This is a genomic window from Prevotella herbatica (genome assembly GCF_017347605.1).
Taxonomy (GTDB): Bacteria; Bacteroidota; Bacteroidia; order Bacteroidales; family Bacteroidaceae; genus Prevotella; species Prevotella herbatica.
Map to the genome: position 1 here is coordinate 2,756,888 of NZ_AP024484.1, position 115,343 is coordinate 2,872,230.

A 115,343-nucleotide genomic window follows, 5' to 3' on the forward strand; every position below is an offset into this window, starting at 1 on the left:
TATCAAATGGCAGCATCTTTACTGGTACTGATTTGGTAAAGAACAATAAGAATGTTGCTAGCAGAATAACTGTTAATGACACCATAAAAGTCCATCTTCTTTTTCTGCTTTCAAGAAATGGTGTTGTTATTTTAGCATATACTTTATATATAAATGTGTCATGCAGTTCGGTAGATGACTTCTCTTCTGCCGCACCGTTGCTCTTTTTCTCTTTAAATCTTAAGAAGTGATATCCAAAGTATGGTGTTAACGTTAATGCAATCAATAGAGAGAATGTCATCGCAATAGCTGCACCGATAGGCATAGGACTCATGTATGGTCCCATCATTCCAGATACGAATGCCATTGGCAATACAGCAGCGATAACCGTTAATGTAGCAAGAATAGTAGGGTTGCCGACTTCGTTGATAGCAAAGAGTGCTGCTTGAAGTGGTGGCAGATTTTTCATCTTAAAATGCCTGTGCATGTTCTCGGCAATAACAATAGAGTCGTCTACCACAATACCCGTGACAAAGACGAGAGCGAAAAGCGTAATTCTGTTCAGTGTATATCCCAGGAAGTAGTAGGCAAACAGCGTCAGTGCAAATGTGATTGGGACAGACAAGAATACGACTAGTCCTCCGCGCCATCCCATTGCGAGCATGACAAACAAGGTAACAGCTATAATAGCAATAACCAAGTGCATTAACAGTTCAGATACTTTGTGAGATGCTGTTTCGCCATAGTTACGCGTTACATCTACGTGGATGTCATTGGTGATGACATTCTCTTTTAACTGGTTTACCTTATCCGTAACAGTTTCAGCCAGTTTCATTGCATCCGATCCTTTTTTCTTAGCGATAGATATCGTTATGGCAGAATAATCATCTGGCATATTGGCTTTCTCTTTTGCCTCAGCTGCTCCATAACTAAATGAAACATACTGCTTAGGAGTTTCGGGGCCGTCTTCAACGTTTGCAATTTGATAAAGATATACAGGTTGATTATCATTGGTTCCGACAATCATATTTTTAACTTCATCCTTATTAGCAAAGAAGTTTCCTGTTTGAACAGAGTAGGTCTTATCTCCGGTAACGATATTACCGCTTTCCATCTGGACATTGTTTGCCTGAAGAGACTGCGAGATAGTGCCGAAGTCTACATGACTTTCAGCCATCTTATCTTTGTCAAGTATCACTCTTACCTGACGGCTTTGTCCACCAATAACTTTTACTTGTGCAACATCCGGAATCTTTTTGACTTCGTTGGCCACAACCTCAGATACCTGTCTCAGTTCATAGCCACTCATCTTATTGCTCCATAGCGTGAAAGCCAAAGCTGGGACATCATCTATAGAACGTGATTTGACGAGAGGCATCGTTGTACCTTGTGGCATGTGGTCCATGTTTTTCATGATCTCGTTGTACAACTTTACCAGAGACCGTTCAGAGTCTTCGCCAACATAGAATTGTACGGTGAGCATGCCCATGCCGCTCATAGAAGTAGAATAAACATGTTCCACTCCCTTGATATTTGATACAATCTTCTCCATTGGTTGTATCACTCCAGATTCCACTTCTTTCGGTGTAGCGCCTGGATATCCGATCATAATGTCCGCAGTAGGAACTTCTATCTGAGGATCCTCTTCGCGCGGAATATAATATATACTGAATATGCCTAATAGCAAAAATGCAAAAACGAGCAATATACTTAGCTTGGATTTGATAAATGCATTGGCTATTTTTCCTGAAATTCCATTTTCCATAGCTCGTGTTTTAGTCTGTTATGATAATTTTCTGTCCATTGTATAGTTTCACATTAGCGCTCTCTATTACTCGGTCGGTTTCACTAAGACCAGACAAAACGATTACTTGATCTCCTGTTTCCTTGCCGAGACGCACCCAATGCAAAATGGCTTTGTTGTCTTTATCAGCAACATAAACACCAGTGAGTTGATCTTTAGTTACGATAGATGATTTGTTGACAAGTATTTGTGACGTACCTCCATCTGCTTTCTTATTTTGAATATGGATTCCGGTATACATACCAGCACGTAATTTAGCTTTGTCTTTCTGCCCGATAGAGATTTTCATCCCATATTGTCCTCCTGTCATTGTTGCAGATGGACTTAGTTCGCTGACAATACCACTTATATTGATATTTAACGATTTGACATCAATCTTTACATGGTCGCCAACATGTATAGATGCTACATAGTTTTCAGGAACAGATGCAGTTACATTCATATCTCCGGACTGTTCTACTGATAGCAGTGGCATTCCTGGATTGGCAATAGTGCCTTCATCTACCATCTTCTGTGTAACGACTCCAGAGAAAGGTGCCCTTATATTGGTGTAAGCGAGCATTGACTTCACTTCAGTTAATCCCTGTCTTGCCATTTGCAGACGAGCTTTAGCTGAAGTGTTCTTGAGTGCTACGTTTTCCAGTTCTTTATCAGAAACACTCTTTTCTTCGTGCAGTGCTTGATATCTTTGGTAATCGCGCTGAGCATCTTTTGCGGCAGCGTTTGCCTCGACAATCATAGCCCTGACCTGAGCTTCTTTGGCTTTTATATCACTACTGTTTATGATTAAAAGAGTCTGACCTTTTTTAACCACGTCACCTTGCTTCACATAAATCTTATCAATGTATCCCATTACCTTTGTGCTGATGACGGCAGTCTGTTTGGCAGATACCATACCACTGATAAAGATTTCTTCTCTGTTAGTACTTGTAGGGTAATAGGTACTTACTCGAACCGCACTCTCTTCTTTTTCTTTATTTGATTTAGATGAGCATGATGCAAGAATCGCAATTGCTGCTATGTATAAAAATGTATGTACTTTCATTGTTATAATTGATTTGATGTGAATTAATAATTTGATGTAAGTAACTCAGTGTAATATTTTGTAATATTATACGACATGATTGTCTGGGCTAAAGCAATTCTCTGCTGAGAGAGTTGTGCTTGGGCTGTGAGAACATCTGTGGTGCTGGCAAGTCCCTCTTTATATCTGTTGTTTAGAATTCTGAGCGCTTCGGTAGCTTGTGCTACGCTTGTATTGTGTTTGTTGATTTCAATTTGCAAATCATTCAGATCTCGTCGCGTCTTGTTAAGTTCCAATCGGCTTTTATCAATAAATTGATTTAATTCTTTATTCATCTTGTCAGTCGTATAATTAGCAGATTTTATCTTACTACGGTTCTGATTTCCAGAGAATAGGTTCCAAGATAGAGATATCCCAGCCATGTATGAGTTTTTATTAAAGCCAAAAACTTTATTGTCATTCAGTTGATAGCTACCAAATGCGTTTACTTTAGGTAGGAGAGCCATCTCTGATGATTTAGCCATCATCTTTGATGCGTTAAGAGCAGTCTTCATTGCCATGATATCTGATCGTGTTTCGGAAAGCTCTTTATTTTCAAATCCAACAATCTCCTGTGTCAGAGAATCAGTAGAATACAGGCTTTGCTTGTCTTGAGGATTTCCAGCGATGAGATTTAGTCCTTCAGATGCGTTCTCTATATTACTTGTTGCCTTAGAGAGTGCGCTTTCTACCGTGTTTAATTGCACTTCAGCATTCAGAACATCAGATTTTTGTACTAATCCTTGTTTGTAGAAATTGTTAACTGACTGATTAATCTGTTTTACATCAATCAATGTTCCTTGTAATATATCTCTCAACTGATATGCAAACTGTAGCTGAGTGTAGGCTTTCTTTACTTCAAATGTTATATAATTTTTAGTATATGCCGATTTATATTTATATGCATCTTGCTGAAGTTTCGCGCCTTTGCGTGCATAAATCATATCAAGATTGAATATAGGGAGTTTGGCATCGAGAGAAGTTCCGTAGTTATGTGTCGCTCCCGGATTGTTCAATTTTGATGGTTCGAAATCTTGTGGGGTAGCAATGCCTTGCTGAAGCAGGAATCCGAATGCATTCAAGGGATTGTTAGTCACCATAGCTGTATAATTGACAGATAACTGAGGTAAAAATACAGCGTCTGTTTGATGATAGTTTGCATTGGATATACGGTAATCAAGTTCCGCTATCTGTATGTTGGCATTATTCTTTGCGGCAATAGCAACAGCGCTTTCCATAGAAATATGATTTTCTGTTTGTGCGCTCATTGCTATTGGGTTCATAAGAATATACCCAGCTGCAATCAAAAAAAACTTTATTTTATTCATCTTTTGTCTAGTATGGGGGTTAAAAGTAATCTTCTTATTCAGTGAGTAGAATATCTTTGATAGCTTTCTCAAAGCCACTTTTTGGCATGGCTCCGACAGACATTTGTGGTGCACCATTCATTGGGATGAATAATACAGAGGGTATGGATCTTATTCCAAAGACAGCTGCGAGGTCTTCCTCTTGTTCTGTGTCTACCTTATATATATAGATACTGTCTTTATATTCTTCAGCCAGTTCTTCCATAATAGGACTTACTGCCTTACATGGACCGCACCACGTTGCATAAAAATCAATTATTGCTGGTTTGTCACCAAGGTAATTCCATGTTGCAGGATTATGCTCGAAGTCTGCTACTTTTTTAAGAAACTCCGCTTTAGTCAATTGAATTGCTTTCATATATGCTGTGTTTAAATGTTTATATATTGTTATTTAATTCTTTAATGATCATGTTATTTCTTCGGTTTGTATGGTTTTATAATGTCTTTGTAAACTTGTCTTTTATCGTTTGACAAAGAGCAACCTCCTGCTCCGCAACACGATAAATTAAATATCCCTTGGAACATAAGCAATGCACCGAAAAGTGTTATTACATTCTCCTTAGAAGTTATGCCCATTACGCATAGACCTATTCCGAAAACCATTCGAATGATACGTGATATGTTCCAATCAACGAGTATTCTCTTCATCCATTTAAAAGTACTCTCTTTCATATTTGTTTTTATTATATTGTTCGTGATTTCTTGTAGATTATAATTCCTAAAGATATATATTCCTTTGGAAAACATTGCAAATATAATCTATGTTTTCTATAAAACAAAATTTCCAAGGGAAAATATTGTTTTAATACGTAATATTTTCCACTTATTTTACAATATTACCTAATTTTACTATTAATGGGGGATAAAAGAGGGTCTTTTATATAATATTGAATTCTTTATCTTAGTTTGGACTTTGATGCTATCTAGCAATGATAATGTAATATTCCATTCTGTAAAATAAAACATGTTTTATTTTGCTTTTCCACTCGTTTGCATTACTTTACCTTCGGTGAAGATACGCTACACTCGGTAAAACAAAATTAAAACATGTTTTATTTTGCTTTTCCACTCGTTTGCAATACTTTACCTTCAGTGAAGATACGCTGCACTCGGTAAAACAAAATTAAAACATATTTTATTTTGCTTTTCCACTCGTTTGCGTTACTTTACCTTCGGTGAAGATATGCTGCACTCGGTAAAACAAAATTAAAACATATTTTATTTTGCTTTTCCACTCGTTTGCATTACTTTACCTTCGGTGAAGATATGCTGCACTCGGGAAAACAAAATTAAAACATATTTTATTTTGCTTTTCCACTCGTTTGCAATACTTTACCTTCGGTGAAGATAGGCTACACTCGGTAAAACAAAATTAAAACACGTTTTATTTTGCTTTTCCACTCGTTTGCAGTATCTTTGCATAATAATAATTTAAGGCAAGCAAAATGAAGACATGTTATGTTGCGGCATTGGCAATAGCCATAGCTGTTGTATCTTGCAAGCAAGACAAACGAACCGGTGATATAATAACTAAAAAACCGGTAGCTGAAGTTCAGAAGACAATTCAAAAAACTGGCGATTATTCTCAGACACGTCAGGTGAATTGGCTTGGGAATAATTATTCTATTGTAGTACAACGGATGGCAGAAACATCTTCAACTGTTGTTGATGATGCTTCAGGAAACAAATATTATGACAATAAGATTATTGTAAGAATTTTAAGAAAAGACGGTACTGAATTCTTTAAACGTGAATTCAAAAAGTCGGATTTCTCTTCATATATTGATAATACCTATAATGAAAAAGGTGTACTTTTAGGTGTCGTTTTTGATAGAGCAGAAGGAGATAATATGTTTTTTGCAGCAAGTGTAGGCTCACCAGACAAATTGAGTGATGAGTATATTCCACTTGAAGTGAAAGTATCAAGAACTGGTAGTGTCTCTATTTTAAAGGATACACAGCAGGATACAGGAGATCAACAGCAAAAAAGCGATGATGAAGAAATGACAGAAGACTAAATGGTATTGATTATATAACATAAGAAAAAGAGATTAAGGGAATACCTTAATCTCTTTTTTCTTGTTATTAGGAGTTGATTAATATCCTTTATTCTGCCAGAACCCAGTAGTGCTGTTTTCATCTGTTGTCAAATTGGTAACAGAGTTTGTTTCTGCATCTGGTATTGGACGATATAAATGATGGCTGTCTATGTTGGCAGATCCCTCTGAGCATTATATTTCTTCACGTATTCAACGAGTTTACCTGTACGCTTAAGGTCGAACCAGCATTGGAATTCACCGCAAAGGTCTACACCACTTTCCACAAGAGTATCGTCGATAGAAGATATGCTGTTTAAAGAGTTATCTTGTCCTGATATAAAGTGTGTCTTACGAAGTGTATTGATAGTTGCAAGAGCATCAGTGGCACTACCTGATTCAAGCTGACCTTCAGCCTTGATGAGATACATCTCTGCTAAACGAAGAAGTAGCGATAAGAGATATTCTTTTCTTGTTTATTTAATAATGTTATACGTCTTTTTAAGATTAACAAAAAAAAGCTGCATCATTAGTATGATGCAGCCAACTTACTTAACTTATATTTCTTTTACTCTCTAAGCAATGCTTGGTGAGCCTTTTCAAACGCTTGTGGATATTTTCCAATGAAGCACATGTTAACTATACAATTTGCTAATATCTCTATATCATTGAGGTCAACACCTTTTTCACGAGATACGTCCTTGCCAAGTGTTACTTCCCATGGACCATTGAAGCATGAATCTTCGGCACCCATGTATTGTTCTTCACCTTTGCCCTTGTTAAGCTTATATTTAATGCTCTTTGAAGAAGCTACAGGACGTAAAGAAGCCATAATGTTGTAGGCTTCATTTAATGGATCACGAAATTGAGCCGTACCTGGAAACATATCGTTAATGACGGGCATTATCTCGTCAAACTCGTATGCTTTTATTAATTGGTGAAGTTTCATATTCTGTATATATTTAGAATTTAGCCATCTTAATGGCAACTATCGCACATTCGTCACCCTTGTTTCCAAGTGAACCACCACTTCTATCCTTAGCCTGTTGCAAGTCATTTGTTGTTAACAAGCCGTAGATTACTGGTATTTCCTGAGTTGCATTGAGTCTTGATATACCATAAGTTACACCCTGACATATATAATCAAAGTGTGGTGTCTCGCCTCTGATAACACTTCCGAGGATGATGACAGCATCATATCCTCCATGAAGAACCATCTGGCGTGCTCCATAAACAAGTTCAAAACTTCCCGGAACTGTTCTTACATGAATATTCTCAGGCAGAGTTCCGTGCTTTTCCAGAGTGCCCATAGCTCCGTCAAGAAGCGCCCCTGTTATATCTGGATTCCATTCAGCAACAACAATGCCGAAGCACATGTTACTTGCATCAGGAATCTTACTTAAGTCGTAGTCTGAGAGGTTATGTAATGCTGTTGCCATTATCTTGATGCTCTTTCTATATATTTGTCTATTTCCTGACTCTGAACGAGTGGAGAATTAACGTATTTAGATTTAATATTTTGATAAATCTCTAAAGCGTCTTCTTTCTTTCCCTGACTTTCAAGAAGAATACCTGCCTGAAGGCGGAATGTAGGAGCAAGACTGTTGTTTACTCCATCTTTACCTTCACTGTCAGCCATATCTGCTGCTTTCTTAAGACTGCTAATAGCCTTATCCAACTGATTTACGTGTGCATAAGCATTACCAAGTGCAGCAACAGCAGCAGGGCTAACCATTGCATCGTTTGATGGTGAATACTCATCAAGGAACTTCACAGCGTCATTCCACTTGTTAAGATTTGCATAGCTCAATCCGGCATAAAGATTAGCCAAATTTGCAGCATCAGTTCCACCATAATTATTTATGATATTAACGAAACCTGTAAATCCAGCACCGTCACCGTTAAGAGCTTTGTCAAACTGCTCTGCATTGAAATATTCTTGTCCCTTTGCTAATTCTGTAGAGGCTTTTTCTTCACGAGGACCACCTACATAAGCTTTGTAAATAAAGAATCCTGCGATAATTACGATAATTGCCAATACTGCAACGATAATAGCTTTCTTGTTTTTATCGAAGAAAGTTTCTGAATTTAAGAGGGATTCATTATTATATGCCCTCTGTTGGTTTTTGTTTGCCATTATTATTTGTTTTTATTTATTTCTTTTTCAGTATCCCATCCAAATTGGATAAGTGGTATAACGTCGCAAAATTACGTAAATAATCTCACATATTGAAATATATTTCCTTTTTTTTTCGTTTTTAAGTTATAAAACCGATAACTTTGCAAATGATATTATGATACTGAATAAACTTTCCATAATAAATTATAAGAATATCCGAGAGGCAACTGTATGTCTGTCGCCAAAATTGAATTGTTTTATTGGTAGCAATGGAGTAGGGAAGACCAATTTTCTTGATGCGGTTTACTATCTTTCTTTCTGTCGAAGTGCATTCAATCCGATAGACTCACAAGTTATTACTCATGATCAGGAATTCTTTGTTCTAGACGGAAGTTATATGACTGATAATGGTGATGTGGAGAATATTTATTGTGGAATGAAGCGTGGAATAAAAAAACATTTCAAGCGCAATAAGAAAGAATATCGTCGCTTGTCTGAGCATATTGGACTGATTCCGCTTATTTTTGTTTCTCCGTCAGATTCAGTTCTTATTGAAGGTGGAAGTGAAGAACGCAGAAGGCTTATGGATATGGTTATTTCGCAATACGATAATTCATATATAGAGGCTTTATCTTCATATAACAAGTCTTTACAACAGCGTAATGCATTGTTGAAAATGGATGACGAACCAGATGTCGCTATTATGGAAATATGGGAAGAGCAGATGGCGATAAATGGCGAAATTATTTATCATAAGCGCGATGAGTTTGTAAAGTTGCTTGTTCCTATTTTCCAAGATATATACAATCGAATATCTGGTAATCACGAAACTGTTTCATTGAATTATACCTCTCATTGTCAACGTGGTGATTTGCTTGAAGTTATTCGTAGAGATCGTTACAAGGACAGGGCTGTTGGCTATTCTTTGCATGGTGTGCATCGTGATGATTTGGAAATGCTTATTGATGGCTATCAAATGAAACGTGAGGGAAGTCAAGGACAGCACAAAACTTTTGCATTAGCTCTGAAGCTTGCACAGTTTGACTTCTTGAAGCGTACTTCTTCTAACACGACACCACTGTTGTTGCTAGATGATATTTTTGATAAACTTGATGCAAATAGAGTGGAACAGATTGTTAATCTTGTTGCTGGGGATAACTTTGGACAGATTTTTATTACAGATACTAATCGTGATCACCTAGATAAAATATTAGCTAGTGGTGAATTTGATTACAAATTATTTTCTGTCAATGACGGTGAAATAGAAATTAAAGATTGATGTTTAAACGCGATGTAAAAAAATTGGATGAAATCTTGAAGCGCCTTTTGCGCTCTGAAGGTTTTGAAACGCCTCTTCTACAGAAGCGCCTTGTAGATTCGTGGGATTCTGTTGTTGGTAGTTCTATTGCAAAGTATACAGGCGAAAAGTTTATAAAAAATCAAACTCTATTTGTGAAAATACTTAATCCTGCTTTGCGCCAAGATCTTAGTATGATGCGCTCCAAAATTGTCAAACATCTTAATGATAAGGTTGGGGCAATGATAATTACTGATATAAAATTCTTCTAACAGATTACTTCGTCCATTTTTATATCTGTTTCGTCTGTTGGTACAACGTCTGTTTTTTGAAAATTAAAACATATACCAATTTTATATGCTTGTGGTATTTGGCTAAGAAATCTGTCATAATACCCTTTACCACGTCCTAATCTGTTTCCATTATTATCGAAACTCATACCAGGTACAACGGCAACATCTATATTTTTGTAGTCTTCATACTTTTTACCGATAGGTTCCATGATGTGGTAGGCTATACCTTCTCTAAGGTCATTTTTATCTTTATATTCTCTAATCTCAAGCTCTTCTCCGTTTATAACAACAGGGAGCAATACTTTCTTACCCATCGTAACCAAAGTATCTACGGCATTGTGTGTATCAACTTCGTCGGGCATAGAATAGTACATTAGAATCGTTCTTGCCTTTTTTATTTTCTCATTTGCAAGGAGTTTATTAATAAGCATAAGCGACAGTTCGCTTAGCTTTTGGCTAGTGAACTGTCGCTTGCGCTCTCTAATATCTTTTCTTAATTCTTTTTTAAGCATTTGCAATTAAGTTTCTCCTTAGTCCAACATTATCAAAATGTTTACCTAGCATTGCTATCTTTTTCCCTTTCAAAACTTTTTTCATAGGTTTCTTGGGGAAAGCAGACTTATTCTTGAATACTTTCATAGCCGATAATACTACAGGATCGTCTTGATTAATGTATTCATTCCAAGCTTCTTCGTCAAGCATGTTGTAGACTATTCTACTGTTGATGTAGCGTTCTAGCAACTTATGACTCTTCATAATCATAAGGTTACGTCGCTGTAGTCCATGATGGTCTGCGTAACTAGCAAACTTCTCAACTGTATTCTGCTTTGTTAGATAGTCGCTGAGTTCCATCATCTCCTTAAAGTTATTCAACTTAGGGCGATTGTCATCAGTGTATGTAAATGCAAATTGCAGAATCAGTCCGCTCATAGATGCTTGTTTGTAGTATGATGTGATGCCGGTCGTGTCTTCTGGCACAAATATATCCGGAGTTATACCACCACCGCCATAAACAGTACGTCCGTTTGCAGTATGATATGCTGGACCTGTATGCTTAATACTATCTTGAGAGAAGAATTCTCCGTGTAGATATCTACTCATAAGATCTTGCTGATATTCAGGATCTTCACCATTTACATAAGGTTTCTGTATGCAACGTCCTGAAGGAGTATAGTATCTGGCTATTGTCAGTCTAATCATGCTTCCATCAGGGAATCCGATCTGTTGCTGAACAAGTCCCTTACCAAATGAGCGACGACCGATGATTGTTGCGCGGTCATTATCCTGCATTGCTCCTGCAAAGATTTCTGAAGCAGATGCTGAACCTTCGTTAATCAAAACTACTAATGGAATATTCTGGTATGTGCCCTTACCATCAGAACGATAGTCTTGTCTTGGACTCTTTCTGCCCTGGGTATACACAATTAGCTTATTCTTAGGAAGGAATTCATTGGCAATTTGTACGGCACTATTAAGATAACCACCAGTATTATCGCGCAAATCTATTACTAGATTACTGAAACCTTCTTGAGAAAGTTTGGCCAATGCAATCAGCATTTCTGGATAAGTCGTTTCTCCAAAGTTCTTAATTCTGATATAACCAGTCTCATCGTCAATCATGTAAGTAGCAGAAATACTCTTTTGTGGTATTTCACCTCTTGTGACAGTGAAATATTTTACGGTTTTCTGTCCAAATCTTTCTACTCCTATCTTTACTTTTGTATCTTTAGGACCTTTAAGCCTGTGCTGTGCTTCTTCGTTAGTGACTATCTTACCAACAAATCTCTTGCCATCTACACTTACAATTTTGTCACCAGCCAATATTCCTGCACGTTCTGCAGGTCCGTTTTTGATGACATTCTGTACATGTATTGTGTCTTGACGAATGGTAAATTCGATACCGACACCAGAGAAAGAACCTTTCAGGTCATCATTTGCAGCTTGTACATCCTTTGCACTGATATACACAGAATGTGGATCAAGCTCCGACAGAATCTGTGGAATTGCCTTGTCAACCAGTGAGTCAATGTTCACCTTGTCAACATACTGATCATCAATGATGTGCAACAAATTGTTTAGTCTGTTACTTCCTGAATTGATGATATTCAGTCTGTTACCCGAAAAATGATTAGCATAAAACGTTCCGATAAAGATACCTGCTACAACGCATAGCGCCATGATAATTGGCATCCATCGGTTATTTCTTTTCTGCTCCATATTGTTTAATATTGTTTCTCTGTTTTTTTGTAGTTACTTGCTACGTGATTAAACTCTCTTATCATATTGATAATGACTATTTTTCTATTCTTCTTCTCCCAAATAAATAACTTCAATACCAGCTTTTTTCATTAGGTTTATACCGTCTTCAAGTCGATATTTCTCACCATAAACGACGCGTTTTATTCCTGATTGTATAATCAGTTTTGAGCATTCAATACAAGGTGATGCTGTGACATAAAGGGTGCTGCCATCGCTGTTGTTATTGCTTCGTGCCAATTTTGTGATGGCATTAGCTTCTGCGTGTAGTACGTATGGAAGAGTTACATTATTAGAATCTTCACATAAGTTTTCAAATCCACTTGGCGTTCCATTATATCCGTCACTGATTATCATCTTGTCTTTTACTACAAGTGCGCCTACCTGTCTACGTTTACAGTATGAGTTTTCTGCCCATATCCTTGCCATACGCAGGTATCTGTAGTCTAGCTTCTCTTGTTTTTCCTCAGCAGTCATATTGGTTATATTTATTTAGTAGTGAAACTGTTATTTTATGCCATTTCTTTTCAATAATGCTTCAATAGTCGGTTCCTGTCCTCTGAATCTCTTATAGAGTGCCATAGGATGTTCAGTTCCGCCCTTTGAGAGTATATTATCTCTGAAGCTTTTTGCTGTATTCTTGTCAAATATGCCATTCTTCTTGAATACGCTGAATGCATCTGCATCTAACACTTCTGCCCATTTGTAGCTGTAGTATCCTGCTGCATAACCACCCGCCATGATATGACTGAATTGTACTGTCATACATGTGTTTGGTAGTTGTTCCGACAGCATAGCCTTTTCCCAAGCTTTCTTTTCAAATGGGATTATATCTTCATTAAACTCCTCTTTCTTTGTGTAGTATGCCATGTCAAGAAGTCCAAAGCTTACTTGTCTCATACAACCATAGGCAGCCATGAAATTTCTGCTCTTAACTATTCTGTCTATCAGTTCGTCTGGAATAGGCTCACCTGTCTGATAATGGAAAGCGAATGTGCGCAAGAAATCTTTCTCTACAGCATAGTTCTCCATGAACTGTGATGGTAGTTCAACGAAATCCCACCATACGTTTGTACCGCTTAAACTCTCAAAGCGTGTGTTAGCAAACATACCATGTAGTGAATGTCCGAATTCATGAAGGAAGGTTTCAACTTCGCCAAGTGTAAGCAATGCAGGTTTGTCATCGGTTGGTTTAGTCAAGTTCATGACAAGGCTCACGTGGGGTCTACTGTTGTTTCCCTTGTGGTCTATCCATTGTCCCTTGAACTCTGTCATCCAAGCTCCACCTTGCTTGCCGTTTCTAGGATGGAAATCAGCATATAGTACAGCTAGGAAGCTATTATCTTCGTCAAACACTTCATAGGCTTTAACGTCTTGGTTATAAACCGGAATATCTTTATTTTCTTTGAAGGTTATTCCGTATAGTTTTGTTGCAAGTCCGAATACACCTTTTATTACATTTGATATTTCAAAATACGGTCTTAGCATTTCTGCGTCCAGATTGTATTTTGCCATTTGTAGTTTGTGTGAGTAGAAGCTGAAGTCCCAAGGTTCTAGTTTGAAGTCATTTCCTTCAACCTTCTTCGCCATAGTCTCAATCTCTCCAACCTCATTTTGTGCAGTTGGTTTATATGCATCTATTAGGTCATTGAGCAGCTTATATACATTATCTATATTGCTAGCCATTCTATGTTTCAATACATAGTCTGCAAATGTATCAAAGCCTAGCAGTTGTGCTATTTCCCTTCTAAGGTTTATGAGTTTCTTGCATATTTCCAGATTGTTCTCACTATTGTCGTGAGTACATTCTGTATTTCTTGCCATATACATATCCTTACGTAGGTTACGCATTGTGGAATATGTCATGAATGGGCTATAGCTAGGATAATCCAATGTAAATATCCAACCCTCTTTATCTTTTTCTTTTGCAGTTTGTGCAGCAGCCTCTTTTGCAGTGTCAGGCAGACCGTCAAGCTCATCTTTATTTGTAATATGTAGCTCGTAAGCCTTAGTCTCTTTCAATAAGTTCTGTGAAAATTGCAATGACATCATGCTTGATTCTTCAGTGAGCTTGCGCAATTTGTCCTTATCTGCATCGTTCAGCAAAGCACCGCTTCTAACAAAGCCGTCATAGCTTTTGTCTAGTAGCATCTGTTCTTCTGCTGTTAATTCGCGATGATGCTCATGTACATATTTTATTTTCTCAAAAAGTTTCTTGTTAAGACTAACGTCGTTTGAATGCTTTGTGAGTATAGGACTTAACTTTTGAGCAAGTTCGTCCATTTCGTCGTTGGTATCAGCACTAAGCATGCATGAAAACACATTTGATACTCTATCCAATAGGTCGTAGTAGTGTTCACCTTTCTCAGTGTCAACTCTTGCAATAATATTATCAAATGTTGGTTCAGCTGTATCGTTGATGATTTTATCAATTTCTTCGTCATCACGCTTAATACCCTCCATAAAAGCCTCTTCGTAATCTGAGGTATTTATGCGTTCAAATGGAACAGTATAATGTGGTGTTCCGTAGTCTTCAAAAAATGGATTTATTCTTTTTGTATTATGTTTATTATTCTCAATCATACTAACTAGTGTTATTATATATCTATGTTATATTGTAAGCTCTTTCGCCTGCATCATTGCAGTTTCAATCTTTTCAATATAAATGTAACCACGTTTAAGTTTCAAAATTCCTTTTTCTTCCATTCTGTTCAATGCCTTTGACACATCCAGTCTACTATCGTTTATTTCCTTAGCAAGTTGTGTCATCTTGATGTTGATGATTTTCCTTCCTGCTGGTCTAAGGCATCTGTCAGAGATAAATCTTATAATTCTGCTTTCCAGATTGTCTGGATATTTGCGTAGCAATTGTCTTTCTTGCTTTTGTATCATTGTTGACAGCATATTCATAATATTGATTCTGAATATCATGTATTTATCACTGAGTCTCATCACTTCACTCTTGTCGATTTTCAATATTCTGCAAGTTGTCTTTGCTTTGAAAGTCTTTGTGTAGTTTTGTATCAGACCGAATAACCTTTCAGGTTGTAGTATCTCTGGCGATGAAATGTCTTCAATAATTTGGTAGCAATGATCTGCTGCAATAGTAACAACTTCGGCAATACCGTTGAGAAGAAACATCAGATGATTGCAGTTCTCGTTTTCGTCAATGATGGTTTCTTCTGGTTCGTATTTGTGGAAATCGAATTTCGTATGTGCCACAACATCTCCAAGGTCTGCTTTTCCAAGTCCTTGAAATAAAGGCAGAGTTAAAAGTTTGCTGTATAATTGAAATTCGTTCTCCATATTTTTATTTCTCTATCTTTTTCTGTAATGCCGGAGAATACCACACTTTGTTTTTGCCGTCTTTTCCTGCATATATGAAATATGCCATCAATTCTGGATGTCTTTTTAGCACAGCTTCAGATTTTTCTATTCCCAAAACCATGAATGCAGTTGCGTAGGCATCAGCTTCAGCACACTTGTTTGCCAAAACTGTTGATGATAGAAGACTATGCTGAACAGGTCTGCCTGTCTTCGGGTCTATTTCATGTGCGTATTTCTTCCCATTTTTATAGTAAAAATTACGATAGTTTCCACTTGTAGCCATTGCCTTGTCTGTGATATCCAACACAGTTTGAAGTTGCTGATTAGTGTTCAGACTGTCATCGGTAGGTTGGGTGACTCCAATCTTCCAAGGTAATCTCTTTTCGCTTAGACCGCTTGTCACAACTTCTCCGCCAATCTCAACCATATAGTTTTTTATGTCATGGCGTCTCATCACAGTTGCTACAGCATCACTGCCAAATCCTTTAGCAACAGCACTGAAATCAAGCATCATGTTTTTAAGTTTCTTTGAAAGATATGTCTTTCCGCTTAACTTCTCCACGTTAATGTTTTGCATTCCTACGAGTTTCCTTAAGCTGTCTACCTGTTGTTGATCTGGCATCTTCTGGTGTTTGAATCCAAATCCCCATGCGTTTACAAGAGGAGCTACAGTAATATCAAAAGCTCCATTAGTGTCTTTGTTCACTTCTTGTGATAATGTCAGCACACTCATAAACATATCACTTGCCTCTACTTTTTTGCCGTTGTTGAAAGCAGCTACTGTAGATTTTTTATTGAACATTGAAAATTCACCGTCAACTTTGTTAAGTTCAGCTAATATTTCATTGTTTAGATCTTTGTCATATTGATATGTAACGTGATACACCGTTCCGAAGATAAATCCCTCATTTTTCTGATAAGGCATATCTCTCTGTTGCTTTACGATAAGAACCGTACCGACTATAAGAGCCAGTAGGAATGCAACTTGTGCGTAAGTTTTCTTTTTTCCTTTCATCATAGTTCAAATGTTATGTTAAATTCTCCACCAAGTCGGCTGTTGCCGCTTTTGCCGTATCCTGGCACATACCATGCTTCTCCGATGTCTCCGTGTGTATGAAATAGTCTGCGCTTGTATCTCACGCTCCATCCCATTCTCACAGGTCCAAATATTTTTGCGTCTATTGTGAATACACCTTCAAGCCAGTGATAAGTGCAACTTACGTCTTTTGCATTGAAGTCTGTCTTGTCGCCCCATATTGGATCAACGATCCCTGGGCTGTTAACGTCGTATTTAAAAGATGTATAGCCATATCTGAAACCTCCGTACACACGATATATATCATGTTTGTTTTTGCTCAGGTTCCAGTCCATACCTATTCTGCCGTATGGGGCAGTTGATTTATAAGTCAATTTTGTTGTAACATCCTCTGCGTTAGCTTTTCCTATACCAAGTTCAATGATTGGAAACCATTTGTCTTTAAGATTCACTCTCATTGCAGCTTGATATTGTCCATAGCTGCCGAATGCTAATTGAGCAGGTCCTACAAGATCTGTAGAAACAGCTATGCCTCTGAATAGCGGAATCGTATCAGGAGCAACTGTTGTCACGACTTTCTTTCTGCCTTGTTGTGCGTTAGCAGTAAGGACAGTAAGCATGACAACACTAATTACTGCTGCTATTCTTGAAATGTATGAGGAATGTACTCTTTGTAGCATCGTAAGTTACGTTTGGATTATTTATGACAATTGTGTCTATTCTGTTCTTGGTGTATTTCACACCAGTTACAACGTGGAAGATGGCTGGGTTACAATCCACTGCTTCAAAATGAGGAGTATTTGTCTTGGTCACCTTTATCGTATCAAACTGAGAACCTGTGGAATTCTTTATTTCCATAAAGTATACGTCTTCGTTGCGTTGATAGCTCATTGGCAGTTGAAAGCTGTCTGTGTTTACCGATTTGTTAATAATAACAGAGTCGTTTCCGTCACCTAGATTTGCCGACAAGGTTAGCGAGTCAGCCAACGTTTTAATATCACCTGCCAGTTTGTATTTTGCGTACACACGATTGTTCAGCGGGCAATCAATGCTCGAACATCCTGCTACGACAAACAGCGTTATCAATATGTATAGGGATAATTTTAAATCCCATCCTCCGTTTTTCTTCATTCTATATTTCTTTCTCTACTTGATAGTCGTTCCTTGATGGGTTCTGTCTGCTTATAAGGTCACCAAGGAATCCAGCTAGGAAGAATTGGCTACCTAAAAGCATTGTTGTAAGTGCTATATAGAAATATGGCGACTCTGTTATAAGTCTTTGTGGAATGCCATTGTATAAAGCGTATGCTTTGTCGGCACCTATGCATATAACTGCGAATAAACCAATCATGAACATTATCGAACCAAGGAATCCAAAAACGTGCATAGGCTTCTTTCCGAAGTTGCTGAGAAACCAGAGAGTTATCAAGTCAAGATAACCGTTGAAGAAGCGGTTGAGTCCGAATTTACTACTTCCATATTTCCTAGCCTGGTGTTGTACCACCTTTTCTCCGATTTTATCGAATCCTGCGCTCTTTGCAAGATAAGGTATATATCTATGCATTTCTCCATATACCTCAATGTTTTTAACAACATCTTTGCGATATGCTTTAAGTCCGCAGTTGAAATCATGCAGATTGTGAACTCCGCTTATCTTTCTTGCTGTTGCGTTAAATAGCTTTGTAGGGAGAGTTTTTGTGATAGGATCGTATCTCTTCTGCTTGTAGCCCGAAACAAGATCAAATCCATCTTCTGTTATCATTTTGTATAGTCCAGGTATTTCATCTGGAGAATCCTGCAAATCTGCATCCATCGTGATTACTACGTCACCTTGCGCTTTTGCGAATCCACAATATAGTGCTGGACTTTTTCCGTAGTTTCTGCGGAACTTCAATCCCTTTACATTATCGTCTTTTTTAGCTAAATTCTCAATCACATTCCATGACTTGTCGGTACTTCCGTCGTTCACGAATATTATTTCATAGCTATAGTTGTTGGCTTTCATCACGCGCTGTATCCACGCATGTAGTTCTGGCAGTGATTCTTCCTCGTTGTAAAGAGGTACTACAATAGTTATATTCATTTTATTCTCAAACTTTTTATTTCTTAACTTTAAATCTTGCGAATGCTGCAATGAATATTGAGCATATCCAACCGATTATCAGATTGTACACCATTATCATGAATGATAGTTCAAGAGGTGTCATTGTGTTGATAAGCGTCATGGCGTCATTGATTTCTTTTGTGTCAATGCCGTTTTGCTTATATGTAGTTTGCATTGCAAGCATCATCGTACTTACTGTTCCCATGAATCTTCCTTGGTCAAGAAACCTGAAATAGAGGAATTGTGCTACTCCGAATATCAGAGAACTATAGAAAAAAGTATACATGCAGTACACAAGCGCTCTCCTGTAAGATATGTTACCTTCTAGAGCGTAGTTCTTGAAACTTATCATTCGCCATGCTACAAAGAATGGTGTTGATAGAGCTAGTAGTCCACCAATGCTTGACTGTGGAGTTAAAATTGTAAATGCAAATGCTGAAATCCACAACAATGAGAGCAATGCTCCATCCTGTCGTGCGAATGCCTTTGTCTGATTTATGGCACGAATATTAATCATTAACTGAATTTATGTTTATAAACAGTGCAAAGATAATTATTTTCTATCATATAAATTCATAACAAGATTACTTTTTGGCTTATTTTTACTTTTTAAACGCAAAACTTTCCCTATCTGCTGCTTAACTTTAAACTTTAAAGCTATTTGCTTTCTACCAAAAAGTTGTATCTTTGCACCAAAGTAATGTCATTTATGATTTATCCTGATAATTTTGAAGATAAAATCGGATTTACCGATATACGTAATTTGCTGCGTGAACGTTGTCTGTCCACGCTTGGAAAGTCGCAGGTTGACGCTATGGAATTCTCGTCAGACCATTTGCTCATCAATGAACTTCATGACCAAACTCGTGAGTTGGCTGCACTTCTTGAGGAAAATCCTGATTTTCCATTAGGGAATATATACGACATGCGTGAGAGTTTGAAGCGTGCACGTATTGCTAATACTCATCTTGAAGAGGAAGAATTCTTTAATCTTCGCCGAAGTCTTGACACGATCAATAAGATTGTTAGTATTTTGCACCCTGATGAAATTGAGAATGCCCCAGGAAAGGCTTTGTTTCTTTTGTCGGATGGCATCGCTACGTTTCCTAATCTTATTCAGCGTATAGATCAAGTTATAGATAAGTTTGGACACATGCGTGACAATGCTTCTCCTGAATTACTTAGACTTCGTCGTGAACTTGCTAGGGCTGAAGGTTCTGTTTCTCGTACTTTGTATGGAATTTTACGTTCTGCACAGGCCGAAGGTGTTGTTGATAAGGATGTAACTCCAACAATGCGTGACGGTAGACTTGTGATACCTGTTGCTCCTGGATTGAAACGACGTATAAACGGTATTGTGCATGATGAAAGTGCTACCGGTAGAACTGTCTTTGTAGAACCGGCTGAGGTTGTTGAGGCAAATAATAAAATTCGCGAATTAGAAGCTGAAGAGCGTCAAGAAGTTATAAGAATACTCATCGTTATAACCGATCATGTGCGACCAAATGTTAGAGAAATCCTAGACTCGTTTAATTTCCTCGGCATAATGGATTTCATAAATGCCAAAGTTGAGTTGGGAAAGAGTCTTCATGCCATTTCTCCTGAAGTTAAGTCGTCACCATATATGGATTGGATAGAGGCTAGACATCCTTTATTAGAAAAGCGTTTATCTGCTAATGGTGGTAAAATTGTATCGTTGGGTATAACTCTTACTTCTGATAAGCATATCCTTATTATTTCTGGTCCTAATGCTGGTGGTAAGTCTGTCTGTCTTAAAACAGTAGGACTGTTGCAGTATATGTTGCAGTGTGGTCTGCCAATTCCTGTAAGTTATCGTTCCACTTGTGGAATCTTCGATGACATGATGATGGATATTGGAGATGAGCAGAGTCTTGAAAACGATTTATCTACATATTCTTCTCATCTGCTGAATATGAAGAGTATGATGAAACAGGCTTCAGATCGCACCCTTATCCTTATTGACGAATTTGGTACAGGTACCGAACCTCAGATTGGTGGTGCCATTGCTGAGAGTGTTTTGGATAAGTTTTGCTCAAAGGGCGCATGGGCTGTAATCACCACCCATTATCAGAATCTTAAGCATTTTGCTGATTCTCATCCTGGAGTTGTCAATGGTGCAATGCTATATGATCGCCATGAGATGCGTGCGCTCTTCCAACTTGCTATAGGAAGACCGGGTAGTAGTTTCGCCATTGAAATAGCACGTAAGATAGGACTCCCTGAAGATGTGATCGCAGAAGCTTCTGAGATAGTTGGAAACGACTATATACAGAGTGATAAGTATTTACAGGATATTGTTCGTGATAAGCGTTATTGGGAAGCCAAGCGACAATCTATCCATCAACGTGAAAAAGATGTAGAGAAGACCATCTCTAAATATGAACAGGAAATTGCGGAACTGCAAAGCCAGAGACGTGATATTGTAGCAAAGGCAAAGGCTGAAGCTGAAGAACTGTTGAAGGAAAGTAACAAACGTATTGAAAACGCAATTCGTGAAATCAAACAAAATCAAGCAGAAAAAGAGGCTACTCGTAAGATTCGTGAGGAACTGCGTGACTTTGAAACTGCTGTGAGTTCAGGAAAAACAGTTACTGGTAAACAGTCTCATGGAATTATTTCTGATGATGATTTCGAAAAGAAAATGAAGCAGATCGAGCAGCGTCGTCAGCGCAAGGAACAGCGTAAGAAAGAGAAAGCTGATAAAAAAAGCATTCAACCTGTTTCTGATAGCCCAATCGATATAAATATGTCTATCGCCGATAGTTCAAATGGAACGATAGGAATTGGCTCAACGGTACGTATAAAAGGATTGTCTTCAACGGGGACAATAGAGTCTATTGATGGAAAAATGTGTACGGTTATATTTGGCGGTATGCGCTCAAAGATGCGCCTTGACCGTTTGGAAGCTGCAAGTGGAGTAGGGAATAAAGAGAACGATGAGGCAGCTGATAACGCATATCAGGTAAGCCGTGCTACCCGTGACACGATAGATGATCATAAGAAAAACTTTCATCAGGATTTGGATGTCAGGGGAATGCGTGGCGATGAGGCTCTTAATGCAGTTCAGTATTTCATAGATGATGCAATACTTGTGGGCATGAGTAGAGTACGTATCTTGCATGGAAAAGGTAACGGAATCCTTCGTAGTCTTATAAGGCAATATCTTGCAGGGATTCCTAATGTCACTCATTATGCAGATGAGCATGTGCAGTTTGGCGGTGCTGGAATAACGATAGTAGATTTTTAATAGATGTTAAAATCGTAAAATAGTTTATGTATTTTTTTTGCCATTCAAAAAAAACGTTTACTTTTGCACCCGCTTAACAAAAGCAACATGGGCAAGTCCCTTACGGTCAGCTCCCTTGGAATCCCCCAGGACGGGAACGTAGCAAGGGTACTTGGTTGTAGCGTCGCGATAAGGATCGCTTGCCCACCCGCCTCTTTAGCTCAGTTGGCCAGAGCACGTGATTTGTAATCTCGGGGTCGTTGGTTCGAATCCGACAAGAGGCTCAAAAAAAACAGAAGGATGTAGTTTTCACTACATCCTTTTTTTTATGCTTGTTTAGCTCCGTATCTGTCTATAAGTATATGTTTCTTACCTTGTATACCTTCAAAATAAGGTGGCTCACACCTTAGTTGCATATCGTCATAAATAAACTCAGCAATCACGGTGTCTTTTCCGTCAGGTAGTATAAGTCCCATTTTTCCGTTCTTCTTTGCGATAACAGGCATCATACATAAATCATCAACATATACGTATGGTGTCCTCAGAAAATCATAAAGTGGGTGTATGAGGATTTTTCCTTCATGATCTTTAATGCCAAACTTTCCGTTTTCTTCAAACACACTATGAAACTTGATGTATTTTCTTTTTATTCGCTGTATATATGCTACTGTTTTTCTAGGATTGCTTATCATTCTATGCCAGTAACTGTATGTGTCAGAGTAGTTAGCTGCAGCCCTCACAATCACCATTTTCCAATCAAGTCCACTAATAGCTTTTCTGTTTAGGTCTATGTATTTAGCAATGGCTTTTTCTTTTTCAGGAACACTTAGTTTCGACAGCGATTCCTCAAATCTCATCATAATATTTTTTGAACCCGACATGCCTTTTATGTATCTGTGTATCTGTCTTGACATTTCACAGCATACAAATTTGTCTATTTCCGCCAACTCAATTTTGTCAACGTATAGCTCTTCGAAATTATCAGCTGTTATTCTTTTCATAATATTTACCTCCGTTTCTCCAAAAATACGAACTTTTCCTGATTCAGTAAAATTTTTAATCGTTAAATTGCTAAAACTATGTTATAAAACACGTCTTAACTAATATTAACCACATAGAGGTCACAAATGTTACCTTATTATATAATCATTTTCTTCTACCTTTGCCGACAATAATAAGACGTAGAAAATATGAATACTATTTATTCTTTTGAGCAATGGGATATCGATTTATTGGTTGATTACATTCAGAAAGTTCATCATCGTGGGATACGAGAAAAAGGCCCAAAGGTGCTTAATAAATTAATAGCTGTGGCAGAAATCCACAAGGCAGACGCTCCAAATCTTCTAAAGGTAACAGATCATTTCCGTAATTCTCTTTATGATCTTGATGTGCATTGCAGTAAGGAGGATAACATTCTCTATCTTTATGTTTTAGAGATGTACGAGGCTTATGCGCAAGGTCACACAGTTCCGCCGTTTCATTGCGGAAGTGTTCAGAGTCCAATAAATGCAATGATGGCTGATCATGACGAGGAAATATCACGTCATAATCGCATAGCCGATTTGACTAATAACTACACTGCTCCAGATTCTTCTGATGATTATTATGTAGAAGCAATGCAATTATTGCGAGAATTTCGTCAGGCATTGGATGAACATGTGGCGATTGAAAACAAGGTTCTTTTCCCGATGGCTGTTAAATTGGAGACAATGGTACTGCGCTAGAAAACGTCTTGAAAGGCAATAAAACGGCAATTATTTTTAAAGAAAAGCGATTTTTTTTGAAAAAAGTTTCAGAAATATTTGGAGGATTAAAAAATATCCATTACTTTTGCACTCGCTTTAAGAAACCAAGCTAACATCATCAATGGAGAGATGGTAGAGCGGTCGATTACAGCAGTCTTGAAAACTGCCGTACCGAGAGGTACCGGGGGTTCGAATCCCTCTCTCTCCGCAAAGTCCTCAGTATTATTACTGAGGACTTTTTTTTATTTATTGCTGTATGTAAATTATTATGGCTAAGTTCGGGCGACTCTGTGCCTACTGATATACATGTTGTATCAATAAGTAGTTTCTTTAATTTAAATAGACCTCATATTCAACTTATTATATAGAAATGATTGGCATTCCGAAAATATTTTGTATCTTCGCCTTATGAATATTCTAACTGACATTTTTGTGGTGCTTGTGGTCATAGAGTTCGTGTATATTTTCTATCTCGAAACTATTGCTACAACATCAAGGAAAACTTCCGAGACCTTCGGTATGACCAAGGAGGTTTTGGAGGGTAAGAATGTGAATGTACTTCTGAAAAATCAGGGAGTGTACAACCTTCTTATTGCCGTGATGCTATTAATTGCCTTGTTTATCATGCACTCTAAAGGAACGATAGTCCTTCTACTGAACTATATCATAATCGTAGCTGCTTACGGAGCCGTTAGTTCTAACCCGAAAATATTCCCTAAACAGGGCGGACTAGCACTTATCGCGCTTATATTATTATTGATCTTCGGTATATGATTTTCGGAAAGAGTACTTTGATATTTTGCAGTTGATGGATGGAGTCAGCACGACAGAGGATTCCTGTGCCCGATGTAGCATCTAGGAGCTGAGTTTCGATAAACAGAACCAAGTGATACGTATGGAACTGGATTCACATCTCGATGATGATACCTGCAATGACTTCTGCTCTCAGTTTCCTACAAGTGGATATTTTGAGAGTGAAGGCCCATATGGTTTACAATTCAAATCGATAACCATTACGCTTTATAGAACCTCATGAGCTGGTTATTATATAAATAAAAGGCATACGAGGGTAAGGGATCATTATCCCTCTCCTTCTGCAAAGTCCTCAGTATTATTACTGAGGACTTTTTTTTCTTATTGCTGTATATAAATTATTATACAGCTTTGGTCTAAAGTTTAATTTAAAAGTTTAGGCTCAGTTCCTATTTGCGCAGATAAACAGCAAACAACGTGAACAGCATTGTCTCCACTATGTGGTATCTGTCTTTCTCTGCGTCCTCTGCTTTAGCAGATACTGCAAATATATACAGTAAGGAGTATTAGTGGGGAATCGTTCTGTCTATTATTTTGAACAATATATATAATCCGTATTTAAATAATAAAGATTCGTGTGTTATTAAATTTAAAATAAGATTGTACTTTCTTTTTATTAGTTTTTGATTTGTATATTTGTAATTCACTTTTTAAATCATTATTATTTTATGAAAGTAACATTCTCTTCTTTTACACAGACATGTATTAACAAACAAAAAAGTTGCGGGAGCTTTTCTACTGCCCACCTTTATGGTTGTGCCGCTCACTCTTTCAGTGAGTATCTCGGACGTGACACCATCCGCTTCGGGGACATCACTACCCAAGCCCTGAAACTCTATGAGAAATACCTTATTCGTACTTCCCATTCCTTCAACACCATTTCTACTTACATGCGTATGCTCCGTGCCATCTACAACAAGGCGGTGATGGCTGGTCTTGCCCGATTTGTGTTCAACCTGTTCCATGATGTGTTCACGGGCATAGACAGAAACCACAAGAAGGCACTCGACGAATCTAATTTGAAGGAGATCTTGACTGGTGAGGTGAAAAGCCTAGCTCTGAAACGGGTTCAGTTAATGGCAGCAGCCATGTACCGACTTTGTGGAATGCCGTTTGTTGATTTGCAGCATCTTGGCATTCATTCGGTTATGGACGGTGTGTTGAAATACAACCGCCAGAAGACAGGGAGCTGTGTCAACATTCCCGTAAATAGAAATGTTCGCAACCTCATCAAGCTTCTCCCTATATCAGATTTAGACCTCAGCACGGAGATCGGCTACAAACGCTATCAGTCATTGCTTCGCAATTTCAATGCCGGTCTTAAACGTCTTGCAAAAGCCTTTGGCGTTAAGGTTTGCATTTCTTCCTACACCTTCCGTCATTCCTGGGCTACGAATGCGCTCCGCCATCATGTGCCAGTGGAGGTAATCAGTTCCGCCCTCGGCCATTCCGACATCAGGACCACACAGATATACTTAAAAGGTTTTGATGCAGAAGAAATAGGAAAGGCAAACAGCAAAGTCTGCAAATGTCTGAATGTAAGATAAGTATCAATGATTAGCCTTTTAAAAAGATATCAATAAATATCGAAAGTAAATAAAAAATGTAGCCGTTACTTTGTAAGTAACAGATACAACTAATTGTTGGGCAAATGTAGTTATTAATTTATTAAGTTATATACTAATTTGCATTTATTAACTAAAAAATAATAAAAACCAATAAAAAACATAACCAACGGGACATATGTAATCTTAATGCGTTTGATATAAACACATTTTAAACATAATTCGATGTACATATTGTTATCCAACGGTAGCACCTATCCGCTGGTTAGTTCCCTTTTTGTCTATTCTTATCCAACATTATTCCCCAATCCTTTCTGTTACTTACAAAGTAACGGAACGTGTAATAATAGAATAGATAAATTGGATGAGTAAATTAAAATTTCATAGTACGAATTTTAGAATAAGTGATATTATATTAAAGTCATTTTTGGTTTTATTGGTATCCCTTTCGTCATTGCGCCTTCAAGCGCAATATGTCGCCCTGAAGTCCAATCTGGTCTACGATGCCATAGCCGTGCCTTCGCTCGGTACCGAGGTGCGCCTTGACAGCACCCTTACCCTGAATGTTTCTTCTACCTATTGCCCTATATCATATAATGAGAACCGTAAATGGAAGAACTGGTCAGTCCAGTACGAAGCCCGTCACTGGTTCCGCAAGGCTTTCAACGGTCCTTACATAGGAGTTTTCGGCATTCACGGAGGCTTCAACTTAAGCCGCATTCCCTTTTTTCATCTTTCCCATCACCGTGCTGAAGGCAACTTCAACGGTGCGGGACTCACTTTCGGCTGGCATAGGATTCTTTCACCTCATTGGGGCATAGATACTTCCTTGTCTGCCGGCTACCTGCACTTGCGCTACCGCCATTACCGGGAAGGACGTTACGGCTACCATGAATATACAAGGAGCAGTGACTACTTCGGTCCTGTAGGACTTTCGGTGTCTTTGGTGTACATAATAAGATAATAACAATGAAATAATATTTATAGAGAAATGAAACTATTACAATCTGCATTCTTTCTTCTTGCCTTCTGCGGAGTAGCACCCGCAGCATCCGCCCAGACTGTCTACGGCGGTCAGATCTACGTCAATTCAGAGAACTTTACCCGTCAGGGAGACCTTCTCCGTGTGCGCATGAAGGTAAGCTATGACAGCAGCGTTGTGGGAAGCTGCGAGGCACTGACATTTACTCCTGTCCTAAAGACAGACAGTGCGGTTTCCGTGCTTTCCTCAGTGGTCATCAACGGTCGTGAGCGAGAGCGCGATGCTCACCGTACAGAGGTCCTTTCAGAGGTCCGCCGTAATATCCCCATCGTTGTCAAGGACAGTCATGCCGCCAAGCGCTACTTCATCTACGACACCACCGTTCCTTATAAGGACTGGATGCAGGACTGCCGCATGTATGTAGAGAGTGAGGAACTTAACTGTCAGGGCAGGAAAGGTCATGTCTACGAGGACCTTGTGCTGAAGAACATCTACCTCCATGACATGAGTAACGACAATCCCGATCCCAATGTTCACTATTATAATCTGATGGACTATGTACAGTTCCTTCAGCCACAGGGCTCAGATATAGATAAGTTCCACCGCAGCGGAGAGATTTCGATCTTCGGTAACAAGGCACTCGCCAAACTCAGTGGCAGCAGATTCAACCACACCGTGTTCAATACTATTGCCTCTGATGTGAAAAGCGAACTTCAGCGTTACGGCACAAGCCTTGTTGGTCTTCGTATCAATGGCTTTGGTGCTCCTATCGGCAACTATCGCCGTAACGAGAGTGAGGCAATGGAGCGTTCTCTTGATTTGAAGAAGTTCCTGATGAAGCAGAAGCTCACCAACCGTAACGACCTTAACGTAAGCTGGCTTGCAGAGGACTGGGATAGTATCTCTTCACTTGTAGCAGGTAGCGGCATGAACCTTCGCGATGCTGTTGTAGATATCATTAAGAATATCGACGTAGTCAACGGTCGTGAGCGTGAGATTGAGAATTTAGGACTGGGTATGCCGTATGCTTATATGAACCGCTTCATCTTCCCTAAGGTCTATCGCATCAAATATACGCTTACTTTCCGTCACGACGGCTTCGACAGCAATTCAGCCATGCAGCATCTTGGTTCCAACCCTGCAACAATGACGCTGGGTGAACTCTATGCCACAGCAGGATTCTACAAGAAGGGCTCTCGCGAGTACAATGATATATTGGATTTGACAGCTCGTCTTTTCCCAGATAATGCCGAAGCTAATATCAATGCAGCCGGTGTAGCCCTGACACGTAACGATGTAACGCTTGCGCATAAGTATCTTAAGCGTTGGGAGACAGATCCAAGAGCCTACTGCAATATGGGCCTCCTTTATCTTAGCGAGGGCAATCGTGATAAGGCAGAGGTTTACCTGAAGATGGCAAAGGCAGCCGGAGTTACTCAGGCAGACAGAGCCCTGAGCGAGCTGATGAAGATTAAATAAAGCATAATCAACAAAGTAAATAAAACGATTGATAATTAATATAGTAAATAAAGCCTTATGAAACATACATTATACATATCATCACTATTGGCGGCATGTATGCTTCTATTCTCCTGTGCGTCGGACAATACCGTCGTACCGGAGAACGGCACTCCTGAGCATGCCTCCGTCAATATATCGCTCTCAACAGGCATTGTAAGTTCAGGTGCCAAATCCGCAACGCGGTCCACTGGTGTTCTGCCTACGGACAAGGGTGGAACAGTCGGCGCCAACGAGGGAACTCTGAATCATATATGCGTGGGACTGTTTAACACCAATGACAAACTTGTGACGCTTTATGAGTATGATTACAAAGGAGATGAAAAAGTCCCCACCCGTACAGACGCAGTCAAGATGCTTGTCTTTGCCAATGTGCCTACCGGTGCATTTGTAGGAAAGTACACAGTAAGTGACTTCTATACAGTAGCCCAGGACTTAGGCTATACTTCCTCTGTAGACGGTAAGACTAAGACCGGCGTTACTTCATTCAACTCGCAGAGCATGAAGTCGCTGCCGATGATGTCTGATGTGAAGACTTTAAACTGGGGCTCAGGTACAACTCTGAATCCTACAGTAACCCTGAACCGTATGGTTGCACGCGTTGCCCTGACAAATATAACCTACAACTTCACTGGTTCATATACAGGTTGTACTTTTGCTCCTACGGAGATATTCATGTATAATGCCAGCAACTCTCTGACCAACTGGAATACGAAGTCTGTCAGCGGTAGCGTGAGTGGTGAGAACATCCCAGCAAATGCAAACACAGCCTATCTGGGCAGTGGAACTATCAGTTCATTCAGTAGTAGCAGTCCCTATTACTTCTATGTCTTTCCCAACAGCAGTACAACGGTACCGACCAAGTTGGTTATCAAGGGAACGTTTACCACAAAGAGTGGCACGACATATACAACATATTATCCAATCACGGTAAACAGTTCAGCCACAGGCAACATTATTTCCACTGTTACAGGTGGAACTGGTGACTCAAAGATTCTGAGCAACACCACATACGGTCTTGCTGTAACCATATCTGGAACAGGCGTTAACAGCGTATCTGATGAACTGACAGCGACCAATGTGACCGTTACCACCAGTGTAGATGGTTATACAAATGCCACAACTGCGGAACACTTTTAGTTTTCTAAGGTTTAACGATACAATTCGATTGTAATTCATTAAATAACAAATACATAGAATTAAGAATACAATTAAAAGAATTAGATTATGAATAAAAATTATTTGCTTTTATCAGCAGTGTTATCAGTATTATTGATGACATCCTGCTCTTCTTCCGACACGGAAGAAGGAACTATAACCAAAGGTAATCCAGCAGTTGTCAACTTGCAACTTAACGGAAAGTCTATGACCCGTTCAACCCCTTCTGATAATGAAAAGTATATCAAAGAAGGTCAGGCTGCAGCCTTTGATGCTTCCGGTGCCATAGTAGGAACCGTACAGAGCTTTTTAACAAGCACTTCTGCAACTCCTACTATCAGTACCACGACACAGGCTACTCAAGTTAGTGTAGTTGCTAATCCTGGTTCTACTTCTACATTTACGAGCATTGTAAATAAGACCAACCTGGAAGCAGTGACTACAGACTTGGCTAGTACAGCAAGCTCTGTTAAGACTGCAAATAGTCAGGACGAGAAAACGCTTCCAAAGTATGGTAATGCAACCCTTACTTTCGGCACTGATTCCAAGGCAAGTCCAATAGTTGACATGTACAACCTTGTAGGAAGGATAAAGTTGAATTCCATCAAAACCAACTTTACCGGAACGGGTTATGTAGATGCTACATTTACTCCGAAGGAAGTATTCCTTTATAATGCCAACACTGTCAGCACATTCGGCGGTACTGGTTCTTCTCCACAGACTGGTGAGAATACTGATAAAGCAGGTACTTATGCAGTTGCAAGTCCTACAGATTACTATTATCTGAGTTCAGGTCCTATTTCAAGCTATAATGAGACTTCTCCTACTGTCTATACGTTCTATACATTCCCTAACACAAGCGCAGCTACTCCTACAAAGCTAGTAATCAAAGGAGAGTTTAAACCCAAAGACGGCGATCCTGAAGTTGTTTATTATCCAATCACAATAAACAAATTGCAGACTAATACAACTATCACAAAGAATGGAACAGACCGTCCTGCAAATGATGAAAACGACTCAAAGATTGTAAAAAGTACAAGCTATGAAGTAATCATCACAATCAGTGGCAAGGGTATGGACGATCCTGGAAAGGACATTACTCCTTCTGAGGCAACAATCACAATGAATGTGAAGGACTGGACTGATTATGTTCAGGACGTAACTGTTAAGTAAAGATATAGAATACAATAAAACGAAATCGTATTATGAAGTTAAGATATTACCATCATCTACTGTTGCTTCCACTGTTGTCGCTGCTTGCCTCGTGCATCAACGATGACTATTCCGACTGCGTCCAATGCTCTGTCATTGTGTCGCAGACGGACAGTGTTGGCAATGCCTTGACAGCAAAAGTGAAAGGTAACATGATGGCATATCTCTTCATAGACGGTAAGTTTGACCGTATCGTCACGTCGGATCCAGACAGCAGCTATAAGATAAGCTATGACGGCAGAAATGGAAATGCGTCTTTAGTGGCCATAGGCAGTTCGGATAAAGACAGTGCTCAGATATTCACTCCCGCAGTAGGATCAGACATGAATTCCATATCTGTAAGCGTAAAGCGCGATCCTATCACGGGAGAATATATACTTCCGTCTTCACTATATTATGGCACTTATGCCATCAGCTCTCAGTCAGCAGGTATGAGTGCAGTATATGGTAATATTGTGATGAAGAAGAAACCAGCAACGGTTCATGTCGTTATCAGGCAGCTCAAGGAATTTTTCGGAGACAGGGATTATAAGGTCGTCCTGTCAGGATTCCGCAGTACCATGACCTTTGCAGGACAGATAACTGGAGATTCAATAGAATACTCCCCGTCAGCAGTCTTTGATACATCTAATCAACTGGTGACAAGTAGCATCAATACTTTTCCAACAATGCAGAATGAATACGTGACAGTATCCGTGTTCAGTAATCCTGACGGCTCAGGCAAGTCCCGCTCTTCAATGACGCAGCTTATCTGGAGTACCAACCGTGACAGTTATGGCAACAGGGTAACTCTGAATTCGGGTGACGATAAGGTTATCATCGTTGACTGCAGCAGCAAGCAGCTGATTTTAAATGTTATGCCTTGGAGTGAGTACTTACAGCATGTTGTAATACCGTAAATTTTAGATTATGCATGATACAATTATGATTAGAAGAATATCATATTTACTATATATATTATTTACATTGGCATTCGTATCTTCTTGTAACACGATGGACGACATGCTTGATGAAAACAAGGATGCTGCTACGCTGACAGTAAAGATAGCGCAGCAGGATCCTACGACAGTCACGCGTGCAATCAGTGACGCCATAGAAAATGTGAATGTACTTGTCTTTGATGCACAGGGGCATTTAGTAGGTAGTGCGTATGCATCAAGCAATCCTACAGCCGTATCCGTTTCTGCCAGAGTAAGCAACGGTTGTACAGTCTGTGCCATCGCCAACACTGGCAGCAGTTCCTATTTTGACGGTATCAGTACACTTACAGAACTTCAGGCAAAGGTTACTCCAGCCTTGGCATCAGCGGATGCACTTGGAGCAAAGAGCAATGAAATATTATATGGTACGATTCCTGGTGTAACGCTGAGTAGCGGAACAAATACTCAGACCGTTATTTTAAGCCGATTATATAGTAAGTATACATTTACAATAACCCCTTCAAGTGATATTGCAATAACCAGTTATCAGCTTTGCAATGTACCCAATGAATGCTATATAGCGTCAGGGAATACATCAAATCCAACAACTGGATTTGCAGGATTGAATTTTAGTGCAGTTGCAACTCCTGTTTATGCGGGTACTGTAGTCAATGCAGGACCATATTATATCTATGAGAATCTAGCTGGCACAGCTTCTGCTTCCAATACAGCAGAATTAAGAACTGCAGCTAATGCACCGAGCGGTTCTTCATATTTACTGATAACTGCAGGAGGAACAGGATATAATGCTGGATGGACATCTACATATAGAGTATATCTTGGAGGAGTAACAAATGCAACAAGTCCTGTTTTGGATTATACCAACTTCAATGTAAATAGAAATTTTAATTATCAATGCAATATTGCAATCTTTGGCAGTGGTGCTAATGATGCAAGGGTTACTTATCAAAGTCAAGGTACTCGTGCTAATGCAGTAACAGGTACAGCTACTCCTGGTACTTATCTCTATAGTGATGGCACAACAGGTACGTCAGGTACACCACCTGCTGGTACAACAGTAGTTGGTATCGTGTTCTCTAATCAGTTAAGCTCAGCCGAATACAGTAAAGGTTATACCCATGGCTATGCACTAGCTCTAAAAGATGCGAGTACAGGAACTTCTTGGGGTCCTTATGGAGTTGATGCAGGATTAACCAAAGTTACAACCTTTGCCGGTTATTATAATGATATAACTGCAGGTTATTATGGCACCTTTACGAAAGGTTACAATAAAAGTAATAGCAGCTATCCCGCATGGAAGGCAGCTAATAATTATAATGTGGATGTATCTGGTTTTAAAAATAGTGGTTGGTATCTTCCAAGTATAGGTCAATGGTGGGATGTTTGTGCTAATCTTGGTAAGGTAGACTTGACCAGTATGCAGGCAAGTTCGTCTAGTTATGGTAACGTTTATAGTACTGGTACAGCAACCACGAATGTAAATGCAGCTATAAACGCAGCTGTTGGTGGGCAAGCATTAACTTCAAGCTATTATTGGTCTGCGTCGGAGTGGTCTCCTGGCAACGCTCCGCGCGTTCACTTCTACAGTTCGGGCGTCGCCTTGGACTACCGCAGTAAGGACGGTACGGACTACTATGTGCGTGCAGTTCTTGCTTTTTAACTATTTATCTATTTAATAATTTATCTATTTTAAAAATATATATTATGTGTATAGAGCATCTTAAATACCGCCTGTGGCGGTCGCAAATATTAAAAAAGAGTAGCCATGGCATTATCTTATGACTTACCGATCTATCGTGATACAATGAAGTTATTGAGTTTAACAATAGAAAAGGCTAAATGTTATCCACGCTTCTACCGCTATACGGTTGGCGAAAAAATGGTGAATATCAATCTGGAACTATTGTCTCTGATATATAGAGCAAACAGCAGTTACGAAAAAAGCATGATGTTTAAACTTCTAAATAAAATATAATAACAATGCTTAATCGCATTGGATCAAAAAGAAAACTCAATTCTACGATGTCCCTGGTGACTCGTTCATGTGAAGAGTAGGTTCGTGAGAATCGAAGGACGTCTAAACAATTATCACTATAAATAATTAATGGATAGTTAGTTCTATTCATTTTCTTCGAAGGCCATTTAGTCTAAGAAGAGTACATCCTAGTGGGGATGTATTGGAGAGCCTTCACACGCGAGTGTGGGGGCTCTTTTTTTTTAAGAGCCCGCAGATTCCCTTATTTTTCCTTTTATTTTTTCCTTTTTGTTTTATTGCTCGTTCTTTGTATATGTGAACGGCATTATCTCCCGCAGATCTCGCAGATTTACGCAGACAAATGGCCAACAGCTTTAACTACATTTCCCCGCAGATTTATTGCTTCAACTTAAACGGCATTGTCTCTCGCAGATAGCGCAGAGGAATGCAGCAAGCTGCATTATTTCGCAGAGAAAGACAGTTAGTGTAGTTTTTGGTTTGTCTGCGTAAATCTGCGAGATCTGCGAGAGAATCGGCCGTTTACACATACAAAGGAAAAATAATATAATAAATTAATGGAAACAACAATAACGGCCGTTCACGCGTTTCTCGCGGAAATAAAATTCAGAAACCAAGGAAAAACGGTCTCTATTGCTCACGTATTTTCGGAAAGCTGGCATGAAACACACCTAAAGGTGTCAGGAAAAGCCAGCAGAAAAGTTCCCGTTAAGTTATCTGCAAAGAAAGCTCATTAAGGAGTATTACTCAATAGAATTTCTCAAAGGAATTTCTTGTAGTTTTTCTTGGCACCTTTAGGTGCGTTTCCTGTAGGCGTTTTTTGAAACTCAAGCGAATAATGCAAGCGAATTTTTTGATAAAGAATTTCGGCTGCACTCAACATAGTTCAAGTAAACTTGACTCTGTATTCACTGGCACGAAATTTCTTCTCTGAAGAAGTTTTCTCGCCATGGCAAAATAAACAAGCTTCCTCTGCGCATGACTTAGCGAAAACTTTCCTTCGTTTCTGCATTTTATTTCCGCGAGAAACGCGTGAACGGCCGTTTGAACACATAAGGAAAGAGCAAGCAAAAAGAACGGAAAGAACTAGGAAAGAAGCATAAAACAAAAAGGGAAGAGTAACGTAAGAGCAAGGAGAGAAGGAGCAAACAACATGAAAGACAGTATCTACCCAGTATCGTATCTGTCTTTGTCAGCGAGATCTGCGGCATCTGCTTTAGCAGATCCATTTGCCCAACCTGTCTTTTGTCTGCGTAAATCTGCGAGATCTGCGGGAGAATCGGCCGTTCACACATGCAAAAAATAATATGATTCATTTATTCTAACTTTATCTGCGTAATCTGCGGGAGAACAGCAGATTATATTACAGTTTAGAATATGTGGAAGAGCAAGCAAACAAGAAAAATATACCATATAGTAACTATATGGTATGTATTATATTTTCGCTAATGAGCAAACAAAGATAGTAAAGTGGCTAAAAGTGTTAAAGTATCACAAAGTTAGTCTGTTTAATGTAGGTTTGCGTGATTAATACATACAAAAAAAATAAATATTTATTGGATATATATTGTTTGATATTTTGATATGTAAATATATATTTATACCTTTGTGATACAGAAGAATATATTCTGTATGGGAACCAGTATGCCTGCCTCATGTGTGAACGACTCAATAAGTTTGATGTGGCAACGTGTGCGATCTCATACCATACAAAATGCCGTGTCAGAACACTATGTGATTAGACGGGGTGAGTCCATGAATTACTATATTCATGTCCCTTAACATGAACACAAGCCTGATACCAGTTTTGCTTTGGTAAACAAACAATATTATTAACAATAAAAAAATGATTTATCATAATGAATAACCCAAAATACTATTGGAACGGAACTAAGTCTGAACTTATTGAAATATGCTATGCACTTTATGCAAACAAACTAATTGAAGGCGAGAATCTTCACATGCTTAATTTCAAGGAAACATGTAGTCTGATATTTGATTTATTAGGTGAAAAACTACCTCATAATCCCTATGACAGCATGGCACACATGAGAAAAAGAAAAAAGAAAGAGTCTACAAGTATCTTGTACAAATCTTTTAAAAAGTGTTTCGATTGTTAAACAATTTCAAAAACATACTAGTTTTTTGCAAGTTTTCGACAAAACACCCAAAAACGCTTGCACATTTCGTAAATTTGTATAAGCAATCAAGCTATTAAAACTGTATGATTATGATTAGAAAAATAACTTACATTAGATTATGTTTGCCCCTGCTTCAACAAGCAGGGGCAAATAATGTAAATCTTAATATGATTACATAAAAAGCAACCAATAAACATATAACAACGACTTAGTTATTAGCCACTATTTAAAGGATGATGAACAATCACTCTAGCGGTAGCTTTGTCCTTTTTTTTTAACGATTATGATTTTAAAAAAAACTCAAAAGAAGATGCTTTCTTCGCACTTCTCCCTTAATGAAATGATTTATTCTGAGACTGCTATCAATCATCATATTGACAACATGCCTAGCGAAACAGAGATTGAAAACTTAAAGTATCTGTGTGAAAAAATCCTAGAACCTATGCGTCAACATTTCGGCGTAATAAGAATCAATAGCGGTTTCCGCTGCCCTTTGCTCAATCAGCGTGTAGGAGGAGTTGGTAACTCCCAACATCAGTTTGGTGAAGCTGCCGACATCAGGTGCTGTGATAAAGATCTGGCTCGTAAATATTTTGACTTTATTGTTGCTCACTGCGTTTACGATCAACTACTTTTTGAATACAACAGATGTGGTATCTTCTGGATTCACGTTTCTATTAAACGTGATGAAAAGAACAGAAGAATGAGAATAGAAAATTATCCAGCTAAACATTAACAAGAATCATGAAATACTATATGCTATCATCAAATTTCCTTAATAGTGAGGAAATGCAGAAATTAGACATCAATCATAGACTTGAAGGACGTGGAGCGATCATGTTCATCTTTGAGTATCTTGTTGACCGCAGGAATGGACTGGGAAGTTATATCAGCATTCCGAGTCTTGCCAGAGCAATGGGAAAGAATAAGAAGTTTCTGCTTGAGATAATCAATAACTATGGATTGTTTTGCAGTCCAAAAGACACTGACATTTTTTACAGTCCTTATCTGCGTACTACGCTCGGTTTGCCAGAACACCCTTCTGATGATGAGATAAAGGAGTGTGTTGGAGGGTGGAAAAGCACAAAGAAAGACAATGAAAGTTGCAAGAAAAATCAAAAAAGTTCCAACAAAGTTGCAACATTTTCAAAAAAAGTTGCAAAAATAACTCCGCAACTCACTGAAAATCAGTACTCCCACTATATAGAACATAAAGATAGAAATAGAGATAAAGAAAATATAGATAAAGATAAAAGATATTCTTCGTCTACGACTACGAATATTAAAAGCGATGTCGTAAACGCAAACGTTGGTTCTTCTTCTGATTCTATCAAAAAATCATTTGCTGACGCCGACTGGGTGAAGTCCATTTCTGGAGTTACGGCTCTGGACCTTACCGACAGGACTGTTGCCGATGCCTGTATGGAGTGGTTCGGCATGCAGTGTAAGGCAAAGGGCAAGACCTTTGACACGGACGAAAACGCAAGGTGGTATTTCTGTAATCTGCTCCAACAGGGACGCAAGACAAGAGAGGCGTTTGATGAATACTACAAGCAATATAAATACGACGAAATGGTAAGGAAGACCGCCATGGAATGCTGCGAGGACGATTATTACGACTACAAGGAAAATGGCAGACGATATGATTCACACCACCAGATTATACCGCCTGATGCTCCACGGCAGATGGATCCAAACACGATATGGAGCTGGATAAAACTTGAATTCATTCCAGTTGGTGATTTCAGGATGGACCCTGAAATGGCTGCACGGTCTGACTATTACGACGAGTACCGCCGAATTCATAATATGCAATAACATGGGACAGACGTATGATGACGGCTACGGTCACAAGGTTGTAGCAAAGGCGGATTTACAGATATCACGGTCCACAAGCGCAAAGACGAGCGGAAAGATAAGATGCAAGTGTCCTGAATGCAGCAGTCACGAGGGCAACAAGCCCAACTCCGACTGCGTGAGTATTGACCTTGATACTGGTTGGGGACACTGCTTCAGATGCGGAACGGTGTTTCTGCTTGAAAGTCATTTCAAGACATGGAAGGAGGGACAGGAAAAGCGGTATGCCAAGAAGAAATACAACCTGCCAACGGCTGATTATTTCATGCCCAACTTCGGCACAAAGACGATGGAGTATCTCAAATACAGATGCATCAGTACGGACACCGCACATAAACTTGGCATCAGGACAAGGGTGATTGAGCACGGAGCGACAAAGGAGGAATATATCGGATTTCCGTTCATCGACGGCAGCAACACCGTTGACGTGCAGTTTAAGTTGGCTTCAAAGACAGAAAAGAAGTTCTTCTTTGAACAGGGCTGCGAGAAGATTCCCTACAACATCAACAGTGCCATAGGTGCCTCGCAGATACTTATCACAGAGGGCATGATGGACACGGCTGCCTGCACCGAATGTGGCTATGAGGCGGTGGTGAGTCTACCTAATGGTGCACAGAGCGATTTGCGATGTTTCGACAAGTACAAGGACTATTTTAGTGGGGCAACGATTATCTATGCGGGAGATACCGATGAGCCTGGTATTGAGGCACGCAACAAGGTGGCTGCCTACTTCGGGGAGTCACGGATGAAGAGTGTTGACTGGACTTACAGATGGAAGGACGACGAGGGCGAGGACAACATGCACTGTGCCAAGGATGCCAACCAGATGCTGATGGAGAAAGGCAGGGATGCCGTGGTATGGTGCATTGAGCACGCAAAGAAGATGAACGTTGCGGGACTTGTGGAACTCGACAGCGTGGAGTCGCAGCTTGATGACCTTTACGAAAACGGACTTCCAAAGGCAAAGGACCTGCACGTGGCGAAGCTGAACAATATCTTCAGGATTGAGGACGGACTGATTTATCTTGGTTTTGCCGCTCCGGGCAGTGGAAAGTCAACGATGATGAACTTTATCATGATGAGTATGGTGCATCTTTACGGCACGCACATCCTCGTTTACAGTCCTGAAAAATATCCTACAGCCCGTCACTACTCTGAGATGATCAACGTGATGACGGGTAAGGAGTTCAGCAAGGGTAAGTTGATTGAGCCAGCCTATCAGCGGGCAAAGGACATCTGTAGGGAGTATATCCGTGAGATTGACGCCAACGTGACCAACGACATAGACGGCATCCTGCACATAGCGCAGCAGGAGTATTACCAGGGACTGTGCGACATGCTGATAATAGACCCTTTCAACTGGATTCAGCTACCAGAACAGACTGGCATCACGGACACGATGAAATACACGATGCTGCTGATGAAGATCGTGCAGTTCGCCCATCAGTACAAAGTGCCCGTGTTCATGATGCACCACCCCCGCAAGTTTGACGACAAGACCAAGCTCACCATCAACGACATCTTCGGTAGCAGTGACTTCGGAAACAAGAGTGATTACGTGTTCTGGCTTGACCGCAAGAAGGACGAGGACCCGCTGAAGGAAGTAACGTACTGGAACTGCATCAAATGCCGTTGGAATGAGATCGGAAAGACGGGTACTGTTGCGCTGAAGTATTCCACGAACACCATGCGATACGCTGGCTGCAATCAGAACTTCGATAAGACGTATAGTCCCATCAGTGAGGATGATAGTGACTGGACGAAGCATGAAGCCACTTCTCAGGAGATTGACTTCAACCCAGTTACTCTGCCTGAATGTCCGTTCTAGAAGTTCTCCCGCAAAGTTTCTTGTATCAACGTGAACTGCATTATATCCCGCAGAGAAAATGAGGTTCGCATGCAAGATTACTCACATGATAAACAGCCGTATCTCCCGCAGATAACGCAGATTCACGCAGACAAACGGCCAACAGCATGAACTACATTGTCTCCCGCAGATAATGAAGAGGAATGCAGCAAGCTGCATTATTTCGCAGAGAAAGACAGTTAGTTATTGGTGTAGTTTTGTGGTTTTATCTGCGTAATCAGCGAGATCTGCGAGAGAATCGGCCGTTCACACATAAGGAAAGAGCAAGCAAAGAACGAGCGTATCTCACAGATAGATTGAGTCCTCTTGCATGTTATTCTCTCGCAGATAACGCAGAGGTCGCAGATGAATGCAGCAAGCTGCATTATTTCGCAGACAAACATCAAAACAGCATGAACGGCAGTATCTCTACAATGTGGTAACTGTCTTTGTCAGCGAGATCTGCGACATCTGCTTTAGCAGATCTATTTGACCTAACTGTCTTTTATCTGCGTAATCAGCGAGATCTGCGAGAGAATCGGCCGTTAAACACATAAGGAAAGAGCAAGGAAAAAATAAGGAAAGAACAAGAAATGAGCAAGCAATAAAACAAAAAGGGAAGAGCAAGGAAAGAATAATGAATCTGCGGGAAAAAAGCAACAAATATAAGTATTAACAATTAAAACAACAACGAATATGTCAAATTTATCAATCGGGGAACGCTCCCCGAAACAATCAGATGCCAGAAATGCGGGCGTGAACTTCCTAAACAGAAGTTAGAACGCATGAAGTCTGGAACCTATCGACAGGTATGCAACCAGTGCAAATACGAGTACTACATCAAACCCTCACGGGTAAGGCGCATACTCAGGGAACTGGAAAACGATACATAGGTTTTACAAATTAATAAGCGTCGAAACGTCTATTTGCTGATAATCAACGTATTAGATGCTATTTTTCAAAAACATACTGTCGGTAAAATGGCAAATAACAAAAACGTTTCTACGTAGAAACGGAAACGTTTGATCGATGAAACGCAAACTTTATGTCGTAGCAACAGAAACGTTGCTTCGTAAAACGGCAAGCAATGCTTCGTAGAACGGAATTTTAGCTCATAAAAACGAAAAAACAGAATGAAAATATCAAAAATCAATGTTTTGTATAAGGCAAAACAGGAAATCAAACAAAAATTGACGAGTCTTGATGATTTGTTTGTCATGATTCGGGGTGAAAAATACCAAAAGCAGTGCAATAAACTGCGATATGCCCTCAACTCATACCCCAATATTGCGGGTATGAAGCTTGCTGAGACGGCAGAACTGCCACAGATACAGTTTTCTTTGTGCAGAAAACAGTACACGGGCTATGTTTTGCTGTCGTTCAAGGCAGAGGACGGTTGGCTGAACAATCTGAAGTTTCTTGCAGAGGGACTTCCGCAGACACTGATGTGTTTTACTGGAGCATCGGCAAAGTCACTGAAAATCGTAGTGGCATTTACACTGCCAGACGGTACGCTGCCACAGACAGAACAGGACATCTGCTTCTTTCATCAGCATGCCTACTTCACATGTGCTAAGTTTTACGAGGCGGAACTTGGCATCAAATGCGAGCGAACAGTGCCTACCACTCAAACCGTATGCAGAATAAGCACGGACGAGCACGTTTTTCTTAATGCCAGTGCTATACCGATGATTCTTCAGCAGCCCCATGAAGGCGTTGAGAAAAGAGTGAAAAGTGAGATTCGCTACCAGATGAAGAAGACAAGCTACAATGCAGGCAGGGAAACGGGCGTGATTCCTTTTTATGAAAAGCAGCACATGGCTATGGCGAAGTTTCAGACAATATTTCTGAATCTCATCAATAGTGCCGTGGATATGGATATGGACGAGATTGTAACGGAATTGGCAAAAAACTGTCAGCGCAACGGTCTTGCGGAGGAGTTCTGCATCAAAAGACTGATGCGACATGCGCCATACTGTAATTTTGATTATATCGTACGCAACTGCTTCCGCAACGTGTATGACACGAGTGCGCCAAAGTCAGACTGTGCGGTATCAAAGATGACTATCGACATGGAAAGACTGCGCACGTTTCTTGCCGTGAGATATGCTTTCCGCAAGAATGAGATTACAAACGACTGCGAATACAGGGAACGTGACAGTTTTATATTCTCGTGGAACTCCGTTACAAAAGAGGTTCTTAACACGATAACAATCAACGCAAAGTCTGAGGGCATTGACGCATGGGACAAGGACGTGAAGCGATTCATAGAATCATCATTCACAGAAGATTACGACCCGATTGCAGACTGGATAACTTATCTGCCAAAATGGGATGGCGAGGACCGCATTGATAAGTTTGCCCAGAGGGTGAAAACGGATAACCAGGACTGGGTGAAGAACTTTCATCTGTGGTTTATCAGTATGGTGAGCCAGTGGATGCGCAGAAACTCCATGCACGGTAATTCACTTGTTCCGCTGTTGGTAGGCGAACAGGGAGACGGAAAGTCAACATTTTGCAGAATGATCATCCCCGAAGAACAGCAGATCTACTATACAGACCGTGTGGACTTCACGAAGAAGGAGGATGCCGTGAAGGCATTGAGCCGATTCATACTGATAAACATAGATGAATATGACAGTATTTCAAAGCGCCAGACAGCATTTTTGAAGTATATGTTGCAGGCAGTTGATGTGAAGTTTAGAAATCTATATGAGAGCCTCACGCAGCAGCACAAGCGATATGCGGCTTTCATCGGCACGACCAACAACCCTCAACCGTTGATAGATTATACCGGTTCACGACGATACATGTGTATCAGGGTGAAGGAACGCATAGACACAAGCACGGCAGTGAACTATGAACAGATGTATGCTCAGGCAGTTGAGGAAATAAAATCGGGAGCAAGAACCTATTTCGACAACGAGGCGGAACATCAGATTCAGCTTGCTAATGCCGATTTCCTACAGATTGATTGCATGGACGACATCTTCTTTGAGATGTTTCACCGTCCTGCGAAAGAAGAGAAGGCGATGCGTCTCACGGCAACGGAGATTGTGCAGAAAATGAAAACGAAGTATCGTAACATCAGCATCAACAACAGCAACATCATGCGTGTAGGGCATATTCTGATGAGGAATAAGTTTAAGCTGACAAGGGGAAAGTCTCGCCGTTATGACATCGCTACAAATGACACGTTGGTGCCACTTGATTAATGCAGATTTGAAACGTAGCATGTTGATAATCAATGACAAGACACTTAGACGCTAGTATTTTTGAAAACCCTATGTGCGTGCGCGTGTATAGATAACTGTAATAAGGTGAAACATAGGGCAACGCAACTTTGGCTAACACGCCAACGAGTATTTCATTGCAAGCATGGAAATATCGCAGTACCTTTGCATCGTCATTTGAAAATCAGGTGACTGGGCTTAATGAAAGGAGGAACATTATAGGTGCACATATATGATGCTTTCAGCAAGTCTCAAACAGTAAAAAAAACAATTTAAAACGAAAGGAAAAAGAAACATGCTGAATTACAAAATTTACATGAACAAAAACAAAAAGAATCTGAAAACCTATAACAAGTTTTACGCTCGTGCCGTCTATCACGGAATAGCTCAACTTGATGACATGGCAGAAAAGATTCAGGCAAACTGCTCAGTTAAAAAGAGTGATGTACTAGCAGTACTCACAGAACTTGCAGAGGTGATGACAGCCGAACTTCAGGACTCAAAAATCGTAAAGATCGCAGGACTAGGTTCATTCAAGCTCACACTGAAATGTGTAGGCGCAGACAGTATCAAGGAGTTCACACCTGCCAAGAACATCAAGAAAGTCAACATCCGCTTCTCTCCGGAAGCACATGTAGACGCAGGTTCAAAGACACGCACCAAGGCATTGGTAACCGGTACGCAGGTCAAGGAGTACGCAGAGTACAACAAGATCAAGGGTGCACCCAAAACAGGTGATCCAAACGGAGGAGTCGTAAAGCCTTAAACATAGCTCCCCCTGATGCGCACAGGGGGACATTGCTTTTAAACAAAACAACAAATTAAAAACAAACACAAACAATGGATAAGAACAAAGTAAACATTTCATGGATAATCAAGATAGTAATCGCTATCGCTTCAAGTCTTCTGGGGTTGCTTGGAACGCAACAGAACGAAACACAGAACTAGCCGAGTGAGCTATCACGATTTCAACGACTTAATTAAAATCATAACCAACTTAATATGGTTAATCGCAGCGCTCACAGCGCTACTTAGCTGCACGGTATGGATGGCAGGATAACAACAGAGGGATGTGCTAAAGCGCATCCCTTTTATGTTTTTAGGTTTCTCGCAGATGGTTATTGTTTGTGCTTCTGTAGATAGATTGAGTACGCTTGTGTGATAATTCTCCCGCAGATCTCGCAGATTTACGCAGAGAAACAGCATGAGTTGCATTATCTCCCGCAGACTTATTGTCTCAACTTGAACGGCCTATTCTCTCGCAGATAACGCAGAGGTCGCAGATGAATGCAGCAGGCTGCATTATTTCGCAGATAAAGACAGTTAGTGTTGTTCGTGTTGTTTGGGTGTTTATCTGCGTAATCTGCGTAATCTGCGAGAATCTGCGAGATCTGCGGGAGAATAGGCCGTTCACATGCAAAGAAAAAGAATATCAACGGGAATCAGCGGGGAACGGCTTTGTCTATTATTTTGACTGACATATATAATCTGTATTAAAATAACAGTGATTCGTCTGTTATTAAATTTAAAATGAGTTTTTACTTTCTTTTTATTGGTCTTTGATTTGTAAATTTGTAATTCACTTTTTAAATATTATTTTTATTATTATCATTATTATGTCAGTAACATTCTCTTCTTTTACCCAGACCTGTATTCGTGACCTTCGGCAAGAGGGTCGTTTTTCAACCGCCCATTTGTATGACATTTCACTGCGCTCTTTCTGTAAATGTCTCGGTCACGATGTTATCCGTTTCAGTGAGATCAACCGTAATTCCCTTCATGTTTTTAAAATGTATCTCATTCAGCGGAATTATTCCCCCAATACTCAGTCCACTTATATGCGCATGCTCCGTGCCCTATATAACAAAGCTGTGTATGCAGGGCTTACCAAACATGTTTATAATCTGTTTCACGATGTTTATACGGGCATTGACAAAAGCCATAAGAAAGCGATGTCGCCCGTTGACCTGAATACACTCTTTTTTGGCAAGGTAAGCAGTCCAGCACTCATCAGTGCTCAGCAGATTGCCAGACTCATGTATTGTCTTTGTGGTATTCCCTTTGTTGATTTTCAGCATGTCGGCGCTGACTCAGTCAAGGACGGGTCTCTGAACTACAGCCGCCGTAAGACGGGAGTCTGTGTCAGCATTCCTGTCAATAAAGAGACGGTTGCTCTTATAGAGAAAGCGGCAGTATGCCCTTCAGACATGAATACCGAGGCGGGCTACCGCCATTACCAGTCATTGCTTCGCAAGTTTAACGCCAGTCTTTCGCGTCTTGCCAGTAAACTTGGTATCAAGGCTCATGTGTCCTCTTATACCATCCGCCATTCCTGGGCTACCACGGCTCTGTACTGTCATGTTCCTGTGGAGGTGATCAGTTCCGCTCTCGGTCATGCCGACATCAAGACCACGCAGATATATCTCAAGGGCTTCAATGCTAAAGAGATAGGGCTTGCCAACAGAAAGGTATGCAGGTGTGTAGAAAATAAATGATGTGTAGAAATGTCTTTTGACAGGGCGGTTACGCCTGTAGCACAGACTCTTAAGTACAAATAAAATAGCCGTTACTTTACAAGTAACGGCTATAAATAATTATTTGGCAAATGTAGTGATTAATTTATTGAATTATATATTAATTTGCATTAATTAACTAAAAACCAACGAAAAACATATTAAAGAGGAAACAGACATCCGAAATATATTCATATTTGGATATATTTTGATGATTTATTCATCTGCCTCCTCCAGTCACACGTAACAACTATTTACGTATGACAGTTTTTTCGTGCCCTTTTATACTCTAAATATCACTCATTCCTTTCTGTTACTTGTAAAGTAACAGAAACTATTTTTTTAGTGATAATGTTTAGACGAATCGTAGATAGACGAGTGGGTGATAACAGTGTCTTTATCCTAAAGTATTGTTTTATATTCATACTTCAGCTGATCCCATTTCAGCTGAAGGCTCAGCATGTTGCACTGAAATCCAATTTGCTCTATGATGCATTATGCATCCCTTCCCTGGGTACTGAGGTCCGCCTTGACAGTACCCTCACCCTGAGTGTTTCCTCAACCTATTGCCCGATATCATACGATGATAACCGTAAATGGAAGAACTGGTCAGTTCAGTACGAAGCCCGTCATTGGTTCCGCAAATCCTTCAATGGTCCCTATATCGGAGTCTTCGGCATTCACGGAGGCTTCAACTTAAGCCGACTTCCCTTTTTTCATCTTTCCCATCACCGTGCAGAAGGTAACTTCAACGGTGCCGGACTCACTTTCGGCTGGCATAGGATCCTCTCTCCTCACTGGGGCATAGATACTTCCTTGTCTGCTGGCTACCTGCACTTGCGCTATCGCCATTACCGTGAGGGACGCTACGGCTACCTCGAATATACGAAGAGTCACGACTATGTCGGTCCTGTCTCCCTCTCGATATCACTGGTGTATATAATAAGATAATAACAATGAAATAATATTTATAGAGAAATGAAACTATTACAATCTGCATTCTTTCTTCTTGCCTTTAGCGGAGTCGCATCCGCAGCATCCGCCCAGACTGTCTACGGCGGACAGATCTACGTCAACTCAGAGAACTTTACCCGTCAGGGCGACCTTCTCCGTGTGCGCATGAAGGTAAGCTACGACAGTAGCGTTGTGGGAAGCTGTGAGTCGCTGACATTCACCCCCGTTCTTAAGACAGACAGTGCGGTTTCCGTGCTTTCTTCAGTGGTTATTAACGGTCGTGAACGTGAGCGCGATGCCCATCGCACAGAGGTTCTTTCTGAGGTCCGTCGCAATATCCCCATCGTAGTCAAGGACAGTCGTGCTGCTAAGCGCTATTTTGTCTACGACACAACAGTTCCTTATAAGGACTGGATGCAGGACTGCCGTATGTATGTGGAGAGCGAGGAACTTAACTGTACCGGTCACCGCGGACACGTCTATGAGGACCTTGTGCTGAAAAACATCTACCTCCACGACATGAGCAACGACAATCCCGATCCCAATGTACATTATTATAATCTGATGGACTATGTTCAGTTCCTTCAGCCTCAGGGCTCCGACATTGACAAGTTCCATCGCAGCGGTGAGATTCAAATCTTCGGTAACAAGTCGCTCGCCAAACTCAGCGGCAGCAGATTCAACCATACCGTGTTCAATACCATCGCCACTGACGTGAAAAGCGAATTGCAGCGTTACGGAACTAGCCTTGTTGGGCTTCGCATCAACGGCTTCGGTGCTCCTATCGGCAACTACCGCCGTAATGAGAGTGAGGCAATGGAGCGCTCCCTTGATTTGAAGAAGTACTTGATGAAGCAGAAGCTCACCAATCGCAACGACCTTACCGTAGGCTGGCTTGCTGAGGACTGGGACAGTATCTCTTCGCTTGTAGCGGGTAGCGGCATGAATCTTCGCGAAGCCGTTGTAGACATCATTAAGAGCATCGACGTAGTCAATGGTCGTGAGCGTGAAATCCAGAACATCGGTCACGGCATGCCTTATGAGTATATGGTGAAGTTCATCTTTCCAAAGGTCTATCGCATCAAATATACGCTGACATTCCGTCACGATGGTTTCGACAGCAACTCTGCTATGCAGCACCTTGGTTCAAACCCTGCAACAATGACGCTGGGTGAACTCTATGCCACAGCTGGATTCTATAAGAAGGGCTCTCGCGAATACAACGACATCTTGGATCTGACAGCCCGTCTGTTCCCTGATAATCCAGAGGCTAATATCAATGCAGCCGGTGTAGCTCTGACACGTAACGACGTAACCCTTGCGCATAAGTATCTTAAGCGCTGGGAGACTGATCCAAGAGCCTACTGCAATATGGGACTCCTTTATCTTAGCGAGGGCAATCGTGATAAGGCAGAGGTTTACCTGAAGATGGCAAAGGCTGCTGGAGTTGTACAGGCAGACAAAGCCCTGACCGAGCTGATGAAGATTAAATAAAGCATAATCAACAAAGTAAGTAAAACGATTGATAATTAATATAGTAAATAAAGCCTTATGAAACATACATTATACATATCATCACTATTGGCGGCATGTATGCTTCTATTCTCCTGTGCGTCGGACAACACCGTCGTACCGGATGACGGCTCCTCTAAGTCTGCCGTGGTGAACCTCTCACTCTCAACAGGTGCTGTGACGCGTGCCAACGGAGCACTGCCGACAGATAATGGTTCTGTTGTGGGGAGTAATGAGGGAACGCTTAACCATATATGTGTGGGACTCTTTGATGCCAACAATAAGCTGGTTACCCTGTATGAGTATGATTACAGCGGAGATGAAAATATTTCAACCCGTACAGATGCTGTACAAATGCTTATCTTTGCTAATGTACCAACTGGTGCATTTGCTGGCAAATATATTCTGAGTGACTTTTATACAGTGGCTCAGGACTTAGGCTATACCACATCAGTGAGTGGCAAGAGCAATACCGGTGTTACCACGGCAAACTCTCAGAGCATGAAGTCGCTACCGATGATGTCCGATGTACAGACATTAAACTGGGGATCAGGTACAACCCTGAGCCCGACTGTAACCCTGAACCGCATGGTAGCGCGCGTTGCACTGACAAATATAACCTACAGCTTCACTGGTTCATACAATGGCTGCAGCTTTACTCCCACGGAAGTGTTCATGTATAATGCCAGCAACCAGCTTACCAACTGGAATACAAAGACTGTTTCCGGTAATGTAAGCGGAGAAAATATCGCGGGCAATGCTAATACTGCATATCTGGGCAGCGGTACGATCAGCACCTACAGTGCTCCTTATTATTTCTATGTGTTTCCTCATGGCAGCACCAGTCCTACAAAACTGGTCATCAAGGGAACGTTCAAGACAAACAGCGGTACAACATACACCACATATTATCCGATAATAGTAAACAGTTCCTCAACCGGCAACATTGTTTCGACGATTGTATCCGGTACGGGTGACTCAAAGATAAGTGCGAATACTACTTATGGACTTTCTGTCACTCTCAATGGTACTGGTGTGGCGAATGTATCCGATGAACTAACCTCAGCCAATGTTACCGTAACCACAAGTGTTGATAATTTCACGAGTGCGACCGTTTCAGAATATTTCGGTCCCAAGATCGGTGATATATTCTATTCGGATGGTTCATACAGCAGTACCCTTGTATCAGGTAAGACTCCTGTAGCAATCGTATTCAGTACAACAACAAGTGCAGCTGATCAGGCGAAAGGCTTTAGGCATGGATATGCCATGGCTCTGCAGAATGCTGGTAATAGTACCGCAGCATATCAGTGGTACACATCAAATAGTGGCAATCCAACCGGCTCATTCTTTACGACTGCAGCTCAGATCATGGCAGATAAGGACGGTCTCTCGCATACTGGAACTATACAGACAACAGGTTATGCAGCGGGAATAGCTGCAAAAGGCTATATAGCAAAAGATAAAAGCGGTAATAATATAGCTCTAAGCGGAACAAGCGGTTGGTATCTTCCAAGTATTGGTCAATGGTATGATATATGTGTAAATCTGGGAGGAACGGTTTCCTCTAGCGGAGTTTCTTATACGAACACTGGCACGGATTGGCTTAGGTGGTATAGCGGAGATGATAGCTCTGGTAAAAATTATTCAAGTTTATGTGTATCGGCTATAAATGTATATTTGAATGTATTAAAAACAAATGGTTATAATGTGGATTTGTTCACAAATAATGGTGAAGTATATTGGAGCTCTTCAGAGTATACTTTTAGTTCTGCTTACTACGGGGGGTTCGGTAGCGATGGTAATACGCCCTTGTACAGTAATGGTAAGGTTACAATCTGTAGGGTTAGGCCCGTTCTAGCTTTCTGACCTAATAACATTTAACATTATATAAAGATATTAATAATAAGAATTAATAATAAAAACGTGAGACTATGAATAAGAATTATTTGCTTTTATCAGCAATGTTGTCAGTAATATTGATGACATCCTGCTCTTCTTCCGACACGGAAGAAGGAACTACAGCCAAAGGTAGTCCGGCAGTAGTTAATCTAAACTTAGGTATACAGGGCACTCGTGCGTCTTCTACATCCACTCTTCCTACAAGTTCTAATACTTTAACAGGCGAGGGTACTGTTAATGCTTTTATGTCAGGTCTGTTTGATGCCAATGGTAGTACCGTAACAATCAACACAGCCTCTCAAACGTCAATAACAACAACAACCCAGGCACGAAAAATATATATTGCTGCAAACACAGTAAACTCTGCTGCTGACAAAAATTTATTTTTAGGATGTACCTCTACTACAGACTTCACGGGGTTGAAGGCCGATTTGAGTTACACAACAAGTACTGACGGACAAGACAATAGTGCAAAGAATACCGTTAACTCTCAGCAAATGACAGGCTTACCAATGTTTGGTAAGGATGATAACTGCTTCTCTTCTTTTGCCACATCAAATACTTCAGATGTGACAGTTAATCTTGGTCGCCTTGTAGCGCGTATAGATCTGAACTCTCTGAAGTCTGCATTTGCTAGTACAACAGCATATCCTACAGCATCTTTTACAGTACATGAAATATTCATGTATAATGTTAATGATGTCTGCACCTATGGCGGAACCGCCAGTCAGAATCCTGCTCTCTCAGAGTCATCAGGTACAACTGGTAAATGTGAACAGACAGATGCATCAGGTGCAATTTCCTCTCTTAATGATTATGCTTATTTAAGTAGTGGAGCATTGACCAATGTAGGTGCAGGAACAGGTACAGATGCTGATCCTGTTGTATATTTAACATCCACAACCCCTTATTACTTTTATGTATTTCCCCATTCATCAACAAATCCAACAAAATTAGTTATCAAGGGACTGTTTAAGACAAGCAGCGGTGATGCGGGCACAGAACTGTATTATCCAATCATCATTAATGATGACGCGATGTCTACAGAATCTATTACAACAAACAACGATGTGATAACAGCAAATAATATCTATCAGCTTGATGTTACACTCAAAGGTCGTGGTGTAACAGACCCTTCACAGAACATAACGCCAGCCACAGCTACTGTTCATTTTGCAGTTACAGGCTGGACTGCTAATCCACAGACCGTAGTAATACAGTAAAAGACAATAAAAAATAAAATCGTATTATGAAGTTAAGATATTATCATAATCTACTGTTGCTTCCACTATTGTCGTTGCTTGCCTCATGCATCAACGATGACTATTCCAACTGCGTGCAATACTCGTTGATCGTGTCACAGACAGACAGCGTAGGCAACGCCTTGGGTGAGGCAGTGAAGGGTAACATGATGGCATATCTCTTCATAGACGGTAAGTTTGACCGTATCGTTACCTCAGATCCGGATGGTAGCTATAAAATCAGTTATGACGGCAGACTTGGTAATGCCTCTCTTGTAGCGATAGGCAGTTCAAATAAGGACAGTGCGCAGGTATTCACTCCAGCTGTCGGTACCGACATGAATTCCATGTCGGTAAGCGTAAAGCGCGATTCAGTTACCGGTGAATACCTGCTTCCGTCTTCGTTGTATTACGGCACTTATGATATCAGTTCTCAGGCGGCAGGCAGTGGAGCTGTATATGGAAATATTGTTATGAAGAACAAGCCCGCCAGACTTCATGTGGTGATACGACAACTGAAGCAGTACTTCGGAGATCGGGATTATCGTGTTGAACTTTCTGGGTTCCGTAGTAAGATGACATATTCTGGTAAGATAACAGGAGATTCTATAGTTTATAGCCCGTCATCATCCTTTGAAGGCTCCGACCAATTAGTCACAAATCCGATAAATACTTTCCCTACACAGGATGGAGAATATTTGACCGTATCCGTTTATGGTGATACTCCTGAAAGCGCCGGAAAGTCACGTGCATTGGATAAAACATTTATCTGGGATACTAACCGCGACATTGATGGTAAGCTGGTAACGCTGAATTCCGGTGACGACAAGGTTATCATCGTAGACTGCAGCAGTAGAAAACTTGTTCTGACAGTTATGCCATGGGCAGTTTATACCCAGCATGTTGTAATACCGTAATTTATATATTATTGATAATGCAATTATGATTAGAAGAATATCATATACACTCTATATATTATTTACACTGGCATTCGTATCTTCATGTAGTACGATGGACGATATGCTTGATGAGAGGCAGGATGATGCTACACTGACAGTAAAGATTGCTCAGCAGGATCCTACGACTGTAGCCACACGAACGATCAGTGATGCGATAGACAATGTTAATGTGCTTGTCTTTGATGGTCAGGGGCATTTGATTGGTAGTGCATACGCCTCAAGCAGTCCTACCTCTGTATCAGTTCCTGTGAGGGTTAGTAGTGGTTGCACCATCTGCGCTATAGCCAATACAGGTAGCAGTTCTTATTTTGACGGAATAAGCACATTTGCAGAACTACAGGCAAAGGTAACTCCAATATTGGCATCAGCGACTGCATTGGGAGCAAAAAGTAATGAGGTATTATATGGTACAATTCCAGGTGTAACGCTGAGCAGCGGAGCAAATACTCAGGCTGTTACTTTAAGACGATTATACAGTAAGTATACTTTTACGATAACACCTTCCAGTGACATAGTAATAACCGGTTATCAGCTTTGTAATGTTCCCAATGAATGTTGTATAGCATCAGGTAATACATCTAATCCCACAACAGGATTTGCAGGATTGAATTATGATGCCGTTGCCACTTCAGTCTATGCAGGTACTACAGTTACAGCAGGAACATATTATATCTATGAGAACCTAGCAGGTACAAATTCTGCGTCAAATACAGCAGAATTAAGAACATCAGCTAATGCACCGAACGGTGCTTCATATTTACTGATAACGGCGAAGGGGTATGGTTATAATGGAGGATGGACATCAATATATCGAGTCTATTTGGGCGGAGTTACGAATGCAGTAAGTCCTGTTGTAGATTATACCAATTTTAATATAAATAGAAATTTTAATTATCAATGCAATATAGTAATTTCTGGTAGTGGTGCTAATGATGTTAGAGTGACATATTCTCCAACAACAAGTACGAGAACTAATGTTTATTTCGGTGATGCGACAGTAGGTACTTATTTATACAGTGATGGTACAACAGGAACTACTAAAACTGGTCATACAGTAGTAGGTATTGTATTCTCTAATCAGTTAAGCTCAGCAGAATACAGTGCAGGCTATAGACATGGTTATGCTTTGGCACTAACTGATGTTTCTGGAAATCCTACTTGGGGACCTTATCCAGGTGATGCCGGTCTTACAAAAGTTACCACCTTTGCCGATTATTATAATGATATTACTGCGGGCTATTACGGAACATTTACTAAAGGCTATAATAAAAGCAACGGCAGCTATCCTGCATGGCAGGCAGCTAATAACTACAATGTAGACGTTTCTCATTTTACTAACAGTGGTTGGTATCTTCCAAGCATAGGTCAATGGTGGGATGTTTGTGCCAATCTTGGCAAGGTTGATCTTATCAGTCAGCAAAATTCTAATTCTGGAAATAGCACCCTTTATAACGGTTCAACAGCAACAACCAATGTTAACAATGCCATAGTAGCAGTAGGAGGTATAGCATTAGCTTCAGATTACTATTATTGGTCTGCCTCAGAGTATGATACTTACAACGCTGCGTTAGTTAGCTTCCTTAGTTCGGGCATCGTCTTGAGCAAGTTCTATAAGAACTATCTGGCTTATTACGTTCGGCCTGTCCTCGCATTTTAACTATGTATCTATTTAATAATTTATCTATTTTAAATTAAATATTATGTGTGCACAGCATCTTAAAAACCGCCTGTCGCGGTCGTAAATTTTAAAAATTAATTCACTATGTGTTATACGGTTGGCGAGAAGATGGTGAATATCAATCTAGATATGTTGTCTCTGATGTATAGAGCAAACAGCTATTATCAAAACAAGCATGATATTTGAACTTCTAATTAAATATAACAACGATGCTTAATAGTATTGAATAATAAGATATAACTCAATTCTATAATGTCCCTCATGATCTTTTCATGCGAAGAGTAGGTTCGTGAGAATCGAAGGGCATAGAATATATTTATCACTATAAATTAATGGATAGTTAGTTCTATTCATTTTCTTCTAAGGCTATTTTGTCTAAGAAGAGTACATCCCGGTGGGGATGTATTGGAGAGCTTTCACACGTGAGTGTGGAGGCTTTTTAGTTTAATCTCCCGCAGAAAATTTGTAGTGTCTGCTAAAGCAGATGTATTCTCCCGCAAATTAATGCATCAACGCAAACGACATCTTCTCCCGCAGATTACGCATATTCCCGCAGGAAAGACAGGTTGGGGACATGGATTAGTTTGCGCTGATGACGCTGAGAACGACAGTCGTGACACTGCAGGAGAATAAGCAGTTAATTTAACTTTTTTGAGGATAATAATAATAAACCGAAGTATTTTTATTAATTTTGCGGTATAAAAATAGAATAAGATGAAAAAGGAAGACTTACGAATCATATTTATGGGTACACCGGAATTTGCGGTGGAATCATTGAAAAACCTTGTTGAAGGTGGATATAATGTTGTTGCTGTTGTGACACAACCTGATAAAGCTGTGGGAAGACATCAAGACCAACTGCAATCGTCACAAGTGAAACAATATGCGATGGAGCATAATCTGCCGATTTTGCAACCAGTGAAGATGAAAGACCCTGAATTCGTAGAGTTGTTGCAATCATACAAAGCTGACTTGCAGGTAGTTGTTGCTTTCCGTATGCTTCCAGAGGTGGTATGGGATATGCCTCGATTCGGCACGTTTAATGTTCATGCAGCATTGTTGCCACAATATCGTGGTGCAGCACCTATAAACTGGGCTATAATTAATGGAGAAACTGAAACTGGAGTTACAACATTCTTTCTTGACAAAGATATTGATACGGGTAAGATTATTATGCAGAAGCATTTCCCTATTCCTGATGATGCAGACGTTGAATACGTGTATGATGGTTTGATGAAACTTGGTGCAGAGGCTGCAAAGGAAACTATTGATATGATAATTGCTAACGATGGAAATGTTGACGCTATGGAACAGTCGCAGTTTGCAGATTCAGAAGGCAAAGAATTGAACTCTGCTCCTAAAATATTCAAGGAAACATGTAAAATAGATTGGAATAAGACAGCAAAGGAAGTATATGATTTCGTGCGCGGTCTAAGTCCTTATCCTGGAACATGGACAAATATGACAGAAGATAATAAAACTTCGGTGCTGAAGATTTTCAAAACAGCTAAAACTGATATCCATGATGATGCAAAACCTGGAACGGTATTCAAGGAAAAAAACTCACTCTATGTGATGTGTAGTGACTGTTGCCTAGAAATCATGGAACTTCAAATGGCTGGCAAAAAAAGAATGGATGCAAAGGCTTTTCTGAATGGGATGAGAGACAAGACATTCACACTTGAATAAGAGTGAATAATAATGATAATATGAATAATTTCATTATTTTTCTAGCGGCAAAATAATTTGGAAGTAATTTGGCAGTTCAAACTTTTTACTATATATTTGCGCTTGAAAAGATTTATAAACAAAAAGATGACACAACAGGAAGACATTAAGAATGCCATTGAATGTATGAGACATGGCGGAGTAATTCTTTATCCAACAGACACTGTATGGGGTATAGGATGTGATGCTACTAACGAAAAGGCTGTAGCTAAAGTTTATGAAATTAAGCAACGTGACGATTCTAAGGCTCTTATATGCCTTGTTGATTCTGACAACCGAATGCAGAGATATTTCAGAAATGTGCCTAAGGTTGCATGGCAACTCGTTGAAACAACTGTAAAGCCGACAACAATTATTCTTGATGACGCTGTTAATGTAGCTGATAATTTGATCGCTGAAGACGGAAGTCTCGCAATGCGCATTACACAGGAAGCATTTAGCAAGGAACTATGCTATAAGTTTCAGAAACCAATTGTAAGTACAAGTGCCAACGTAAGTGGTGAACCTGCTGCTGCTAACTATTGTGACATCAGCGAGGAAATACTCAATGCTGTTGACTATGTTTGCTGGACTCGCAGACAAGAGCACAAACCACACACTCCAAGCTCTATCATCAAATTGGGAAAAAACGGAGAAGTTACTATCATCAGAAAATAAAGTAACAGGAAAACTTAAATAAAGAAAGACAAAATAATTTTGGAAACAGAAAAAATATTGAAGTGGAGAAAAGAACATCTGTCTGACAGGCAGATGACACTAATCCTATCGTTTGTTATTGGTTTCTTTGCTTCTGTTGCTAGCTTTATCCTGCATAGTATAGTTAAAGAAATACAGCGTTTGCTAACTGCAGGATTTGATCACACTACATACAACTGGCTTTACTTGCTGTTTCCTATTGTTGGTATATATCTCACATCACTTTTTGTGAGATATGTTGTTAAAGACAATATTTCACATGGTATCACACGAGTGCTTTATGCTATTGCTACAAAGAGTTCAAAACTTAGAGGTCACAACTGTTGGACGTCGGTAATAGCATCAAGTATAACGATTGGATTTGGTGGTTCGGTAGGTGGTGAGGCACCTATTGTGCTGACAGGTTCAGCAATAGGAAGTAATCTTGGCAAAATGTTTAAGATGGATCCTAGAACGGTAATGCTGCTTGTGGGATGTGGTGCTTCTGCTGCCATTGCTGGTATATTCAAGGCTCCAATAGCAGGACTGGTTTTTACACTGGAAGTGCTGATGTTGGACCTAACGATGGCTTCGTTGCTGCCTATACTTATATCAAGTGTCACAGCAACATGCTTTACCTATATATTTGCTGGCAGTGAATCATTGTTCACTTTTCACATGGACAATGCATGGGTGATAGGACGTGTTCCGCCATGTATTTTGCTAGGCATATTCTGTGGTGTCGTGGGATTATATTTTATGAGGACCATGACAGCATGTGAAAACGTGTTTGCTAGTTTGAAGAACCATACTTATGTGAAACTTATTTTGGGTGGTGTGGTGCTTAGTAGTCTTATCTTCTTATTTCCGTCATTGTATGGTGAAGGTTACAGCGCTGTGAATGTGCTGCTTGATGGGAGTACAATCGCTGATTGGGGGAAGGTGATGAACGGTTCTCTATTCTATGGTCATAGTGAATTGCTTGTGCTATATATTGGACTGGTTGTACTGACAAAGGTATTTGCTACATCAGCTACTAATGGCGCAGGAGGTTGTGGAGGAACATTCGCCCCTGCTCTTTTTATCGGAGGTTTTGCGGGGTTCTTCTTCGCTCGTCTATGGAATATGTATCAAATTGGAACATATATACCAGAAAAGAATTTCGCTTTAATGGGGATGGCTGGAGTGATGGCTGGAGTGATGCAAGCACCCCTTACAGGAATATTCCTTATAGCTGAACTCACCGGTGGATATGAGTTGTTTATTCCGTTGATGATCGTGTGTATCAGTGCATATCTAACGATAAATATATTTGAACCTCACAGTATTTATGGTATGCGACTGGCGCGTGAAGGAAAATTGCTCACGCACCATACTGATCAGTCTATTTTGACATTGATGAGTCTTGACAGTATCATTGACAGACAATTTACTTCTGTAACTCCTGATATGCAGCTGGGACAGCTGATAAACTACATAAGTAAGAGTCATACAAGTTTTCTACCTGTTCTTGATAAAGCGGGTGATTTGCTTGGAGAGATTGATATCACCAAGATACGACATATAATGTTTCGTAATGAACTGTATACCAGATTTACTGTGAAAGACATTATGACACCAGCTCCTGCAACTCTTGTTAGAGAGGACAAAATGATAGACGTGATGCACAAGTTTGAAAAGACGAACTGTAACTATCTTCCTGTTGTAAATGTAAATGGTCAACTTGAAGGTTATGTGTCACGAACTCGTATGTATAGTATGTATCGCCACATGGTAGCGGATTTCAGTGCAGAATAATTTTCAGTAATTATTCTCATTGAAAAATTTGCGTGTATGCTATAAAATCAATATCTTTGCACGGGTGCAATCATATAGTTTTATGACTGATTAATATTGATTGCGAGACTGACCAAATGCATTAAATAACTAACAATTAAATAGAAAAACATGAATTCAAATGAAACCATGAAACCGTATGTAATCGGTTTAGATCTTGGAGGAACCAATTCTGTATTTGGAATTGTGGATTCTCGTGGTGAAATAAAGGCTCAAATAGCTATAAAAACACAGGGATATGATAAGGTCGAAGATTATGTGAATGCCTCTATCGACGCATTGATGATTATCATTGATCAGGTAGGTGGACTTGACAAAATCAAGGCAATGGGTATCGGTGCTCCAAATGGTAACTACTACAAGGGTACCATAGAATTCGCTCCAAATCTTTCATGGGGACATAACGGCATCGTTCCATTGGCAGAATTGTTTAGCAAGAAACTTAATAATATTCCTGTAGGTCTTACAAACGACGCTAATGCCGCAGCAATCGGCGAGATGACTTACGGTGTAGCAAGAGGATTGAAGAATTTTATCGTTATCACTCTTGGCACTGGTGTAGGCTCTGGTATTGTGATCAATGGACAGATGGTTTATGGTTGTGATGGCTTTGCTGGTGAACTTGGTCATACAACAATGCGCCCTGACGGGCGTTTATGCGGTTGTGGAAGAAAGGGATGTTTGGAGGCTTATTGCTCTGCAACAGGCGTGGCAAGGACAGCTCGTGAATTTCTTGAAAAGACAGATGATGACTCTTTGTTGAGAGCTCTGAAGGCTGAAGATATCACTTCTCTGGATGTAAGTATTGCTGCATCAAAAGGCGACAAGTTGGCCAATAGAGTATATGAGTTTACTGGTGAGTTGCTAGGAGAGGCTTGTGCCAACTTCGCAGTATTCTCTAGTCCTGAGGCATTTATATTCTTTGGTGGACTTACAAAGTCTGGTGACTTACTTATGAAACCATTGGTGAAGAGTTATAATGATCATGTTTTGAAGGTTTTCAAGGATAAGGCAAAATTCCTTATCAGTGGTCTGGAAGGTTCAAGCGCAGCAGTTCTCGGTGCCAGTGCAATTGGCTGGGAACTATCAGAAAAATAGACTTATTATATAATATATACAAAAGTGTGGATAATATATTTATTCACACTTTTTTGTATTTAATCAGTTGTTATCTACCAAGAAAACAGATGATGAATATAATGTGAAATAAAATATAACGGCTTTTTTTTGGAAAATTCAATGCTTTGCAGTAACTTTGCAGGCTAATATGGGCATGTCATTTCCTTTTCAAATAAATATATTGGAACTCATTTTAAAGGGTATCCTGATTGGCATACTTGCGTCGGCCCCAATGGGACCAGTAGGTATCTTATGTATAAATCGTACCCTCAAAAAAGGACGTTGGTATGGTTTTGTAACTGGATTAGGTGCAGCGGTAAGCGACCTTATCTATGCAGTTCTCACAGGTGTGGGAATGAGTTTTGTAATGGATATCGTAAGTAATCAGCAGACAAAATTTTATTTGCAGATTTTTGGCGGAATACTGTTGCTTGCTTTTGGTATATACAGTTACCGTAGTAATCCTATGCAGAAAGCACATCCAGGTGGTGGAGCCGGTAGAGGATCGTTGCTTCATAATGCTATAACAGCATTCTTCGTTACTTTCTCTAACGTGCTTATTGTGCCGTTCTTTATGATGCTGTTTGCATTGTTCTCTTTTGTTATTCCAGATCATCCTGTAGAGATGTGCATAGGATATTCTAGCGTTATCTTTGGTGCTTTGCTATGGTGGTATGGACTGACTTGGCTTGTAGACAAGGTGAGATCTAAGTTTGACGATAACGGTATTCTAATAATTAACAAGATTATTGGAAGTGTGGTAATAATATTCTCTCTAATCGCTCTTATCGGAACGATTTTTAATTTATATCATCTCCCTGAGTTGGCTTAATGCCGACGTATCGGATAACATAATAATTTTACGACATGTTTATAGCTAAGGAATTAAGAAAGACATCCATTGCCGAATACTTGCTCTATATGTGGCAGGTAGAGGATATGATACGAGCTATGGGATGCTCGCTTCCTCTCATAAAAAAGGCTTATGTAAGTAAGTTTACTGATTATACAGAAGAGCAGAAAGAGGAAGAGCTGGATTGGTTTGGTAATCTGGTAAGGATGCTTAATGAGGAAGGCAAGCGTGAACAGGGACATCTGAACATCAATACTATTGTTGTAAAGGATATGGCTGACTTGCACAGCAGGATGCTTCAAAGTAATAAGTTTCCGATTTATAGTGCAGAATACTATAAAGTGTTGCCATTTATTGTAGAACTGCGCAATAGGGGTGATAAAGATGTGAACGAGATAGAAACATGTCTTGACGTACTTTATGGCATTATGCTGCTGCGTATTCAGAAGAAAGAGATAACTCCTGAAACAGAACATGCAATAAAGGAAATTTCGACCTTTATTGGATTACTCAGCGATTATTATATCAAGGATGAAAAAGAAGGCCTTGATTTCGGAGAAGACGAATAGAACATAATATTTAACATGCAGCGCGTCTGTTTCTCGTGTTGGGCGAGGCGGCATGCTATAAGTTAATATAGAAAAAATGAATATTTTAGTAACAGGAGCCAACGGACAGTTGGGAAATGAAATTCAGCTCACATCAAAAAACAGTAAGGATAGTTATATATTCACTGATGTTTGTGATGGATATTGCAAATTGGATATCACGAATATTGAGGATATCAGAAAAGCTGTAGCCGAAAACAGTATCGAATGTATCATTAACTGTGCTGCATGGACCAACGTAGATTCTGCTGAAAGTGCAGGCGAAATCGTGGAAACGCTTAATGCCAAGGCTCCTGAAAATTTAGCAATTGCTATGAAGGAAGTTGGTGGACTGCTTGTTCACGTCAGTACAGACTATGTATTTGGCGGTGACCCATACAACGTTCCTTGTAAGGAAGACCAAAAGGGTACTCCTACAGGTGTATATGGTTTGACAAAACTTCATGGCGAGCAGAACATACAGAACAGCGGAGCAAAATATATTATTATACGCACTTCTTGGCTTTACTCAGAGTTTGGTAGAAACTTTGTTAAAACAATGATGAACCTTACTTCTACTAAGTCTGAACTGAAGGTGGTATTTGACCAGTGTGGTACGCCTACGTATGCAGGGGATCTGGCTTCAGTGATATTCGATATTGTTGAAAACAGAAAGTATGAGGGTAATGATGGTATATATCATTTTAGTAATGAAGGAGTATGCTCTTGGTATGACTTCACTATAAAAATAGCAGAGTTGGCAGGAAACACGAAATGCGACATACAACCATGTCACAGTGATGAATTTCCTTCTCCTGTTAAACGCCCTTCTTATTCTGTTCTTGACAAAACTAAGCTAAAGGAAACCTTTGGTATAAAGATACCTTATTGGACTGACAGTTTGAAGAAATGTATTAGCAATATGCTTAAGGCATGATGTTAGGAATCATGTTGTCGGTCTGTATTTAAAAATTATATATTAGATTTTATTCATGAATGAAATTCAAAGGCGAAGAACTTTCGCCATAATATCTCACCCAGATGCCGGTAAGACAACTCTTACCGAAAAATTTCTTCTGTTTGGTGGACAGATTCAGGTTGCAGGAGCGGTAAAGAATAATAAGATTCGCAAAACTGCTACTTCTGACTGGATGGATATAGAGAAACAGCGTGGTATCTCTGTTTCAACTTCTGTAATGGAGTTTGACTATCTTCCTGATGGTGAGACCGGTGAAACCTATAAGGTGAATATCCTTGATACTCCAGGACACCAGGATTTCGCAGAAGATACATATAGAACTCTTACTGCGGTTGATTCTGCTATTATCGTAGTTGACGGCGCTAAAGGAGTAGAGGCACAGACAAGAAAATTAATGGAAGTATGCCGTATGCGCAATACTCCTGTTATTATATTCATTAACAAGATGGATCGTGAAGGTCGTGATCCTTTTGATTTGCTTGATGAACTTGAAGAAGAACTGAGTATAAAGGTTCGCCCTTTGTCATGGCCTATCGGTCAGGGACTACGCTTTAAGGGCGTATATAATATTTATGAGCAACAGCTGAACTTGTTTACTCCAAATAAACAGCGAGTTACAGAAAAGATAGCTGTTGACGTAGCATCAAAAGAACTTGACGCACAAGTAGGTGAGCGTGAGGCGCAACAGCTTCGTGAAGATTTGGAATTGGTTGACGGTGTTTATCCTGAATTCGATAAAGAAACTTACAGAAGCGCTGAAGTGGCACCTGTATTCTTTGGATCTGCACTTAATAATTTCGGTGTTCAGGAATTACTTGACTGCTTTGTTGATATCGCTCCAAGTCCTCGCCCAACAAAGGCTGAAGAGAGAATGGTTGAAGCTACCGAACCTAAGTTTACTGGATTCATATTCAAGATTACTGCCAATATTGATCCAAATCATAGAAGTTGTATAGCATTCTGTAAAGTATGCTCTGGAAAGTTTGTTAGAAATCAGCCATATCTGCACGTACGCCAAGGTAAGACTGTAAGATTCTCTTCTCCTACGCAGTTCATGGCTCAACGCAAGAATACTGTTGAAGAGGCTTATCCTGGTGACATTGTTGGTTTGCCAGATAATGGTATTTTCAAGATTGGAGATACACTTACTGAAGGCGAAATATTACATTTCCGTGGATTGCCAAGTTTCTCTCCGTTATTGTTTAAATACATCGAGAATAATGACCCGATGAAGAGTAAGCAATTTCAGAAAGGTATTGAGCAACTTATGGATGAAGGTGTAGCTCAGTTGTTTGTAAATCAGTTTAACGGCAGACGTGTAGTTGGCACTGTAGGACAGTTGCAATTCGAGGTTATTGAGTATCGTTTGGAACATGAATATAATGCAAAATGTCGTTGGGAACCTGTACATTTGCACAAGGCTTGTTGGGTTGAGTCTGATGATGCTGAAGAACTGGACAATTTTAAAAAGAGAAAATATCAGTATATGGCTAAGGATACAGAAGGTAGAGATGTATTTTTGGCTGATAGTGGTTATGTGCTTAGTATGGCACAGCAAGACTTTAAACATATAAGGTTCCATTTCACTAGTGAATTCTAATTTTTTTTATTGCATACCATGGACAAAGATAAAAATATTGAATCTACCAAGATGGAAGATATTAATGCGCAGATTGATGCTGTTGGTGAAGACGAACAGCATCGTTATCCTTGGTATGCAATAAAATTATATGGTTTCACTCAGAAAAAGGTTGAGGAATATTTAGCTGATAACGGTCTTGAGACATTTATTCCTCTGGAGTATGTTGATGAAGAAGATAAAGAGCACAAGGTAAAGCATATTTTGCGTCCTGTAGTGAAAAACCTTATATTTCTCAAAAAAACAAAAGATGATGCCATTATCAAAAAAATAATAAGCTCTTCAAACATTAAGATGAGTATCATTACGGTAAGTAAGATTGACAAGAGGTATTGTGAAATACCTGTAAGACAAATGGATGAGTTTATGATGATGTGCAATCCTGATATACTACTTAAAAAGTTTATTAGTGAAGAGCAAGCACACCTAAAGACTGGTACCCTGGTAAGGGTGAAAAGAGGTCCATTGCAGGGACTTTCTGGTAAGCTTGTTAGATCTAATAAAAACTACTACTTATTGAAGGATGTACCAGGAATGGCCGTATTGCTGAAGGTAACTAAATGGTGCTGTATGGCTTTAGAATAAAGATATTATAATAATTATGAAACATGGACTAAAATTACTACTATTCTTAATTTTACTATCACTTAATTGTTTTGCGGAATCAAGCGGTATTCAAATAATTAATAGCGAAACAGAACTCGTTGACGGAAATATATATATTATACGTGGATTTAACTCTGACGAAAATGTATGCTATACGCTAGACGGCTGGCATGTAATTGATGATGATTCAATTTATCAGTTTAAGCGAATTGATGAATTAAGCATAACTGAAAATAAGTCTATAGGTTACAGTAATTTATGGAAATTGTGCAAAATCAATGATCAATGGGGACTTATGAACTTAAACTTCGGTAGTAGATTTTTAAGTTCTTCACCAAACGATTATAATAATTCTTATACATACCTTAAGAAGACTTTTGATAGTTCTTGTTATGTGAAATTTATAGGCTTCGGTGATGATATGAAAATAAATGTTGGTGGTAAGGACCTTGTGTATTATGGCAATACCTATTATACTTTTTATCCACCTACTTTAAAACGAAGTTTAAATGTGCAGATCTGCAGAATGGATGATCCTGTAATTCTTGTGGATGAAAATAGAGATTTAGAAAAAATAAGTCCTGTTGTCGTTAGTATTAAATTGGCTAGAACATTGAATGACAATGAAATCAACACGTTTGTTGTTCCTTTTGATATACCTGATTATAAAAATGTTTTAGGTGCCAATGCTCATGTATATCTTCCAACTGATTATGAAGATTATAATATTATATTCACTGAATTGGGCGATGATGATATTATTAAAGCCAATACACCTTATTTAATTAAAGGAACGTTCAATTCAAATGGATATGTAATCAATAATGTACAGCTGGATTTTAGTGGTGAAGGGGAATGTCTTTATAATGTAGGTAAACTTACTATTCACGGATTATATAAAAGTGAGAATATAGGAATGAAAGATTCGTATATCTTTCAGGGTGATCATATCTCCAAATGCTGTAATACGGAGCATGTTTATATATATCCCTTTAGATGGTATTTTACTTCTGATAACGAGCAACTTGATAACACATTAATGAAATTAATATATGACGACGGTGAAGTTACTATGATAAATACTCCGTATGCTGATAGTCAGATGAAAAATGGAATTTACAGTCTGAATGGTGTGAAGATGAACTGCGACGATAGACAACTCCAACACGGAATTTACATTATTAATGGAAGAAAGATAATGAAATAAGCTATGGATTATTTAAAATAATTAATAACTAAAATGAAGAAAAACTATATAAAACCTAAAATAAAAAATATTAGAATTATAGAGAATTCATTATTGATGAGTTCATCAATAAACCCTTCTAAACAAGATGTTATTAATTTCACCCCAGATATAATTCCTGATGCTGAAGATGGTGCGGAGGCATCATAAAAGAAATAATGCAGTTAATGCTATCATAAAATAATCATGTTACATTAACTGCATTTATTATATATTTTACTGTGATCATTTATTGCTGGCGATCTCCATCAAGTATTTGCCATATTCATTTTTTAGCATAGGCTTAGCATCATCTATTAGTTGCTGGATATCAATCCAACCTTGTCGGTAAGCTATTTCTTCAAGACATGCTACTTTCAGTCCTTGACGCTTCTCTATAACCTCAATAAATGTGCTTGCTTCGGACAAGCTATCATGAGTGCCTGTGTCTAGCCATGCAAAACCGCGTTGAAGAGGTTGTACTTTCAAACTCTTGCGATTGAGGTATTCCTGATTAACCGTTGTAATCTCTAGCTCGCCTCTTTCACTGGGTTTGATGTTCTTAGCTATATCAACAACACTGTTTGGATAAAAATATAGTCCTACAACAGCATAGTTGCTCTTAGGATTTTCAGGCTTTTCCTCGATACTAAGACAGTTGCCTTTCTCGTCGAATTCAGCTACACCATATCTTTCCGGATCATTAACGTAATATCCAAATACGCTAGCCTGATTGTTTATTTCTGCATCAGCGACACATTCTTTCAAAATACTACTAAAACCAGCACCATGGAATATATTGTCACCTAATACAAGACAAACAGAATCATTTCCAATAAATTCCTCACCAATAATAAAGGCTTGTGCTAATCCGTCAGGACTAGGTTGTTCGGCATATTGAAAATTCACTCCGATATCTTTCCCGTCACCAAGTAGACGTTTGAATCCCGGAAGATCAAAAGGTGTAGATATTATCAATATATCCTTTATTCCAGCAAGCATTAATACTGAAATTGGATAGTATATCATCGGTTTGTCGAAAATCGGTATAAGTTGTTTGCTTATGCCTTTTGTGATAGGGTAGAGGCGCGTGCCAGAACCACCAGCTAAAACAATTCCTTTCATTTATATTTGTCTTTATTTATTAATATGCACACTTGTCTGGTATAATGACACTCTTAATTGTCTTGTAAATAATTTTAATGTCAAGCATAAATGTCCAGTGCTCAATATACCAGATGTCTCTTTCAACTCTTTCTTCCATTTGCCAAAGTTCCTTTGTCTCTCCACGGAAACCAGTAACCTGAGCCCAACCAGTTATTCCTGGTTTACAGAAATGGCGAACCATATATTTGTCAATCAGCTCGCTGTATATCTGTGTATGGTGTAGCATGTGAGGTCGTGGTCCAACTATACTCATGTCCCCCTTCAATACATTCCAGAATTGCGGAAGCTCATCAATATTGGTTTTCCTCATAAAATTTCCAAAAGCAAATTTTCTTGGATCGTCCTTCGTTGCTTGTGCTGTATCAGCGTCTTTATTTACATGCATGCTGCGGAACTTGTAGCAGTTGAAAGTTTTTCCCTCAAATCCTGTACGTTCTTGCTTGAAGAAAATTGGACCAGGACTTTGAATTTTTATTATCAAAGCAATAATTGGTATTATTGGAATCAGGCAAATACAGCAAAAAATACTTATTGTTACGTCAAACAATCTCTTGATTAACTTATTTGTTGTACATGAAAGAGGCTCTAAATGATTAGTATACGTCAAAGTTTCTCCCATCATTTCAGGCTTTAGTCTTAATCTATAGTTACCAAACATACGTGGAATATAATAGAAACGTATTAAGTGTGCGTCACAAAATTTCATTATTTGTGCAATTTCATCATTATGGTCGTGGCTTAGACTACAGAATACATCGTCTATTGATGTATCAGGACTATTCTCCATATTATGGTATAGGGCTTTCATGTCACCAAGATAATTTAGGTTTTGTGGATTATTAGTTATAATTTTGTTGCTGTAATATCCTTTTACACGATAGCCAGTTGTTGGATCTCCAATCATGGTGTTATACATGTTTACCAAAGCAGGGTCATTACCTATCATTATTACACTTCTGGTATTCCTACCCAACTGTCGAAAATGTCTTAATAATTTTCTTTCAAAAAAGCGAGCTAGCATTATGGTTAAGTAAGCGGATATCCCATAGATGATTGCAAATTGAAAATATTTAGGAGTATCGCTAAGAAAACTCAATAATATAACCATTGACGCAACGTGCGTTAGCACTAGTTTTGCAACTCTTGTGGATATTTCTTCAAAACTGATTTTGCGATAATGGATTTTGGTCTGAAAAAAATATTGACCAATTGCCATTGCAAAATTAGCTGTTAGAATGGTTATTTTTGTTGCGCTATGGAAGTACCCTGGAACGAAATCTGGAGTTAGTAAAATGTAACATAATAATATAATATTAATAATCACGAAATCACTAATAATTACCAGTTTCCTCGCAAGATCATTCCCACTTAAGTTCTGTCTCATTTGAATGTCTTTTCTCTATAGGTTTGTATCAGATCACCAAAATACTGATTATGTCGCAAAGGTAGTAAAAATAATAATAAAAACATTCATCCATGCTATCCTTTTTTTCAATAATGTTTCTGTCTTTGTTATTAGCTTTAAAAAATTAGGTTTATTGGATAAAAATATCTATCTTTGCACAAACGTAAACTATTTTAAGAAAAAGTATTATTGAAAAAACGTTATGGAAATATTTTCTAAACTATTTAGTAAAAAAGATAAAGAAGTGAAAGTTGGCGGAATGGAAGACTTTATGACACTCATCAGAGTTTATTTTCAAGCCTCATTAGCAGCCAATCTTGGTATAAATAATCTTGGAATGTTGCCAGATTTAAGAACCTTTAAAGCAACACTTCATGTTCCAACATTAAATAATAAATTGGGATTAGGTGAAAAAAATCATTGTAAAAAAATGATGAAAGAAATTTATGGACTTAAAGACGAATTCTTTAAGGAAATAGATTTGAGTATTCGCAAAAATTGTCATAAACTACAGGATGTACAACCTTATATGATTCAGTTTCAAGGATTCTCTCAGGATCTTATGATGCTCATGGGAAACTTGATGAAATTTAAATTGAGACTTCCTTCTTTCATGAAAAAATTACTTTATTCCATGACAGAAAAGACTGTGAAAAATTTGTTTGTGAAAAATGATTATAGCGATCCTAGTGTGATAAAAGCTGTTATGGCAATAAGACAATATGAAAAACGTTTAGGTTTCAGCCAAAAATGGATCACTGAATTTGTGTTTAATGTTGTAATGTTAGCAAAGAAAGAACCTAAGCCTGATACAGAAACAAAGAAATAGAATAGTTTTTTAGTTGATATTCAATTGAAACTTTAAATTGATGTTTTGTTTATGATTAAACAAAAACTTTAAGTAAAATTTGGATATTTCAATTTATTAAACTAAATTTGTAACCAAATTGTATATTTATGACCGCTACTGAGGATACTTTAACCCTTTTTTCTACCAGAGTGAGGCAGATGATTCTTCAATACAAGGAATTGAGGAAAGAAAATGCTGAATTATATTCTATGGTAGATGAGAAAGATAAGCAGGTGGAAAAGCTGAAAGCTCAGATTACTCAGGCGCAAAATGATTACAACAGTTTGAAGATGGCTAAGATGCTGGAAATTACAGACGGCGATATGGAAAACGCTCAGAAACGATTGCAGAAGCTAATCCGAGACGTAAACAAGTGTATAACGCTACTGAGTGAAAAATGACAGAAGCGATGGCTGAAGACAACAAAAACAAGTTACATATAAGATTACACGTATATGATACAGAAATGTCCGTGAACATTGTTCGCGAAGAAGAGAAAATGTATCGTGACGCAGCTAAACTTATAACAGATACAGTAAATACTTATGCAGACGTTTTTAAAGGACGTAAGAGTGACAAGGATTTATTGTACATGGCCCTTATTGATATTGCGCTTAGATATGAAAAAGAATCTACACGTAATGATACAGGACCTTATAGTGATATTCTTGGAAAGTTGACTTCAGAAATCGAAGATGTATTGAAGTAAGAAAGAATATTATTAATTACATAAAACTATGATAGAATCAATAATAATTGCATTAGTCGCACTCTTTATAGGAGGTGCAGTTGGCTATGCTTTTTTCCGTTATGTTATAAAGGGAAAATATAAAGAAATGGTTGATGCTGCCGCTAAGGAAGCTGAAGTTCTAAAAGAAAAGAAGCTCTTGGAAGTTAAGGAGAAATTTCTTAATAAGAAGAGTGAACTAGAGAAAGAAGTTCAGCAGCGCAATATGAAGATCCAACAGAGTGAAAATCGCTTGAAGCAGCGTGAGATTTCACTAAATCAGCGTCAGGAAGAAATTGGAAGAAGAAAGTCAGAAGTAGAACTTGGACAGCAGAGAATTGACAATGAAAAGAAATTGTTGTCAGTTAAGCAGCAAGAGCTTGAGAAAATGCAGAAGCAGGAACAGGCTAAGTTAGAAGAACTTTCTGGACTTAGTGCTGATGAGGCTAAGAGTAGACTTGTTGAGAGTCTTAAAGACCAAGCAAAACTTGATGCTGCAAGTTATATTAATGAGATAATTGACGATGCCAAGCTAAATGCTAACCAACAAGCTAAGAAAGTCGTAATTCAGACAATACAGAGAGTTGCTACTGAAGCAGCTATAGAAAACTCTGTAAGTGTCTTCCATATAGAAAATGATGAGGTTAAGGGTCGTATTATTGGCCGTGAAGGTAGAAATATTCGTGCTCTTGAAGCAGCAACAGGTGTAGAAATCGTTGTAGATGATACTCCTGAGGCAATTGTAATAAGTGCATTTGATCCTATTCGTCGTGAGATATGTCGTCTTGCTCTTCATCAACTTGTTGCTGATGGTCGTATTCATCCTGCACGTATTGAAGAGGTTGTCACTAAAGTTAAGAAGCAACTTGAAAATGAAGTTATCGAAACTGGTAAGCGTACTGCTATAGACCTTGGTATTCATGGTTTGCATCCAGAACTTATCCGTATTATCGGTAAGATGAAATATCGTTCAAGTTATGGACAGAACTTGTTGCAACATGCTCGTGAGACTGCCAATCTTTGTGCAGTAATGGCAAGTGAGCTAGGACTTAATCCAAAGAAAGCAAAACGTGCTGGATTACTTCATGATATTGGTAAGGTGCCAGATGAGGAGAGTGAATTGCCACACGCATTGTATGGTGCTAAGATAGCTGAGAAATATAAGGAGAAACCAGATATTTGTAATGCTATTGGAGCTCACCATGATGAAGAGGAAATGACAACATTGCTTGCTCCTATAGTTCAGGTTTGTGATGCTATTTCTGGTGCTCGTCCTGGTGCTCGTCGTGAAATTGTAGAGGCTTATATCAAGCGTCTTAACGATTTGGAGGCTATTGCAATGAGTTATCCTGGAGTTACTAAGACTTATGCTATACAGGCTGGTCGTGAACTTCGTGTCATTGTTGGCGCAGATAAGATGAATGATGACGAAAGTCTTAAGTTGAGTGATGAAATCGCAACTAAGATCCAGAATGAAATGACTTATCCTGGACAGGTTAAGATTACAGTTATTCGTGAAACTCGTTCTGTAGCATACGCGAAATAAAAGAAGTTTATATTAATATATTAATCCTCCCTCATTATTGTGGGAGGATTTTTTTTGTTTAAATCACAATTTTTGGGTATTGCAAATCACTTGATTTTGTAGTTAACTTTGCAGCTGTAAAGAATTTAATAATTTATGGCACAAGTAAGGTTCGCTTTTTTAGTTATTTTATTATATTGTGGTAATGATATTTTTGCTCAAAATGATTCATTGCGTCCTGTTGTTTTTACTGGTGTAGCAAATATGGAAGTTCGTTTTGGTCCAAATTGTATGGGTAATGAACAGGCATCTTTGAGTTGCCCCCATATAATAATAGGAGGTAGGTTAAGTCTTTTAAATGGATGGTCTGTGACATCCGAATTTGAGTATGAACATTTGTATGAGAATCATGAATGGAGTCATAATTTAGACAACGAATTTTGCACTAATACTTTATACGTTACTAAAAGTTTTACGGAGGCGTTAAATGTAAAAGCTGGTATAGTTGGCATTCCTGTAGGTATGACAAATAGTAGAGGACCTGCGCTTACGATAGATGATCCAGAGAGTGAAGCAGACATACTTCCAATGGTGTGGCATGAATCTGGAATATCTTTATTTGGTGAATATAAAAGGTTGGCATATTCTGTAACAGCGACTTCTTATCTTAATACATTTGAGGTGCTGGGATTAGCGGCTCGAGCAGATTATCGTGTTGCTAAATCTTTAAGATTGGGCTTTAGTGGGTATATAGGAAAAAGATGTCATGGAATGATAGGTAGGGAAACCTCAGAACAATATTCATGTGCATCTTTGAATTATCTTTCGCTTGATATGGATTATTCTGTTAATGGTTTTTTATTAGACGGTTCAATGATATATTGCAGTGTCGGTAACGGTAAATCTTTTGGGTGTGAATGTGGATATGACCTCATGTTTAATAGCGATGATTCAAAATTCCATTCTCAAATAATTCCTTTCTTACGTTATGACTATGTATGTAGTAAGTTTTTGAATAACACAAAAAAATATACTCTAGGAATGAATATAGTCCCTATTCCGAATCTGATATTCAAGACAGAATATGGTATCCGTGATTATGAATGCTTAGAAACTAGTACTCAATTTGCTTTAAGTCTTGGGTACACGGTCAGCTTCTGATAAAAGTTTATTTATCGCATACAACCAGAAAATTCACGAAGTGATATCTGTTGATAATATCATTTCATGAATTCTTTTCTTAATATTTTGTTTATGTGTTTAGTTTAAAACGTCCTGAATTGTTTGTTTACAAAGTCTTTAACGCCAATACATTCCATTTCGATTAACCAACCAGGTCTGCAAACAGATGCATTGACAATTATGCATGGAACGTTTTTATATTTATGGTTAAACATGTTTTTAACAGTCATAAAATCAGCAATATCACGTAGATATACAATCATTACACCTATATCTGTAAAGTCCATATTAGCTTCTTTTAATAGAGCTTCTACATTTTCAAGCATACACCGAGCTTGCCCCTTTATGTCTCCTAGATGTAGAATATTACCATTGTTATCAATGCTTGCTGTTCCAGAGATATAAATATGTCGTCTGTCTCCATAGTCAATATATGTACCTCGTTCAAAGCTTACACCATATTCGCTTGTGCGGTTCATACAATCTGGTGCATAAACGTATTTCATTTGATCTTGCTTTAGTCCATTTATAGAATATGCGTCCATTTGGACTAATATTTTATGATTTGATTGCCGTCCACCAATCCCTGTACTTGATATGTAATGTGTCTTAGGTGTTAAACCTTGAGTCATGAAAATGTCATTACGAGCTTTTACGACTCCTTTATAATTATTATCAATATCATTTATATAGAACCAAGTCCTTACGCAATTATCAGCAAGAGTGCATCCTGTTTCAATAAGTTTCATTACGTAGTTTTGAAGTATAATACGTGTTTGATATTCCGAATTAAATTCTAGTTTGTTGTAATTCCCTAACCAGAGATGTGTATACGTATTATGCTCTACTCTATATAATCCATTTCGTAAAACACGCGTCTTAACCCCTGTTATCATATAAGTCCATAGTGCTACTTTGCTCCCGTCAATAGGTGGTTGCTGAATCACAGAAATAGCACAGTCACTAGTCTCCATATTATAAACTTCATTTTCTTGATTTGCGGAATCACTAAGGAAGTATCTCTTAAAAACGGCAACAGCATTGCCTGAAATATTAATTCTAACTTCATTGTATGCGTTAATCAATGTTTCAAATTGTTGTTTGAAATTTAGTTCTGTATTTGTTACATGAACCACAACATGATATTCTCTAGCTTCCGTGTTGTTTGCAAAGCAGAATACTTCTGCATACGCATCTTTTAGTTTTATTGTATCTTTGACTGATTTTTCTTGTAGCATATTTGTTGTTATTTATTAAGTTACTTTTAGGCATAAGAGTGCATACCTCCTAAAAAGTAGTTTACTCCGAAATACGTCATGAGTATCATTGCAAATGCAACCGTAGTGTATATATGATAATATAATGGACTATTGAATACAGGTAATGATTTCTTGTGTAATACAATTGCATAAAACATAAATGTAATCAAAGCCCATACTTCTTTTGGATCCCAACTCCAGTATTGTCCCCACGAAATATTAGCCCAAATTGCCCCCACGAAGATTCCTATTCCCAATGCAGACATGGCAGGATATAATAATATTTTTGACAGTAAGTATAATGATGATAGTTGATTATCAATTATAGTCTTTTCATCATGCTTTATTCTATGTGTAACATATAATATCAACGCTGTCAACCCGCATATAAATGTAAGTGACAGAAGAGCGAATGACATCATAATTATTGATACGTGGATGCTCAATAATGGTGATGACAATACTGGCATGATAGGGGTAATTTGAGGATCCATTTGCCCTATATGTGATACAAGAAGAAAGAAGCCAGACATAAGGAATCCGAAAGTTATAAGAATTTTAAACCGATGATAAAAAATTAGTGAGAACAGCATAACAAACCAAGCCAATAACAGCATCGTTTCGTATCCATTTGCCATAGGTATATTCTTACTAATTATCCATCTCAATATTTCACAATATGTTAATGCTATAAACGATAAAAGCATTATTATAATAGATGTATATGATATTATTTTAGTAATATGTCTGTTGTTTTTTATACTAGTTAATCTGTAAATACTATATAATAGAGTTATAAATCCCATTGTAATATTAATCATAAATAGAATATTGGCAAATGGAATTCTATTATAAGTAAGTTCTGCAATAACCTGTGTTACTGAGGGTAATGTATTTCCTCCGTTTTGTTCTTGATATATTCTTATTTTAGCAATCAACGAGTTGAATTGATTATAGTTTCCTGAATGTGCTGACTGATTTAACAAAGTGAATATATTTTTGACAAACATAGCCTTGTCTGTGTCCATACTCTTCGGAACTTGTGCTTTAGGACTATACCATATAATATTATCCCCTTTACCGTAAGGAAATATCTTAAATGGTTCTCCATGTCGAAGCGACATTATCAGTTGCACTTTATCATCAATTTCAATGATGGCTTTATGTAGTTTGTCATGATTACCTTGATAGTATTCCTGAACAGCAGGTCCGAGTATGTACCCACCTAGATTCTTATCGAAAAGTTGATTGATAGAAATGTATTTAGGTAATCCAAAATACTTTCTAAGCGTATTGTCTTTTATTTTGATAATAGGTTCATTCTTCCATTCATCATTCCAAAATATAAATCCTGTCAAGACTTGCTCTGCTGAATAGTCATTATACGATGAGCTTCCGTAAAGCTTTTCCGTAAAATCTATTGCAAATGTTTGAATCGGACATATTCTATTGTTGTACATAATGTCTAGTTTGCCAAATTTATTAGCAGAGATATCAGGTAGCGTCGATGCGGCTTGTGTTACCGAAGAAAATCCGCATAGAAACATGATGCACAACATTCCTTTTTTAAGCAAAGGAGATTTAAGCAGTTTCCGATACGAGCCATTAGGATCTATTAGTAGCCATATTAACGAAAAGAAAAGTAATGCATAGCCTGTATATGAAATGGCTATACCGTACGGATCAGAGTTTATCGTGAGATACGTTCCGTTTCCATCATCGTCGTATGAAGTTTGATATAACCTTACGAAATTATATGTAAAAATGTTGTTAATAGAAATGTATCCATCTTTACTTTGTTTGTCATCTGTAATAGTGATATACGAAATATAATCTTTGGGCGCCGATGTGCCATTATTATATATTATATTAAAATTGTTGAGCCGTATGTTGAATGGCAGAGTTTTTATTTCTTTGCCATTGTTCACTATATATTGATTTGTCGTTATACCCTTTCTTATATGGACAAGTCCTTTAATCGCAAACAAATGTGTGATGAGTGCACCTGTCAATATCACGATAAATGAAGTATGTAGTAGCAATAGGGTTGCAGAATGCATGCGCATCTTTATTATATATGTTATTGTCCCTATAGCTAATGCACCCCAAAGCATACAAAACCACCACGAACCATAAATATGCGTTGAGACAAATTGTGTACCTTTTGAATATTCTATGAATGTAGCTGCAGCCATTACTATGATGATAGTAACATATAATGTAGTGATAGATCTTTTTATTTTTTGCCTCATTTTGTTTGTATTTAAGCCCGCCAATATATATTGACGGGCCTTATAGTTAATTTTGATTATATTGCATTTATGAAACTCACAACGGCATCTCTATCATCTTTAGGTAGATTATAGAATTTTTGTGAAGCTCTGTATGCATCACTGTTCTTACTGTATCCATGCCACATGATTGCTTCAACTACGTTTCTGGCTCTACAGTCGTGCAGCCTGTCATGAGCGCCAGTTTCCTGATAGCTAAGTCCTCTTCCCCATAAAGGAGTTGTGCGACACCAGCCTGAGCGTATGTCATTTTCCATGTGTAATCTGTGTTGAACCATGTCTGTATATGGCCATATCTTCTGATGGGCGTATCTTGGTAACGGTCCTTGATTTCTAACAATATAGTCTTTCCAATATTCGTCATTACCAGTAGTCCATGATGGACGATGGCAAGCTGTGCATCCCATAGAATAAAATAGAGTTTTGCCTCTTTTTACTTTATCTGTATTTAGACCACGTGCTTTTGGTACAGCTAATCCTCTGTGCCATACCATAAAGTCATAATAGTCTTGGTCACTCATTTCCTCGCCTTTACTATCGTTGTTTACAAAGTATTTTTCGTATGTCTGTGAGTCTGTTCTTGAGTTTAGTCCTAGTAATAGGTTTACTAGATAACTCACGCTATCCTTGCTTCCGTCTGCATAATACGGATGTAGAAGAGATGTTTTTGTAGCACCATTATCTTGAATATACTTTATGACATCTGGATTTTCAGACATTGCTTTTGCCCATGCTTTTGTTGTGTATAGATAATGTCTGTCACTGCGTGTCACGTTTGTTATATTCCACATAGCATTAGCTCCAGGTCCATCTTGTAATGATCCACGAGTCAAAGCATAAGTGAACTTTTTAATGCGTTTGTCTCCATCAGCAAGCGTATACCATGCACTAGAAGCCCACGTCTTTGATGCTGCATCCCACATTGCTGGATTTAATGTAACGTAAGGTGATTCGTGAGCATACTGCATTTGCAGCGAATCATCAGGAATTGCATCTAGAAGTGCTGTTCCATAAATACCAATAGTTGATTCAAGACGAACTTCATAGTTGTCTGGCTTAGGATCTGTGTTAAATGCTGATTGAGGAATAGTCACATCTGGATATATGAGATCATAACTTTCACCATCAGCAAATTTATTATTGTGTTCGTCGGTAGCTTTCTTCCATTTTATACTAATCTGGCTTTCGTCGATAGGAGCGAGGAATGGATCCATCGCTTTTGTTTGAGGCATACCTGTAACCTCCGAAATATAACTGTTTGCAGCATACGCATTGCCGTTAATGTCTGTTCCTGCTGTAGGATGATACACAACAAGTAGGTATCCATTTCCCATATCATTGGCTTGATAACGTTCCATGCGTTTGCCATGACCGTATGATGGATGACAATACATGCAGCTGGATCTTACCAATGCCGGTCCTAAACCACGACGTGGCTGCGTGTTCAGTGTAAAGTCGTTCTCAAAAAATGTTTCTCCCTTTTTAAACGTTTGATACATTCCGTTGTTTTCTACATACGGAGACGGATTGGAATAACATCCCTCTTCATTTGATGTTGTTCCAAGTTCTCCGCCTGGATTCCATTCTGCAGCCGTAAACACATTGTTTGCTGAATCTATACCTGCGTTTGGATTGACAATATCAGCAGTGTCATTGTCAGTACATGAGAATATAGTTATTGTTGACAGTCCTATGAATAAAGTTTTGCTGATTTTTGATAATTTCATAATGTGGGTATTTAATAGTTTAAAGGAGAATGCCATATTAAATGGCAAACTCCTTTTCTAAATAAAAAATAATTATGACGGGTTATTTATTTGTTTTCTGTACAAACTGGTCTGCTGCACTTAATGCATCGCTAAGTTCCTGGCATGCAGAAATAGCTTTAGCGCATTGTGCATTCTTATAATTATTTACGAATGGTGCTGGGATTGCTTTTATTTGCGCCAATGCATTTGTTATGGCCGTTTCAACACGCTTGCCAGTTTCTGCTTCATATTTAGCAAAATAATCATGGAATGATTTTCCGTTGCTGCGATTATTTGCAGTTCCACCATACCAAATATTTTCAATACTGTGTATGTTGTTTTGGAAATCAATAAGTGAGTGTTGACTATATGGTGATTCTATGTAGCTAACGTCAGCACCAGAGTATGGATTGTTTATTTTTGTGTTACCAACTTCGTCTGCAATTCCTGCTGATCCATGATCACCGCTAAGAATAGCACTTACTGTGGCTTTGACAGATGTATATGTACTACCGCTGTTTCCTGCATTCTGTAGGTCATATCCGTATGCCTTTTCAAGGTCAGTTGTGTATGCCTTTCCAAGATTTTCAAGTATGTCGAAATGACTTTTTGGCGCGTTCTCATTCCATGCACATTCCAGTTGATACACGCTGTTGCGCAAGTCTTCTGATACGGCAGCAGCAAATTCTATTTCACGGCTACCACTTACAGTTGTGAAATCCATTCCGTCTTGATTGTATGTATCTTTACTGTTAAGCTCTTGTGCATTTCTGCTTTTTCCGTCACGGAATAATATAAACTCAATTCCATGAAAGCCGATAAGACTTTGATCATAATTGCTTGCAGTTGCAATGCTGTTATTACTTGTCAGCAACTTCTGTAAAGAAGCAAGGTCCAGCGGCCATGAGTCTATATGTGGATCAATGCTGAAGTGTGAAGCTGCACCAAGCAGAAAAGCCTCGCTGCGTTCATAATTGCTTCGTGCATTTAGAAATATCTTGCATGCGGCATCTACTTGTGTCTGAGTAATGTTGCCTGTTTTCATTGCAGCCAGTGCCTCGTACAATTGTGAACAACTGTCAGCAAGAGCTTTATAGGTCGGGTTTATTGTGTTGTTCACGTCTGCTGCAATAGCTTGTTGTAGCAATTGGTCTCCCTCGCTTAAGGTTGTAGATGATGTTTTGTTGTCATCATCAGAACAAGATGACATTCCGTATGTGAATACGGTACATAGCAGTAATGCCATTGAATAGTGTGCTAATTTTTTCATTTTCTTTGTTTTTAATTATTACAAATATTTATATGTAGTTTTATAAGAAGAATCCTTCATACGCAATCCCTATCGAGAAAGAAGGTTCATTATTATATCCGCTTTGTAGAAGTCTCTTTGAGTATTCTGCTTTGATGGCAATCTGTGAAATAGGGTAGTAGTTGATTCCGAAAGCCATACGATTCTTTTTCGTGTATGGATACGCAGGCTCTTCTGATGTAGGTATATATGAATTGTAATATTCATAATGTCCGAATACATAGAATTTTTGTTTATCTTGTCTTAGTTTCTGAATCTGCGAAAACACATCCCATCCAGCCTCTATGCCTGTAGCGATTGCTGCTTTACCAACATAATCTCGATTGAAAGGGGATGTCTTGGTCTGTCTTCCGGTAAGCAGTCTCACGTCGTTAGCATCGCTAAGATGTCCGTAGTCAAAGTTTCCTCTTACAATCCAGTTATGGGCGTTATATGTAAAATCAAATGTGCCAATTGTTACTGCACCTTTTAAGTTTCTTGAACTAGCCTCGTCACTTGCCTCTCTGCCAAGAGAGTTGTCTATGCTATGACCATAATATCCACTGACTCCAAGCCTTAATCCAGGTATAGAGTAATTGTCAATTCTTAGCGCTACCGCATATTTGTTTGACGGTTCAAATTCAAAAGCCGAACTTCCACCTTTTTGTATCCAGTTGTCACGGCTGAAACTCAATGCGTTCAATCCTGCTAGGAACTGTAATTCATATTTAAATTTCCCGACTCTTCCCCAAATACTAGCTCCAGTCTGATGCCATGTGCATGGAAATATAGTAGCTTCGCCTTCCGGTCTATATACAGTAAAGAAGTTGAGTGGCTCATGATGCGCATTAGTAAGTCCTATTGGAACAACAATGTGTCCGAAACGAATATTCAATCCACGTGAAAATGTCTTTTGAAGCCAGAATTGTTCAAGCTCAACTTCTCCACCTTTCTCAACTTCCTGTTCCCATTCTCCACTTTCTTCATATTCTTTTTCATAAGAGATTCCTGTTCCTCCATGTTCAAATTCAATCTCTGATCCCATAGTCCAGCCTTTGCCGAAATCATAGCTTAGATATATTACAGCATGTGGAATGTCAAATTTTCCATGACTTGGATCATTCTTGTATGCACTTGCTTTAGAATACCTATAAACATTATCACTATAGAATTCGCGGCTATAAGCCACTTCACCATATCCACCAACACTAAGCTTTTGTTTGTTGGCATGATTCATGACACTGTCTGAGGTTGAAACTTGTGCGTTAGAAGTGCTCGGAATAGAAATGCCTATTCCTGCTAATACGCATGCTGTAAATACATGTTTTAAATTATTCATTTATCTTTTTATTAGTTATCATTTATTCTATATTAAATCCCAGGTTGATTACTTATTTTTATAAGTTCTCAAGCCTGGGATACGTCATTGAAAGGTGTCTTACATTTTGCAGTCTCGTATTAAGGCTAGTTCTGTAGTGTAAAGAATTTGTTATAGCATAGTCTTGAAAATACGTGAATGTCAATGTTTGTCACATTCCAATTTCGTTTCGTTTGCAAAGGTAATGTCATTATGGATATTGCGCAATACTCAAAAATTAGTAAAAATAATATCATCATATTTAGGTATGCCTTTGCTGATATCTTAATGCCATTTGCCTTAAATTTAAATTCATAATCTCTAGGTATTGCAGCTGTAAAATAAATAGCCTACCTTTGCCAATGTAAAAATTATCATTGATATCATGTTGGCTTTTATTGTAATATAATATGTAAATGAAGATAATGAAAACTTGTAACTGTAATATTTATAATAGGATTCTTTTGGAAGTTTTAAACTTTAATGTTTGATTTCTTTAGAGAAAAAGAACGATAAAAATTAATAATGTTTTTGTACTGTATAGGGCTGCCTGTGAGGGTAGCCCTATCTTATTTATGATTATTTGATTTTGATGGATAATGTTAAAACTTAGTATAAATAAAGAATAATGTCATTATTTTTAATATCTTTGTACTCATAATAGGCATAATTGCTTATTTGAATTTACGTCAAGATTAATTTAATACATTAGAAAAATGGAAAAACTAACATTAGAAAAACTCAAAGACAACTTCATACTTAGTTGCAAGCGCTTTCCAATTAGCATATTTTTCCTATTATGGTTTACAGTAACTTTAATTTACTTTGGTTTAGGTAAAAGCCGTGATGCTCAGTTTTTTAATGTATTCTATTCTGGATCAGCTGCACTATTGACCTGTGTTCTTCGTCTTTGGGAGGAAGAAGTTGATGATTTGAAGCGATGCCGTATTATTCAAGGGGCAATACATGTGTGTTGGTTAGCGGCAGCTGTTTATATCAGTTTCTATTGTGATATGAATCTAACTGTGGAATTTAGTGTATTTGCTTTATCATTTACTATTGCTATAGCATTTTTTATTGTTCCTTTCTTCAAGGAGAACGATGATATTTCATTATGGAATTTTACTTATCATACATTCCTTACATTTGTTTTATCATTTATCGTAGCTCTGATTCTTATGGGTGGCGTAATGTTGCTTTTAGAATCTTTCACGCAATTATTTGGTGTAGTCTTGTGTTCCGATGCTTACTATGATGTAGCAGTTGTATGCAATGGTTTTATTGCACCTTTCCTATTTCTTCAGCTTATTCCCAAGCATGATAAGATGCATAAAGATTCTGTGAAACGACTTCCTAAATTTATGTATGGTATCATCCATTATCTATTTATTCCTCTTACAATAGCCTATCTTATCACACTCTATGCTTATGCTGCAAAGATTATTTTTCAGTGGGAATTACCTGAAGGGTGGGTATCATGGCTTGTAACAGCTTTGATGACTTTGATGACAATCATTATTGTTGCAGTTTATCCGTCTCAGTTCAGCGATGGACATGATGTAGACAAGAAGATAGTTAAATGGCTCCCGATGTGTGTATTGCCACTCTTGTTATTGATGTCAATTGGCATATTACGTAGAATCAGTGATTATGGTATAACTGCAAATAGACTCTATATATCCTTATTCAATCTGTGGTGCTATGGAGTATGTGTATGGTTAATTGTCAGTAAGGCTCGGAGAATCGTTTGGATTCCAATCTCGTTCACTGTCTTGCTTTTGCTTTCTTCTGTTGGACCACAAAACTTTTCAAGTTTGGCTTTTTCTTCTTTGAAATCTGATGTAATAAAAGGGTTAAAGATGGCAAAAGTTGCAAAACTTCCAATGGATATTACTACATATAAAAAATGGATTAAACAGAAAGATGCCTCAATGAATGATATTATCAGCAACATTTATTATCTTAAATCTCAGTATGGTAACAAGGTGTTGACTGACATTGCAGATTCAGTCACTCTTATGAGAATTAACTATTTCAGCGCAGATAAGAGCATCAGTGATATAGAAATTAATAATATTTGTGATGATAATGCTTTAATAATTCCTAGTGGTTATAAGCATGTAATACCTTCTTATAATTATCTTTATAATAGGGTGAAAGTAGACGGAGATAAAATCAGTTTCATTGTTGAGTATGAAATTAATGGTAAAAAATTGAAGTTGCCGATAGATGTTTCAATTAAAAAGATGAAGAGTATAGAGAATTCAAAATACATTGTACCTGTCAAATGTAGCAATGCAGTATTATATTTTTCATCGTTTTCTTTCTCTGAAGACACTAAAATGTTGTCTTTTTGTGCAACAATCTTCTATTGATAATACCTACAAATGATTATTGTGATTATGATTATTTTTATGTAATTTTGCAAACGATAATAAATAACATTCTATAGAAATGAAAAATCAGAAAATGTATGAGGCTGACGATCAGATGATTTCCCTTATAAGAGATAATTATAATATATTGCAAAGCTTGGGTGGTTTCGGCTTAAGCCTCGGCTTTGGTGATAAAACTGTGAGGCAAGTCTGTGATGAACAAAAGGTAGACTGTTATACATTTTTAGCCGTTGTGAATTTTACAATCAATGGATATGCTGATGTAGATAATGAGGATCGTCTTTCATTACCTACGCTATTGCATTATCTTAAAGCTAGTCATGACTATTATCTGGGTTTTCAGTTACCTTTTATACGTAAGGAGTTAGAGGATGCCCTTGATAAGACCGATAATTTGGCTATGCTGATACTTAAACTTTATGATGAGTATGCACGCGAAATACGAATGCACATGCGTTATGAAGAGAAAACGGTGTTCCCTTATGTAGAATCATTGATTCAAAATCAGTCATCTGTAAGTTATGATATTGACACTTACTCAAAGCATCATAGCCAGATTGACAAACAATTAAAGGAATTGAAGAATATTATTATCAAGTATCTGCCAAGTGATGAGTTGCACAACAATCAGCTCACAGCTACATTATATGATATATATAATAATGAGGACTGGCTGAGGCAGCATTCAAAAGTTGAGGATCACATCTTTATACCAGCCATAAGACGTTTGGAACACAAGACAAAACAGAATGATGTCTCTGTTAAGATATCAAACATGATAAATAAAAATTCAGAAGGTAATGAGACGATCAGTGATAGGGAGAAAGATGTTATAATAAGTCTTGTTCAGGGAATGAGCAACAAGGAGATTGCTGATCATCTGTGTATTTCAATAAATACCGTTATTACGCATCGCAGAAACATTGCCAGAAAGTTGCAGATTCATAGTGCTGCCGGACTAACTATTTATGCTATTGTAAATAATTTCGTTGATATCTCTGCGGTAAAACTATAATCTAAATATTGTTGATGTCAACATATCCGTGCATTACGGCATAAATAGTTAATGCACTTACGCTTTTCAGTCCCAACTTATCCATGATATTCTTGCGGTGACTGATCACTGTTGTAAGACCAATATTCAATTGGTCTGCTATTTCCTTATTAATAAATCCTTGCACGATCAGCGATAGCACTTCAATTTCTCTGTCGCTAAGAATCTTTGTCTTTACAGGCTGAATCGTCTTTGGAAGATTTTTTCCTCCTGCATGACCGTGTTGTTCAAGTTGTAGCAGTGATTTTACAAGTTGTTCTTCCGGTACATTTATGCATAAGCTCTTAAAATAGCTCAATTGTGTACTTGGATCGTTAGATGTCGTGAGTACGATAGTCTTGTGCTTGCGTTCCAAGAATGCCGTTCTGTTTTCTAAAACAATTTTCGTTGCAACGAAATAATGGAAGAAACTATCCATGTCATCCCTTTGTAGTGCTTCGTAAGAGTTGAATGCATCAATCTCTATTGCCGGCATCACATTTTGCAATATCGTTTTCAGTCCGATAACAGCCAACGTGTTATTGTCTATGATGGCGATTTTAGGTTTAAATACCATTGTGGTATTATGTAATGTTTCGTTCATATTTCAATTATAATATTGAGTTATAGGAATGGCGCAAGCAAATGTCCGAACCAGCCTCTGAATTTTTGCCATGGATCTCTCCATTTATCCCATCTCTCTTGAGTAAGTCTGAAACAGTTTGCTTTCTCTGTGTCAAACATATTGTCAAGTTCTTGTGTTGTGCATTTATCAATTATCACAGCATTGTCCTCATAGTCCCAGCTAAGGCTTCGGGCATTCAGGTTAGCACTTCCTACAGTGCATACTCTTCCGTCAACCATAATTATTTTTGTATGGTGAAATCCTGGTTTATACATCCATATATTGCAGCCTGCTTTCATTAGCTTGTGTGCATTATAGAATCCGCAGTCGGGAGTTAGTGGAATATCGTTTCTTATGCTTAGCATTATATCCACTTTCACGCCGCGCTTTACAGCATTTTTGAGAGCCTTCTTTATATCGTGGTTTAGTGTGAAATATGGATTTATAATCTTTATGCTGTCTTGGGCATCGTTTATTGCAGCGAGATAAAACTGTCTGATAATCTTGTTTGAAGTGTGTGGCTCTCTGTTCACAATACCAATCATTTTGTTGCCTGCCGACTCGCATAAATCAGGCTTCAATCCTTTTATGTAATCAGCATTGGTTGCGCCTCGATAATATTGTGGTCCATGGATGTTCTGACCAGTCACTTTGTTCCACATCTTTAGGAATATTTTCTGAAGTGTATTAACCTCGTCACCTTCTATGCGGCAGTGCATGTCGTGCCATTCGCCCACTTCTTTTGTTCCGTTTATGTAATAGTCGGCAACGTTCATGCCTCCTGTATAGGCAATCTTTCCGTCAATGACAACAATCTTTCTGTGGTCACGAGAAAACACATGGTTTATCCACGGAAATGTAATCGGGTCAAATTTATAGATTTCAATCCCTTTAGCGCGTAGCTTATCAAGATATTTATTCTTTAATGGACGGTTGTTGGATGAGTTTCCAAATGCGTCAAACAAAGCTCTTACCTCAACACCCTGATGTGCTTTCTCTTCTAGAATTTTGAATAGAAGTCCTGCTATTGAGTCGTTACGGAAATTGAAATATTCAAGATGAACGCTTTTATGCGCCTGTCGTATAGCTTTGAATAAGTCATCGAATTTTTCCTGTCCCGTTTTTAAGAGGGTAATAGAGTTATTGTGTGAAAACTTTATTCCACAGTTGCGCAAATCTCTTACGATAAGAGAATCGGAAGTCTGCGCACTACAGAAAGAGCAGCACAATAATAGAAATGGAAATACTAACTTTCTTAATGACATGTAAATGTTATTTCTGTTAAATCATACAAGCATAATGATCGACTACGCCAAGCAGATGCTCGTCTTCATCAACAACTAGTACTGTATGTATTTTGTGTTGGTGCATAATTCGCTGAACCTCACTAATCTTTGTTGTCGGTAATACCAGTTTTGGTGTGCGTGTCATAATGTCGCTCACTGTATGGTCGAAGAATTTAGCTTGCCATTTTTCCATAGCTCGGCGAATGTCTCCGTCAGTAATCAGTCCGATCACCTTATTGTCGTCTTCCACTGAAACTCCAAGTCCAAGCTGTCCTTTGCTTACTCTGATGATAGCTTCTCCAAGGTGCATGTCCTGAGGTATTACAGGGAGGTCGTCTACACGCATTACATCTGATGCTGTTGTAAGAAGACGTTTTCCAAGTTCTCCTCCAGGGTGGAACTGTGCGAAATCCTGTGGTTTGAAATCTCTTACCTGCATAAGAGCGATTGCTAGCGCGTCACCCATTGCTAGTGCCGCAGTAGTACTGCTTGTAGGAGCTAGATTCAGTGGGCATGCTTCTTTATCCACCTTAACCTGTATATGTGCGTTGCTGTATTTTGCCAACAGTGAATTTGGATTACATGTCATAGATATAATCGGAATATTCATGTGTAGTACCATTGGGATGAAACGAAGCAATTCGTCAGTCTGTCCAGAATTACTTAGTGCCAATACAACATCACTGGAAGTCATCACCCCTAAATCACCATGATACACATCCAAAGGGCTGATGAAGAAAGCTGGTGTACCTGTAGAAGCCAATGTGGCAGCAATTTTTGCGCCTACGTTTCCACTTTTTCCTACTCCGGTAACGATAATCTTTCCGTTGCACTTATACATCATGTCAACAGCCTTCGTGAAGTTGTCGTCTATCTGCGGTATCAAGTCTGTGATAGCCTGTGCCTCATCACTCAGTGCCTGAATGCCCCAATCACAAACATGTTTCAGTCTTTCTTCAATATGTATGTCGTTCATTTTGTTACAATAGTTTTTCGATAAGTCCTTCTAATTTGTCAAGTTCAAGCATATTTGGTCCATCACTAAGTCCCTTGTCTGGGTTTGGATGAACTTCAAGAAAATATCCAGTAGCTCCGAATGCTTTTGCTGCTAATGCCATAGATGGAACGAAACGACGATCACCACCTGTGGAACCGTTTCCTGCTCCTGGACGTTGCACGCTGTGTGTGCAGTCCATGATTACGTTTGGAGTGATTTCCTTCATGTCAGGAATATTGCGGAAGTCAACTACAAGATTGTTGTAACCAAAACTGTTGCCTCTTTCTGTGAGCCATACTTCTTTTGCACCGCTTTCCAAAGCTTTCTCTACAGGATATTTCATGTCTGCACCGCTTAGAAATTGTGCTTTCTTAATATTCACAATCTTTCCTGTTTTAGCAGCAGCAACAAGTAAGTCTGTCTGTCGGCACAGAAATGCTGGAATCTGTATCACGTCGCATACCTTTCCGACAGCTTCAGCCTGATAGCTTTCATGAATGTCTGTGAGTATTCTCAGTCCGTATTTCTCTTTTATGTCAGCAAGCATTTGCAGTCCGCGTTCCAGTCCAGGACCACGGAATGAATTGATTGATGTGCGGTTAGCCTTGTCGAAAGAAGACTTGAATATAATTTCGACACCTAGTTTCTTGTTTATTCTTACCAGTTCGCGAGCTACTTTGTCAAGCAGTTCCGATGACTCTATAACGCAGGGACCTGCAATAAATATTGGTTGCATACTTCTAGATTTTCTTAGATTGCAAAGTTACTAAAAAACTCTGTAACAGGCAAAGAAATAACATGTAAATGATACGAATAGACTAATTAATAAGCCATAAAGACCATATAGGTTGTCAATAATAACGCATGAGCGAATTAGGTTAACCACATAAATCAATGGACTGGGCTACGTCTTGAACATATTTTGATGTATCAATTCTTGGAAAAACAAATGAAGAATTCATAAAATGTAAAAAGGCGATTCTATACTTTTTAAACATGTTTATGCTTTAAAATACATCTATAAGTAATGTTCGCTCGCTCGCACACACTGACTTTCTCATTTTTTCTAGCGTCTAAGTGTTGATTAGTTGATAGCCAGATAGTTAGATGCATTTTTTGTGATATGTAATGACATAGAACGTCGTTGAATTTTGCGTTTCAACGATGAAATGTAAGAACCATGTTGCAGAATGGCTAGTTTTATGAAATAGGACATTTCATTGACACTATAAAATACAGAAAAGAAAGATAACTTGCTGATATTTAGGTCGTAGTCACTTCGACGCTTATTTTTTTGAAAACCCTATGTAGAGATTTGTAAATTAGCAGTCATGCGGATTGAATAATTACCCCTCAAAAATCAATTTTTCGATTTGCGTTTTACGAAGGAATGCATTACGTTTCTACGATATAAAGTTTGCGTTTCTACGATCAAATGTTTCTGTTTCTACATAGAAACGCAAGAAAATACGTAGTTAAAACGTAGCTTAACGTAGCTAAATATTGTCAGATGAGTCTGTAAAATATTGTATCTCAACTGATTAGTATAAGACGTAGCTTCGTAGCTAAAAAAAAGAAATTACTGGTAGGGGTAGTTACTTTTAAATATTGCTGACAATGGACTAATAATTTAACTACTTTACTTTGTAATTATAAAAACCATTTTCCTTTTCTGATGTTGTGTTATGAGCTATTTTAAAGTGTCACTTCTTGACTAATATTTGTCAAATTAGATTAATTTATTGCCTTGAAACGATAGCGTTTTGTTTTATAAAAATTGATTCAGAATTGATTCGTAATTGATTTGTAATTGATGCTAAAATGAATCTAGATTCAATCTAGATTGATTTTGAAATCAACGAAACGCACTTTTGCATAATAAGTACTCGCATGCGCAACCGCGCAAGATATAGATATAGATAAAGATATATAGAAACTACTGCTACCGCTGTAGTAAAGAAGACAGCAGCACCAGTAGTTTCTCTAACGAAGGCGAAGTAAAACTTATTTACATCAAGATTTTGTTTGCATTTCTGAATGCTTAATTGATATTTCACGTTGTGGGTATGGAATCTCAATATTGTATTTGTTTAGCGTGTCATAAATACATTCAAGAATACATCCGTCGGCATTGCTCTGTGATAGCACAGGAACCCATACTAGAATCTTTAGATTGATTGCGCTATCGCCGAAATCCTTTAGGGTGATATTCACGTCACGTTCTTTGTTGATGCAGTCTAGTTTTGAAATCTCGTCATGTAGCAACTTCTTCACTTTGTGTATATCTGTTCCATAAGCCACTCCCACTTCTAGATTATCAAGCTCGTAACCATGATTCTTTGTCATGTTCTTGTAGTTCTTCGTAAAGAGCTGACTGTTTTGGAACGCAATCACCGAACCGTCATTTGCTTCGACAATGGTTGAAGTATAACTTATTGAACTAACTTTGCCACGAGTTCCGTCACAGATGATATAGTCGCCAATCTTTACACGGCCAGCCATCAACGAAATACCGTAGTAGATGTTTTCCAGTATATCCTTCATAGCGAAACCGATACCGGTAGACAGACCGCCTGAAACAACAACAAGCCATGTGTTGTCAATATGGAAAATGGCGAGTGCGATTATCAACCATATACCCCACACAATAACTTGAACAAGATTCTTTGCCATCACGTTTCTGCTGGCAGCGGTACTGTAGTCGGCTTTCTCGAAATGTAGTTTCAGAAAAGCCTTAAAACATCTGTTGCCGTAAGAGAACAGATAGAACAGGACGATTACCTGAGCAATAGAGAATATGCTAGCCGAGAACCATTTAGTTTCGATGTAGTTTTTCGTGAATATCATCCATGTGGTATCGCTGAGGTTGAACACATCGGCAGCCCAGTATATAGCGATGATAAACGAATAGACGCTAAGCATGGGCAGAATAACCTGATAAATCAAGTTGAACATCCATGTCTTCTTGATATCCATGTTTTCGTAGCCTTTTCTGATGGCGATGCCTTTTAGCCATCCACGTAAACATGTAATTGTGAGGATACAAGTGAGCTGCATTACCCACCAGATCAGCAGTTGTACGCTTAGTAGAGTATAGCCGTTCCATGCAGATAGCAAAGAAACGACGAACACAACCAGAGAAGCGTATGTGTAGGCTACATCACTCTTTGGAATGTTATTGTTGTGTCGTCTTATTACCCAGAATTGCCATATAGTGCATACCAGTAGGATAGGCGAGAAGATGATGTTTACTAAATCGTTTGGAATCAATATGATACGGAATGCGATCACGACAAACCCTATAAATATCAACGGCGAGTATATTCTGAATCCGCTTGCAATCTGTTTGCCGTCAAGTCGTAGAAGTAGTGAAATCAGAATCACACCTAACAGCCATGTATATTCCACAAACAGTCCGCTAGCCATGATTATGAAGTTTTGCTCGGAGAAGATAAGACTTGTTAGTCCTAGTATCACCGCTAGTGACACCACAGAAGAAGCCATGATAATGGATGTGCGTTTAGACATAAACCATTTGGTGCGGAATCTCTTAGGCATAAGAAACCTTATAGCCAGAATATTGATTAAGCTGGCTATAAAACCGTAGAAACAGATTATAGCAAACAGTCCGAAAATCAGTCGTGAGTCCCATTGTGATGGCACTTTAGTCTTAATGAAATATTTTGTTTCAATAGATTCTCTAGTTTCTCTCACATTTATCCCCAACTTTGATATAGTCTTGAAATAATTATCACCGGCATTGCTGAAGATGTTGTTTTGTATTTCGGAATAACGCTTGTTTGCATAGTCGTTAAGATGTTTCAGTTGGCTTTCTGTCATCTGGTAATAACCAATATAGTCCTTGAATTGATTGCTGTTGTCGTTTAGTGTATGACGGATATTGATAGCCAACGTGAGGCATACATTCTTGTCAATCAAAGCTTTTTTGCTAAGCGATGCTACATGTACACTGCTCAACGTGTTGATAAGACTGTCATAGCGGGCAATCTCAGAGTTTGTTTTTGTGATGAAGTTTCTAAAAGGCAACACGTTTTTCTTGTAATCGTGATATTGCTCAGTTGCTTCATGGCATGCATAAGCTAAATCAAACACATATTCTGGACGCTGAGAATATAGCATCAGAGAGTTTTGACTGCTCTTGCTCATGATTCCAAACAGTTTGTCAACGACTTGCGTCTGCTGCTCTTTCATAAATCCTGACTGACGTTCAAGTTCTGTACGATAGTTTGTGAGTTCGGAACGTAGAATAGACAGTGTGTTGTCAAGATTTTGTTCTTTGAGAACAGCTCTTGCCGGAGACAGTATCGTGGCAATGAGTAGAATTATTAGTAAGACTCTCTTGTTCATTATTTGCTTTGTTATGAAAATATGAATGCAAAAATAATAAAAAGGCAATAATAAAGGCTTTAAAAGGCAATATTTTTTTAATAATTATCTTTAATCTCGTTTTTTATCACTACTTTTGTAGTTAAATAATTGATAATCAAAAACGATGTTGATAATAGCTGATAGCGGTAGTACCAAAACCGATTGGTTTGTTGTGAAAAACAACGAGATAACAAGAACATTCAGGTCGCAAGGCATAAATCCATTTCATCAGAAAGTTAATGAGATTAAATATACACTCAAAGAAGAAGTGCTGTGCATGATGAGTGAAGAATTCTTGTCGTCTGACTTGAATATCGCTTTTTATGGCAGTGGTTGTACCGTTGAGAAGATTCCTGTAATGCAAACTATTCTTGGAGAAGTATTCTCTTTGCCATTACAAAACGTTGAGGTTGCTGGTGATTTACTTGGTGCTGCACGTGCCGTCTGTGGGCATGAAAGTGGTATTGCATGCATATTGGGCACTGGTGCAAACAGTTGTCTGTATGACGGAAAAGAAATAACAGCCAACACACCACCGTTGGGTTACATACTTGGTGACGAAGGCAGCGGGGCAGTGCTTGGCAAAAGATTCATGAACGGAATATTCAAGGGATGGATTCCTGAACGTATAAAGGACATGTATCTTAAAGAGACAAATCAAACATATAGCAGCATCATCAGCAAAGTGTATACTGAACCATTGGCAAATCGCTATCTGGCAACAGTGTCTAAATTTGTTGGCGAGCATATTGATGAGGAACCTTTACGAAAACTTGTGAAGGATAATTTTTCTGATTTTATGAAATACAATATATTGCCTTACGGCGAGGTGAGCAAGATTGGTTTTATTGGCAGTGTTGCAGATGTATTTTCAGATATTCTCAAAGAAGTGTGTAAAGAATATGGATTTGTTGTGAGCAGAATTAATCAAAGCCCTGTTGCTGGTTTGCTGGATTATTATAGAAAATAACACGTCAAATGAACGTTTTTTGCTTCTAACGCATTGTTATGTCGAAAAAAAGTTGTAATTTAGCACCCTTGAAAAAGTATTAAAAATCGCTTAGAATGAAAATAAACGGCATTCTGATTGATTTTTACTTTTAGGCTTAAAGCTGATAAATAGAAAAATAAAATAATAACAAATAAATTTCAATGGACGAAAATCTGACAATTGATAATGACAGAATATTGAAAATCAATATCGAGGAAGAAATGAAATCCTCGTATATTGACTATTCTATGTCTGTTATTGTGGCTCGTGCACTACCGGATGTGCGTGATGGTTTCAAACCAGTTCATCGCCGTATCCTTTATGGTATGCAGGGACTTGGTAATACCAGTGACAAACCTTTCAAGAAATGTGCCCGTGTAGTTGGTGAAGTTCTTGGTAAGTATCACCCACATGGAGATGGATCTGTATACGGAGCACTTGTGCGTATGGGACAGGACTGGAACATGCGTTATAAGCTAGTTGACGGACAGGGAAACTTTGGTTCTGTAGATGGTGACTCTCCTGCTGCCATGCGTTATACAGAGTGTCGCCTTAGTAAGATGGGTGAGCGTGTGATGGATGACTTGGAAAAGGAAACCGTAGACATGACCAACAACTTTGACGATACACTTTTAGAGCCTTCTGTTATGCCGACAAAGATTCCTAACTTGTTGGTAAATGGTGGTAATGGTATAGCCGTGGGTATGGCTACAAATATGCCTACTCATAACCTTTGTGAAGTAATTGACGGTTGTTGCGCATATATTGATAACCCTGATATAGACTTGGACGGATTGATGCAATACATCAAGGCTCCGGATTTCCCTACAGGTGCTTACATTTATGGAATTCAGGGCGTGCGTCAGGCTTATGAGACTGGTCGTGGTCGTATCATCATGCGTTCAAAGGCTGAAATAGAGAGTGGTGAGAGCCATGACAAGATTGTTGTTACTGAAATTCCTTATGGCGTAAACAAGCAGATGCTTATCGAGTATATTGCAGACTTGGTAAAGGAAGGTAAAATTGATGGTATCAGCAACGCTAATGATGAGTCTGGTCGTCAGGGTATGCGTATCGTAATTGATGTAAAGAAAGATGCGAATGCCAACGTAATCCTGAATAAACTTTTCAAGATGACTGCATTGCAGAGTTCATTCTCTGTAAACTGTATCGCTCTTGTTAAGGGACGTCCACGTTTGCTTAGTTTGCGCGAATGCGTGAAGTATTTTGTAGAGCATCGTCACGACGTAACTATACGCAGAACAAAGTATGATTTGAGAAAGGCTCAGGAACGTGCCCACATCCTTGAAGGACTTATCATTGCATGCGATAATATTGATGAAGTTGTTCATCTTATCCGTGCAAGCAAGACTCCTGCTGAGGCTCAGAAGAACTTGGAACAGCGTTTCAACCTTGATGAATTGCAGAGTAAGGCTATCGTGGATATGCGATTAAGTCAGCTCACAGGTCTTCGTATGGATCAGTTACATGCTGAATATGAAGAACTAGAGCGTCAGATTGCTTATTATCAGCAGATTCTTGACGATCCAGAACTTTGCAAGAAGGTTATGAAAGATGAGCTTAACGAGGTTAAGGATAAGTATGGCGATGAGCGCCGTACTGAAATTAAATATTCTAGCGAGGAATTCAATCCAGAGGACTTCTATCCAAATGATCCTGTTGTTATTACTGTCAGCCACATGGGTTACATTAAGCGTACACCGCTTAGTGAGTTCCGTGAGCAGGCACGTGGTGGAGTAGGTTCTAAGGGTGCACGTCATCGTGATCAGGACTTCACAGAATTTATCTATCCTGCTACAATGCACCAGACAATGTTGTTCTTCACTAAGAAGGGACGTTGCTATTGGTTGAAGTGCTATGAAATTCCTGAGGGCGACCGCAATAGTAAGGGACGCGCAATACAGAATATGCTTAATATTGAAAGCGACGATGCATTGAACGCTATACTCCGCCTTAGTGGTCTTAACGATGAAGAGTTCAATAATAGTCACTACGTTATCTTCGCAACTAAGAACGGTACTGTTAAGAAGACAAGTCTTGAGGCTTATAGCCGCCCACGTGCAAATGGTGTCATTGCCATAAATATCGCAGAGGGTGACGAGGTTGTAGACGTACGCCTTACTAACGGTAATAACGAGTTGATTATCGCAAACCGTAACGGTCGTGCCGTTCGCTTCAACGAGAATGCAATACGTACAATGGGACGTACCGCTACAGGTGTAAGAGGTATGCGACTTGACGCAGAGAACGATGATGTTATAGGTATGATAACCGTAAACGACGCTGAAAATGAAACTGTCATGGTAGTAAGTGAACAGGGCTATGGTAAGCGCAGTTTTGTTGAAGACTATCGTATCACGAATCGTGGTGGTAAGGGTGTTAAGACAATGTCTATAACCGATAAGACAGGTCGCTTGGTAAGCATAAAGAATGTTACCGACGATAATGATCTTATGATTATCAACAAGAGCGGAATCGTTATTCGTTTAGCAGTTGCAGATGTCCGAATTATGGGACGTGCTACTCAGGGCGTTCGCCTTATCAATCTAGCAAAGAAAAATGATGTGATTGCTAGCGTATGCAAGGTGATGAGTTCTGAATTGGAAGTCACTATTGAGGAAGAAAGCCGTGCTCAATGGGCAAACAAAACTGAAGAGATAAAGAAGGATACTCAGTCTGAATCTTCTGATGAAGATGAAGTTGAAGAGCAGGCTCCTTTGGTAGACTTCGACGACGAAGAAACTCAAGAATAACAAACCTTTTAATATAAAAACGTAATTATGAGAAAGTTAATGATCGCAGCTTTGATGCTACTAGGTACATCTGCTGCTTTTGCCGGCGACAGCGAACCTTTAAAGGCGATACTTAAGGCAAAGACTTATGCTGATGCAGAAACACTGCTGAAGACTAACTTAAACCAGTTGGTTAATGACGCAGAAAAGGCTAAGGCTTACAATAAACTTGTTGATTTGGCAATGGAAAAAGTCACCAAGGAGCAAGCTACAATTACTTCTAACCAGATGGCAAAACAGTTTGGTCAGGGTAAGGAAGTTGCTTATGATACAACAGGCTACAATAATGCACTTTTTGATGCAATCAACAGTGCTATAGCTTGTAATGAGTTTGACCAGAAGCCAAACGATAGTGGTAAAATCAAACCTAAGTTTGAGTCTTCTAACGCTACTCGCCTATATGGTTTGCGTGCTAATCTTATCAATGCCGGACAGGCTGCAGGTCAGAAGAATGATCAGGCTACTGCATTGAAATACTTTGGTATGTATGTAGAGAGTGCTGTTAATCCTTTGTTTAGAAGCATTGACCATACAAAGATGCCTGATCAGTATCTAGGTGAGGTTGCTCGTGTAGCTGGTGTTTATGCTTTCCAGAACAAGCAGATGGACTTGGCAAACAAGTATGTTGATGTAGCTATGCAGGACACTGCCGTTTACAAGGATGCACTTAATTTGAAGATGTATCTTATGCAGCAGGGTTTGAAGTCAAAGGCTGATTCTCTTCAGTATGTTGAGACACTGAAAGGTCTTAATGCTAAGGACTCAAAGAATGACCAGATTTTTGCAACACTTGTAAACATGTATGGTAGTCTTAAGATGACAGCTGAGCAGGATAAGCTTATTGCTGACAAAATAGCTGCTGATCCTGAGAATTCTATCGCATGGGCTTTGAAGGGACAGAACTTCATGAACACAAACAAGCCAGAACAGGCTGTAGAGTGCTTCAAGAAAGCTATTATAAAGGATGACAAGAATGTTGTTGTTCTTACATATCTTGGTTTCTGTCTTAATGCACAGGCTGGTTCTATCAACGGTAACAAGGCTGAACAGCAGAAACTTTACAAAGAGAGCCAGGACTACTTGGAGAAAGCACGCAGCTTGGATCCAAACCGTGAGAAGGCTAACTGGAGTTACCCCCTTTACTCTGTTTACTACAGCCTTTATGGCGCAGCAGACAGTCGTACAAAGGAAATGGAATCTTTGAACAAGTAATTCTTTTTTAATAAAAATAGAGCATTACCGTGGAGTTTTCCTCCGCAGGTTATGCTCTATTTATCTTTATGAAACGCTGTTTTCTTATAATAACAATATCATTTTGTATGTCATCGTTTATGACGTGCTTTGGGCAAGATATGCAGAATACTGCAAAACGACTAAACACAGAAATAGACAAAATGCTTAATGATATGCCGTCAATAAATGATGACTCATTATCATATTATGAAGATGTCGTTAAACTGATGAAAACGGCTGTGTTATGCGATTACTTCGATTCAAAAGCTGATTCTAAAGGCAGAATAAAATTACATTATAGGCTTGACAATTCAAAACGATTGTCAAAGTTTCTTTCTCCGCTCATTGATGCAGGAATGTATGAATATAGTCGCAGGAAAAACGACGATGCCATGGAAATCTTAAAGTTGTATCTTGATTGCACCGATGGACCTCTGTTCCAAAAGGAAAACCAGAATGTTGGACTTGTAGCATATTATGTGAGTCTGCTTTCTTTTGGAAAAGAGGATTATGATAATGCCAAACGTTATGCAGACTTGGCATTGAAGGATGCAAATTTTGCACACGATGCAGCTGAAATAAAGATTAACTGTATTAGTAAACAACTTGTGACGAAAGCTGATTCGTTGAAGTATGTGTCAGAGTTGATGGATCTTTATGATAAGATGCCTGAGAATATAGCATATTTTAAAATGCTTGCTGATTACTTTTCTGTACATGGACATGAACGCGAAGTCTTGCAGTTTGCAGTAAGTGAAACAGAAAAGCATCCTGAAAATAAACTGGCATGGGTGTTGAAAGGCGAAGCTGAACAGAAAAATAAGCATTGGAGTAACGCTATTGAGAGTTTTAAACATGCACGTGATATTGATAGCACTTATGTGCCAGCCGTATTTAATATAGGAAAATGTTATTTTGATGATGCCAAACAGTTAAAGGATAGTATACAAGTTGGTAAATTGCGGTTTAGAAAAACAGATGATATTAGATATAGAGAGTTATTGCAAAATGCAAAAAAATGGATTGCTGAAGCTTCGATACTTGATCCTAAACAGGATATCGTGGAGTGGAAGCAAATGCTTGAATATATTAATAAGGTTATAAGATAATGAGAAAGTATATTTTATACATATTGATATTTTTTCTGCCACAATGTGTAATGGGGCAGAAAAAGGCAATATCACAGGCTCGCGATTTTATAAAGAGCGGTAGTAGTCTTGATAATGCAGAAAAGCTTATGGCTGATTTGCTGAAAGACTCAACAAACAGGGGTAATGAAAAAATATGGATGACCCTTTTTGATGCTCAGCAAAAACAGTATGAGCAGGGTAATGAGAAATTATATCTGAAGCAGAAATATGATACGGCATCACTGTTTAATCTTACAAAAAGAATGTTCGCTACATTGGAAGGTTTGGATTCTTTGGATATGAAGCCTGATGCTAAGGGACGCATTAAGTTAAAATATCGTGATCATAGTGCTGAACTTCTTAATCAGTATAGACCTAACCTCTATTATGGAGGTGTATATTTCATAAAGAAACAGGATTATCTGCGAGCTTATGATTTCTTTAATACTTATATTGATTGCTCTGCTAATCCAATGTTTGCTAAATACAAATATGCTTCCCGTGATAAAAATCTTCCTCAGGCAGCATATTGGGCGGTGTATTGTGGATACAAACTAAAAGATCCGCAAGCAACACTTAGACATACTTATTTGGCACTGAAAGATATTGCACATGAAAATTTGATGCTGCAATATCTAGCAGAGACATATAAACTTGAGAATGATACAGTAAGATACATTAAGACATTATGGGATGGTTTTGAAAAATACCCTACATTCTCATTCTTCTTTCCTCGACTTATTGATAACTACGTGCAGCAGAATCAATATGAAGAGGCTTTGAAAATATGCGATACAGCCTTGAAGTCAGATAGTACCAGTGTGCTATTCAGATATGCCAAGAGTAATGTGCTTTTGCTGCAAGGTAAGTATTCAGAGTGTCTTGATATCTCTAAAAGTCTTATAGCTAAGAATGACACTCTTGCTGATGCATATCTGAATGCTGGCCTTTCATGGTTTAATCAAGCCGTGGAATTAGACAAGAATTTACAGATGAGTCAGAAAAAACGAAATAAAATATTAGACTGCTATCGCAATGCAATGCCTTATCTTGAGAGATATAGAGCACTTGCACCAGAACAGAAAAGTAAATGGGCTTTACCATTATACACCATTTACTTAAATCTGAATATGGGTAAGCAGTTTGATGAAATAGATAAATTATTATGAATATAGATAAAATTATAAATAAACTCAATATTGAGTTGAACGTCATGCAGCAGGCAACAGTAGATGCCTTGCTTAATGGCAAAGATGATATAGTACTTCTTTCACCTACGGGTTCAGGAAAGACTCTTTCATACCTTCTTCCACTTTCTCAACTTGTAGATGCTAGTAGTGACGAAGTGCAGGCGGTAGTTGTCGTTCCAGGACGTGAACTTGCTTTGCAGTCTGCTAATGTACTTAAAGACATGGGAAGCGGACTTCGTGGAATGGCTTGCTATGGCGGTCGCCCTACGATGGATGAACATAGAAAGTTGCGTGAGGTGAAACCACAGATTGTCTTTGCAACACCCGGAAGACTAAATGATCATCTTGATAAGTTTAATATATTATCAGACAATATTAAGTATCTTGTACTTGATGAATTTGACAAGTGTCTTGAAATGGGTTTCCATGATGAGATGCAGTCTTTGATTTCTAAATTGCCTAGTGATGTAAGAAGTATTCTTCTTTCGGCAACGCCAGCAGAGGAACTGAAAGACCAGAAAATTATCAATAACAACTTTACAACACTTAACTTCCTTCCTGATTCAGAGCAAGTTCCTGATCGTGTGCATATATACAAAGTGGAAAGTCCGGATAAGGATAAGTTGGAGACATTGCGACAACTATTATTGACATTCGGCAGCCAGAGTAGTATTGTGTTCCTAAATTTCCGTGATTCTGTTGAGCGCACAGCTGAATTTCTTCGTGATGCGGGATTTAGCATCAGTTACTTCCATGGTGGAATGGAACAGAAACAGCGTGAAGATGCGCTTTATAAATTCTCTAACGGAAGTGCAAACGTGTTTGTGAGCACTGACCTCGCTAGCCGTGGACTTGATATTCCTAATATTGACAACATAGTACACTATCATATACCAGAAAGTGAAGACGGATATATTCATCGTGTAGGAAGAACTGCCCGTTGGGATAAAATGGGACGTAGTTTCTTCATATTAAACTCACTGGAACATGTTCCTGAGTATGTAGATGCTGAAGTTGATAGTTACGAAATACCAGAAGAATTACCGAAGCCAGCATTGCCTAAAATGTCGACAATATATATCGGAAAAGGCAAAAAAGACAAGATAAGTAAGGGCGATATTGTTGGATTTTTATGCAAGAATGCGGGACTTAAAAAAGATGAAATAGGAAAGATAGATGTGCAGGAAAGATTTGCTTATGCTGCAGTTGCAAGACAAAAACTTCAGGTAGTATTGAAGCTGACAAGCGGAGAAAAAATTAAAGGCGTAAAAACTATTGTAGAGGAAGTGAGATAAAAAATTCACGTATTAGTGTATTAATATTCGCTTTTGCTGAAGAAAAATATAGTAGTATATTACAAATTGAAAGAAATAAGACGCAATAGCTAAATTATTGCTAAATAATTTGCCCAACTAAAAATAAAAGTGTAATTTCGCATGCGTAAAAACTAAAAATTATCACGTAATTGATAAATCTTTAAAAATACATTCAGATGAAGAAGTACAACTTTAATGCAGGTCCATCAATTCTTCCACGTGAGGTGATTGAGAACACAGCTAAGCAAATTTTGGATTTCAATGGCAGCGGTCTTTCATTAATGGAGATTAGCCATCGTGCTAAGGATTTCCAGCCCGTTGTTGACGAGAGTGTAGCCTTATTTAAGGAACTATTAGATATTCCAGAAGGCTATTCTATAATTTTTCTTGGTGGTGGTGCGTCCTTGCAGTTCATGCAGATACCGGCAAACTTCTTGATTAAGAAAGCAGCTTATGTTAATTCCGGTGTATGGGCAAAGAAGGCTATCAAAGAAGCAAAACATTTTGGAGAGGTTATAGAGATCGCTTCATCGGCTGATGCTAATTATACTTTCTATCCAAAAGGCTTTGAATCCAAAGTACCTGCAGATGTTGATTACTTGCACATATGTACAAATAATACAATTTATGGAACTGAAATTCGCAAGGAACTAGATGTAAATGTTCCTCTTATTGCGGATATGAGTTCTGATATAATGAGTCGCCCTATTGATGTTAGCAAATATAAAGCTATCTATGCTGGTGCTCAGAAAAATATTTCTATGGCTGGTGTTACTGTTATTATTGTTAAGGATGATGAACTTGGAAAAGCTCCAAGAGAATTGCCTACAATGATGGACTATCGCACTCATGTAGATAAGGGCTCTATGTTTAACACTCCTCCTGTTGTTCCAATCTATTCTATGATGGAAAACTTGAGATGGTTGAAGAAAAATGGTGGTCTTGAGGCTGCTGACAAGCGTGCTCATGAGCGTGCAGAGGCTTTGTACACAGAGATTGATCGTAATAAGCTATTTAAGGGTACAGTTGAGAATGATTCTCGTTCATTGATGAATATTTGCTTCGTAATGAATGATGAATATGCTGAACTTGAAAAGCCGTTCTTGGAATTTGCTACAGAGCGTGGTATGGTTGGTGTTAAGGGTCACCGTTCTGTCGGTGGTTTCCGTGCAAGTTGCTATAATGCAATGACTATGGAAGGTGTGAACGCCCTTGTTCAGGCCATGAAGGATTTTGAGGCAAAATATTAATAATAATAATCAGAGTAATAGGGCGGATGTTGATTCGCCCTATATTCATTTAATAATACAAGACTATGAAAGTTTTAGTTGCAACAGAAAAACCTTTCGCAGCTGCAGCTGTTGAAGGTATAAAAAAAGAAGTTGAAGCAGCAGGTAATGAACTTGCTTTGCTTGAAAAATACACTGATAAGGCTCAGTTGCTTGATGCAGTTAAAGATGCTGACGCAATGATTATCCGTTCTGACAAAGTTGATGCCGAAGTGCTTGAGGCTGCAAAGAACTTGAAGATTGTTGTTCGTGCAGGTGCAGGATATGATAATATTGATCTTGCTGCCGCAACAGCTAATAATGTCGTTGCTGAGAATACTCCTGGACAGAATTCAAACGCAGTTGCTGAATTGGTATTCGGATTGTTGGTCTATACAGTTCGTAATTTCTATAATGGCAAAGCTGGTTCTGAACTCAAGGATAAGAAAATCGGCATATTGGCATTTGGTAATGTAGGTCGTAATGTTGCACGTGTAGCAAAAGGCTTTGGTATGGATGTTTATGCTTTTGATGCTTTCTGTCCTGCAGACGTTATTGAAGCTGCTGGTGTACACGCTGCAAAGAGCCAAAACGAATTGTTCCAGACTTGTGACATCGTTTCTCTTCACATTCCAGCTACTCCAGAGACTATAAAGAGCATTAATTACGCAACTGTAAATCAAATGCCTAAGGGTGGTATCCTAATCAATACAGCACGTAAGGAAGTAATCAATGAGCCTGAGCTTATTAAGTTGCTTGCTGAGCGTGAGGATTTGAAATACATTACTGATATCAAGCCTGATGCAGATGAAGATTTCAAGAAGTTTGAAGGTCGTTATTTCTCAACACCTAAGAAGATGGGTGCGCAGACAGCAGAGGCAAATGTAAATGCTGGTATCGCTGCCGCAAAGCAGATTAATGCTTTCTTTAAGGATGGTTGTACAAAGTTCAAGGTAAACAAGTAAGATTCTTATATATCCTACCCACGTCTCTTTAATTATAATTATGACATGGGTAGGATTTTTTTTCATACATTATTTTAGATCCATTACCATGGCAATTATTAAACCTTTTAGAGGAGTGCGCCCTCCAAAAAATCTTGTGGAACAGATCGAGAGCCGTCCTTATGATGTTCTTAATTCAGAAGAGGCTCGCGAGGAAGCTGGCAACAATGAAAAAAGTCTTTATCATATTATAAAGCCTGAAATTAATTTCGATCCAGGTACAAGTGAATATGATGCAAGAGTTTATGAGAGTGCAGCTGAACATTTCGATAAGTTTCAAAAAAAAGGTTGGCTAGTCCAAGACGATGATGAACACTATTATATTTATGCACAGACAATGAATGGTAAAACCCAGTATGGTTTAGTTGTTGGTGCGTATGTAAATGATTACCTTAACGGAGTGATAAAGAAGCATGAGCTAACACGTCGTGACAAGGAGGAAGATAGAATGAAGCATGTGCGTGTTTGTAATGCCAATATCGAGCCGGTGTTTTTTGCTTATCCAGATAATGATGTGTTGGATGCAATTATAAACAAGTATGCAGGTACCCAACCTGAATATGACTTTATTGCTCCTGTTGATGGATTCAGACATCAGTTTTGGGTGGTGTCTGATGATTCTGATATAGCAGTTATAACAACCGAATTTAGCAAGATGCAAAGTCTTTATATTGCTGACGGACACCATCGTTCGGCAGCTGCCGCACTTGTTGGTGCAGAGAAGGCAAAGCAGAACGTTAATCATACAGGTAAGGAAGAGTATAATTATTTTATGGCTGTATGCTTTCAGGCTAGTCAGCTGACAATCCTAGATTACAACAGGGTCGTAAAAGACTTAAACGGTTTGACAGCTGAACAATTTATTGCGGCTCTGAAAAAGAACTTCGAAGTAACTTTGATGGGAAATGCAGAATATAGACCTAAGCAGTTGCATGAGTTCTCTTTATATCTTGATGGTGAATGGTATAGTTTGATTGCAAAAAGAGAAACATACGATGACGCAGATCCTATCGGAGTTCTTGATGTTGACATTTCCAGCAGATTGATTCTTGATGATATACTCGGTATTAAAGATTTGCGCTCTGACAAAAGAATTGATTTTGTTGGTGGATTGCGTGGACTGAAAGAACTTAAACGCCGTGTTGACAATGGAGAGATGCGCATAGCTTTAGCCCTTTATCCTGTAAGCATGAAACAGATAATGGATATTGCTGACAGTGGAAAGATTATGCCACCTAAAGCTACTTGGTTTGAACCAAAGTTGCGTAGTGGCTTAGTTATTCATAAATTACAATAAATGACAGAAGATCAATATAAAACTATAGACAATATAAAAATAGGCGAGGGGTGTTACACTGAAAAGAGAAGTAAGTTTCTCGCTTTTGCGCATCACATAGAATCGGTTGATGAAGCAAAGGATATAATTGCTGTGTATCGTAGGAAATACTATGATGCACGGCATTGTTGTTATGCTTATATGCTTGGACCTGACAGGGAAGAGTTTAGAGCAAATGATGATGGAGAACCGAGTTCTACAGCAGGAAAACCTATACTGGGTCAGATAAATAGTGCTGAACTTACTGATATTCTTATCGTTGTGGTGAGATATTATGGCGGAGTGAATCTTGGTACTGGTGGATTAATTGTTGCTTATCGTGCTGCTGCAGCTGAATCTATATCGAATGCTAACATAGAAATACGTCAAGTAGAGGAAACTATAAAGTATGATTTCACTTATCCGATGATGAACGACGTAATGCGAATTGTTAAGGAACTTCAACCTAAAATTATTGATCAAAAGTTTGATAATACATGTAGCATGACATTGAGAATTCGTAAAAGTGAGGCTGAGTTGTTGAAAAGCAGATTAAAGAAACTTTCTTTTGAATAGTGTATGTGTAATATCTGTTAAATACGATAACTTCAATTATCGATGATAGTCTGTTTCCGTTTTTTTTATTACTTTTGCATGACATTTATTGGAAGATTGGCAGAGTGACCGAATGCGCTGGACTCGAAATCCGGTATACCCTTTTCGGGGTATCGGGGGTTTGAATCCCTCATCTTCCGCAAAGCAGAAATTATTGCCCGTATCATCTAATAGATATCAAAAAGGGAAAACAACCGAAAATAATTCAGTTGTTTACTAATGACTTTGATATGAAATTAGATGATATTGTTCTTATCTACCGTAAATGATGTTTAATAGAGTTCTTGTTCAAACTGATCAAGCAAATTTCCCCCTAAGATTCTTCTACAGAGAGAGCGCAAATTAATTTCTTTGCGGTGTCTTCTTTGAGGAAAGCTGTCGATATACTGAACGCGGTGAATAAGAAGGTTTCTCTGTGCACGTCACTTGCCTGTGAGGTTGAAGCTATGTTAAAGAAATAGACCTGCTTAACAGTATAAAATAAACTTTAATCTTTGTTTGCCAGTTCTCTGAATAATTTGTAAATTTGCACATTTAGAAAGAATTTCCAAATAAGATTTTGATGTATTCGGCTAAACAACGTGATGATTTCAGACATTTGTTTACTAAGGAGTATAAACATCTGTATTATTATTCTTTACAGATAACCAGACAACCTGAAGCAAGCAAGGATATCGTGAGTGAAGTGTTTGCTCGCGTATGGGAACATTGGCCTGATTGGCAGCAGGAAAATATGTCAAGTATGCTTATGGTGGCAGTCCGCCGTAAGTGTATAGACTTCCTGCGCTGTAATGTTGTAGCATCAAAATATGCCAAATACTATATTCGATCTGTGGATGAAGCTTATGTACAGGATTCTGTACATTATAATCAGCAGTTACAGATAGAAGCCATGATGAAGTTGTTGCCTGAACCCACTCGTACTATACTGTATAAATGCTATGTTGAACATTTGAAGTATGATGAGGTGGCAAAGCAGATGGGAATTCATCATGACACCGTAAAACGTCATATCATGAAGGCTCTTAAGATTTTGCGTGACAAGTATGCCGGAAAAAGCCCTGATGACATTGCCACCGATTTTGAGCCTGAAACGTATTAATACATAGACAACTGATAAATTATGAAAGATATTACGAGTGAGGATATTGCCATGAAGGTGATGAAATCCACAACAGAAAATGTGGAATTATCAGAAGAAGAAGTTTCTATGTTGGAGAATGATGAGGAAATACAGAAAAGTCTTCGGTTACTTGCAGCAGTACAACGTAGTATGCTGGAAGCCACTATGCCTGTTCCTGATGTTAATGGTGAATTGGAAAAAATCATAAATGAAGAGGATGTAAATGAAACTTCTGAACACCGTCATTTTATGGGATATGTTATAAGTGCTATTGTTGGGGCTGCAGCCATGATCGCATTGGTCTTCGGTTATAATTATTTTTCTGGTATTGGTGAATCCGCAGATAAAATATCCAAAGTGGAAACTGGAAGTGGTGAGACAATGACGATAAATCTGGCAGATGGAACAGAAATCGTTCTTAATGATAACAGTTCTATAGAATACCCTCATGGTTTTACGGGAACAGACAGAATCGTAAAACTATCTGGTGAAGCTCTTTTTAAAGTAAGCAAAAATAAGCATCATCCTTTTATTGTTGAGACGGATAAAATCAGGACACGTGTGCTGGGAACTGTTTTTGACGTGAAGGCATATCCCGGTACGGAAGCGTCTGTGGCTCTTGTTGAGGGAAAGGTGGAAGTGAAAAACATGTCTTCTGGCAAAGTCACGAATATAATTCCAGGTCAGCAGTATCGAATGAATATTGCAGGTAAGGCAGATATAAAGAAGGTAAATACGGATGAAACGACAGCTTGGAGCGATGGCGTGTTTTATTATGATAACAAGCGGTTGGAAGACATTATGTATGCCCTTGGCAGATGGTATAATAGAAAAGTGGTGTTTAAGAATTCAGCACTTAAAGATATAAGGCTTAATTTTGCGGCCGAACGTAAGGGAAGTATTCAAGAAACTGTGGAACTGCTTAATAGTCTTGGAAAAGTGAAAGTGACAACAGATAGTGAAAGAATCGTGATAGAGTGACGCTAAAATGATAAAAAACAAAGCATTTTGATATTTTTCTTCTTTTGTTGCCACCATTTCTAATTTGTCAACGTATCTATTTATGTTCACACAAAATAGACTTTAATTTATGGTAAAAAAGATGAGACTTTTGTTGTGGCTTGTTATAGTCACATTATGTTTTGCCACACCGACTTTACATGCAGAAGAGCAACAGCCTAAGAATGTTGTAACGCTTTCATTACGCGGTGAATCTATGGCAAGTGCACTGAAGATAGTGCAGAAACAATCAGGATGGAAAATACTATATGTTGTAGACGACGTGAAGGGCTATACTGTTGATGCCAACATTAGTAACGCAACAGTAGAGGAAGCTGTTGCCAAGATTCTGAGTGGCAAGCCTTTTACTTATTCTGTTAAGGGTAAATTTATTAGTATCGCGTATAAGGCGACAAAAAAACAGGATAAAAAAGAAACGGTCGCAAATAGGCTCAGACAAATATCCGGTGTAATAACGGATGAAAGCGGTGAAACGCTTATCGGAGCTTCAGTTAATGTTCCTGGCTCACCTTATGGTACTATTACGGGAACAGATGGAAGGTATGAACTCCTGATACCGGAAAACTGTAGTGACGTACAGGTTAGTTATGTCGGAATGCGTACGTCCAGGGTAAAGGTGGGGCGCAATGAAAATGTTAATTTTGTTATGACCGCAGACCATACAACTATTGATGAAGTTGTGGTAACCGGTTACCAGACTCTTTCAAAAGAGCGTTCTACCGGTTCTTTTTCTAAGGTTACGGCTGAGGATCTTCAGAGTAAACGAATGAACACTATATCCAGTTTACTTGAAGGAGAAGTGGCTGGATATAACGATGGACTTATACGTGGCGTGACAACTATGAATGCCACGAAAACACCGCTGTATGTCATTGATGGTTTTCCCGTAGAGAATACCAAGATGGGGGTGTATGGCTCTTTGGAAGAAGGTCTGCCTGACGTCAATGTTGATGATATAGAGAGTATAACTGTTCTAAAGGATGCTGCTGCCGCAAGTATATATGGAGCGCGTGCCGCCAATGGTGTCATCGTTATTACAACAAAGCATAAAACCAGTAAATCAAATAAGACAGATGTTTCTTTCAGTACCACACTGACTTGGCATCCTTATAAAATGTATACTGGCAATATGGCTGATTCTAAACTTGTTGTGGACTTGGAGAAGGAATGGGCATCACAAAATCCTAATCTTTCAGGTAACAATGCCGCAAGTTATGCACAGAATCTTCTTGATTATAAGGTTTATCCAAGTGCCGGTATTACCAGTATCCTTAATTATTATGCTGGCAATACATCCCAAACCGATATGGAACAGACGCTGAATAGTCTTTCTTCAAAAGGTTATAACTATAATGATCAGATGGCAAAATATGCTAAGCGTGATCCTTTGTATCAGCAGTATAACCTAGGAATAGTCAGCAATACAGGTAAGAATATGTTCAAGACGGATGTCACCTATCGTCACGATGCCAATGAGGATAAGTATAGTGGTAGTCAGTGGCTTGGTCTGAATCTTGCCAATACCACTAAGTTTACAAAGTGGCTTTCTCTTGATATGGGGGCTTATATGAAATTTTCTCAGGATAATGCGCAGGGATATGATGTCATGAGTCCAGGTTATAGTGTATTGCCTTATGATGATTTGGTAAATTCAGACGGCAGTAATTATACAAAGACGCAGAATAGTTACCTGAGCACAGAGACAGTCAATTTGATAAACAAGTATGGACTGTATAATCTTGACATTACTCCTCTGGATGAACTTAATCGCAATACGGCTGTTACAAAGGGTTTCAACGTCAGAGCTTATGCAAGATTGAATATCGAATTAACCTCGTGGCTGAAATACTCAGCTTCATTCCAATATGAGCGTTCGTCGTATAAATATGAGCAGATAGCGGACAAGCAGAGTATAGCCGCCAGAAACAAGGTTGACAATTTTGCTTATAACAAAAATGGCTCTGCTGTTTATGCCATTCCTTATGGAAATATTTTTAACCGCAGAGACCAGTATGTGAGGACGCTTAACTTCCGCCAGCAGCTGGACTTCAATAAGACTTTTGGAAATGTGCATAATGTCGTTGCCATATTGGGTACAGAGACACGTGACACCAAGATTGATATGCATCGCAGCCAAATGTTCAACTATGACACGGATATGTTAAGTTCTGGAACAGTGGATGAAACTTCGTTGGTTTCCGGATTTACTGGAATACTTGGGAACTACAGTTATCTGCAGGCTACAGATTTGAATGCCTCTTATGAGAATACCAACCGTTTTGTATCTGTATATGGTAATGCTTCGTATACTTATGATGACCGCTATACGGTAACTGGAAGTCTACGATGGGACCGTTCTAATCTCTGGGGCACCAGTAGTAAGTTTCAGAACAAACCCACATGGAGCCTCGGTGCTGGTTGGATTATCAGCAAGGAAAAATGGTTTGACGCTCCTTGGGTGAATTATCTGAAGCTGCGTGTGAGTGATGGTATCGGTGGTAATGTGTCTAAAGACTCAGCTCCATATTTGGTGGCATCTTACTATACTAATAATAATGTGGGTGGGAAATATGGATATGTGTCTTCACGGCCGAATCCAAAACTTTCTTGGGAAAAGACCAACACCTTTAATTTGGGTGTGGACTTTGCGATGCTAGGCAACAGACTCAATGGTACTTTGGAATATTACAACAAGAAAGGTACAGACTTGCTCGCCAGCACTATGGGCGTGCCTACGGAAGGATACGGCTACAGCACATATACTATAAACAACGGAGAAATGAATAACCGTGGCTTTGAGGTCTCTCTTAAAGGTTTAATCTTGCATAGTCAGGACTGGCGCATTTCCGCCAATACCACTTTTGGATATAACAAAAACAAGGTTACCTACGTGAATGTCAAGGCTCCAGTGTATTATCTTGCCCTTGACCATGCGTCAGCTTATCCTACTATAGGATATGAATATAATGCTATATTCGGATATAAATGGGCTGGACTGAGTTCTAATGGACTTCCACAAGTGTATGATGAAAAAGGAGAAATAACAAGCCATCAGCCTACTAATCTGGAATCTCTTCAATATCAGGGAACTACAGTTCCTAAATATAATGGTTCTTTAGGTGCTGAGATTTCATATAAGAACTTTGATTTCAACATTCTGTTTACTTATGCCGGCGGACATATAATGCGTAATGTCAATCCTGCATTCCTTACTTGTTCTTATTCGCGTCTGGGATATATAACCAATATAGCCAGTGCTTCTTCAGCGCTTGCTGGCCGCTGGCAGAAAGCCGGTGACGAGGCTTACACGAATGTTCCAAGGGCTATATTTGCTGAAAGCGGTTATTCTGCTTCAGAACTTTACAACGTGTACTACTATTCTTCACAAAATATATTGGATGCTGACTATCTAAAGCTTAGTAATATTTCTCTTTCTTATCACATACCAGTTTCTGTATGCAGAAGGTTGTCTATGCAGAATGCCCGTGTGCAGGTGAATGTGGAAAATCCTTGTATGTGGACGCATACCGATCAGGCTAAATACCAGTTGGGCGGTTATAATGCCACAAACTATATGGTAGGTTTATTCCTGAATTTCTAAACTAATAAAACAAGAAAATATGATGAAGACATATATTTCAACCATAATGACTGTTCTCGCGGCAGTTTTGCTGTTTACTTCGTGCAATGACTATCTTAACGAGAAACCCAAGGGGAAGAAAATTCCGGCTACGCTTGCGGATTATGAGGCTTTTCTGCGTGACGAGTATGATGTTCACCGAATGGATGTAGGTCAGTCGGCTTATTTGCTTAACGATCTCTACCTCACTAATTCCTATGCTAGTTATTATCCTATGTATGCAGCCAACTACAATTGGGATACATCTGTAGACCGTGTTTATTATAACAATAGCGACGAGATTACGTATTATGTAGCTTATTCCGGTATCAACTACTGTAATCTTGTGATAGAGAATGCGCCTACGGCTACAGAGGCTACTGATGCTGAAAGAAATGAAGTAGTGGCATATGCTAAAGTGCTTAGGACGATGCATTATTTTCTATTGGCCAATTATTATGCTGACACTTATCAGAGCAGTAGTGCTGCAGAAACGCTCAGCGTACCTTTGATAACAAGCAGTGAAGTGGGGGCTTCTTACACTCAGGTTACGGTAAAGCAGATTTATAATTTTATGATAAATGATCTCAAAGAAGCTATTCCATATCTTCCTGACATGGGCACCACGGTCTTGCATCCTGGCAAGGGGGCTGCATATGCGATGCTGGCAAGGATATATCTGCAGATGATGGATTATACAGACGCTCTGGAATATGCTAACAAGGCTCTTGCCATAAATGACAAACTGATAGATTGGAATGAATTCTATAAGGCTAACAAGAGTGTTATAGACTCAGAAAATTCAGCTCAAACTTCACAGACTCCTCTTGGATTCAACTGCGTGGAAAGTTATAATTTCAACTATGGCAGCAGTTCTTCTGGTGCCAGAATCAATAATATGCCACAGTGGAGAGCAAAAATGTTTGAAGACGGTGATATTTATTTCAAATGTAACTGGAAACTTTATACTGTCGGTTCTGAGACTTATTACCGTGGCATTACCACCGGAACAATCAATTACAATGGTATGCGCACAGTGGAACAATATCTCATAAAGGCTGAATGCCTGGCACGTGATAATCAACTGACTGAGGCTATGAATGTTCTTAATACAGTAAGAAAGCATACTGTCAGTACTGATAAGTATGAATCGCTTACTGCTTCGTCTGTTGCCGAGGCCATAGAGTATATACGCCGGGAAAAGGATAATCTGTTGATTTACAGCATCGTTCCTTTTGCTGATGCTAGAAGATATAACGCTGAGGGAATCTATACTCATACGTTAAGCAAAGAGAAAGACGGCAAGACCGTGACACTTTCTCCTTCAAGTTATATGTGGACATTCCCGTTCCCTCAGGGAGCTATTGAAAATGCCGGTAATGGCAGTATTACCCAGAATGTTGAAAAGTAATAAAATGAATATAATGAAAAAATTATCAGCTTTGCTAATTGCCTTTTCTGCCTGTGTGGCAGTGAACGCACAGTCTGTTGTTTCCCTGAAAATCAGTGGACTACCTGATGGCACAGAGATTGAAGCCGTGTATGCCTACACGCATCAGAGTAAAGAACCGGCTGTTGCTGAAGCCAAAGTGATGAACGGTCAGTGTGTTGTCACGGTTCCGATGGATGAACCTCGCTATGTGGGATTCAAGGTCAAGGGTTACGATGGTTATGTTGCTCAGTTAATGACCGACAAGGGAGAAACACCTAAGGTTACTGCTGCTGCTGGGAAAAATGTTACAGACAGGGGAACTTATTATTATGGTTCTGATGTCAAAGTTGTCAACAGTCCGCTTGAGGCCGAGTATATAAGTAAGATAGATGCCAAGCGCAAATATCTGGATATTCTGTATGAAGCTTTTCATAATGGATATACAGATATGAAGAGTGTGGGTTATGTCACTGCTGAGAAAAAATTCTTCACAGAAGTGGAAAAGACCTATAAAGCTATTGCTGCCGACAACAAAGACTCGTGGTGGGGACCATTCTCTATGTTGGCTCTGTATTCTTATTTCACAGAGGAAAATGCGGCAGACTGGGCACAGTTTTCTACAGAAGCCCAGCAGAGTTATTATGGTCAGTTGTTGAAGAAAAAGATTTCTCCAGAAGGGCTGATAGGCAAGGATTATCCGAAGTTCAGTTTCACTGATGCCAAAGGTAAAGTTAATGAAGCTGCCAAGACAGTGAAAGGAAAAAAGATATTTCTGGTTGATTTCTGGGCAAGCTGGTGTGTGCCATGTCGTAAGGAAATTCCTAATCTGAAGAGTATCTATGCTGCCAACAGCAAGAAAGGACTGGAGATAATAAGTGTTTCGATAGACAAGAGTGAAGCAGCCTGGAAGAAAGCTCTTGAGAAGGAAAATTTGCCATGGCCTAATGGTATTAACAAGAGTGGTGTAGATGATTTGTATCATGTTCAGGCTATTCCTGCAATATTTATTGTGGATGCAGTAACAGGCAAAGTAATTGGTGAGAACTTGCGTGGTGAAGAACTTGCTGCCAAGGTTGCTGATTTGTTGAAGTAAGCATTGTTTTTTGCAAATTAATATAAATAAGGGATGATAATATATGTCATCCCTTATTTTATGCTCGGAATACACATCTGCTAATGTGTGATTACATTTATATGGGTATGCTAACCCTATATGGTGAGTATGTCAAATGGTATCCTAAATGAGGAACTGCCGTATGTCGAACGGCACATACGATGGGGTGAGAGGTGGGGCAAAACGAAAGTAGGAGATAAATACCTATAATTAGTATTTACCTCCTACACGATTTTTCTTTCAGTGAAAAATTATATTATTCCTTGAGCAAGCATTGCTTTGGCAACCTTTAGGAAACCGGCAACATTTGCACCCTTTACATAATTAATATATCCATCAGGTTCTGTGCCATATTTTACACAGTTTTCATGGATGTCATCCATAATGGCGTGTAATTTAGCATCAACTTCTTCACGTGTCCACTTAAGGCGCTCTGAGTTCTGACTCATCTCAAGACCTGATACTGCAACACCACCAGCATTAGACGCCTTTCCTGGACAATATAGAATCTTAGCATCTTGGAATTGCTTGATTGCTGCAGGAACAGTTGGCATATTGGCACCTTCACTAACAGCGATAACGCCGTTAGCAATGAGAATTTTTGCAGCCTCTTCGTTTATTTCATTTTGTGTAGCGCAAGGCGTAGCTATATCGCCTTTTTCAGACCAAGGTTTTGCTCCCTCTACATATTTAACTCCATATTTCTCAGCATATTCCTTAATACGTCCGCGCTCAATATTCTTAAGTTCCATGACGTATGCAAGTTTTTTCTCGTCTATACCATCAGGATCATATATGTAGCCGTTTGAATCTGACAAAGTAACTGGTTTTGCACCCAATTCTAGAAGTTTCTGAATAGTATACTGAGCTACGTTTCCAGAACCAGAAACAAGTACGGTCTTACCTTTAATGTCAATGTTACGAGTCTTTAGCATGTTCTGAAGAAAGTATACATTGCCATATCCTGTAGCTTCTGGGCGGATAAGTGAACCACCAAATTCCTGACCTTTACCAGTAAGGATTCCAACAAATTGGTGTGTGAGTTTTTTATACTGACCGAACATGTATCCAACTTCACGACCACCTACACCTATGTCTCCAGCTGGGACATCTTCATTAGGACCTATATGGCGATACAGCTCAGTCATGAATGCTTGGCAGAAACGCATAACTTCAGCATTGCTCTTGCCACGTGGCGAGAAGTCAGATCCACCTTTCGCTCCACCCATTGGGAGTGTTGTCAATGAATTCTTGAATGTTTGCTCAAATGCAAGAAACTTTAATATTGATAGATTCACTGATTTGTGGAAACGTAGACCTCCTTTGTAAGGACCGATACAGTTGTTGTGCTGAACACGGTAGCCCATGTTTGTCTGAACATGACCTTTATCGTCTACCCATGATACGCGAAATTCTATTAGGCGGTCTGGAATGCAAAGACGATCAATAATATTAGCTTTTTCAAATTCTGGATGCTTGTTATATTCATCCTCAATTGTTCCCAGTACTTGACTCACTGCCTGAATATATTCAGGCTCATTTGGAAATCTGTTTTTCAGCTTTTCTACAACTTCTGTTGCTTTCATAATCTTTCTTCTTTTATTGGTTGGTTAAATTAAGTGTGCTCTATTTCTTTATAATTGCAAAGATATGTTTTTTTAGTTAGAAGACAAACAAATAGTTATTTTTTTTGCTATAATTGTGTAAAAAAGATAGTTTTTTATAGCCTTGTGGTCTTTTGGTAATGCAGATGTAATATGTTGTTTCTTTTCATTATGGATAAAAAGAAAGTCCGGTATGTTAATACCGGACTAATATTTATTTGATGCTGAACATCTTCTTAAATAACTTCTTAATGGTGTTTTCTTTCTTGATTGGCTTTTGAGTGTTTGGTACAGTCGTATTGCGCTTAGGTTTAGCGTTAGCAGCCTGTGGATTGTTTCTCTTCTTGTAGTTGCCTTCTACATTTCCACGTCGCTTATTGTATTGAGGTTTTGTCTCATCATATTTTTTGCGTGGCTCCGCTCCCTTTTCAGTAGACTGCTGATCGTTCTTTTTGTATTCACCCTTATTGCTGTTGCGTGCTTTGTATTCACGTCTTTCTTCAGCTGTATAATAGCGTTTCTTTGGATAATTACTTTTTGGTGCGACTTCACCTTCTGTTGTAGTTGCGTTGTTCGCATTGCTATTTTTCTGTCTGTGGTTCTGTTGCTTCTTATCCTTGTGTGTTGACTGGTCTCTGTCATTTCTCCTGCGGTTCTTTGCTGAAGTTCCATTCTTAGGCTTTCCGTCAGACTTGTATTCTGGTGATTCACCTAATCCTACAGGTAGAGGAACTTTCTCTACATCTTTTTCAAGGAATTTCTCAATCTGCTGGAAATAGTAAATATCATCTTCTGATACAAAAGTTATTGCTGTACCAGTACGTGCAGCTCTTGCAGTACGTCCAATTCTATGAACATAATCCTCTGCATCGTGAGGCACATCGTAATTAATTACCATTGCAATGTCGTCAATGTCTATTCCACGTGATACGATATCTGTAGCTACGAGTACATCTAATTGTCCACTCTTGAATTTGAACATCACATCATCACGAGTAGCCTGATCCAAGTCTGAATGCATTTCACCACAATTGATATGCTTGCGTTGAAGAGCACCAGCTACCTGCTTTACTTTTATTTTGCTTCCGCAGAAGATGATTACACGCTGAAGATCACCATTCTTGAATATATCTTTTATGACACCCATTTTCTGAGTTTCATAACAAACATAAGCCATCTGCTTTATTTTCTCAGCAGGCTTACTAACAGCAAGTTTTAGTTCTACTGGATCCTTTAGCAAAGTCTTTGCTAGTCCCTCAATCTTGCTAGGCATTGTTGCCGAAAACATGATTGTTTGGCAAGTCTTTGGTAGTTTATTTGCTATCTTTATGATATCATCAGAAAATCCCATATCAAGCATTCTGTCAGCTTCGTCAAGAATGAAGAATGAGACTTTACTCAAGTCGACATTGCCAAGACTGATATGAGAAATAAGTCGTCCTGGTGTGGCAATAATAATGTCTGCTCCAAGTTGTAAACTCTTAATCTCTTGATCATAACGGTTTCCGTCATTACCGCCGTAAACGGCAACACTGCTTACCCCGTTAAGGTAATATCCAAATCCTTGCATCGCTTGGTCTATCTGTTGTGCAAGTTCGCGTGTAGGACTCATAATAAGGCAATTTATCGCCTTGTCGGGATAACCGCCGTCATCCAGTTTACTTAATACGGGCAATAAATATGCTGCCGTTTTTCCTGTTCCTGTTTGTGCTACCCCTAATACGTCTTTGCCCTTTAATATTTCAGGAATACATTTTTCCTGAACAGGTGTGCATTCGTCAAAATGCATATCATATAGAGCGTCTAGTACGTTTTCATTTAAATTTAACTCGTCGAAATACATAAATTTCTTTTTATTAATTTGGTGCCTGTCTGTAGCAGAAATAAGCCACAGCGGCAAATATTATATTTGGTATCCATGCTGCTATCATTGGTGGGAGATTAGCATTTATGGCAAATGTTGATGATACCGTCTGCAACATTATATATATAAAGCTGAGTGCCATACCTATTCCAAGATACATACCCATACCGCCTTTACGTTTCTTTGCTGATAGTGAAAGACCAATAATCGTCAGTATGAATGATGC

99 protein-coding genes and 3 tRNA genes (2 of these 102 running past the window's edge) are annotated in these 115,343 nt (G+C 38.7%); 67 read left to right on the plus strand and 35 right to left on the minus strand.

What is annotated here, in order from left to right; genetic code table 11:
* The 5 genes in view from prwr041_RS10305 to prwr041_RS10325 are tightly spaced (at most 34 nt apart) and all read right to left on the minus strand, a layout consistent with a single transcriptional unit that may run on beyond the window.
* A protein-coding gene (locus prwr041_RS10305) for an efflux RND transporter permease subunit (RefSeq protein WP_207153701.1) crosses the window boundary here: on the minus strand, window positions 1-1,744 show its 5' portion. The gene continues 1,463 nt to the left of window position 1, outside the view; 1,744 of the gene's 3,207 nt are visible here — the first part of the coding sequence; the start codon lies at window positions 1,742-1,744; the stop codon falls past the left edge of the window.
* A 10-nt stretch (window positions 1,745-1,754) separates the two neighbouring features.
* Window positions 1,755-2,828: an efflux RND transporter periplasmic adaptor subunit gene (locus prwr041_RS10310; protein ID WP_207153702.1), complete on the minus strand. Its 1,074-nt coding sequence runs from the start codon at window positions 2,826-2,828 to the stop codon at window positions 1,755-1,757.
* A gap of 23 nt (window positions 2,829-2,851) precedes the next feature.
* On the minus strand, window positions 2,852-4,174 hold the full coding sequence (locus prwr041_RS10315; protein WP_237072213.1) for a TolC family protein: 1,323 nt from the start codon (window positions 4,172-4,174) through the stop codon (window positions 2,852-2,854).
* A 34-nt stretch (window positions 4,175-4,208) separates the two neighbouring features.
* Window positions 4,209-4,604, minus strand: coding sequence for a thioredoxin (trxA, locus tag prwr041_RS10320; protein ID WP_394370819.1), 396 nt, complete (start codon window positions 4,602-4,604; stop codon window positions 4,209-4,211).
* A 20-nt stretch (window positions 4,605-4,624) separates the two neighbouring features.
* Complete coding sequence (locus prwr041_RS10325) at window positions 4,625-4,885, minus strand: hypothetical protein (protein WP_207153704.1); 261 nt, start codon at window positions 4,883-4,885, stop codon at window positions 4,625-4,627.
* A gap of 773 nt (window positions 4,886-5,658) precedes the next feature.
* On the opposite strand from prwr041_RS10325, the gene prwr041_RS10330 reads away from it, so the two are divergent.
* Window positions 5,659-6,231, plus strand: coding sequence for a DUF4738 domain-containing protein (locus prwr041_RS10330; protein WP_207153705.1), 573 nt, complete (start codon window positions 5,659-5,661; stop codon window positions 6,229-6,231).
* 188 nt (window positions 6,232-6,419) lie between these two features.
* On the opposite strand, the gene prwr041_RS10335 is transcribed toward prwr041_RS10330, so the two are convergent.
* The 4 genes from prwr041_RS10335 to prwr041_RS10350 form a co-directional block, all read right to left on the minus strand.
* A complete protein-coding gene (locus tag prwr041_RS10335) occupies window positions 6,420-6,680 on the minus strand; it encodes a RagB/SusD family nutrient uptake outer membrane protein (RefSeq protein ID WP_207153706.1) in 261 nt (86 codons plus the stop codon).
* A gap of 137 nt (window positions 6,681-6,817) precedes the next feature.
* Window positions 6,818-7,198: a hypothetical protein gene (locus prwr041_RS10340; protein ID WP_207153707.1), complete on the minus strand. Its 381-nt coding sequence runs from the start codon at window positions 7,196-7,198 to the stop codon at window positions 6,818-6,820.
* Window positions 7,199-7,211: 13 nt separating this feature from the next.
* The gene (gene ribH, locus prwr041_RS10345) at window positions 7,212-7,688 is read right to left on the minus strand and encodes a 6,7-dimethyl-8-ribityllumazine synthase (RefSeq protein WP_207153708.1); all 477 of its coding nucleotides are present in this window, start codon (window positions 7,686-7,688) and stop codon (window positions 7,212-7,214) included.
* Window positions 7,688-8,386 carry a tetratricopeptide repeat protein gene (locus tag prwr041_RS10350; RefSeq protein WP_207153709.1) on the minus strand — a complete coding sequence of 233 codons (699 nt, stop codon included), beginning with the start codon at window positions 8,384-8,386 and terminating at the stop codon, window positions 7,688-7,690. The genes ribH and prwr041_RS10350 overlap by 1 nt, the downstream gene beginning before the upstream one ends.
* A 157-nt stretch (window positions 8,387-8,543) precedes the next feature.
* Between prwr041_RS10350 and recF the strand changes: the two genes are divergently transcribed.
* Window positions 8,544-9,647, plus strand: a complete 1,104-nt coding sequence (gene recF, locus prwr041_RS10355; RefSeq protein ID WP_207153710.1) for a DNA replication/repair protein RecF — start codon at window positions 8,544-8,546, stop codon at window positions 9,645-9,647.
* Window positions 9,647-9,937: a DciA family protein gene (locus prwr041_RS10360; RefSeq protein WP_207153711.1), complete on the plus strand. Its 291-nt coding sequence runs from the start codon at window positions 9,647-9,649 to the stop codon at window positions 9,935-9,937. The genes recF and prwr041_RS10360 overlap by 1 nt, the downstream gene beginning before the upstream one ends.
* Here prwr041_RS10360 and prwr041_RS10365 read toward each other — a convergent pair.
* The 10 genes from prwr041_RS10365 to prwr041_RS10410 form a co-directional block, all read right to left on the minus strand.
* Window positions 9,934-10,470: a 5-formyltetrahydrofolate cyclo-ligase gene (locus prwr041_RS10365; protein WP_207153712.1), complete on the minus strand. Its 537-nt coding sequence runs from the start codon at window positions 10,468-10,470 to the stop codon at window positions 9,934-9,936. The genes prwr041_RS10360 and prwr041_RS10365 overlap by 4 nt on opposite strands.
* Window positions 10,463-12,175, minus strand: coding sequence for a S41 family peptidase (locus tag prwr041_RS10370; RefSeq protein WP_207153713.1), 1,713 nt, complete (start codon window positions 12,173-12,175; stop codon window positions 10,463-10,465). Before prwr041_RS10370 ends, prwr041_RS10365 begins: the two co-directional genes overlap by 8 nt.
* Before the next feature lie 84 nt (window positions 12,176-12,259).
* A complete protein-coding gene (locus prwr041_RS10375) occupies window positions 12,260-12,691 on the minus strand; it encodes a deoxycytidylate deaminase (protein WP_207153714.1) in 432 nt (143 codons plus the stop codon).
* A gap of 30 nt (window positions 12,692-12,721) precedes the next feature.
* Entirely contained in the window at window positions 12,722-14,797 is a 2,076-nt protein-coding gene (locus prwr041_RS10380; protein ID WP_207153715.1) for a M3 family metallopeptidase, read from the minus strand.
* 27 nt (window positions 14,798-14,824) lie between these two features.
* Window positions 14,825-15,520, minus strand: coding sequence for a Crp/Fnr family transcriptional regulator (locus tag prwr041_RS10385; protein WP_207153716.1), 696 nt, complete (start codon window positions 15,518-15,520; stop codon window positions 14,825-14,827).
* 4 nt (window positions 15,521-15,524) lie between these two features.
* Window positions 15,525-16,556 carry an FAD:protein FMN transferase gene (locus tag prwr041_RS10390; protein WP_394370820.1) on the minus strand — a complete coding sequence of 344 codons (1,032 nt, stop codon included), beginning with the start codon at window positions 16,554-16,556 and terminating at the stop codon, window positions 15,525-15,527.
* The gene (locus prwr041_RS10395; protein ID WP_237072214.1) at window positions 16,556-17,257 is read right to left on the minus strand and encodes a DUF6048 family protein; all 702 of its coding nucleotides are present in this window, start codon (window positions 17,255-17,257) and stop codon (window positions 16,556-16,558) included. The genes prwr041_RS10390 and prwr041_RS10395 overlap by 1 nt, the downstream gene beginning before the upstream one ends.
* Window positions 17,205-17,708 carry a DUF6452 family protein gene (locus tag prwr041_RS10400; RefSeq protein WP_207153718.1) on the minus strand — a complete coding sequence of 168 codons (504 nt, stop codon included), beginning with the start codon at window positions 17,706-17,708 and terminating at the stop codon, window positions 17,205-17,207. Before prwr041_RS10400 ends, prwr041_RS10395 begins: the two co-directional genes overlap by 53 nt.
* Window position 17,709: 1 nt before the next feature.
* Window positions 17,710-18,660, minus strand: coding sequence for a glycosyltransferase family 2 protein (locus prwr041_RS10405; RefSeq protein ID WP_207153719.1), 951 nt, complete (start codon window positions 18,658-18,660; stop codon window positions 17,710-17,712).
* A 16-nt stretch (window positions 18,661-18,676) separates the two neighbouring features.
* Window positions 18,677-19,198, minus strand: coding sequence for a DUF4199 domain-containing protein (locus prwr041_RS10410; RefSeq protein ID WP_207153720.1), 522 nt, complete (start codon window positions 19,196-19,198; stop codon window positions 18,677-18,679).
* Window positions 19,199-19,390: 192 nt separating this feature from the next.
* Here prwr041_RS10410 and prwr041_RS10415 point away from each other — a divergent pair, with 192 nt between their 5' ends.
* Both prwr041_RS10415 and prwr041_RS10420 read left to right on the plus strand, forming a co-directional pair.
* Window positions 19,391-21,949: an endonuclease MutS2 gene (locus tag prwr041_RS10415; RefSeq protein ID WP_207155658.1), complete on the plus strand. Its 2,559-nt coding sequence runs from the start codon at window positions 19,391-19,393 to the stop codon at window positions 21,947-21,949.
* Between the two features lie 189 nt (window positions 21,950-22,138).
* A tRNA-Thr gene (locus tag prwr041_RS10420) sits at window positions 22,139-22,212 on the plus strand.
* 42 nt (window positions 22,213-22,254) lie between these two features.
* On the opposite strand, the gene prwr041_RS10425 is transcribed toward prwr041_RS10420, so the two are convergent.
* Window positions 22,255-22,929, minus strand: coding sequence for a hypothetical protein (locus tag prwr041_RS10425; protein ID WP_207153721.1), 675 nt, complete (start codon window positions 22,927-22,929; stop codon window positions 22,255-22,257).
* 189 nt (window positions 22,930-23,118) lie between these two features.
* On the opposite strand from prwr041_RS10425, the gene prwr041_RS10430 reads away from it, so the two are divergent.
* From prwr041_RS10430 to prwr041_RS10610, 39 genes are all read left to right on the plus strand, one after another.
* Window positions 23,119-23,655 (plus strand): hemerythrin domain-containing protein, encoded by a 537-nt coding sequence (locus prwr041_RS10430; RefSeq protein WP_207153722.1) that lies wholly within the window; start codon window positions 23,119-23,121, stop codon window positions 23,653-23,655.
* Window positions 23,656-23,799: 144 nt separating this feature from the next.
* A tRNA-Ser gene (locus prwr041_RS10435) sits at window positions 23,800-23,884 on the plus strand.
* Between the two features lie 200 nt (window positions 23,885-24,084).
* Window positions 24,085-24,450, plus strand: a complete 366-nt coding sequence (locus tag prwr041_RS10440; protein ID WP_207153723.1) for a DUF1304 domain-containing protein — start codon at window positions 24,085-24,087, stop codon at window positions 24,448-24,450.
* A 707-nt stretch (window positions 24,451-25,157) separates the two neighbouring features.
* Complete coding sequence (locus prwr041_RS10445; protein ID WP_207153724.1) at window positions 25,158-26,036, plus strand: tyrosine-type recombinase/integrase; 879 nt, start codon at window positions 25,158-25,160, stop codon at window positions 26,034-26,036.
* Window positions 26,037-26,418: 382 nt separating this feature from the next.
* The gene (locus prwr041_RS10450) at window positions 26,419-27,018 is read left to right on the plus strand and encodes a DUF3575 domain-containing protein (RefSeq protein ID WP_207153725.1); all 600 of its coding nucleotides are present in this window, start codon (window positions 26,419-26,421) and stop codon (window positions 27,016-27,018) included.
* Between the two features lie 27 nt (window positions 27,019-27,045).
* Complete coding sequence (locus prwr041_RS10455) at window positions 27,046-28,515, plus strand: tetratricopeptide repeat protein (RefSeq protein WP_207153726.1); 1,470 nt, start codon at window positions 27,046-27,048, stop codon at window positions 28,513-28,515.
* Window positions 28,516-28,572: 57 nt separating this feature from the next.
* On the plus strand, window positions 28,573-29,694 hold the full coding sequence (locus tag prwr041_RS10460; protein WP_237072215.1) for a hypothetical protein: 1,122 nt from the start codon (window positions 28,573-28,575) through the stop codon (window positions 29,692-29,694).
* A gap of 87 nt (window positions 29,695-29,781) precedes the next feature.
* Window positions 29,782-30,885, plus strand: coding sequence for a hypothetical protein (locus prwr041_RS10465; RefSeq protein WP_207153727.1), 1,104 nt, complete (start codon window positions 29,782-29,784; stop codon window positions 30,883-30,885).
* A 32-nt stretch (window positions 30,886-30,917) separates the two neighbouring features.
* Entirely contained in the window at window positions 30,918-31,823 is a 906-nt protein-coding gene (locus prwr041_RS10470; protein WP_237072216.1) for a FimB/Mfa2 family fimbrial subunit, read from the plus strand.
* Between the two features lie 25 nt (window positions 31,824-31,848).
* Window positions 31,849-33,525: a DUF4906 domain-containing protein gene (locus prwr041_RS10475; RefSeq protein WP_207153728.1), complete on the plus strand. Its 1,677-nt coding sequence runs from the start codon at window positions 31,849-31,851 to the stop codon at window positions 33,523-33,525.
* Window positions 33,526-33,630: 105 nt separating this feature from the next.
* Window positions 33,631-33,840, plus strand: coding sequence for a four helix bundle protein (locus tag prwr041_RS10480; RefSeq protein WP_207153729.1), 210 nt, complete (start codon window positions 33,631-33,633; stop codon window positions 33,838-33,840).
* Between the two features lie 575 nt (window positions 33,841-34,415).
* Window positions 34,416-34,595, plus strand: coding sequence for a hypothetical protein (locus tag prwr041_RS10485; RefSeq protein ID WP_207153730.1), 180 nt, complete (start codon window positions 34,416-34,418; stop codon window positions 34,593-34,595).
* Window positions 34,596-35,717: 1,122 nt separating this feature from the next.
* Window positions 35,718-35,978, plus strand: coding sequence for an RteC domain-containing protein (locus prwr041_RS10490; RefSeq protein WP_207153731.1), 261 nt, complete (start codon window positions 35,718-35,720; stop codon window positions 35,976-35,978).
* A 304-nt stretch (window positions 35,979-36,282) separates the two neighbouring features.
* Window positions 36,283-36,735 carry a D-Ala-D-Ala carboxypeptidase family metallohydrolase gene (locus prwr041_RS10495; protein ID WP_207153732.1) on the plus strand — a complete coding sequence of 151 codons (453 nt, stop codon included), beginning with the start codon at window positions 36,283-36,285 and terminating at the stop codon, window positions 36,733-36,735.
* 8 nt (window positions 36,736-36,743) lie between these two features.
* Window positions 36,744-37,817: a hypothetical protein gene (locus tag prwr041_RS10500; RefSeq protein ID WP_237072217.1), complete on the plus strand. Its 1,074-nt coding sequence runs from the start codon at window positions 36,744-36,746 to the stop codon at window positions 37,815-37,817.
* Window position 37,818: 1 nt separating this feature from the next.
* Window positions 37,819-39,684: a bifunctional DNA primase/helicase gene (locus prwr041_RS10505; RefSeq protein ID WP_207153733.1), complete on the plus strand. Its 1,866-nt coding sequence runs from the start codon at window positions 37,819-37,821 to the stop codon at window positions 39,682-39,684.
* A 182-nt stretch (window positions 39,685-39,866) separates the two neighbouring features.
* Window positions 39,867-40,145, plus strand: a complete 279-nt coding sequence (locus tag prwr041_RS10510; RefSeq protein ID WP_207153734.1) for a hypothetical protein — start codon at window positions 39,867-39,869, stop codon at window positions 40,143-40,145.
* Between the two features lie 690 nt (window positions 40,146-40,835).
* Entirely contained in the window at window positions 40,836-42,917 is a 2,082-nt protein-coding gene (locus tag prwr041_RS10515) for a VapE domain-containing protein (RefSeq protein WP_207153735.1), read from the plus strand.
* 334 nt (window positions 42,918-43,251) lie between these two features.
* Window positions 43,252-43,701 carry an HU family DNA-binding protein gene (locus prwr041_RS10520; protein ID WP_237072210.1) on the plus strand — a complete coding sequence of 150 codons (450 nt, stop codon included), beginning with the start codon at window positions 43,252-43,254 and terminating at the stop codon, window positions 43,699-43,701.
* A 74-nt stretch (window positions 43,702-43,775) separates the two neighbouring features.
* Entirely contained in the window at window positions 43,776-43,883 is a 108-nt protein-coding gene (locus prwr041_RS13675) for a DUF6486 family protein (RefSeq protein WP_237072218.1), read from the plus strand.
* A 668-nt stretch (window positions 43,884-44,551) separates the two neighbouring features.
* Window positions 44,552-45,430 (plus strand): tyrosine-type recombinase/integrase, encoded by an 879-nt coding sequence (locus tag prwr041_RS10525; protein ID WP_207153736.1) that lies wholly within the window; start codon window positions 44,552-44,554, stop codon window positions 45,428-45,430.
* A gap of 369 nt (window positions 45,431-45,799) precedes the next feature.
* Window positions 45,800-46,399 (plus strand): DUF3575 domain-containing protein, encoded by a 600-nt coding sequence (locus prwr041_RS13800; RefSeq protein ID WP_394370794.1) that lies wholly within the window; start codon window positions 45,800-45,802, stop codon window positions 46,397-46,399.
* 27 nt (window positions 46,400-46,426) lie between these two features.
* A complete protein-coding gene (locus prwr041_RS10535; protein ID WP_207153738.1) occupies window positions 46,427-47,896 on the plus strand; it encodes a tetratricopeptide repeat protein in 1,470 nt (489 codons plus the stop codon).
* Window positions 47,897-47,953: 57 nt separating this feature from the next.
* Window positions 47,954-49,783, plus strand: a complete 1,830-nt coding sequence (locus tag prwr041_RS10540; protein WP_237072219.1) for a pilus assembly protein — start codon at window positions 47,954-47,956, stop codon at window positions 49,781-49,783.
* Between the two features lie 65 nt (window positions 49,784-49,848).
* Entirely contained in the window at window positions 49,849-51,039 is a 1,191-nt protein-coding gene (locus prwr041_RS10545; protein WP_237072220.1) for a hypothetical protein, read from the plus strand.
* A gap of 26 nt (window positions 51,040-51,065) precedes the next feature.
* Entirely contained in the window at window positions 51,066-51,974 is a 909-nt protein-coding gene (locus tag prwr041_RS10550) for a FimB/Mfa2 family fimbrial subunit (RefSeq protein ID WP_237072221.1), read from the plus strand.
* Between the two features lie 25 nt (window positions 51,975-51,999).
* Window positions 52,000-53,673, plus strand: coding sequence for a DUF4906 domain-containing protein (locus tag prwr041_RS10555; protein ID WP_207153739.1), 1,674 nt, complete (start codon window positions 52,000-52,002; stop codon window positions 53,671-53,673).
* 525 nt (window positions 53,674-54,198) lie between these two features.
* Window positions 54,199-54,327 (plus strand): hypothetical protein, encoded by a 129-nt coding sequence (locus prwr041_RS13720; RefSeq protein ID WP_262897000.1) that lies wholly within the window; start codon window positions 54,199-54,201, stop codon window positions 54,325-54,327.
* Window positions 54,328-54,408: 81 nt separating this feature from the next.
* Window positions 54,409-55,383 (plus strand): methionyl-tRNA formyltransferase, encoded by a 975-nt coding sequence (gene fmt, locus prwr041_RS10560; RefSeq protein ID WP_207153740.1) that lies wholly within the window; start codon window positions 54,409-54,411, stop codon window positions 55,381-55,383.
* A gap of 126 nt (window positions 55,384-55,509) precedes the next feature.
* Entirely contained in the window at window positions 55,510-56,079 is a 570-nt protein-coding gene (locus tag prwr041_RS10565) for an L-threonylcarbamoyladenylate synthase (protein WP_207153741.1), read from the plus strand.
* A 93-nt stretch (window positions 56,080-56,172) separates the two neighbouring features.
* A complete protein-coding gene (locus prwr041_RS10570) occupies window positions 56,173-57,894 on the plus strand; it encodes a chloride channel protein (protein WP_207155664.1) in 1,722 nt (573 codons plus the stop codon).
* Window positions 57,895-58,044: 150 nt separating this feature from the next.
* A complete protein-coding gene (locus prwr041_RS10575) occupies window positions 58,045-59,031 on the plus strand; it encodes an ROK family protein (protein ID WP_207153742.1) in 987 nt (328 codons plus the stop codon).
* 169 nt (window positions 59,032-59,200) lie between these two features.
* Complete coding sequence (locus prwr041_RS10580; protein ID WP_207153743.1) at window positions 59,201-59,884, plus strand: LysE family translocator; 684 nt, start codon at window positions 59,201-59,203, stop codon at window positions 59,882-59,884.
* Between the two features lie 35 nt (window positions 59,885-59,919).
* The gene (locus tag prwr041_RS10585; RefSeq protein WP_207153744.1) at window positions 59,920-60,474 is read left to right on the plus strand and encodes a DUF4924 family protein; all 555 of its coding nucleotides are present in this window, start codon (window positions 59,920-59,922) and stop codon (window positions 60,472-60,474) included.
* 76 nt (window positions 60,475-60,550) lie between these two features.
* Window positions 60,551-61,429, plus strand: a complete 879-nt coding sequence (rfbD, locus tag prwr041_RS10590; protein WP_207153745.1) for a dTDP-4-dehydrorhamnose reductase — start codon at window positions 60,551-60,553, stop codon at window positions 61,427-61,429.
* Between the two features lie 55 nt (window positions 61,430-61,484).
* Complete coding sequence (locus prwr041_RS10595; protein WP_207153746.1) at window positions 61,485-63,071, plus strand: peptide chain release factor 3; 1,587 nt, start codon at window positions 61,485-61,487, stop codon at window positions 63,069-63,071.
* Window positions 63,072-63,089: 18 nt separating this feature from the next.
* Window positions 63,090-63,695 (plus strand): UpxY family transcription antiterminator, encoded by a 606-nt coding sequence (locus prwr041_RS10600; RefSeq protein WP_207153747.1) that lies wholly within the window; start codon window positions 63,090-63,092, stop codon window positions 63,693-63,695.
* 16 nt (window positions 63,696-63,711) lie between these two features.
* The gene (locus prwr041_RS10605; protein WP_207153748.1) at window positions 63,712-64,923 is read left to right on the plus strand and encodes a hypothetical protein; all 1,212 of its coding nucleotides are present in this window, start codon (window positions 63,712-63,714) and stop codon (window positions 64,921-64,923) included.
* Window positions 64,924-64,956: 33 nt separating this feature from the next.
* Entirely contained in the window at window positions 64,957-65,112 is a 156-nt protein-coding gene (locus prwr041_RS10610; RefSeq protein WP_207153749.1) for a hypothetical protein, read from the plus strand.
* A gap of 75 nt (window positions 65,113-65,187) precedes the next feature.
* On the opposite strand, the gene rfbA is transcribed toward prwr041_RS10610, so the two are convergent.
* Both rfbA and prwr041_RS10620 read right to left on the minus strand, forming a co-directional pair.
* The gene (rfbA, locus tag prwr041_RS10615; protein WP_207153750.1) at window positions 65,188-66,066 is read right to left on the minus strand and encodes a glucose-1-phosphate thymidylyltransferase RfbA; all 879 of its coding nucleotides are present in this window, start codon (window positions 66,064-66,066) and stop codon (window positions 65,188-65,190) included.
* A 19-nt stretch (window positions 66,067-66,085) separates the two neighbouring features.
* Entirely contained in the window at window positions 66,086-67,492 is a 1,407-nt protein-coding gene (locus prwr041_RS10620; protein ID WP_207153751.1) for an undecaprenyl-phosphate glucose phosphotransferase, read from the minus strand.
* A gap of 223 nt (window positions 67,493-67,715) precedes the next feature.
* On the opposite strand from prwr041_RS10620, the gene prwr041_RS10625 reads away from it, so the two are divergent.
* The 5 genes from prwr041_RS10625 to prwr041_RS10645 all read left to right on the plus strand — a co-directional run bounded on the left by prwr041_RS10625 (window position 67,716) and on the right by prwr041_RS10645 (window position 71,776).
* Window positions 67,716-68,342 carry a hypothetical protein gene (locus tag prwr041_RS10625; protein ID WP_207153752.1) on the plus strand — a complete coding sequence of 209 codons (627 nt, stop codon included), beginning with the start codon at window positions 67,716-67,718 and terminating at the stop codon, window positions 68,340-68,342.
* A gap of 128 nt (window positions 68,343-68,470) precedes the next feature.
* A complete protein-coding gene (locus prwr041_RS10630; protein WP_207153753.1) occupies window positions 68,471-68,764 on the plus strand; it encodes a hypothetical protein in 294 nt (97 codons plus the stop codon).
* Window positions 68,765-68,772: 8 nt separating this feature from the next.
* Window positions 68,773-69,072: a cell division protein ZapA gene (locus prwr041_RS10635; protein WP_207155665.1), complete on the plus strand. Its 300-nt coding sequence runs from the start codon at window positions 68,773-68,775 to the stop codon at window positions 69,070-69,072.
* A gap of 28 nt (window positions 69,073-69,100) precedes the next feature.
* Window positions 69,101-70,636: a ribonuclease Y gene (rny, locus tag prwr041_RS10640; protein ID WP_207153754.1), complete on the plus strand. Its 1,536-nt coding sequence runs from the start codon at window positions 69,101-69,103 to the stop codon at window positions 70,634-70,636.
* A 135-nt stretch (window positions 70,637-70,771) separates the two neighbouring features.
* On the plus strand, window positions 70,772-71,776 hold the full coding sequence (locus prwr041_RS10645; protein ID WP_207153755.1) for a hypothetical protein: 1,005 nt from the start codon (window positions 70,772-70,774) through the stop codon (window positions 71,774-71,776).
* A gap of 104 nt (window positions 71,777-71,880) precedes the next feature.
* Here prwr041_RS10645 and prwr041_RS10650 read toward each other — a convergent pair whose 3' ends face one another.
* The 5 genes from prwr041_RS10650 to prwr041_RS10670 form a co-directional block, all read right to left on the minus strand.
* On the minus strand, window positions 71,881-73,035 hold the full coding sequence (locus tag prwr041_RS10650; protein ID WP_207153756.1) for a Rid family hydrolase: 1,155 nt from the start codon (window positions 73,033-73,035) through the stop codon (window positions 71,881-71,883).
* Window positions 73,036-73,061: 26 nt separating this feature from the next.
* Entirely contained in the window at window positions 73,062-75,308 is a 2,247-nt protein-coding gene (gene ccsA / locus prwr041_RS10655) for a cytochrome c biogenesis protein CcsA (RefSeq protein WP_207153757.1), read from the minus strand.
* 56 nt (window positions 75,309-75,364) lie between these two features.
* On the minus strand, window positions 75,365-77,074 hold the full coding sequence (locus prwr041_RS10660; RefSeq protein ID WP_207153758.1) for a di-heme oxidoredictase family protein: 1,710 nt from the start codon (window positions 77,072-77,074) through the stop codon (window positions 75,365-75,367).
* An 82-nt stretch (window positions 77,075-77,156) separates the two neighbouring features.
* Window positions 77,157-78,365, minus strand: coding sequence for an imelysin family protein (locus tag prwr041_RS10665; protein ID WP_237072222.1), 1,209 nt, complete (start codon window positions 78,363-78,365; stop codon window positions 77,157-77,159).
* A gap of 40 nt (window positions 78,366-78,405) precedes the next feature.
* A complete protein-coding gene (locus prwr041_RS10670; protein ID WP_207153759.1) occupies window positions 78,406-79,722 on the minus strand; it encodes a hypothetical protein in 1,317 nt (438 codons plus the stop codon).
* A gap of 734 nt (window positions 79,723-80,456) precedes the next feature.
* On the opposite strand from prwr041_RS10670, the gene prwr041_RS10675 reads away from it, so the two are divergent.
* Entirely contained in the window at window positions 80,457-82,115 is a 1,659-nt protein-coding gene (locus prwr041_RS10675) for a DUF4153 domain-containing protein (RefSeq protein WP_207153760.1), read from the plus strand.
* 79 nt (window positions 82,116-82,194) lie between these two features.
* Entirely contained in the window at window positions 82,195-83,151 is a 957-nt protein-coding gene (locus prwr041_RS10680) for a helix-turn-helix transcriptional regulator (RefSeq protein ID WP_207153761.1), read from the plus strand.
* 1 nt (window position 83,152) lies between these two features.
* Here prwr041_RS10680 and prwr041_RS10685 read toward each other — a convergent pair whose 3' ends face one another.
* The 5 genes from prwr041_RS10685 to prwr041_RS10705 form a co-directional block, all read right to left on the minus strand.
* Window positions 83,153-83,773: a response regulator transcription factor gene (locus prwr041_RS10685; RefSeq protein ID WP_207153762.1), complete on the minus strand. Its 621-nt coding sequence runs from the start codon at window positions 83,771-83,773 to the stop codon at window positions 83,153-83,155.
* 20 nt (window positions 83,774-83,793) lie between these two features.
* A complete protein-coding gene (gene cls, locus prwr041_RS10690; RefSeq protein WP_207153763.1) occupies window positions 83,794-85,059 on the minus strand; it encodes a cardiolipin synthase in 1,266 nt (421 codons plus the stop codon).
* A gap of 16 nt (window positions 85,060-85,075) precedes the next feature.
* Complete coding sequence (locus prwr041_RS10695; RefSeq protein ID WP_207153764.1) at window positions 85,076-86,056, minus strand: KpsF/GutQ family sugar-phosphate isomerase; 981 nt, start codon at window positions 86,054-86,056, stop codon at window positions 85,076-85,078.
* Window positions 86,057-86,060: 4 nt separating this feature from the next.
* Window positions 86,061-86,813 carry a 3-deoxy-8-phosphooctulonate synthase gene (gene kdsA, locus prwr041_RS10700; protein WP_207153765.1) on the minus strand — a complete coding sequence of 251 codons (753 nt, stop codon included), beginning with the start codon at window positions 86,811-86,813 and terminating at the stop codon, window positions 86,061-86,063.
* 1,277 nt (window positions 86,814-88,090) lie between these two features.
* On the minus strand, window positions 88,091-90,445 hold the full coding sequence (locus tag prwr041_RS10705; protein WP_207153766.1) for a mechanosensitive ion channel family protein: 2,355 nt from the start codon (window positions 90,443-90,445) through the stop codon (window positions 88,091-88,093).
* A gap of 145 nt (window positions 90,446-90,590) precedes the next feature.
* Between prwr041_RS10705 and prwr041_RS10710 the strand changes: the two genes are divergently transcribed.
* The 16 genes from prwr041_RS10710 to prwr041_RS10785 all read left to right on the plus strand — a co-directional run bounded on the left by prwr041_RS10710 (window position 90,591) and on the right by prwr041_RS10785 (window position 111,628).
* On the plus strand, window positions 90,591-91,436 hold the full coding sequence (locus prwr041_RS10710) for an ATPase (RefSeq protein ID WP_207153767.1): 846 nt from the start codon (window positions 90,591-90,593) through the stop codon (window positions 91,434-91,436).
* A 182-nt stretch (window positions 91,437-91,618) separates the two neighbouring features.
* Window positions 91,619-94,231, plus strand: coding sequence for a DNA gyrase subunit A (gyrA, locus tag prwr041_RS10715; RefSeq protein WP_207153768.1), 2,613 nt, complete (start codon window positions 91,619-91,621; stop codon window positions 94,229-94,231).
* Between the two features lie 27 nt (window positions 94,232-94,258).
* Window positions 94,259-95,482 carry a tetratricopeptide repeat protein gene (locus tag prwr041_RS10720; RefSeq protein WP_237072223.1) on the plus strand — a complete coding sequence of 408 codons (1,224 nt, stop codon included), beginning with the start codon at window positions 94,259-94,261 and terminating at the stop codon, window positions 95,480-95,482.
* A gap of 107 nt (window positions 95,483-95,589) precedes the next feature.
* The gene (locus prwr041_RS10725; protein WP_237072224.1) at window positions 95,590-96,612 is read left to right on the plus strand and encodes a tetratricopeptide repeat protein; all 1,023 of its coding nucleotides are present in this window, start codon (window positions 95,590-95,592) and stop codon (window positions 96,610-96,612) included.
* Window positions 96,612-97,802: a CDC27 family protein gene (locus prwr041_RS10730; RefSeq protein WP_207153769.1), complete on the plus strand. Its 1,191-nt coding sequence runs from the start codon at window positions 96,612-96,614 to the stop codon at window positions 97,800-97,802. Before prwr041_RS10725 ends, prwr041_RS10730 begins: the two co-directional genes overlap by 1 nt.
* Window positions 97,799-99,118, plus strand: coding sequence for a DEAD/DEAH box helicase (locus prwr041_RS10735; protein ID WP_207153770.1), 1,320 nt, complete (start codon window positions 97,799-97,801; stop codon window positions 99,116-99,118). The genes prwr041_RS10730 and prwr041_RS10735 overlap by 4 nt, the downstream gene beginning before the upstream one ends.
* Window positions 99,119-99,315: 197 nt before the next feature.
* Window positions 99,316-100,389 (plus strand): 3-phosphoserine/phosphohydroxythreonine transaminase, encoded by a 1,074-nt coding sequence (serC, locus tag prwr041_RS10740; RefSeq protein WP_207153771.1) that lies wholly within the window; start codon window positions 99,316-99,318, stop codon window positions 100,387-100,389.
* Window positions 100,390-100,454: 65 nt separating this feature from the next.
* On the plus strand, window positions 100,455-101,372 hold the full coding sequence (locus prwr041_RS10745) for an NAD(P)-dependent oxidoreductase (protein WP_207153772.1): 918 nt from the start codon (window positions 100,455-100,457) through the stop codon (window positions 101,370-101,372).
* Window positions 101,373-101,460: 88 nt separating this feature from the next.
* Window positions 101,461-102,708 (plus strand): DUF1015 domain-containing protein, encoded by a 1,248-nt coding sequence (locus prwr041_RS10750; RefSeq protein ID WP_207153773.1) that lies wholly within the window; start codon window positions 101,461-101,463, stop codon window positions 102,706-102,708.
* Entirely contained in the window at window positions 102,709-103,302 is a 594-nt protein-coding gene (locus prwr041_RS10755) for an IMPACT family protein (RefSeq protein ID WP_207153774.1), read from the plus strand.
* A 90-nt stretch (window positions 103,303-103,392) separates the two neighbouring features.
* Window positions 103,393-103,481 (plus strand) — tRNA-Ser (locus prwr041_RS10760).
* A 422-nt stretch (window positions 103,482-103,903) separates the two neighbouring features.
* Window positions 103,904-104,443 (plus strand): RNA polymerase sigma factor, encoded by a 540-nt coding sequence (locus prwr041_RS10765; RefSeq protein WP_207153775.1) that lies wholly within the window; start codon window positions 103,904-103,906, stop codon window positions 104,441-104,443.
* Between the two features lie 21 nt (window positions 104,444-104,464).
* On the plus strand, window positions 104,465-105,445 hold the full coding sequence (locus prwr041_RS10770) for a FecR family protein (protein ID WP_207153776.1): 981 nt from the start codon (window positions 104,465-104,467) through the stop codon (window positions 105,443-105,445).
* A 109-nt stretch (window positions 105,446-105,554) separates the two neighbouring features.
* Complete coding sequence (locus prwr041_RS10775; protein WP_207153777.1) at window positions 105,555-109,085, plus strand: SusC/RagA family TonB-linked outer membrane protein; 3,531 nt, start codon at window positions 105,555-105,557, stop codon at window positions 109,083-109,085.
* A gap of 22 nt (window positions 109,086-109,107) precedes the next feature.
* Window positions 109,108-110,514, plus strand: a complete 1,407-nt coding sequence (locus tag prwr041_RS10780) for a RagB/SusD family nutrient uptake outer membrane protein (protein ID WP_207155669.1) — start codon at window positions 109,108-109,110, stop codon at window positions 110,512-110,514.
* Between the two features lie 13 nt (window positions 110,515-110,527).
* Entirely contained in the window at window positions 110,528-111,628 is a 1,101-nt protein-coding gene (locus tag prwr041_RS10785; RefSeq protein ID WP_207153778.1) for a TlpA family protein disulfide reductase, read from the plus strand.
* A gap of 272 nt (window positions 111,629-111,900) precedes the next feature.
* On the opposite strand, the gene prwr041_RS10790 is transcribed toward prwr041_RS10785, so the two are convergent.
* From prwr041_RS10790 to prwr041_RS10800, 3 genes are all read right to left on the minus strand, one after another.
* Window positions 111,901-113,235: an NADP-specific glutamate dehydrogenase gene (locus tag prwr041_RS10790; RefSeq protein WP_207153779.1), complete on the minus strand. Its 1,335-nt coding sequence runs from the start codon at window positions 113,233-113,235 to the stop codon at window positions 111,901-111,903.
* 232 nt (window positions 113,236-113,467) lie between these two features.
* The gene (locus prwr041_RS10795) at window positions 113,468-115,096 is read right to left on the minus strand and encodes a DEAD/DEAH box helicase (protein WP_207153780.1); all 1,629 of its coding nucleotides are present in this window, start codon (window positions 115,094-115,096) and stop codon (window positions 113,468-113,470) included.
* A 13-nt stretch (window positions 115,097-115,109) separates the two neighbouring features.
* On the minus strand, window positions 115,110-115,343 hold the end of the coding sequence (locus prwr041_RS10800) for an LptF/LptG family permease (protein ID WP_207153781.1). 1,041 nt of this gene lie beyond the right edge of the window; only the last 234 of its 1,275 coding nucleotides appear in the window; its start codon lies off the right edge, out of view; the stop codon is at window positions 115,110-115,112.

Excerpts from the sequence above, each read along its gene's own strand:
- prwr041_RS10460 (WP_237072215.1), top strand. The coding sequence starts at position 28,573 with ATGAAACATACATTATACATATCATCACTATTGGCGGCATGTATGCTT.
- prwr041_RS10465 (WP_207153727.1), top strand. The coding sequence starts at position 29,782 with ATGAATAAAAATTATTTGCTTTTATCAGCAGTGTTATCAGTATTATTG.
- prwr041_RS13675 (WP_237072218.1), top strand. The coding sequence starts at position 43,776 with ATGGATAAGAACAAAGTAAACATTTCATGGATAATCAAGATAGTAATC.
- prwr041_RS10315 (WP_237072213.1), bottom strand. The coding sequence starts at position 4,174 with ATGAATAAAATAAAGTTTTTTTTGATTGCAGCTGGGTATATTCTTATG.
- prwr041_RS10455 (WP_207153726.1), top strand. The coding sequence starts at position 27,046 with ATGAAACTATTACAATCTGCATTCTTTCTTCTTGCCTTCTGCGGAGTA.
- prwr041_RS10325 (WP_207153704.1), bottom strand. The coding sequence starts at position 4,885 with ATGAAAGAGAGTACTTTTAAATGGATGAAGAGAATACTCGTTGATTGG.
- prwr041_RS10595 (WP_207153746.1), top strand. The coding sequence starts at position 61,485 with ATGAATGAAATTCAAAGGCGAAGAACTTTCGCCATAATATCTCACCCA.
- prwr041_RS10475 (WP_207153728.1), top strand. The coding sequence starts at position 31,849 with ATGATTAGAAGAATATCATATTTACTATATATATTATTTACATTGGCA.
- prwr041_RS10395 (WP_237072214.1), bottom strand. The coding sequence starts at position 17,257 with ATGCTACAAAGAGTACATTCCTCATACATTTCAAGAATAGCAGCAGTA.
- prwr041_RS10600 (WP_207153747.1), top strand. The coding sequence starts at position 63,090 with ATGGACAAAGATAAAAATATTGAATCTACCAAGATGGAAGATATTAAT.
- prwr041_RS10525 (WP_207153736.1), top strand. The coding sequence starts at position 44,552 with ATGTCAGTAACATTCTCTTCTTTTACCCAGACCTGTATTCGTGACCTT.
- gyrA (WP_207153768.1), top strand. The coding sequence starts at position 91,619 with ATGGACGAAAATCTGACAATTGATAATGACAGAATATTGAAAATCAAT.
- prwr041_RS10340 (WP_207153707.1), bottom strand. The coding sequence starts at position 7,198 with ATGAAACTTCACCAATTAATAAAAGCATACGAGTTTGACGAGATAATG.
- prwr041_RS13800 (WP_394370794.1), top strand. The coding sequence starts at position 45,800 with ATGTTTAGACGAATCGTAGATAGACGAGTGGGTGATAACAGTGTCTTT.
- prwr041_RS10765 (WP_207153775.1), top strand. The coding sequence starts at position 103,904 with ATGTATTCGGCTAAACAACGTGATGATTTCAGACATTTGTTTACTAAG.
- prwr041_RS10430 (WP_207153722.1), top strand. The coding sequence starts at position 23,119 with ATGAATACTATTTATTCTTTTGAGCAATGGGATATCGATTTATTGGTT.
- rfbD (WP_207153745.1), top strand. The coding sequence starts at position 60,551 with ATGAATATTTTAGTAACAGGAGCCAACGGACAGTTGGGAAATGAAATT.
- prwr041_RS10360 (WP_207153711.1), top strand. The coding sequence starts at position 9,647 with ATGTTTAAACGCGATGTAAAAAAATTGGATGAAATCTTGAAGCGCCTT.
- ribH (WP_207153708.1), bottom strand. The coding sequence starts at position 7,688 with ATGGCAACAGCATTACATAACCTCTCAGACTACGACTTAAGTAAGATT.
- prwr041_RS10365 (WP_207153712.1), bottom strand. The coding sequence starts at position 10,470 with ATGCTTAAAAAAGAATTAAGAAAAGATATTAGAGAGCGCAAGCGACAG.
- prwr041_RS10585 (WP_207153744.1), top strand. The coding sequence starts at position 59,920 with ATGTTTATAGCTAAGGAATTAAGAAAGACATCCATTGCCGAATACTTG.
- prwr041_RS10625 (WP_207153752.1), top strand. The coding sequence starts at position 67,716 with ATGGAAATATTTTCTAAACTATTTAGTAAAAAAGATAAAGAAGTGAAA.
- prwr041_RS10780 (WP_207155669.1), top strand. The coding sequence starts at position 109,108 with ATGAAGACATATATTTCAACCATAATGACTGTTCTCGCGGCAGTTTTG.
- prwr041_RS10450 (WP_207153725.1), top strand. The coding sequence starts at position 26,419 with ATGAGTAAATTAAAATTTCATAGTACGAATTTTAGAATAAGTGATATT.
- prwr041_RS10375 (WP_207153714.1), bottom strand. The coding sequence starts at position 12,691 with ATGACTGCTGAGGAAAAACAAGAGAAGCTAGACTACAGATACCTGCGT.
- cls (WP_207153763.1), bottom strand. The coding sequence starts at position 85,059 with ATGTCATTAAGAAAGTTAGTATTTCCATTTCTATTATTGTGCTGCTCT.
- prwr041_RS10675 (WP_207153760.1), top strand. The coding sequence starts at position 80,457 with ATGGAAAAACTAACATTAGAAAAACTCAAAGACAACTTCATACTTAGT.
- prwr041_RS10405 (WP_207153719.1), bottom strand. The coding sequence starts at position 18,660 with ATGAATATAACTATTGTAGTACCTCTTTACAACGAGGAAGAATCACTG.
- prwr041_RS10630 (WP_207153753.1), top strand. The coding sequence starts at position 68,471 with ATGACCGCTACTGAGGATACTTTAACCCTTTTTTCTACCAGAGTGAGG.
- prwr041_RS10660 (WP_207153758.1), bottom strand. The coding sequence starts at position 77,074 with ATGAAATTATCAAAAATCAGCAAAACTTTATTCATAGGACTGTCAACA.
- prwr041_RS10335 (WP_207153706.1), bottom strand. The coding sequence starts at position 6,680 with ATGTATCTCATCAAGGCTGAAGGTCAGCTTGAATCAGGTAGTGCCACT.
- prwr041_RS10330 (WP_207153705.1), top strand. The coding sequence starts at position 5,659 with ATGAAGACATGTTATGTTGCGGCATTGGCAATAGCCATAGCTGTTGTA.
- prwr041_RS10445 (WP_207153724.1), top strand. The coding sequence starts at position 25,158 with ATGAAAGTAACATTCTCTTCTTTTACACAGACATGTATTAACAAACAA.
- ccsA (WP_207153757.1), bottom strand. The coding sequence starts at position 75,308 with ATGAGGCAAAAAATAAAAAGATCTATCACTACATTATATGTTACTATC.
- prwr041_RS10620 (WP_207153751.1), bottom strand. The coding sequence starts at position 67,492 with ATGAGACAGAACTTAAGTGGGAATGATCTTGCGAGGAAACTGGTAATT.
- prwr041_RS10670 (WP_207153759.1), bottom strand. The coding sequence starts at position 79,722 with ATGAATAATTTAAAACATGTATTTACAGCATGCGTATTAGCAGGAATA.
- prwr041_RS10485 (WP_207153730.1), top strand. The coding sequence starts at position 34,416 with ATGGAAACAACAATAACGGCCGTTCACGCGTTTCTCGCGGAAATAAAA.
- prwr041_RS10500 (WP_237072217.1), top strand. The coding sequence starts at position 36,744 with ATGAAATACTATATGCTATCATCAAATTTCCTTAATAGTGAGGAAATG.
- prwr041_RS10390 (WP_394370820.1), bottom strand. The coding sequence starts at position 16,556 with ATGAAAGGAAAAAAGAAAACTTACGCACAAGTTGCATTCCTACTGGCT.
- prwr041_RS10695 (WP_207153764.1), bottom strand. The coding sequence starts at position 86,056 with ATGAACGACATACATATTGAAGAAAGACTGAAACATGTTTGTGATTGG.
- kdsA (WP_207153765.1), bottom strand. The coding sequence starts at position 86,813 with ATGCAACCAATATTTATTGCAGGTCCCTGCGTTATAGAGTCATCGGAA.
- prwr041_RS10490 (WP_207153731.1), top strand. The coding sequence starts at position 35,718 with ATGAATAACCCAAAATACTATTGGAACGGAACTAAGTCTGAACTTATT.
- prwr041_RS10540 (WP_237072219.1), top strand. The coding sequence starts at position 47,954 with ATGAAACATACATTATACATATCATCACTATTGGCGGCATGTATGCTT.
- prwr041_RS10575 (WP_207153742.1), top strand. The coding sequence starts at position 58,045 with ATGAATTCAAATGAAACCATGAAACCGTATGTAATCGGTTTAGATCTT.
- prwr041_RS10735 (WP_207153770.1), top strand. The coding sequence starts at position 97,799 with ATGAATATAGATAAAATTATAAATAAACTCAATATTGAGTTGAACGTC.
- prwr041_RS10755 (WP_207153774.1), top strand. The coding sequence starts at position 102,709 with ATGACAGAAGATCAATATAAAACTATAGACAATATAAAAATAGGCGAG.
- prwr041_RS10795 (WP_207153780.1), bottom strand. The coding sequence starts at position 115,096 with ATGTATTTCGACGAGTTAAATTTAAATGAAAACGTACTAGACGCTCTA.
- prwr041_RS10705 (WP_207153766.1), bottom strand. The coding sequence starts at position 90,445 with ATGAACAAGAGAGTCTTACTAATAATTCTACTCATTGCCACGATACTG.
- prwr041_RS10545 (WP_237072220.1), top strand. The coding sequence starts at position 49,849 with ATGAATAAGAATTATTTGCTTTTATCAGCAATGTTGTCAGTAATATTG.
- prwr041_RS10750 (WP_207153773.1), top strand. The coding sequence starts at position 101,461 with ATGGCAATTATTAAACCTTTTAGAGGAGTGCGCCCTCCAAAAAATCTT.
- prwr041_RS10685 (WP_207153762.1), bottom strand. The coding sequence starts at position 83,773 with ATGAACGAAACATTACATAATACCACAATGGTATTTAAACCTAAAATC.
- prwr041_RS10505 (WP_207153733.1), top strand. The coding sequence starts at position 37,819 with ATGGGACAGACGTATGATGACGGCTACGGTCACAAGGTTGTAGCAAAG.
- prwr041_RS10775 (WP_207153777.1), top strand. The coding sequence starts at position 105,555 with ATGGTAAAAAAGATGAGACTTTTGTTGTGGCTTGTTATAGTCACATTA.
- prwr041_RS10785 (WP_207153778.1), top strand. The coding sequence starts at position 110,528 with ATGAAAAAATTATCAGCTTTGCTAATTGCCTTTTCTGCCTGTGTGGCA.
- prwr041_RS10745 (WP_207153772.1), top strand. The coding sequence starts at position 100,455 with ATGAAAGTTTTAGTTGCAACAGAAAAACCTTTCGCAGCTGCAGCTGTT.
- prwr041_RS10665 (WP_237072222.1), bottom strand. The coding sequence starts at position 78,365 with ATGAAAAAATTAGCACACTATTCAATGGCATTACTGCTATGTACCGTA.
- prwr041_RS10610 (WP_207153749.1), top strand. The coding sequence starts at position 64,957 with ATGAAGAAAAACTATATAAAACCTAAAATAAAAAATATTAGAATTATA.
- rfbA (WP_207153750.1), bottom strand. The coding sequence starts at position 66,066 with ATGAAAGGAATTGTTTTAGCTGGTGGTTCTGGCACGCGCCTCTACCCT.
- prwr041_RS10555 (WP_207153739.1), top strand. The coding sequence starts at position 52,000 with ATGATTAGAAGAATATCATATACACTCTATATATTATTTACACTGGCA.
- prwr041_RS10425 (WP_207153721.1), bottom strand. The coding sequence starts at position 22,929 with ATGAAAAGAATAACAGCTGATAATTTCGAAGAGCTATACGTTGACAAA.
- prwr041_RS10605 (WP_207153748.1), top strand. The coding sequence starts at position 63,712 with ATGAAACATGGACTAAAATTACTACTATTCTTAATTTTACTATCACTT.
- prwr041_RS10535 (WP_207153738.1), top strand. The coding sequence starts at position 46,427 with ATGAAACTATTACAATCTGCATTCTTTCTTCTTGCCTTTAGCGGAGTC.
- prwr041_RS10510 (WP_207153734.1), top strand. The coding sequence starts at position 39,867 with ATGCAGCAAGCTGCATTATTTCGCAGAGAAAGACAGTTAGTTATTGGT.
- prwr041_RS10480 (WP_207153729.1), top strand. The coding sequence starts at position 33,631 with ATGGCATTATCTTATGACTTACCGATCTATCGTGATACAATGAAGTTA.
- prwr041_RS10770 (WP_207153776.1), top strand. The coding sequence starts at position 104,465 with ATGAAAGATATTACGAGTGAGGATATTGCCATGAAGGTGATGAAATCC.
- prwr041_RS10680 (WP_207153761.1), top strand. The coding sequence starts at position 82,195 with ATGAAAAATCAGAAAATGTATGAGGCTGACGATCAGATGATTTCCCTT.
- prwr041_RS10720 (WP_237072223.1), top strand. The coding sequence starts at position 94,259 with ATGAGAAAGTTAATGATCGCAGCTTTGATGCTACTAGGTACATCTGCT.
- prwr041_RS13720 (WP_262897000.1), top strand. The coding sequence starts at position 54,199 with ATGCATCAACGCAAACGACATCTTCTCCCGCAGATTACGCATATTCCC.
- fmt (WP_207153740.1), top strand. The coding sequence starts at position 54,409 with ATGAAAAAGGAAGACTTACGAATCATATTTATGGGTACACCGGAATTT.
- prwr041_RS10570 (WP_207155664.1), top strand. The coding sequence starts at position 56,173 with ATGACACTAATCCTATCGTTTGTTATTGGTTTCTTTGCTTCTGTTGCT.
- prwr041_RS10410 (WP_207153720.1), bottom strand. The coding sequence starts at position 19,198 with ATGATTAATATTCGTGCCATAAATCAGACAAAGGCATTCGCACGACAG.
- rny (WP_207153754.1), top strand. The coding sequence starts at position 69,101 with ATGATAGAATCAATAATAATTGCATTAGTCGCACTCTTTATAGGAGGT.
- recF (WP_207153710.1), top strand. The coding sequence starts at position 8,544 with ATGATACTGAATAAACTTTCCATAATAAATTATAAGAATATCCGAGAG.
- prwr041_RS10645 (WP_207153755.1), top strand. The coding sequence starts at position 70,772 with ATGGCACAAGTAAGGTTCGCTTTTTTAGTTATTTTATTATATTGTGGT.
- prwr041_RS10380 (WP_207153715.1), bottom strand. The coding sequence starts at position 14,797 with ATGATTGAGAATAATAAACATAATACAAAAAGAATAAATCCATTTTTT.
- prwr041_RS10495 (WP_207153732.1), top strand. The coding sequence starts at position 36,283 with ATGATTTTAAAAAAAACTCAAAAGAAGATGCTTTCTTCGCACTTCTCC.
- prwr041_RS10710 (WP_207153767.1), top strand. The coding sequence starts at position 90,591 with ATGTTGATAATAGCTGATAGCGGTAGTACCAAAACCGATTGGTTTGTT.
- prwr041_RS10370 (WP_207153713.1), bottom strand. The coding sequence starts at position 12,175 with ATGGAGCAGAAAAGAAATAACCGATGGATGCCAATTATCATGGCGCTA.
- prwr041_RS10400 (WP_207153718.1), bottom strand. The coding sequence starts at position 17,708 with ATGAAGAAAAACGGAGGATGGGATTTAAAATTATCCCTATACATATTG.
- prwr041_RS10725 (WP_237072224.1), top strand. The coding sequence starts at position 95,590 with ATGTCATCGTTTATGACGTGCTTTGGGCAAGATATGCAGAATACTGCA.
- serC (WP_207153771.1), top strand. The coding sequence starts at position 99,316 with ATGAAGAAGTACAACTTTAATGCAGGTCCATCAATTCTTCCACGTGAG.
- prwr041_RS10635 (WP_207155665.1), top strand. The coding sequence starts at position 68,773 with ATGGCTGAAGACAACAAAAACAAGTTACATATAAGATTACACGTATAT.
- prwr041_RS10515 (WP_207153735.1), top strand. The coding sequence starts at position 40,836 with ATGAAAATATCAAAAATCAATGTTTTGTATAAGGCAAAACAGGAAATC.
- prwr041_RS10440 (WP_207153723.1), top strand. The coding sequence starts at position 24,085 with ATGAATATTCTAACTGACATTTTTGTGGTGCTTGTGGTCATAGAGTTC.
- prwr041_RS10550 (WP_237072221.1), top strand. The coding sequence starts at position 51,066 with ATGAAGTTAAGATATTATCATAATCTACTGTTGCTTCCACTATTGTCG.
- prwr041_RS10650 (WP_207153756.1), bottom strand. The coding sequence starts at position 73,035 with ATGCTACAAGAAAAATCAGTCAAAGATACAATAAAACTAAAAGATGCG.
- prwr041_RS10350 (WP_207153709.1), bottom strand. The coding sequence starts at position 8,386 with ATGGCAAACAAAAACCAACAGAGGGCATATAATAATGAATCCCTCTTA.
- prwr041_RS10385 (WP_207153716.1), bottom strand. The coding sequence starts at position 15,520 with ATGGAGAACGAATTTCAATTATACAGCAAACTTTTAACTCTGCCTTTA.
- prwr041_RS10730 (WP_207153769.1), top strand. The coding sequence starts at position 96,612 with ATGAGAAAGTATATTTTATACATATTGATATTTTTTCTGCCACAATGT.
- prwr041_RS10415 (WP_207155658.1), top strand. The coding sequence starts at position 19,391 with ATGATTTATCCTGATAATTTTGAAGATAAAATCGGATTTACCGATATA.
- prwr041_RS10310 (WP_207153702.1), bottom strand. The coding sequence starts at position 2,828 with ATGAAAGTACATACATTTTTATACATAGCAGCAATTGCGATTCTTGCA.
- prwr041_RS10565 (WP_207153741.1), top strand. The coding sequence starts at position 55,510 with ATGACACAACAGGAAGACATTAAGAATGCCATTGAATGTATGAGACAT.
- prwr041_RS10580 (WP_207153743.1), top strand. The coding sequence starts at position 59,201 with ATGGGCATGTCATTTCCTTTTCAAATAAATATATTGGAACTCATTTTA.
- prwr041_RS10470 (WP_237072216.1), top strand. The coding sequence starts at position 30,918 with ATGAAGTTAAGATATTACCATCATCTACTGTTGCTTCCACTGTTGTCG.
- prwr041_RS10520 (WP_237072210.1), top strand. The coding sequence starts at position 43,252 with ATGAACAAAAACAAAAAGAATCTGAAAACCTATAACAAGTTTTACGCT.
- prwr041_RS10790 (WP_207153779.1), bottom strand. The coding sequence starts at position 113,235 with ATGAAAGCAACAGAAGTTGTAGAAAAGCTGAAAAACAGATTTCCAAAT.